The sequence below is a fragment of the Planctomycetota bacterium genome, assembly GCA_033763975.1.
In the GTDB taxonomy this organism is placed as follows: Bacteria; Planctomycetota; Phycisphaerae; order Phycisphaerales; family UBA1924; genus RI-211.
In genome coordinates this window covers 115092-229501 of sequence record JANRJM010000001.1, presented here as the reverse complement: position 1 = coordinate 229501, position 114410 = coordinate 115092, and the positions used below count along the sequence as shown (strand labels likewise).

The 114410-nt window shown below is 71.1% G+C and carries 103 protein-coding genes, 2 tRNA genes and 1 pseudogene (2 of these 106 cut by a window edge); 24 read left to right on the top strand and 82 right to left on the bottom strand.

The window, feature by feature from the left end; genetic code table 11:
- The 3 genes from nrdR to SFY69_01010 form a co-directional block, all read right to left on the bottom strand.
- Window positions 1-202 carry the start of a transcriptional regulator NrdR gene (gene nrdR / locus SFY69_01020; protein ID MDX2130615.1) on the bottom strand. Its footprint begins 287 nt before the window's first position, so only the first 202 of its 489 coding nucleotides appear in the window; its start codon is at window positions 200-202; the stop codon falls past the left edge of the window.
- A gap of 109 nt (window positions 203-311) precedes the next feature.
- Window positions 312-1835 carry a hypothetical protein gene (locus tag SFY69_01015; protein MDX2130614.1) on the bottom strand — a complete coding sequence of 508 codons (1524 nt, stop codon included), beginning with the start codon at window positions 1833-1835 and terminating at the stop codon, window positions 312-314.
- Complete coding sequence (locus tag SFY69_01010; GenBank protein ID MDX2130613.1) at window positions 1832-2239, bottom strand: PadR family transcriptional regulator; 408 nt, start codon at window positions 2237-2239, stop codon at window positions 1832-1834. Before SFY69_01010 ends, SFY69_01015 begins: the two co-directional genes overlap by 4 nt.
- Window positions 2240-2587: 348 nt before the next feature.
- Between SFY69_01010 and thrS the strand changes: the two genes are divergently transcribed.
- Window positions 2588-4825 carry a threonine--tRNA ligase gene (gene thrS / locus SFY69_01005; protein ID MDX2130612.1) on the top strand — a complete coding sequence of 746 codons (2238 nt, stop codon included), beginning with the start codon at window positions 2588-2590 and terminating at the stop codon, window positions 4823-4825.
- 144 nt (window positions 4826-4969) lie between these two features.
- On the opposite strand, the gene SFY69_01000 is transcribed toward thrS, so the two are convergent.
- From SFY69_01000 to SFY69_00980, 5 genes are all read right to left on the bottom strand, one after another.
- Window positions 4970-8359, bottom strand: coding sequence for a hypothetical protein (locus SFY69_01000; protein MDX2130611.1), 3390 nt, complete (start codon window positions 8357-8359; stop codon window positions 4970-4972).
- Between the two features lie 27 nt (window positions 8360-8386).
- Entirely contained in the window at window positions 8387-9109 is a 723-nt protein-coding gene (locus SFY69_00995) for a hypothetical protein (GenBank protein ID MDX2130610.1), read from the bottom strand.
- A 128-nt stretch (window positions 9110-9237) separates the two neighbouring features.
- On the bottom strand, window positions 9238-10803 hold the full coding sequence (locus SFY69_00990) for a glycosyltransferase family 39 protein (protein ID MDX2130609.1): 1566 nt from the start codon (window positions 10801-10803) through the stop codon (window positions 9238-9240).
- A gap of 190 nt (window positions 10804-10993) precedes the next feature.
- Window positions 10994-11356 carry an RNA-binding protein gene (locus SFY69_00985; protein ID MDX2130608.1) on the bottom strand — a complete coding sequence of 121 codons (363 nt, stop codon included), beginning with the start codon at window positions 11354-11356 and terminating at the stop codon, window positions 10994-10996.
- Between the two features lie 174 nt (window positions 11357-11530).
- A complete protein-coding gene (locus SFY69_00980; protein ID MDX2130607.1) occupies window positions 11531-13090 on the bottom strand; it encodes an immunoglobulin domain-containing protein in 1560 nt (519 codons plus the stop codon).
- Window positions 13091-13208: 118 nt separating this feature from the next.
- Here SFY69_00980 and SFY69_00975 point away from each other — a divergent pair, with 118 nt between their 5' ends.
- Together SFY69_00975 and SFY69_00970 are read left to right on the top strand one after the other, a co-directional pair.
- Window positions 13209-14066, top strand: coding sequence for a fructosamine kinase family protein (locus SFY69_00975; GenBank protein MDX2130606.1), 858 nt, complete (start codon window positions 13209-13211; stop codon window positions 14064-14066).
- Window positions 14067-14115: 49 nt separating this feature from the next.
- Entirely contained in the window at window positions 14116-15093 is a 978-nt protein-coding gene (locus SFY69_00970; GenBank protein MDX2130605.1) for a PrsW family intramembrane metalloprotease, read from the top strand.
- A 12-nt stretch (window positions 15094-15105) separates the two neighbouring features.
- Here SFY69_00970 and SFY69_00965 read toward each other — a convergent pair whose 3' ends face one another.
- The 7 genes from SFY69_00965 to purF all read right to left on the bottom strand — a co-directional run bounded on the left by SFY69_00965 (window position 15106) and on the right by purF (window position 22100).
- Entirely contained in the window at window positions 15106-15603 is a 498-nt protein-coding gene (locus SFY69_00965) for a hypothetical protein (GenBank protein ID MDX2130604.1), read from the bottom strand.
- 162 nt (window positions 15604-15765) lie between these two features.
- On the bottom strand, window positions 15766-17652 hold the full coding sequence (locus tag SFY69_00960; protein ID MDX2130603.1) for a tetratricopeptide repeat protein: 1887 nt from the start codon (window positions 17650-17652) through the stop codon (window positions 15766-15768).
- Window positions 17653-17755: 103 nt separating this feature from the next.
- Complete coding sequence (smpB, locus tag SFY69_00955) at window positions 17756-18235, bottom strand: SsrA-binding protein SmpB (GenBank protein ID MDX2130602.1); 480 nt, start codon at window positions 18233-18235, stop codon at window positions 17756-17758.
- A gap of 9 nt (window positions 18236-18244) precedes the next feature.
- Complete coding sequence (locus tag SFY69_00950) at window positions 18245-18967, bottom strand: fumarylacetoacetate hydrolase family protein (protein ID MDX2130601.1); 723 nt, start codon at window positions 18965-18967, stop codon at window positions 18245-18247.
- Between the two features lie 157 nt (window positions 18968-19124).
- Window positions 19125-20111, bottom strand: a complete 987-nt coding sequence (locus tag SFY69_00945) for an MqnA/MqnD/SBP family protein (protein MDX2130600.1) — start codon at window positions 20109-20111, stop codon at window positions 19125-19127.
- 6 nt (window positions 20112-20117) lie between these two features.
- A complete protein-coding gene (locus SFY69_00940; GenBank protein MDX2130599.1) occupies window positions 20118-20381 on the bottom strand; it encodes a hypothetical protein in 264 nt (87 codons plus the stop codon).
- Between the two features lie 243 nt (window positions 20382-20624).
- Window positions 20625-22100 carry an amidophosphoribosyltransferase gene (gene purF / locus SFY69_00935; GenBank protein MDX2130598.1) on the bottom strand — a complete coding sequence of 492 codons (1476 nt, stop codon included), beginning with the start codon at window positions 22098-22100 and terminating at the stop codon, window positions 20625-20627.
- Window positions 22101-22375: 275 nt separating this feature from the next.
- Between purF and rpsD the strand changes: the two genes are divergently transcribed.
- The 9 genes from rpsD (at window position 22376) to SFY69_00890 (ending at window position 33182) form a co-directional block, all read left to right on the top strand.
- Entirely contained in the window at window positions 22376-22975 is a 600-nt protein-coding gene (gene rpsD / locus SFY69_00930) for a 30S ribosomal protein S4 (GenBank protein ID MDX2130597.1), read from the top strand.
- A gap of 137 nt (window positions 22976-23112) precedes the next feature.
- Window positions 23113-25134: a hypothetical protein gene (locus SFY69_00925; GenBank protein ID MDX2130596.1), complete on the top strand. Its 2022-nt coding sequence runs from the start codon at window positions 23113-23115 to the stop codon at window positions 25132-25134.
- A gap of 5 nt (window positions 25135-25139) precedes the next feature.
- A complete protein-coding gene (locus tag SFY69_00920; protein ID MDX2130595.1) occupies window positions 25140-25562 on the top strand; it encodes a transcriptional repressor in 423 nt (140 codons plus the stop codon).
- A gap of 249 nt (window positions 25563-25811) precedes the next feature.
- A complete protein-coding gene (locus tag SFY69_00915) occupies window positions 25812-26963 on the top strand; it encodes a hypothetical protein (protein ID MDX2130594.1) in 1152 nt (383 codons plus the stop codon).
- Between the two features lie 461 nt (window positions 26964-27424).
- Window positions 27425-27961, top strand: coding sequence for an ECF-type sigma factor (locus SFY69_00910; GenBank protein MDX2130593.1), 537 nt, complete (start codon window positions 27425-27427; stop codon window positions 27959-27961).
- A complete protein-coding gene (locus SFY69_00905; GenBank protein ID MDX2130592.1) occupies window positions 27945-30119 on the top strand; it encodes a protein kinase in 2175 nt (724 codons plus the stop codon). The genes SFY69_00910 and SFY69_00905 overlap by 17 nt, the downstream gene beginning before the upstream one ends.
- Window positions 30120-30123: 4 nt before the next feature.
- A tRNA-Leu gene (locus SFY69_00900) sits at window positions 30124-30208 on the top strand.
- A gap of 18 nt (window positions 30209-30226) precedes the next feature.
- A complete protein-coding gene (locus SFY69_00895) occupies window positions 30227-31927 on the top strand; it encodes a sodium:proton antiporter (GenBank protein ID MDX2130591.1) in 1701 nt (566 codons plus the stop codon).
- A gap of 94 nt (window positions 31928-32021) precedes the next feature.
- Window positions 32022-33182, top strand: a complete 1161-nt coding sequence (locus tag SFY69_00890) for a hypothetical protein (GenBank protein MDX2130590.1) — start codon at window positions 32022-32024, stop codon at window positions 33180-33182.
- 15 nt (window positions 33183-33197) lie between these two features.
- Here the strand turns inward: SFY69_00890 and SFY69_00885 are convergent, their stop codons facing one another.
- A complete protein-coding gene (locus SFY69_00885; protein MDX2130589.1) occupies window positions 33198-33935 on the bottom strand; it encodes a hypothetical protein in 738 nt (245 codons plus the stop codon).
- A gap of 110 nt (window positions 33936-34045) precedes the next feature.
- On the bottom strand, window positions 34046-34540 hold the full coding sequence (locus SFY69_00880; GenBank protein MDX2130588.1) for a hypothetical protein: 495 nt from the start codon (window positions 34538-34540) through the stop codon (window positions 34046-34048).
- Between the two features lie 244 nt (window positions 34541-34784).
- On the opposite strand from SFY69_00880, the gene rpsP reads away from it, so the two are divergent.
- From rpsP to rplS, 3 genes are all read left to right on the top strand, one after another.
- On the top strand, window positions 34785-35135 hold the full coding sequence (gene rpsP / locus SFY69_00875) for a 30S ribosomal protein S16 (protein MDX2130587.1): 351 nt from the start codon (window positions 34785-34787) through the stop codon (window positions 35133-35135).
- A gap of 47 nt (window positions 35136-35182) precedes the next feature.
- Window positions 35183-35914 carry a tRNA (guanosine(37)-N1)-methyltransferase TrmD gene (gene trmD / locus SFY69_00870; protein MDX2130586.1) on the top strand — a complete coding sequence of 244 codons (732 nt, stop codon included), beginning with the start codon at window positions 35183-35185 and terminating at the stop codon, window positions 35912-35914.
- Between the two features lie 80 nt (window positions 35915-35994).
- Complete coding sequence (gene rplS, locus SFY69_00865; protein ID MDX2130585.1) at window positions 35995-36453, top strand: 50S ribosomal protein L19; 459 nt, start codon at window positions 35995-35997, stop codon at window positions 36451-36453.
- A gap of 75 nt (window positions 36454-36528) precedes the next feature.
- On the opposite strand, the gene SFY69_00860 is transcribed toward rplS, so the two are convergent.
- The 4 genes from SFY69_00860 to SFY69_00845 form a co-directional block, all read right to left on the bottom strand.
- The gene (locus SFY69_00860; protein MDX2130584.1) at window positions 36529-37569 is read right to left on the bottom strand and encodes a zinc-binding dehydrogenase; all 1041 of its coding nucleotides are present in this window, start codon (window positions 37567-37569) and stop codon (window positions 36529-36531) included.
- Window positions 37570-37644: 75 nt separating this feature from the next.
- Window positions 37645-38532, bottom strand: a complete 888-nt coding sequence (locus tag SFY69_00855; GenBank protein MDX2130583.1) for a prepilin-type N-terminal cleavage/methylation domain-containing protein — start codon at window positions 38530-38532, stop codon at window positions 37645-37647.
- 110 nt (window positions 38533-38642) lie between these two features.
- Window positions 38643-42689 (bottom strand): preprotein translocase subunit SecA, encoded by a 4047-nt coding sequence (gene secA / locus SFY69_00850; GenBank protein ID MDX2130582.1) that lies wholly within the window; start codon window positions 42687-42689, stop codon window positions 38643-38645.
- A 147-nt stretch (window positions 42690-42836) separates the two neighbouring features.
- Complete coding sequence (locus SFY69_00845; protein MDX2130581.1) at window positions 42837-43235, bottom strand: hypothetical protein; 399 nt, start codon at window positions 43233-43235, stop codon at window positions 42837-42839.
- A gap of 195 nt (window positions 43236-43430) precedes the next feature.
- Here SFY69_00845 and SFY69_00840 point away from each other — a divergent pair.
- Window positions 43431-43766, top strand: a pseudogene (locus SFY69_00840) (vitamin B12-dependent ribonucleotide reductase).
- Between the two features lie 20 nt (window positions 43767-43786).
- Here the strand turns inward: SFY69_00840 and SFY69_00835 are convergent.
- The 36 genes from SFY69_00835 to SFY69_00660 all read right to left on the bottom strand — a co-directional run bounded on the left by SFY69_00835 (window position 43787) and on the right by SFY69_00660 (window position 78596).
- On the bottom strand, window positions 43787-44743 hold the full coding sequence (locus tag SFY69_00835) for a type II secretion system protein (protein MDX2130580.1): 957 nt from the start codon (window positions 44741-44743) through the stop codon (window positions 43787-43789).
- A gap of 67 nt (window positions 44744-44810) precedes the next feature.
- Window positions 44811-46109: a hypothetical protein gene (locus SFY69_00830; protein MDX2130579.1), complete on the bottom strand. Its 1299-nt coding sequence runs from the start codon at window positions 46107-46109 to the stop codon at window positions 44811-44813.
- 9 nt (window positions 46110-46118) lie between these two features.
- Window positions 46119-46595, bottom strand: a complete 477-nt coding sequence (gene folK / locus SFY69_00825; protein MDX2130578.1) for a 2-amino-4-hydroxy-6-hydroxymethyldihydropteridine diphosphokinase — start codon at window positions 46593-46595, stop codon at window positions 46119-46121.
- Window positions 46596-46620: 25 nt separating this feature from the next.
- Window positions 46621-47484, bottom strand: coding sequence for a FliA/WhiG family RNA polymerase sigma factor (locus SFY69_00820; GenBank protein MDX2130577.1), 864 nt, complete (start codon window positions 47482-47484; stop codon window positions 46621-46623).
- 201 nt (window positions 47485-47685) lie between these two features.
- Window positions 47686-48006, bottom strand: a complete 321-nt coding sequence (locus SFY69_00815; GenBank protein MDX2130576.1) for a hypothetical protein — start codon at window positions 48004-48006, stop codon at window positions 47686-47688.
- Window positions 48007-48145: 139 nt separating this feature from the next.
- On the bottom strand, window positions 48146-48973 hold the full coding sequence (locus SFY69_00810; protein MDX2130575.1) for an AAA family ATPase: 828 nt from the start codon (window positions 48971-48973) through the stop codon (window positions 48146-48148).
- 209 nt (window positions 48974-49182) lie between these two features.
- Window positions 49183-50523: a flagellar biosynthesis protein FlhF gene (flhF, locus tag SFY69_00805; GenBank protein ID MDX2130574.1), complete on the bottom strand. Its 1341-nt coding sequence runs from the start codon at window positions 50521-50523 to the stop codon at window positions 49183-49185.
- 88 nt (window positions 50524-50611) lie between these two features.
- Complete coding sequence (gene flhA / locus SFY69_00800; protein ID MDX2130573.1) at window positions 50612-52723, bottom strand: flagellar biosynthesis protein FlhA; 2112 nt, start codon at window positions 52721-52723, stop codon at window positions 50612-50614.
- A 177-nt stretch (window positions 52724-52900) separates the two neighbouring features.
- On the bottom strand, window positions 52901-53962 hold the full coding sequence (gene flhB / locus SFY69_00795) for a flagellar biosynthesis protein FlhB (GenBank protein MDX2130572.1): 1062 nt from the start codon (window positions 53960-53962) through the stop codon (window positions 52901-52903).
- A 2-nt stretch (window positions 53963-53964) separates the two neighbouring features.
- A complete protein-coding gene (locus SFY69_00790) occupies window positions 53965-54762 on the bottom strand; it encodes a flagellar biosynthetic protein FliR (GenBank protein MDX2130571.1) in 798 nt (265 codons plus the stop codon).
- 38 nt (window positions 54763-54800) lie between these two features.
- Window positions 54801-55055 carry a flagellar biosynthesis protein FliQ gene (fliQ, locus tag SFY69_00785; GenBank protein ID MDX2130570.1) on the bottom strand — a complete coding sequence of 85 codons (255 nt, stop codon included), beginning with the start codon at window positions 55053-55055 and terminating at the stop codon, window positions 54801-54803.
- Window positions 55056-55109: 54 nt separating this feature from the next.
- Complete coding sequence (gene fliP / locus SFY69_00780; GenBank protein MDX2130569.1) at window positions 55110-56072, bottom strand: flagellar type III secretion system pore protein FliP; 963 nt, start codon at window positions 56070-56072, stop codon at window positions 55110-55112.
- Window positions 56073-56077: 5 nt separating this feature from the next.
- A complete protein-coding gene (locus SFY69_00775; GenBank protein MDX2130568.1) occupies window positions 56078-56782 on the bottom strand; it encodes a hypothetical protein in 705 nt (234 codons plus the stop codon).
- A gap of 58 nt (window positions 56783-56840) precedes the next feature.
- Window positions 56841-57272, bottom strand: a complete 432-nt coding sequence (gene fliN / locus SFY69_00770) for a flagellar motor switch protein FliN (protein MDX2130567.1) — start codon at window positions 57270-57272, stop codon at window positions 56841-56843.
- Window positions 57273-57431: 159 nt separating this feature from the next.
- Complete coding sequence (locus tag SFY69_00765; protein ID MDX2130566.1) at window positions 57432-57977, bottom strand: hypothetical protein; 546 nt, start codon at window positions 57975-57977, stop codon at window positions 57432-57434.
- A 155-nt stretch (window positions 57978-58132) separates the two neighbouring features.
- The gene (locus tag SFY69_00760; GenBank protein ID MDX2130565.1) at window positions 58133-58456 is read right to left on the bottom strand and encodes a hypothetical protein; all 324 of its coding nucleotides are present in this window, start codon (window positions 58454-58456) and stop codon (window positions 58133-58135) included.
- Between the two features lie 86 nt (window positions 58457-58542).
- Window positions 58543-60294 (bottom strand): flagellar hook-basal body complex protein, encoded by a 1752-nt coding sequence (locus SFY69_00755; GenBank protein MDX2130564.1) that lies wholly within the window; start codon window positions 60292-60294, stop codon window positions 58543-58545.
- Between the two features lie 130 nt (window positions 60295-60424).
- Window positions 60425-60874: a hypothetical protein gene (locus SFY69_00750; GenBank protein ID MDX2130563.1), complete on the bottom strand. Its 450-nt coding sequence runs from the start codon at window positions 60872-60874 to the stop codon at window positions 60425-60427.
- A complete protein-coding gene (locus SFY69_00745; protein ID MDX2130562.1) occupies window positions 60871-61311 on the bottom strand; it encodes a flagellar hook capping FlgD N-terminal domain-containing protein in 441 nt (146 codons plus the stop codon). Before SFY69_00745 ends, SFY69_00750 begins: the two co-directional genes overlap by 4 nt.
- A 52-nt stretch (window positions 61312-61363) precedes the next feature.
- On the bottom strand, window positions 61364-62587 hold the full coding sequence (locus SFY69_00740) for a flagellar hook-length control protein FliK (protein MDX2130561.1): 1224 nt from the start codon (window positions 62585-62587) through the stop codon (window positions 61364-61366).
- Window positions 62587-63315, bottom strand: coding sequence for a hypothetical protein (locus SFY69_00735; GenBank protein ID MDX2130560.1), 729 nt, complete (start codon window positions 63313-63315; stop codon window positions 62587-62589). Before SFY69_00735 ends, SFY69_00740 begins: the two co-directional genes overlap by 1 nt.
- The gene (locus SFY69_00730) at window positions 63312-63773 is read right to left on the bottom strand and encodes a flagellar FliJ family protein (protein MDX2130559.1); all 462 of its coding nucleotides are present in this window, start codon (window positions 63771-63773) and stop codon (window positions 63312-63314) included. Before SFY69_00730 ends, SFY69_00735 begins: the two co-directional genes overlap by 4 nt.
- Before the next feature lie 3 nt (window positions 63774-63776).
- Window positions 63777-65186, bottom strand: coding sequence for a FliI/YscN family ATPase (locus tag SFY69_00725; GenBank protein MDX2130558.1), 1410 nt, complete (start codon window positions 65184-65186; stop codon window positions 63777-63779).
- Window positions 65183-65890 (bottom strand): FliH/SctL family protein, encoded by a 708-nt coding sequence (locus tag SFY69_00720; protein ID MDX2130557.1) that lies wholly within the window; start codon window positions 65888-65890, stop codon window positions 65183-65185. The genes SFY69_00725 and SFY69_00720 overlap by 4 nt, the downstream gene beginning before the upstream one ends.
- 21 nt (window positions 65891-65911) lie before the next feature.
- Window positions 65912-66952, bottom strand: coding sequence for a flagellar motor switch protein FliG (fliG, locus tag SFY69_00715; GenBank protein ID MDX2130556.1), 1041 nt, complete (start codon window positions 66950-66952; stop codon window positions 65912-65914).
- 3 nt (window positions 66953-66955) lie between these two features.
- A complete protein-coding gene (locus tag SFY69_00710; GenBank protein ID MDX2130555.1) occupies window positions 66956-68704 on the bottom strand; it encodes a flagellar M-ring protein FliF C-terminal domain-containing protein in 1749 nt (582 codons plus the stop codon).
- A 137-nt stretch (window positions 68705-68841) separates the two neighbouring features.
- A complete protein-coding gene (fliE, locus tag SFY69_00705; protein ID MDX2130554.1) occupies window positions 68842-69156 on the bottom strand; it encodes a flagellar hook-basal body complex protein FliE in 315 nt (104 codons plus the stop codon).
- 29 nt (window positions 69157-69185) lie between these two features.
- Window positions 69186-69605 (bottom strand): flagellar basal body rod protein FlgC, encoded by a 420-nt coding sequence (gene flgC / locus SFY69_00700; GenBank protein ID MDX2130553.1) that lies wholly within the window; start codon window positions 69603-69605, stop codon window positions 69186-69188.
- Between the two features lie 25 nt (window positions 69606-69630).
- A complete protein-coding gene (locus SFY69_00695; GenBank protein MDX2130552.1) occupies window positions 69631-70068 on the bottom strand; it encodes a hypothetical protein in 438 nt (145 codons plus the stop codon).
- Window positions 70069-70134: 66 nt separating this feature from the next.
- The gene (locus tag SFY69_00690; protein ID MDX2130551.1) at window positions 70135-71580 is read right to left on the bottom strand and encodes a sigma-54 dependent transcriptional regulator; all 1446 of its coding nucleotides are present in this window, start codon (window positions 71578-71580) and stop codon (window positions 70135-70137) included.
- A complete protein-coding gene (locus SFY69_00685; GenBank protein ID MDX2130550.1) occupies window positions 71577-72512 on the bottom strand; it encodes an ATP-binding protein in 936 nt (311 codons plus the stop codon). Before SFY69_00685 ends, SFY69_00690 begins: the two co-directional genes overlap by 4 nt.
- Before the next feature lie 3 nt (window positions 72513-72515).
- Window positions 72516-72953 carry a hypothetical protein gene (locus SFY69_00680; GenBank protein MDX2130549.1) on the bottom strand — a complete coding sequence of 146 codons (438 nt, stop codon included), beginning with the start codon at window positions 72951-72953 and terminating at the stop codon, window positions 72516-72518.
- A 63-nt stretch (window positions 72954-73016) separates the two neighbouring features.
- Complete coding sequence (locus tag SFY69_00675) at window positions 73017-75470, bottom strand: tetratricopeptide repeat protein (GenBank protein MDX2130548.1); 2454 nt, start codon at window positions 75468-75470, stop codon at window positions 73017-73019.
- Window positions 75471-75574: 104 nt separating this feature from the next.
- Window positions 75575-77152 carry an RDD family protein gene (locus SFY69_00670; GenBank protein ID MDX2130547.1) on the bottom strand — a complete coding sequence of 526 codons (1578 nt, stop codon included), beginning with the start codon at window positions 77150-77152 and terminating at the stop codon, window positions 75575-75577.
- Window positions 77152-78069: a hypothetical protein gene (locus SFY69_00665; protein ID MDX2130546.1), complete on the bottom strand. Its 918-nt coding sequence runs from the start codon at window positions 78067-78069 to the stop codon at window positions 77152-77154. Before SFY69_00665 ends, SFY69_00670 begins: the two co-directional genes overlap by 1 nt.
- A complete protein-coding gene (locus SFY69_00660) occupies window positions 78066-78596 on the bottom strand; it encodes a hypothetical protein (GenBank protein MDX2130545.1) in 531 nt (176 codons plus the stop codon). The genes SFY69_00665 and SFY69_00660 overlap by 4 nt, the downstream gene beginning before the upstream one ends.
- A 748-nt stretch (window positions 78597-79344) precedes the next feature.
- Here SFY69_00660 and SFY69_00655 point away from each other — a divergent pair.
- From SFY69_00655 to SFY69_00645, 3 genes are all read left to right on the top strand, one after another.
- A complete protein-coding gene (locus SFY69_00655; protein ID MDX2130544.1) occupies window positions 79345-81480 on the top strand; it encodes a tetratricopeptide repeat protein in 2136 nt (711 codons plus the stop codon).
- A gap of 126 nt (window positions 81481-81606) precedes the next feature.
- Entirely contained in the window at window positions 81607-83007 is a 1401-nt protein-coding gene (locus SFY69_00650; protein ID MDX2130543.1) for a dockerin type I repeat-containing protein, read from the top strand.
- Window positions 83008-83177: 170 nt separating this feature from the next.
- Window positions 83178-83251: transfer RNA gene (locus SFY69_00645), tRNA-Val, on the top strand.
- Here SFY69_00645 and SFY69_00640 read toward each other — a convergent pair.
- The 3 genes from SFY69_00640 to SFY69_00630 form a co-directional block, all read right to left on the bottom strand.
- On the bottom strand, window positions 83249-83713 hold the full coding sequence (locus SFY69_00640) for a DoxX family protein (protein ID MDX2130542.1): 465 nt from the start codon (window positions 83711-83713) through the stop codon (window positions 83249-83251). The two genes, SFY69_00645 and SFY69_00640, sit on opposite strands and share 3 nt — an antisense overlap.
- 125 nt (window positions 83714-83838) lie before the next feature.
- A complete protein-coding gene (locus tag SFY69_00635; protein ID MDX2130541.1) occupies window positions 83839-85038 on the bottom strand; it encodes a peroxiredoxin-like family protein in 1200 nt (399 codons plus the stop codon).
- A gap of 91 nt (window positions 85039-85129) precedes the next feature.
- On the bottom strand, window positions 85130-85369 hold the full coding sequence (locus SFY69_00630) for a hypothetical protein (GenBank protein MDX2130540.1): 240 nt from the start codon (window positions 85367-85369) through the stop codon (window positions 85130-85132).
- Between the two features lie 214 nt (window positions 85370-85583).
- On the opposite strand from SFY69_00630, the gene lpxI reads away from it, so the two are divergent.
- Window positions 85584-86543 carry a UDP-2,3-diacylglucosamine diphosphatase LpxI gene (gene lpxI, locus SFY69_00625; protein ID MDX2130539.1) on the top strand — a complete coding sequence of 320 codons (960 nt, stop codon included), beginning with the start codon at window positions 85584-85586 and terminating at the stop codon, window positions 86541-86543.
- Entirely contained in the window at window positions 86540-87169 is a 630-nt protein-coding gene (locus SFY69_00620) for an SAM-dependent methyltransferase (GenBank protein ID MDX2130538.1), read from the top strand. The genes lpxI and SFY69_00620 overlap by 4 nt, the downstream gene beginning before the upstream one ends.
- A gap of 62 nt (window positions 87170-87231) precedes the next feature.
- On the opposite strand, the gene ccoS is transcribed toward SFY69_00620, so the two are convergent.
- The 8 genes from ccoS to ccoN are packed head-to-tail and all read right to left on the bottom strand — an operon-like array spanning window position 87232 to window position 95877.
- Entirely contained in the window at window positions 87232-87369 is a 138-nt protein-coding gene (ccoS, locus tag SFY69_00615) for a cbb3-type cytochrome oxidase assembly protein CcoS (GenBank protein ID MDX2130537.1), read from the bottom strand.
- Complete coding sequence (locus tag SFY69_00610; protein ID MDX2130536.1) at window positions 87366-89882, bottom strand: heavy metal translocating P-type ATPase; 2517 nt, start codon at window positions 89880-89882, stop codon at window positions 87366-87368. The genes ccoS and SFY69_00610 overlap by 4 nt, the downstream gene beginning before the upstream one ends.
- Window positions 89869-90585, bottom strand: a complete 717-nt coding sequence (locus SFY69_00605) for a sulfite exporter TauE/SafE family protein (protein MDX2130535.1) — start codon at window positions 90583-90585, stop codon at window positions 89869-89871. The genes SFY69_00610 and SFY69_00605 overlap by 14 nt, the downstream gene beginning before the upstream one ends.
- A gap of 5 nt (window positions 90586-90590) precedes the next feature.
- Complete coding sequence (locus SFY69_00600) at window positions 90591-91079, bottom strand: FixH family protein (GenBank protein ID MDX2130534.1); 489 nt, start codon at window positions 91077-91079, stop codon at window positions 90591-90593.
- The gene (ccoG, locus tag SFY69_00595) at window positions 91076-92644 is read right to left on the bottom strand and encodes a cytochrome c oxidase accessory protein CcoG (GenBank protein ID MDX2130533.1); all 1569 of its coding nucleotides are present in this window, start codon (window positions 92642-92644) and stop codon (window positions 91076-91078) included. Before ccoG ends, SFY69_00600 begins: the two co-directional genes overlap by 4 nt.
- A gap of 21 nt (window positions 92645-92665) precedes the next feature.
- Entirely contained in the window at window positions 92666-93292 is a 627-nt protein-coding gene (locus SFY69_00590; GenBank protein MDX2130532.1) for a cbb3-type cytochrome c oxidase N-terminal domain-containing protein, read from the bottom strand.
- Window positions 93289-93495, bottom strand: coding sequence for a CcoQ/FixQ family Cbb3-type cytochrome c oxidase assembly chaperone (locus SFY69_00585; GenBank protein MDX2130531.1), 207 nt, complete (start codon window positions 93493-93495; stop codon window positions 93289-93291). Before SFY69_00585 ends, SFY69_00590 begins: the two co-directional genes overlap by 4 nt.
- Before the next feature lie 3 nt (window positions 93496-93498).
- The gene (gene ccoN / locus SFY69_00580; GenBank protein ID MDX2130530.1) at window positions 93499-95877 is read right to left on the bottom strand and encodes a cytochrome-c oxidase, cbb3-type subunit I; all 2379 of its coding nucleotides are present in this window, start codon (window positions 95875-95877) and stop codon (window positions 93499-93501) included.
- Between the two features lie 291 nt (window positions 95878-96168).
- Here ccoN and SFY69_00575 point away from each other — a divergent pair, with 291 nt between their 5' ends.
- Entirely contained in the window at window positions 96169-96642 is a 474-nt protein-coding gene (locus tag SFY69_00575; GenBank protein ID MDX2130529.1) for an Rrf2 family transcriptional regulator, read from the top strand.
- A gap of 3 nt (window positions 96643-96645) precedes the next feature.
- On the opposite strand, the gene SFY69_00570 is transcribed toward SFY69_00575, so the two are convergent.
- The 8 genes from SFY69_00570 to SFY69_00535 form a co-directional block, all read right to left on the bottom strand.
- Complete coding sequence (locus tag SFY69_00570) at window positions 96646-98316, bottom strand: SMP-30/gluconolactonase/LRE family protein (GenBank protein MDX2130528.1); 1671 nt, start codon at window positions 98314-98316, stop codon at window positions 96646-96648.
- A gap of 105 nt (window positions 98317-98421) precedes the next feature.
- Complete coding sequence (locus SFY69_00565; GenBank protein MDX2130527.1) at window positions 98422-99327, bottom strand: YHS domain-containing (seleno)protein; 906 nt, start codon at window positions 99325-99327, stop codon at window positions 98422-98424.
- Window positions 99328-99421: 94 nt separating this feature from the next.
- Window positions 99422-99949 carry a heme-binding protein gene (locus SFY69_00560; protein ID MDX2130526.1) on the bottom strand — a complete coding sequence of 176 codons (528 nt, stop codon included), beginning with the start codon at window positions 99947-99949 and terminating at the stop codon, window positions 99422-99424.
- 122 nt (window positions 99950-100071) lie between these two features.
- Complete coding sequence (locus SFY69_00555; GenBank protein MDX2130525.1) at window positions 100072-102801, bottom strand: glucosidase; 2730 nt, start codon at window positions 102799-102801, stop codon at window positions 100072-100074.
- Between the two features lie 18 nt (window positions 102802-102819).
- On the bottom strand, window positions 102820-103905 hold the full coding sequence (locus SFY69_00550; GenBank protein ID MDX2130524.1) for a VOC family protein: 1086 nt from the start codon (window positions 103903-103905) through the stop codon (window positions 102820-102822).
- Window positions 103902-105473 (bottom strand): GMC family oxidoreductase, encoded by a 1572-nt coding sequence (locus SFY69_00545; GenBank protein ID MDX2130523.1) that lies wholly within the window; start codon window positions 105471-105473, stop codon window positions 103902-103904. The genes SFY69_00550 and SFY69_00545 overlap by 4 nt, the downstream gene beginning before the upstream one ends.
- An 8-nt stretch (window positions 105474-105481) precedes the next feature.
- Complete coding sequence (locus SFY69_00540; GenBank protein ID MDX2130522.1) at window positions 105482-106366, bottom strand: aquaporin; 885 nt, start codon at window positions 106364-106366, stop codon at window positions 105482-105484.
- A gap of 25 nt (window positions 106367-106391) precedes the next feature.
- Window positions 106392-107222, bottom strand: a complete 831-nt coding sequence (locus SFY69_00535) for an SDR family oxidoreductase (protein ID MDX2130521.1) — start codon at window positions 107220-107222, stop codon at window positions 106392-106394.
- Between the two features lie 485 nt (window positions 107223-107707).
- On the opposite strand from SFY69_00535, the gene SFY69_00530 reads away from it, so the two are divergent.
- Together SFY69_00530 and SFY69_00525 are read left to right on the top strand one after the other, a co-directional pair.
- Window positions 107708-108373, top strand: a complete 666-nt coding sequence (locus SFY69_00530; GenBank protein ID MDX2130520.1) for a sigma-70 family RNA polymerase sigma factor — start codon at window positions 107708-107710, stop codon at window positions 108371-108373.
- Window positions 108363-108626 (top strand): zf-HC2 domain-containing protein, encoded by a 264-nt coding sequence (locus SFY69_00525; protein MDX2130519.1) that lies wholly within the window; start codon window positions 108363-108365, stop codon window positions 108624-108626. The genes SFY69_00530 and SFY69_00525 overlap by 11 nt, the downstream gene beginning before the upstream one ends.
- A gap of 28 nt (window positions 108627-108654) precedes the next feature.
- Here the strand turns inward: SFY69_00525 and hisD are convergent, their stop codons facing one another.
- The 6 genes in view from hisD to SFY69_00495 are tightly spaced (each overlapping or abutting the next) and all read right to left on the bottom strand, a layout consistent with a single transcriptional unit that may run on beyond the window.
- Window positions 108655-109917, bottom strand: coding sequence for a histidinol dehydrogenase (gene hisD, locus SFY69_00520; GenBank protein ID MDX2130518.1), 1263 nt, complete (start codon window positions 109915-109917; stop codon window positions 108655-108657).
- A complete protein-coding gene (hisE, locus tag SFY69_00515) occupies window positions 109914-111185 on the bottom strand; it encodes a phosphoribosyl-ATP diphosphatase (protein ID MDX2130517.1) in 1272 nt (423 codons plus the stop codon). The genes hisD and hisE overlap by 4 nt, the downstream gene beginning before the upstream one ends.
- The gene (gene hisF, locus SFY69_00510; protein MDX2130516.1) at window positions 111182-111940 is read right to left on the bottom strand and encodes an imidazole glycerol phosphate synthase subunit HisF; all 759 of its coding nucleotides are present in this window, start codon (window positions 111938-111940) and stop codon (window positions 111182-111184) included. The genes hisE and hisF overlap by 4 nt, the downstream gene beginning before the upstream one ends.
- Window positions 111934-112554: an imidazole glycerol phosphate synthase subunit HisH gene (gene hisH / locus SFY69_00505; GenBank protein ID MDX2130515.1), complete on the bottom strand. Its 621-nt coding sequence runs from the start codon at window positions 112552-112554 to the stop codon at window positions 111934-111936. The genes hisF and hisH overlap by 7 nt, the downstream gene beginning before the upstream one ends.
- Window positions 112551-113144 (bottom strand): imidazoleglycerol-phosphate dehydratase HisB, encoded by a 594-nt coding sequence (gene hisB, locus SFY69_00500; protein ID MDX2130514.1) that lies wholly within the window; start codon window positions 113142-113144, stop codon window positions 112551-112553. Before hisB ends, hisH begins: the two co-directional genes overlap by 4 nt.
- On the bottom strand, window positions 113141-114410 hold the 3' portion of the coding sequence (locus SFY69_00495; GenBank protein ID MDX2130513.1) for an aminotransferase class I/II-fold pyridoxal phosphate-dependent enzyme. 143 nt of this gene lie beyond the right edge of the window; only the last 1270 of its 1413 coding nucleotides appear in the window; the start codon falls outside the window, past its right edge; the stop codon is at window positions 113141-113143. The genes hisB and SFY69_00495 overlap by 4 nt, the downstream gene beginning before the upstream one ends.

The following is a 114410-nucleotide window of genomic DNA, read 5'->3' as shown; positions in this document are numbered from 1 at the left end:
GGATGTTGTCGCGGTTGAACGGCTGGTGCGTCCCGTCGCGTTTCACGACCATCAGCCGGTGGGTCTGCTCGACGCGCTCGTAGGTCGTGAAGCGCTTGTGGCACGCGACGCACTCGCGGCGCCGACGGATGACCCGCCCACCCTCGCTCGAGCGCGAATCGATGACCTTGTCGTCGTCTTTGGCGCAGAAGGGGCAGAGCAAGCGTCACCGCGCGGATGCGAGCCGGAAGCGGGGGCGGAATCACGACGAGCAGCCCCGACACCCCGCCGCCGAGCCATGGTGACGGATTCTCCCGGCCGCGTCAACCCTGCTAGCGGGCCGGTCGCGACGCGCCCTCGTCGATGATCGACGCGATCTGCAGGATCTCCGCCGCCTGCTCCGGCGTCGACGTCACCCGCAGCACCCCGTCGTTCACCTCCATCACCCGGCCCACCGCGCACTGCTTCAGCCGGGGCGACACGTTCATCGCCTCGCCCAGCAGGTCGCGCATCTGTACCGGCGACAGGTTCTTGGGACGGAACTCCACCGTGCTCGCCTCGGGCCTCTCCAGCGACGCGGGCATGGGCTGGTCCAGCAGCGTCACCAGCGTGTTCAAGAGGCCGCTGGGCGGGGTGTACTCCACCCGCGCCCCGTCCGTCCGCACGCGGGCGTCGAGCCCCGCCTGCTCCGAGACCGACCGGATGAACCCGGCCATCTTGCCCGAGTCCGCCGCCGCCAACTCCACTCGCAGCCAGTTCCCCTCCCCAACCAGCTCGAACCGGTCCCCGACGTTCGCCGGGGTCTGCGCCGCCACCCCGATCGTCGCCAGTTCCTTGAGGATGAACTCGATCCGCTGGTGCATGCGCGGGGGCGCGCTGATGAACAGCTTCGGCCCGAACCCCTCCATCCGCGCCACCGAGCCGCCGTTGTCCACCCAGTTGTCCGGCTCCACCAGCGCCTGCACGATCTTGCGAACCCGCTCGATCACCTCAGCCGGCTCGTCGATCGTCGCGTCGCCCTGGGCCGCCGCACCTTCCAGCACGCGTGTCAGGTCGTACGTCGCCAGCGTCGCCTCGAGCTCGTCGAAGTACATCGCCGTCGAGATCACCAAACGGCCGTCCCGCACGCGCGCCGCCAGGCTCGACGCCCCTGACAGCCCCAGCGTCGCCGACATCACGTCCAGCGCCTGCGTCAACGGAACGTCCTTCAGCTCCACGCCGACCCACTGGTCGTGCGCCACTTCGACGTTGTTCACGTGCTGCCCGATCCGGTGCCACTGCATCGATGCCGGCAGCTTCGACTGCTTCGACACGTGCTCGAGAAACTCGCTCCACGACATTTCGCTGTCCGTCGTGACGCGCACGTCGGGCAGGTCCGCCACGTTCGCCCGCGCGTCCCCCTCGAACATCGTGACGCTCACCGCGCCCTGCGGCCCGCGCCCCGACAGCCCCGCCACCAGCCCGCCCGCCACCGCCGCCCCGACCACGCCCATCGCCAGGATGTTCATCGCCAGCCTCCTTCGTGTGCGCCGTCCAACCGCGCGGTACCGCCCCGCCAGCTCCGCCGCATCGCCCAGTTCCGCGATTGCGCGGCTTACCGCTCCCGCGTCGCTCTCCCCGCTCACGAGCAGGTCACGCACCCGCTCGCGCATGTGATCGTGCAACTCGCTGCGGATCGCCGCACGCTCCCCCGCCGGCACGTCCAGCAGCCGCGCCACCATGTCGAGCCATGCCGACATCGACGCGTCCGCCGTGCGCTCCGCGCCGATGCGCCCCGCGACCTCTTCCCGGCCCGCGTCCGACGGCGCCAGCGCGCCCGGCGTCGAGGCGGTGCTCGATTTCGCCGCGGCGCTCATGCCGACGCCTCCGACTCGCCGCCCGTGCCGTCGCCCGGGCGTCCCAGTCGTCCGCCGAGCCGTCCGATGAACGACTCCATGATCTCGAGGTACGAGCGGTGCGCGGAGATGTGCTGCTCCAGGCGCTGGCGGCCCTTGGCCGACAGGCTGTACCACTTGCGCTTGCGCCCGTCCTCGCCCGGCTCGGCGCGGTCCGACTTCACTTCTTCCCAGTGCGTCGTGACGAGCCCCTCGTTCTCGAGCCCCTTGAGAAGCGGATACAGCACGCCCGGCGTCAGCCGCACCTTGCCGTCCGACCGCGCCGCGACGGTCTTAGTGATCAGGTAGCCGTAGCTGGGCCCGTCGGCCAGCACCGAGAGAACCACCATCTGCGAAGCGTCTCGTTGGCCGTCTTTCCAGAGCATGCGACAAATATATCGGGCTCCGATATGTCTGTCAATCGCCCTCGTCGTAGTTTTCTGGGAATCCTGGAGCCGCGACGAGGCACGCTGTTCGCGTTCCTTCGTGCCCACGCCGCGGCGGGCGCTCGCCGTGCACCACACCCCGCCCCTGACTATCCTCTCCGCCATGACCGCGACTCGAACGACCAGCACGACGACCACCACCTAGCCCCCGCCGCGGCCATCGATCCCTCGCACTCGACGCCCGGCCCAACAACCGGGCGTTTTTCGTTCCGTCTTCCCCCCGTCTGCCCCGTTGCCTTCCCCCTTGCCCTTTGACCCTTTGCCCTTTGACCATTTGGGATCTCCCCCATGCCCACCATCACCCTGCCCGACGGCAAGACCAAGTCCTTCGCATCGCCCGTCACCGGTCTCGAGGTCGCGCAGTCGATCGGCGCCGGCCTCGCCAAGGCCGCCCTCGCCGTCAAGGTCGACTACGGGCAGGGCCCGCAGACGCAGGACCTGAGCGCCATGATCGACCGTGACGCGACAGTCGCGATCATCACCGCGCCCAAGCCGGGCCAACCGGCCAGCGCCGACGCGCTCTTCCTCATGCGCCACTCTGCGGCTCACGTCATGGCCGAGGCGATCCAGGACATCATGGGCACCGACGTGCAGCTCGCCTACGGGCCGCCCACCGACACCGGCTTTTTCTACGACATGTTCGTGCCCGACGGCAAGAAGCTCTCCAGCGATCGCTTCGCCGAGATCAACCAGCGCATCGCCGAGATCATCAAGGAAGACCGCCCCTTCCGCCGGTACGAGATGGAGGCCGTCCCCGCGTTCACCAAGCTCGTGGAAGAGGGCAACAAGTACAAGTTCGACAACGCCGCCCGGGCCATGGCCGCGGGGCTCGAGGCCGACGCGCCGGGCGTCAAGATGATCACGTCGGTGTGGGACAGCTCGCGCACGCCCTACCGCGCGGATGGGCGGCTGTCGTTCTACTGCACCGGCGAACCGGGCAAGAACTGGGAAGACCTCTGCCGCGGGCCGCACGTCCCCAGCACCGGCCGCATCGGCGCCGCGTGCGTGCTCTCGCTCGCGTCGTCGTACTGGCACGGCGACGAGAACTCCGACCGCCTCACCCGGGTGTACGGCACGGCGTTCCCCACGCAGGCCGATCTCGACGCGTACCTGCGGCAGCGCGAAGAGGCCGCCAAGCGTGACCACCGCGTCATCGGCAAGGCGCTCCGGCTGTTCCACATCGACGAGGACGTGGGCCAGGGCCTCATCCTCTGGACCCCTCGCGGCTCGGTGGTCCGCAAGGAACTCCAGACGTTCATCGGCAGCGAGCTCAAGAAGCAGGGCTACACCGAGGTCTTCACCCCGCACATCGGGCGCCTCGAACTCTACAAGACCTCCGGACACTTCCCCTACTACAAGGACAGCCAGTTCGCGCCGATCGTCGAGCGTCAGACCCTCGAACAGCTCATGAAGGAAGGCTGCACCTGCGCCGACATGATGCACCGCGTCGAGGGCGTGTCGGCGCGCCTCGCCGCCGGCATCAACGAGCGCACCGGCGCACAGACCATCGCCCCCGAACGCGTCATGGCCGACGAGCAGCTCATCGAGGGCTTCATGCTCCGCCCCATGAACTGCCCGCACCACGCCAAGATCTTCGGCAGTTCGCCCCACTCGTACCGCGACATGCCCGTCCGCCTCGCCGAGTTCGGCACCGTCTACCGCTGGGAGCAGTCGGGCGAACTCAACGGCATGACCCGCGTGCGGGGCTTCACCCAGGACGATGCGCATCTCTTCTGCACCGAGCAGCAGATCCCCGGCGAGATCCAGGGCTGTCTTTCCCTCGTCAAGACGATCTTCGCCACGCTGGGCATGAAGGACTACCGCGTGCGCGTGGGCCTGCGCGACCCCGACAGCAGCAAGTACACGGGCTCGGGCGAGAGCTGGGACAAGGCCGAGGCCGCCTGTATCGCCGCCGCCCAGTCCCTGGGCGTCGCGTTCAGCAAGGAGCCCGGCGAGGCCGCGTTCTACGGGCCCAAGATCGACTTCGTCGTCAAGGACGTCATCGGCCGCGAGTGGCAGCTCGGCACCGTCCAGGTCGATTACCAGATGGGCAACCGGTTCGACCTCTCCTACATCGGCCCCGACAACAAGCCCCACCGCCCCGTGGTCATCCACCGCGCGCCGTTCGGCAGCATGGAGCGATTCTGCGGCGTGCTCATCGAGCACTTCGCCGGCGCGTTCCCCACCTGGCTCGCGCCCGAGCAGGTCCGCGTGCTGCCCATCTCCGAGAAGACCAACGAGTACGCCGCCCGGGTGGCCCGCTCGCTCCGCGAGCGGGAAGTCCGCGTCACCACCGACCTGGGCTCGGACCGCATCCAGGGCAAGGTCAAGGTCGCGGCCGACGAGAAGATCCCGTACATGCTCATCGTCGGCCCGCGCGACGCCGAATCCACCAGCGTGTCCGTCCGCATGCGGGGCGTCGAGAAGGACCTGGGCGCGATGCCGCTCGAGGCCTTCGTCTCCGGCATCGTCGCCGAGATCGCCGACCGGCGCGCGGAGCTCGCCGTCAAGCCCGCACGAGAATGACCAGTCCCCGTGCTCGACCCGGCGGCCCGAAGCAGCGCGTGCTGAGCACACGCGGCGTTCCGCGAGCGCACGCGCGACGTTTCCGCGCGGGCGAGGCGAGGCGGCAGTATTCGTGACGGGCACTCGCGCCCTGGCGTGCGCGACCTAGGAGAACAAGGACCGGCACGACGTCAAGTCGGCGACACGCCGGACGGTGCTGAGCGCGTCCTTGCAGGCCGCGTAGTTCGCGGCGGCCTTGTCACGGGCCTTCTTGAGATCGTCGTACTTCTTCGCGAGTTCGGCGCGGGTCTCCTCGACCGACTTCCAGGTCTTCTCGCCGGTGTCCTGGGCGTTCTCGAGGCTGGAGGCGTATCGCGGGGCCCACGCCTCGGGCGAGGTGTCTGTGTCCTTCGGCCCGTAGCAGATGACCACGCGTTGGGCGTCGCGCACGGCCTGCTTGGCGCCGGCGGAGCCCTTGCCGCGCAGCAGCGGCGTGCGCTCGGTGGGGACGACGGTGGCGCAGCGCGGGGCAGCGCCGGCCGAATCCGCGGACGGGTCGGAGACGTGCTTGGCGCAGTTCTGCTCGGTGATCCAGGTCCGCAGCGATTTGCCGATGTCGCCGGGGTGCTCGGCGTTGCCCCAGCGCTTGCGCAGGTACACCTCCATCTCGCACAGCTCGCGCAGCGTGGCCTGCGTGTACGCGAGCAGGTACGTGCTGTAGTGCGCGAACTTCTGGTAGTGCGTCTCGAACTTCACCGCGCCCCACGTGTACGCCGCGGCCTCGTCGCAGCTCGTGAAGTCCGGGCTCACGTCCAGGTACTCCGCGGCGTCGAAGTCGAACTGGCAGTTGGGATCGTGGCGGATCGACTCCTGCAGGGCTTCGATGCGTCGGCACAGCGACTCGCGTGCGCCCTCGGTCTCCTTCTGACGCTCGCGGAGCAGCGCGTCGTCGTTGCGGAGGGCGAACAGCTCGTCGCCGATCGCGCTCTGCTCGCTCTGCAGGAAGCCGAGCGTCTTGGCCCGCCACTGCTTTCGCAGCGGGAACTTCGCGTCGCCCTGCGCGCTGTCGATCTGCGCCTTGGTGTTGAACCAGTCGATGTACGTCTCGTGCCGGGCCTTGATCTTCACTCGCTGGTCCTTGAGTCGCGTCATGTTCTTCTGGGCGCTCAGGAAGTGCGCGACGACCTTCTCGCCGAACTCGGCGATGGCGTCGGGCTCGACATCGAGGGCGAGCTGTCCGGCCGCGCCAGCCGCCGCCGGGGCCTTGGATCGCGCGGCCTTCAGCGAATCGCTGAGCTTGGCCTCGTCACGCTGCTTGCCCTTCGCGTCCAGCGCGTAGTGGGTCGCCTTCTTGCCCGCCGCGAGCGCCAGCCGCGCGGGCAGCACCACCGCGAGCCCCGCGCCGCCGGTGGTGACGGTGATCACGAGGCTGACGGCGTAGAAGGCCAGGTTGATCGCGAGCTTCTGCTTGTCGATCTTGGCGGTGTTGGACTTGAACTTCGTCCACGCGCGCTCCGCGAGCGGGCGGTTCTCGATGTTGCCGTAGACGTGCAGCAGCATCCGGGCCAGCCGGAGCTCGCCCGGATCACTCCCCTCGAAGAACGCGTCGTCGTCGCCTCGCGACCACGCCACCGCGCCCGCGTAGTTGTTGACGCGGCTCGCCGGCGCGTCGGCGGCGGCGCCCTCGTCCGCGACGGCCTTGATCGTGACCTTGCTGTCGTCCAGCATCCCGGAGACGAACCGCTCGAACCGGTCGAGCATGGGGCTTGCCTCGACCTCGGCCCTGGCCAGGGCCTCGTCGCACGCCGCCATGGCGGCGCGCTCCTGCGTGGAGAGCAGCGGCGCGAACTCGCTCTCGGCGTCGGTCGCGAGGCCCTCCTGCAGGCGCTCCTTCCACCGACGCTTCAGCGCCGCCTCGGCTTCGTCCTTCTTCCCGCCGGATTCCCGCGCGCTCAGCGCGTCCTGCACGAGCTCGTTCTGCGACAGGTCGTACAGCGCCTGCTGGGCCTCGTTCAGCTCGAACTCCGCGGCGATCAGCGACTGCGCCGTGGAGAGAAGATCGGTGGCCTCCTTGTCGGACTTCTTGCCCTGGTCGTCGTCGAAGGCGAGGGTCTTGGTGCGCCAGTCCGACAGGCGACGCTTGGGCGTGCCCTTGCCCGTGCCGGGCAGCGCGCCGTGACGCGCGGCGCTCGCGGGAGACTCGATGGCCGTCACGACTTGGCTGGTCTCGTCCACCATCGCCGTGTAGCCGCCGGGCGCGCGGATCCGCTCGGCGAGGGATGGCGTGACCATGCCCATGGCCTTCGCCTGCGAGAGCTGCGCGGCGACGCGGCCTTTGTCGCCGTAGCAGACCTTGCGGCACGACAGGTGCGAGCCGTGCTCGAAGAACTCGCTCACGTTGTCGAGGCGCCAGAACTCGCCCTCGTCCCATTCCGTCAGCCACCCTTCCGCGATCTTGGCGGACTGCTGGAGGAACACGATCGTGCTGGCGAGGTAGTAGCGCGCCTTGTCCACATGGTGCAGCATGCTGTAGAGCTCGTACAGCACGTCCCACGCGTGGGCGCAGTTCAGGAACTCCTCGTCGGGCGCCCGCTCCTCGCGGTACGGGAACACGCGGACGAGCCGCTCGTGAAAGAACCTGGCCCGGGCCATGTGGCGCTGCACCTTGGGCAGCTCCTCGCCGATCGCCGCCAGCAGGTTGGGCAACTGCTCGGCCACCTCCCGTTCCGCGCGGGCGTCCTCGTCCTCGTCGGGCGGGGGTTCCTGCGCAGCGGCGGCCTCCTCCTCTTCTTCGTCGGGCTCGCCCAGGGCCGCGTCCGCGGTCGCCTCCCATTCCTCGATGGTCGTGGGGATGCTCGGGTCGGCGATCGCGCCGGCCGCCGACGCCACCGCACCGGCCGTCCCGCGTGCCGTGTCCGCCGCCTCGCGCGCGCTGGCGAGTTCTTCCGGCTCGCCCTCGCCTTCGGCGAACTCGGAAGCGGCGCCCGAGGCCTGCTCCTGCTTGGCGCTGGCGTACGCGTCGAGCTTGCTCTTGAGGTCTGTCTGCTCCCGGGCCTTCTCCCCCCACTGCTTGCCGTTGAACGAGATCTGCATCGACAGGTTGGACTTGATGTTGAGCGAGACCAGCGGGCCGAGGTCTTCCAGCGTGGGCAGGTCCAGCAGTTCGGCGACCTCGCCCGTCACAAACTGGGCGATCGTCTCGCTCGTCACGCCGTTCTTGGCAAAGAGGTGCGCGAGCTTGATGTTCGCGTGGTCGCGGTAGGCGCGCGCCCGGATGTCGTGCACGCACGCGCCGATCAGCGACTTGGGGTCGAATGCCTCGGCGGCGGCGTCGTTCCCGCCGTCGCTCTCGGGCGCGGGGGCGACCTTGTTCGACCGCCTCGACGCGCCGGCCGACGCACGGGCCGGGGGCTGGGCGGGTTGGACGGCGGCCATCTTGAGCCGCTGGCGATTGGCGTCGTACTCGAGAAACCGATCGATCGTCGCGGCGACCGCGTCGAAGGCTTCCTTGACGTCGTAGGTGCGCGGCCCCTTGATTTCCAGATCTACCGCCATGGTGGGTCCTTGTTGCGGAGGGGCCGATCAGGAGCCGAAGCGCGCCTTGAGCGCGTCGCGGGTCGCGTCGTTCATGGTGCCGGTAGGATCGAGCAACTCGTCCTGCTGGAAACTCGAGATGGCGGCCGCGGCGCTGCTGCTGCGCAGGTCGGTCTCGCCGTCCTCGATGGCATACCCCAGCGCATGCAGGCGCTGGCTGACGCCTCGGGCCAGGGTGATGGGGTCGATGCCGCCGAGCGCGAACTCGTACGATCGCCCGAGCTCGTCCACGATGATCTTCGCCATCCTCGCGCCCGGCGGGATCGACTCGGTCACCGTCCCGGCCGCGTCCGTCGTGCCGTCGCGGCTCTTGCCGTCGATCACGATCCGATAGGGCTTATTCGCGAACGGGTTGCCCTTGTGGTCGAGCAAGATCACCGAGAGAATCTCCGGCACGCCGCGTCGGCGGAACCGGTGCTTCTGCTCGGTCGCGACGTCTTCGAGCTTCTCCCGGCGCTTGGGCACGCGGACGATGTCGCCCGCGGCCAGGATGTTCATATCCCCGCGGAGGGTTCGGAGCGCCTCGTTCTCCGCCCACTCCCAGATGGTGTCGGGGAAGAAGCCGTGCGCGAACGCGATGCTCTCCACACCGTCGCCGTCGCGCACGGTGTGCTCAAAGTCCAGTTGCAACTCCCCGGAAGACCCCCCGCCCGCCGACCCGTCGGCCCCCCGCCCTTCCGGCGGACCGCTCGACCCCGCGCTGTCGGTCATTCGCACACCCCCCGTGACCCGGGCAGAAGTCCGGCCCGGACTCGAGCGGCGAGTATATCACGCAGTTTCACGGGGTTTGCGTGCGGTTGAATCGTCGCACCGTTCCGCAACGGCATCGGTCGGGCTCGCTACTCGTCGAGCGCTCGCAGTCGCAGCACGCGCAGGCGCCGGAAGTCACGCCGCTGGACGACGCGAAACTCTCGCTCGACTTCGGCGAGTTCGTCCGCGCCGATCCCGTGCCAGTTGGGGTTGACGATCAGCCAGGCCTCGAGCGTGTTCGCGGTCTCCATGGCCGCCCGGATCGCCCGCGCGGGCGGCTCGTCGCGCCCTATCTCCGCACGGCGCGCCCGGGGCAGGTAGTACTCCACCGGCAGCATCGGCGTGCGCGAGACGACCAGCACCCCGCGCCCGACGCCGTCCCGCTCGTCGCGTTCCGATGCGTCGCCCAGCCCGGCCTCAACCCCGCCGATGTACGCGCACGCCCCGCGCCAGTCGGGGTTCGGGTACATCAGCGTGTCACGCCCGGCGCTCCACGTCACCAGCCCCACGCTCGACACCAGCGCCACGATCGGCAGCCCCCACCTCGAGAACGCTCGCCACCGCCCGGCGCCGATCGCGCCCACGCCCAGCACCGCCGCCAGCAGCGGCAGCATCACCAGCAGGTTCCGCTCCTGGTACACCCGCGCCGCCGAGCCCCGCGCGACCAGGATCTCGCTCGCCACGACCATCACGCACATCGGGGCGGCCAACGCGACCAGCACTACCCGCCCCGACGAATCCCGCGCGACCGCGCGCACCCCCGCGACAAGCGAGGGCAGCACGACCGGGGCCATGAGCAGCGCGACCAGAGGCCACGCCCGCTGCCCCGTCGGCACGAGCGCGTTGCCCGTCGGGAAGTACACCAGCAGCAGGCGCATCGCCTCGGGCACGCTGAAGTAGCGCAGGTAGTCTCGCTGCAGTTCTGACGCGTGGGCCGCCTTGTGCACGAGCAGCGGCGACGCGAGCAGCACCGTCCCCACGGCGCACACCACGGGCACCACCCACGCCCGCCGCTCGGGCGCACGCCCCTGCCCCCACAGCGTCCACGCGATCCACGCGAACGGCAGCACCAGCAGCGACTGAAAATCGGTCCAGATCGCGAGCGCGCCGGCGATCGCCGCCAGCGCCACCCTGCCCCCGGTGCGCCCGACGCACGCGCGGTCCAGCGTCCACAGGCCCAGCGTCGCGAGCAGCGCGGTCACGATGTTGTTCTTCGCCTCGCACGAGTACCACACGTGCGCGGGCGTGAGCCACAGCCACGCCGCCGCCCATCGGGCCGCGGACCGCCCCCACCGCTCGCGCACCCACGCGAAGACGACGAGCACCAGCGCCGCCCCGGCGAGCACGCCCGGCAGACGGATGACCCACTCGCGATCACCGAACAGGTGCACCCATGCGTACATGACGGCGTTGTAGAGCGGGTTGTGCACGTCGTGCCAGAGGAGGGCCCCGATGCGCTCGGGCGTGAGCACGACCCGCGTGCGAAAGACCTCGTCGAACCACAGGCTCTGGGTGAGGCGCGGGAGGCGCACCAGCAGGCCGGCCAGCACGATGGCGCCGACCGCCGCGACGGCGAGGGTGTTGGTCGTAGCGCCGGCGCGCACGCGCGTGCGCGCGTCGGGTGTGGTGCTGTCCGCGCTGGTTCGCCCCCGCATCGCGCACACGATACCGACCGCGCGGGCGGAGGAGGCTCGGCGAGAAGTCTCACGCAGAAATGAAACAGGCCGGCGGTTGCCGGCCTGCTCGAGAGCGATTTCGTATCACGGTTCTTCCGGGATGGGAAGGCGGGCGTCAGTCGGAGCGGCGGAGCCGATCAGGCCGGACGCACGGGCGTGACAGGGGGGTTTACCACCCGCCGCGGCCGCCGCCGCCACCACCACCGCCGCCGTAGCCACCGCGCCCGCCGCCGCCGCCACCGCCGCGGCTGCCGCCGAACCCGCCACGACCGCCGCCGCCGCCGCCTTCACGGGGCTTGGCCTCGTTGACGGTGAGGTCGCGCCCGCCGACGTTCTGGCCGTTCAGGCCGGCGATCGCCGCCTGCGCGTGCTCGTCATTGACGAACTCGACGAACCCGAACCCGCGGGGGCGGCCGGTGTCACGGTCCATGACCAGCGAGGCCGAGGAGACCTCGCCGTACTGCGAGAACATCTCGCGCAGCTCGGACTCGGTGGTGTTGAACGAGAGATTCCCGACGTACAGCTTCTTCATCTGAGACTTTCCAACTTCGCCCGAATGGACTCTTGTAACCGGTGCTCAAACTCGGGCGAGTGAGAAAGCGTCGGGAGCCTGAGAGGACTCGACCGACAGGGCCGGGCCAGGACAGGACGCGTCATGCTAGGCGCGCCGCGTCGGGATGTCACCTCGCGCCGCGTCCTCCCCGCGCTATTGCGGGCACGGCGACCCGGCCACCGTCTGCGTCAGCGCCGCGACGTCGTCCTGATCGACGTTGCCGTCGCCGTTGAAGTCAGGATTGCACTCGCTCGGCTCCGGAACGAAGATCCCCGTCGCCGCGCTGGTGGTGAGCCCGCAGGGGCTGCTCGCGACCAGCGTGTACACGCCCGTGTCTCCGGGCTGCGCGTCGGTCACCTGCAGCGACGGCGTCGTCGCGCCCGAGATGCGGGCGCTGTCGAACACCGGCTGCCCGTTGCGGTGCCAGCGGAGCGAAACCGGCGGCGTGCCCGACACGAACGCCGTCCGCGTGAACGACCCGCCCGGGCTGACGCTCGCAACACCCTGGGAGAGCCCCGAGATCATCGGCCCGACGCCGGGCGTGCTCCGCACGATGTTCCGCGCATCGACTCCCGCGCAGCGATTGAACTCGCCCCCGATGAACAGCCCGGGCCCGAGCGCGTCGGTGAGGTGCGCCACCACGAGCACGCGTGCGCCGATGAACAGGGGCGGCGTGCGCGACGAGATCGGCAGCCACCCCAGCGCCGCGTCGTACTGCGCCACGGCCTGCGTGTTCTGATTCTGCGACGACCCGGCCCACTGGAACTCGCCCCCCGCGATGAGCCGCCCGTTCGACCACGCGAGCGACCACACGCGGCCGCTCGTGCCGCCGATGGGCGCGCCCCACTGGGTGTTCGTCCACACCGCGAGGTTCTGCACCTGCTGCCCGCCGATGACGAAGAGGTTGCCGCCCGCGAAGAGCGCCGGCTGCCCGCCGAGCATGCCCGACGCGAGCGAGAACACCTCGCCGCTGGACACCTCCGCGCCCACGGAGGCGTATTGGAACCCGTCGTAGCGGATGACGGCGCCGGCGATGCTCGGCCCGGGGCCGTTGGCGAAGAGCGACTGCCCGCCGATGAACAGCGACGTCACGCCGTTGACCGGGTGCAGCGTGAGGGCGTTGACGCGCCCGCCGCTCAGGTTGTACTGCCCGCCCGGGCGGACCCAGCCGCCCGGCGTCCACGCCGCCAGGTTGAGCGCCGAAGCGCCGGGCAGAGAGATGTTGAACTGCCCGCCGATGTACAGCGCGCCGGCGAACGGCTGCAAGGCCCGCACCTCCGCCCCACTGAATCCCGTGCCCACCGCCGACCACGCGGTGCCGTTCCACTTGGCGAGCTTGTTCGCGGGCTGCCCGCCGGCGATGTTGAACCGCCCGCCCGCGTACAACGCCGGGCCCGTGCCGTCGTCGTACACCGCCAGCGCGAACACCTCGCTGTCAACCCCCGTGCCGAGCGTCGAGAACGTCGCTCCGTCCCAGCGCACGATGTTGAACGCCGGCACCGCGCCGACGCCGCTGAACTGGCCCCCGATGTACACGTCCGGCCCGTTGCCGTCGTCGAACACCACCACCGCGTTCACGCGCCCGTTGATCCCGTTCTGCGGCGTGCCGATCGCCGCCCAATCCACGCACTGCGCCCGGGCCGCTCCGCCCGTCAGACAGACCGTCAGCACCACCACCAACGCCGCGAACGCCTCGACTACGCGACTGCGCATGTCACACCTCCCGGGTGGCGTCAGGATACCGCGCCCACGCGCGTTCTCCGTGAAGCCTGCGCTAGACCATGACACCCGACCGGCCCGGGCCCGTACGGCTCGGTCGCTACGCTCCGGCGTGCGCGAGTCGCTCCAGGCCTGCGTTCGAGATCTGTTCGATCCGCCCCCGATCGCCCGCCGCACGCTCTCGCGCGGCGTCGGGGGCGAGGTGCTCCGCGTCACGCTCGCGTCCGGCGAGGATCGCGTCGTCAAACTCTCACCCGGCGAGCTCGACCTGCGCGTCGAGGCTCGCATGCTCGATCTGCTCCGCGCCGCCGGCCTCCCGACGCCCCGCGTGCACCGGGCGACGCACGACGCGCTCGTCATGGACGCCGTCGACACCGGCGGGTCCTCCGGCGCGGGCGTCGAGCGCCACGCCGCAGAACTGCTCGCCGCGCTGCACGACCACACGAGCCCGGACGGCACGTACGGCCTGCATGAAGCCAACACGATCGGCCCCCTCCCGCAGGACAACACGCCCGGCCGGGGTTGGGTCGAGTTCTACGGCACGCGCCGCCTGCGCACGATGGCCGACCTGGCCGCCCGGCGCGGGTCGCTGCTCTCAAGTCCCCGCGCGCGCCTGGAGCGGCTGGTCGGGCGACTCGGCGAGTTCATCCCCGATACGCCGCGTCCGGGCCTGGTCCACGGGGATGTCTGGGGCGGGAACGTCCTGTGCCGCGCCGGCCGCGTCGCGGCGTTCATCGATCCGGCGCCGTACTACGCCGACCCGGAGGTCGAACTGGCGTTCATCACGATGTTCGGCACGTTCGGGCAAGAGTTCTTCCGGGAGTACGGCGCGCGGCGCCCGATCGACGCGGGGTTTTGGGATTCGCGGCGCGACGTGTACCTGCTGTACCCGGTGCTCGTGCACGTCGCGTTGTTTCCGGGCCGGTACGACGCCCATCTCGACGAAACGCTGACGCGCCTGGGATTCTGACCGCGCCCCGCGCGTGTCGCCACCGAAGTCTGGTATGCTGCCGGTCCGGATGGGGATGTTCATTCTCGCGCTGCTGCTGAGCTTCGTGCCCGCGCTGTTGTACGCGCTGCTTCTGTATTCCATCGACCGGTTCGAGAAGGAGCCCCTGCGGCTGGTCATCGGCTGCTTCCTCTGGGGCGCGATCATCGCCGCGGGCGGCGCGTTCATCGGCAACACGGCCTTCGGCCTCACGGTGTACGCGTTCACGGGCGACGAGAAACTCGCCGCCGAGCTCGGCAGCGTGCTGAGCGCGCCGGTGCTCGAGGAACTCGTGAAGGGCGCCGCGGTGCTCGGGGTCTTCCTGCGCTTCCGCCACGAGTTCGACACCGTGCTCGACGGGGTGGTGTACGCGGGCATCACGGCCCTGGGCTTCGCCGCCACCGAGAACGTGCTCTATCTCTACGTGCACGCGTATCTCGAACAGGGAACCGGCCTGATGCTCGGCACGTTCTTCGCGCGCGTGGTGCTCGCCGGGTGGCTGCACCCGATCTTCACCGCGTGCTTCGGCATCGGGCTGGCGTTCGCGCGTCTCTCGCGCGATCCGTTCACCACGCTCGCCGCCCCGGTCGCGGGGCTGCTCCTCGCGATGGTGCTGCACGCGACGCACAACGGGCTCGTCACGTACTTCAGCACCGCGGGGTGGGTGATCGCGCTGCTGATCCACTGGGTCGAGTGGGTCGCGATGGCGCTCGTCATCGCGTGGGCGCTGCTGCGCCAGCGCCGGTGGCTACGCCAGTATCTGCCCGACGAAGTGGCGCGCGGCACGCTCTCCGACGAGGAATGCCGCGCCGCGTGCTCGCTCCGCGGCAACTTCCACGCCCGGCGGCAGGGCCCGCTCGCGCGCCGTCTCTTCCGCACGCTCACGCGCCTGGCGATCTCCAAGCACCACGCGGCCCTGGGGCACACCGACGGCGCGGAGCGCCGGGTCGAGCAGTTGCGCGTCGACATCCTCGCGCTGCGGGCGCAGCGGGCCCACGGGGCCGGGTAGCGTGCGCGGACGCTAGTACGTCGCGCCGACGCGCACGGGCACCTCGGCCCGGGCGCTCGCCCGGGGCGTCGCCACCTCGAATCGCAGGCTCGCCGTCGTGCCCGTGAAGAAGGGCGGGCCGCCCCCGGCGTAAAAGACCTGCGCGCCCCCGCCGATCGAGAGAGCGTCGACGCGCACCATCGTCGGCCGCCAGGTGAACCGGCCCTGGCGCATCACGACCGACCGCACCGACAGCCCCGCGGGCAGCGTCTCGCCCTCCTGCGGGCGCAGCGTGATGTTGAGAAAGCACGGGCTCCTGGATTCGCCCGTCGGGGGCATGAAGTCGCGCCACGCCGCGGCGTCTACCAGGATCCGCTGCCCGTTGATCGACACCGACCACGTGCTTTGCGACAGCAGTTCGCGCACCGGCGCCTGCCCTTCAGGCAGCGGCCCGGCGCCGCCCGCGCCCAGCAGCCCCACCACGCACACCGGCACGATCCACACCGACGACCACCCCTGGTTCTGGCGCATCACGAGTCTCCGAGTTCACATGGTTTGGGCGGCACCGCCGTCGCCACGCGACGGACCCGAGCACGCCCCACGCGGTCGGACGCACAGCGATCAAACCGGTTCCGCCGCGGATCCGCGAAGTCGAGGCGTGCGGTCGTGCGTTCGCGCCGTATCCCCACGCCACTAAAGCGGTTGCCCCAGATCGCGAAGTAACTCGTTCGCCGCCGCCCGCGTGTCGGGCCACCGCGCAGCCTCGCGCAGCCACGGCACCGCCGCAGCCTCGTCGCCCGTCATGCCGTACGCCGCGGCGAGCGTGATGAAGATCGCCCCGCTCGCGGACGGGTTTCCGTGGGCTCTGGCCCATTCGGCGCCGGCCCGGAGCGCCGCGATCGCGTCGGCGGGCCGCCCGAGGTCGGTCATGTACAGCGTGCCCAACGCCAGGTGCGCGCGGGTGGGATCGGGCGCAAAATCGGCGGCCCGACGGAAGGCGGCCTCCGCCTCCGCGAACTCGCCCAGCGCGCGGTGCGACGTCCCCAGGCCGAGCCAACTGTCGGCATAGCGGTCGTTGAAGGCCAGGCTGCGCCGATACTGCTCGATGGCCTCGCGCGGACGCTTGGCCTTCTCCAGTTGCGTGCCGAGAAAGTTGCGCGTCACGAAGCCGTCGTGCCCGTTGGCCACGGCGTCTTCCCAGAGCGCGAGCGTCGACCCCCACAAGCCGCTGCGCTGCCAAGAGAGGGCGCCGAGGACGAGCAGCACGACGCCGCCGAAGGCCGTCGCCGCGCGCCGGGCGTGCGGCCAGCGGGCCGGCCCTTCCCTCCACACCCACGCAACGCCCGCGCCGAGCAGGATCATGACGGGCACGATCGCCAGGTACGAGTAACGATCGGCGACGAGTTGGATGCCGCTCTGCATCACCCCCAGGACCGGCGACACGACGATGGCGTATGCCGCCAGTGCGCACGCCACGCCGGGAACGCGTCGTCGCAACGCGATGGCGCCGGCGCCCAGAAGCGTCACGATCACAGCGGCGCTCGCCCATCGAGCGTCGGTCCACACGATCCGGATTGGAAGTTCGTAGAGCGCGCTCAGGTCCGCCGGCCAGAGTGTCTTCCAGAGGTAGAAGACCAGGCCGTACGCGCTCTGGGCGGCACGCTCCGCGACGCCCCACTCGCCCAGCGACTTGACGGTGCCGGGCCCGGCGGTGCGCTGGGCCCAGGAGGCGATACCCGCGAACACGAGCGCGAGGACCGCGAAGGGGATCTTCTGCGCGAGCACGCGCGCGGCGGCGGCACGACGCGACGTGACGGCCGCTCGCCACGACAGCCGGCGCAGCGGGTAGATGTCCAGGAGGATGGCCACCGCGACAAACGTGATGCCCCAGGCCTTCGCGAGCAGCGACAGCGCGACCAACGCGACGGACAGCCAGTACCACCTGGCCGACGCGGGGGCAGGTTCGGGGTGCTCCGCGCTGCGCAGATACGCGAGTGTTCCGGCGAACAGCAACGCCGCGCTGAGCACGTCGCGCCGCTCCGTGATCCACGCGACGCTCTCGACGCGCAAGGGGTGGACGGCCCACAGAAGCGCCCCCGCGGCGGCGCCGATCAACATTGCCGGATTGTGCTGGTCCGCACCTTTCGACGTTGAGGGCGCCTCGGCGTAGGCCCCGTCGTGGGGCGTCACGCGTGCCAGCACGAGCAGACGCCGCGCCAGGAGAAAGACGAGCACCGCGTTGAGCGCGTGCAGCGCGATGTTCGTCGCGTGGAACACGCGCGCGTCGAGCCCGAAGAGCGAGTGCTCGATCGCGTACGAGAGGTACGTCAGCGGCTGGTAGTGCCCGAGGTGGGCCGTGCCGAACATCCACGCGAGGTTGTCCGCGCCCAGCCCGCGCCAGGCGTCGACTTCGAGCAGGAACCCGACGTCGTCGAAGTCGGAGAACCCGCCGGAGATCGCGGGCAAGAACGGCACGAGACCGCCGATGGCGACGAGCACGCACCACCACACGATCGACGCGCGGGCACCGGCGTCCGCCGATGATCCGGCGCTCGCGAACGCCCCCGCGGCGGACGGCACACCCACCCGTCCTGACGCGCCGACCCGGCGCGCCGGGGCGCCTCGCCATTTGCGGTGTGGTGTCCCGCCTCGCATGGCGGGCATGGTACCCGAGGCCCGCGCCTCAGCGCCGGCGGCTCATCGCCCGCTGGATGTCGCGGTCGGCCTCGCGCTTGCCGATGGCCTCGCGCTTGTCGTGCGCCGTCTTGCCCTTCGCCACCGCGATGAGCAGCTTCGCGTACCCGTTCTTGAAGTACAGCCGCAGCGGCACGATCGTCGCGCCCTTGGTCTCCAGCGCCTTGGCCAGCTTCACGATCTCGCGCTTGTGCGCCAGCAGCGTGCGCGACCGCTTCGGGCGGTGCCCGAGCGCCGCGGCGGGCGAGTACTCGCCGATCTCGACGTTCAGCAGTTCCAGGTGCAGGGGGTCGGTGCGCGCCATCACGAACCCCTCGGCGAGCGACACCTTCCCGTCGCGCACGCTCTTGACCTCGCTGCCGCGCAGCAGCATTCCCACCTCCAGCGTCTCGCCGATGTGGTACTCGAACCGCGCCCGCCGATTCTCGATCGTCGGTGTGTTGTTCGGGGCCTGCGCCTTCTTCGCCATCGCGCGTTCCTACTCGAACCGCACGCGGTTGCGGATCGCCCCCACTCGCTCGATCTCGATCTCGACCTCGTCGCCGTCCTTCAGGAACACCGGCGGCATGCGGGCCATGCCCACGCCGCTGGGCGTGCCCGTCAGGATGAGCGTTCCCGCCAGCAGCGTGATCCCGCGCGAGAGGTCGCTGACGAGACGCGCGACGTCGAAGATCATGTCCGACGTGCGGGTGTCCTGCATGACGGCGCCGTTGACCTTCGTCACGAGGCGCAGGGCCTGCGGATCGCCAACCTCCGCCGCCGGCACCACGCGCGGGCCGACGGGGCAGAAGGTGTCGAACGACTTGCCACGCCAGAACTGCCCGCCCGAGCCTTCCTTCTGCCACCAGCGGGCCGACACGTCGTTCGCGACGACGTAGCCCCACACGCACGCGAGGGCCTCGTCGGCGGGGACGTCGCGCACCGGGCGCCCGTCGCGCCGGCGCCCGATGACCACGCCCAGTTCGCCCTCGAAGTCCACCTGCGGGCGCTCCTGGCACACCTTGGGCACGCGGATCTCATCGCCCGAGAGCGCGCCAGCAGCGAGGTTCTTGGTGAACACCACCGGACGCTCGGGCACGCCCTTGCCCTGCTCCATCGCATGGGCGGCGTAGTTCATGCCGATGCCGAGGATCGCGGGGATGGGCGTGACGCCCTCGGGCGCCCGCACGCCGATGCCGGTTGGGACACGCACCAGTTCCATGGGGGAAGGTAGGCGGGAGGAGGGGAAGGGAAGACCTCAGGAATGGGAAGGCAGCAGGAAGAAGGCACTCGGCATTCGGCATTCGGGAAAGGCAGCAGGAAGTAGGCGCTCGGAAGGGGGCCGGGGGCTGGGTGTTGGCGGGCGGCGCGCGGGGCTGCTAGACGACATCGATGGGGTTCGTGCGCGGGCAGAGGCCGGCGTCGGCGCCCTCGGCGAGCAGCCTCGCGATCGCGGCCCGCCCCTCGCCCGCCATGTCCTGCGTGTATCGATTGACGTACATCGCGACGTACCGATCAATGGTGGCGAGGTCAGGCTCCGGAATTCCGCTGCGCAGCGCGTTCACCCGCGCGAAGGGCACGCAGGCGCGGAGCGATTCGTCGCGATGGGCCAGCGCGTGCGCCAGCGACGCGCGGAGGCGCTCGGCGACGTGCGCGATCGTGCCGGGGCCGAAGCGCGCGTCGAGGTCGCGCTTCACCGCGTTCACGCCCAGCGGCAGCGGCAGGCCGCGCGTCTCGCCCCACCACTGCCCCAGGTCGATCGCCTGTCGCAGCCCGGCGCGCTCGAAGAGCACCTGCCCTTCGTGGATCACCAGACCGGCGTCGACCCGCCCCTCCACCACCGCGGGGATGATCGCGTCGAAGGGCGTCTCGACGAAGCGCGGGTGCGCGGGCGATGCCCCCCGCGGGCCCGCGTCGCCCCGCAGCCCCAGGCACAGCGCGAGGGTGAGGAACGCGGAGGTCTCGCGCCCGGGGATGGCGATGCGGACGTCGGGTCGATGGAGATCGTGCGCACCCGGGCCGCCGACGCGCGCGACGACCTTGGGCCCGTACCCGAGGCCGAACGACGCGCCGCACGACGTGAGCACGTAGCGATCGGCGACGTCGGCGTAGGCCCGCACCGAGAGCGCGGTGATGTCGTGCGGGGCGGGGCCGGAAGCCAGGCGATTGAACGCGGCGATGTCGCCCGGCACGCTGCGATAGACAAACCGCCCGGTGTCGATCGCGGGGCCCACCCCGTCGCCGGCGCCTCCATTCACGCCGACACCCCCCTCAACACCGACGATCCCCGTCAGCGGCCACCACATGAACACGTCGTCCGGGTCGGCGGAGTGCGCGAGCGCGAGCGTTGGTCGGTCGTCGGGCATGCCCGATCATTGCCCGCGATCGGCGGGAGCACCGGGAACACGCCAGCCGGCCCCGCACTCCGGGCATGTCACGCAGCCGTCGTCGCGCGCGGGAAGCTCGCCGAACTCGTACCGGCACGACGGGCAGGCGCGGGCCGCGATGCAGGCGTTGACGAGCGCCCGGGCATGGAGCTGCCCGAACATCGGGTACACCCACCCGAGCAGCACGATGACCGAGTACGTCGCCACGATGAACGCCCGGTTGAGCTCAGGGCCAACGTCGACGTTCATGCGGACAACAAAGAAAGCGATCCACGCGCCAAACACCACCGACATCGCGAGCGCCACCGCCCGATCCCGCGCGGTACTCTCGCGCCAAAGCCACCCGCGCGCTGGCTGGTGCGGGCGGAGTGTTCGCGGCAGCATCCTCTGGGGTACCCCGCGATCATCGTCCACGTCATACCTGCCGTACCCGCGAAAGCGCACTCTCCGCACTCCGCCCGCCATGCGCACCCCCGACACGCGCCGCCCCCGTCACGCACTTCCGAAGATCTTCATCTGGGCCGGCTCGATCTCCCATTCGCCCTCCGGATGATCCGGGTCGAGTCGGTAATCGCCGCTCCAGCAGGCGGTGCAGTAGTGCTCGGGCTTCTCGCGCATGCACGAGAGCAGCCCCGGGAGCGAGAGGTAGTGCAGGCTGTCGACGCCGAGGTACCGGCGGATGTCCTCTTCGGTCCGACCGTTCGCGATGAGCTGGCTGCGCTCGGCGAAGTCGACGCCGAAGTAGCACGGGTTGCGGATCGGCGGGCAACTGATGCGCAGATGGATCTCCTCGGCCCCCGCCGCCCGGAGCTGGTCCATCTTCACCTTGGTCGTCGTGCCGCGGACGATGGAATCGTCGACGATGACCAGGCGCTTGCCGCGTACGAGTTCGTCGATGATGTTGAGCTTGAGGCGCACCGCCGCGTTCCGCTCGGTCTGCGTCGGCTTGATGAACGTCCGCCCCACGTAGCGGTTCGGCACGATCGCCTCGCGGTAGGGCGTTCCCGCGGCACGGGCGAACCCCAACGCCGCGCTCCGCCCGCTGTCGGGCATGGGCACCACGAAGTCCACGCCCTGCGGGGGCGGGGCTTCCTTCGCGAGCGTCTCGCCCATGCGCTCACGCGCCAGTTCGACGTTCTGCCCGAAGACGCGGCTCGCGGGGTGCGCGAAGTACACGTGCTCGAACGCGCACAGCGCCGGACGCGACGCGACGTCCGCGAACCGGCGGCGCTCCAGCCCCCGGTCCGACAGCGTCACGATCTCCCCGGGCTCGACGTCGCGCACGAACGTCGCCGCCAGCACGTCGAGCGCCACCGTCTCGCTCGCCACGACGTACTGCCCGCTCTCCAGGCGCCCGATGCTCAGCGGCCTCCAGCCCCAGGGATCGCGCGCCGCTTCGATGCGGTCCGGGAACAGGAACACCAGGCTGAACGCGCCCTGCAGGTGCCGCAGCGTGGCGGCGAGCGGGTCCGGGGCCTGCTGCTGCGCGGGCGAAGCCAGCAGGTGCACGATGACCTCGGTGTCGCTGGTCGTGTGGAACAGGTGCCCCGCGCGCTCGAAGCGCGCCCGCAGGGCGTCGGCGTTGATGAGATTCCCGTTGTGCGCGATGGCCACCTGCCCGCCCACGTACCGCTCCAGCAGGGGCTGGGCGTTGCACGAGAGCGAGCCCCCGGCGGTGGAGTAGCGGTTGTGCCCGATCGCGCCCCGCCGCCCGAGGCGCTCGATGCGGGCGAGCGTGTCGGCGTCGAAGACCTCGGGCACCAGGCCCATGCCGGTGAAGGCTCCCAGCACGCGCCCGTCGCTCACGGCGATGCCGCTGGACTCCTGCCCCCGGTGCTGCTGGGCGTACAGGCCCAGGTAGGCGAGGCGGGCGCCGTCGTCGTGCCCCCAGACGCCAAAGACCGCGCATTTTTCCTTTGGCCGTTCGTACGATGCGGAGAACTGCGGCAGGTGCACGACGCGGGTCATCGGGCGATGCTAGGGCGTCGCGACGAACAGCACCCGATCATTCGGACGACGCCCTCGCGCAGCACGGGCCGGCACCGCCCCGCGTTCGCCTTGACCTTCGCCCGCCGACCCCCTTTCATTCCCTCCCTGGCATCGAAATGCCCGGATCTCACCAGCCGGCCCGAAGTCTCGGCCACCCGGCGCAGATCGTCCGCACACTCGCGGACACCCGCGTTGACGCTTCACGCCCGGTTGCGGGCATGTCGGGCGTCGGCACGGAGACGGAGGTTTCCCGCATGGCCCGGTACACCGGTCCCAAGGTCAAGTTGTCCCGTCGTGTCGGCGTGCCCATCGCCGACAACCCCAAGCACACGTCCAAGCGCCAGCTCGTGTTCCCCGGCATGCACGGCTTCCGGGGGCGGCGTCTGCGCGACTACGGCGTGCGCCTGAACGAGAAGCAGAAGCTCAAGTTCCACTACGGCGTGCTCGAGAAGCAGTTCCGGCGCGTCTTCGAGAACGCCTCGAGCATGCCCGGCAACTCCGGCGACATGCTCCTGCAGCTGCTCGAGCGCCGCCTCGACAACGTCATCCGTCGCGCCGGGCTGGCGCGCACCATCTGGGCCGCACGGCAGATGGTCGCCCACGGGCACGTGCTGCTGAACGGTCGCAAGACCGACCGCCCGAGCGCGCTCGTCGGCGTGGGCGACGTGCTGACGCTCAAGCCCAGGGCGCAGAAGCTGGCGCGCGAGGCGATGGAGTCGCTCGCGGGCTTCGAGGTGCCCGGGTGGATCGACCTCAACCCGTCGGAGCTCACGGTGCGCATCGTCGCCATCCCGACGACCGACCAGATCCCCTTCGACGTCAACACGAACCTGATCATCGAGTTCTACCGCTGAATCGCCGCGGCGGGCGCTCGCCGGGCGCCCCGCCGAGCGGTGCGTACGCTTGTCTCGGGCGATCGGACGGCGCGTCCGGTCGCCCGTGTTTCATATCCGGGCCCCGAGGCGGGCCCCAGTCGTGAGGCCCCGCGCGGATGGTCAAGGTTTTCCGCAAGAACCGCAAGTGGCTGCTCGCCGGCTTCGGCGTGCTGCTCATCACGACGTTCCTGTTTTCCGGGACCGCCGATCTCTTCAAGCCCGACCCGCGCAAGACCAAGCTCGCCGAGGCCGGCGGGCAGGTGATCTACGCGCTCGACTCGGACCAGGCGGCCCGCGACTACGAACTCATGCGCGACTTCGCGCCCGGCACGGTGGGCTTCGACCTGGGCATCGAATCCGGCCTGCACTGGCAACTGCTGGTGATGGAAGCGGAACGCGCCGGGCTCGTGGGCGAGGAGGGCGACGGCGCCGACCCCGGGTGGCTGGGACAGCTCGCCGAGACCGAGGCCGCCGCCGAGGTGCGGCTTCAGGACTCCCGGATGCCGGGCTTCGCGAACTTCGTCTTCTCGAATCCGACGTTCTTCCGCAGCCAGGTGGAGAACGTCCAGGGGCGCTTCGAAGCGGCGCGTGCGCAGCTCGTCTCCAACGCGCGCCTCTCCGAAGACCAGTTCGACCTCACGCTGGCGAAGCTGCGGGGCATCATCCGTCTGATCGATGCCTACAGCAACGCCGCCCGCCTCTCCGACCGCCAGTTGCGGGCCGACGCGTTCGACATGTTCAGCGGCACGCTCGCCGACGCCGTGATCATCCCCGCGGAGCGCATCTCGAACGAGACGCCCGCGCCCACGCCCGAGCAGGTGCAGGCCCAGTACGAGCGGTACAAGGCGGTCAACCCCGGCGAGGGCGAGCACGGGTTCGGGTACGTGCAGCCCCCCCGCGTGAAGCTCGAGTGGCTGGAGCTCTCGCGCAACGCGGTGGGCGCCGCGGTGACGCTCGACCCCGTCGAGGTGAGCCGGCACTACCAGAAGAACCGGGGCTCGTTCCCCGGCGAGTACGACGCCGAACGCGCGAACGTCGAGACGGCGCTGCGCAACGCGAAGGTCGACGAGATCGTCAACCAGTTCGACTCGATCTACAAGTCGCGCCTCAAGAACGCCGCGCGCGGGCTGCCCACCAACAACTTCTACAAGGTGCTGCCCGCCGACTGGGCCTCGCGCGGGCCGACGCTCACCGCCCTGGCGGCCGACGTCGCCAAGACCGTGTCCGAGCTCACGGGCGTGCAGGTTCCCACGCCCACCGTCACCGCCCGCATCGCGCAGTGGACGCTCGTCCGCGACGCGCGCCTGCTCCCGGGGATCGGCGAGGCGGTGCTCGCCAGCCCCACCCGGCGCGTGACGTTCGAGCAGCTCTTGGGCGCCACGCACGAACTGAGCCCCGCCGCGGCCCTGGGCCTGCAGGCCGGGTTCCCCTTCGACCAGCATCTCACCGCGCCCGACGGCGATCGCTTCTACCTGCACGTGCTCGAGGCGCGCCTCCCCTCGCCCCCGGATTCCATCGACGAAGTCCGCGCCGAGGTCGAGCGCGACGTGCGCCGCAAGTGGGCGTACGACAAGCTCGTGTCCGAGGCCCCCACCTACCGCGAACTCGCGACCTCCGCCGGGCTGGCGGCGGTGGGCGAGCTCTTCGCCAGGCCCGCCGATGGCCCGCTGCCCGCCACCCCCGGCATCGCGCCGATCTCGAACCTGCAGATCTCGCGCCGCATCGTCGGGGGTTCGCGCGACGCGGCGTCGCTCGACATTCCCGAGGTGCGCGACGCGATCATGGACGGCGTGAAGCGCCTGGGCTTCACCGTGGCGCCCGACGCCTCGAATGTCAGCGCCCGCACGTTCGTCATCCCGCTGCCCAAGTCGCTGAGCGTCGGCGTCATCCAGGTGACCTACCCGGTGCCCCTGACGCAGGAGAGCCTGCGCTCGGTCTCCGAGAGCGGGCTGCGCCGCCTGCTCGCGCAAGAGGCGACCGCGGCGACGGCGCAGATCTCCAACGCGTTCTCGCTCGAGGCGGTCAAGGCGCGCCTGGCGTACCGCGATCTTCGCCCCAAGGGCGAGATCGAGGGCGGCGAGCCGGACCCGACCGTGGACGCTCCGCCGGCCGACCCCGCGCCGACGCCCGCCGGCTGAATCGCATGGCACGCACCGAGCGCGACACCCGCCAGCGACGCGTCATCCAGGCCGTCATCGCCAAGGCCGGCGTGCCCCTCTCGCCGCGCGAGATCCTCGCGCACGCGCAGTCCGAGATCGACACGCTCGGGCTGGCGACGGTGTACCGCACGCTGAAGCTGCTGGCGGAATCCGGGCAGATCGCGCAGGTCGACATCCCCGGCGGGCCGCCCCGGTACGAGCTCGCGGGCAAGCACCACCACCATCACTTTCACTGCCGTTCGTGCGGCAAGGTGTACGAGGTCGAGGGCTGCTGCGGGCACTTCGACGACCACACGCCCCCGGGGTTCGAGCTGGAAGGGCACGAGGTGCTGCTCTTCGGGCGCTGCGCCGCGTGCGCGCGCACCGCGCGCGGCGCGGGCGTGCGTCGCGGCGTCCGCCGGCGCTGATCGCTGCCCGCTCGACGGCGCGGGCGAACCGGATGCACGAACCGAAAAAAAATCGCGCGCGCGCGTGAGCAGCGCGCCGCAAGGTCGCTCTCATCGTGTCGCGATTTTTCTCTGATTCGCGCGTGAGGATCGGAGCGGGCCGTCGCTCCGTCCGTGCCGCACAACTCGCAGGCCCCCGGAAGGCCGAGGCACCGTCGCCTCCGCCGATCGGACCCGGACCACGAGTCGTGCGGCACTGGAGAATCAGAGATGTTTCGTGCACCCCTCCGCATGTCGGCGCTCGCCCTTGGTCTGACGGCCGGTCTCGCCGCCGCCCAGCCCGCGACCCCCACGTACTCGTTCACGTACACCGATGCAACCACCGGCGACAACGCGTTCATCGCCGGCGGGTTCCGGTACTACACGATCGACCCCGGCGCCGACCGGTACCAGAACGACATCTACGAGCGTCCGATCGCGCAGGCGTTCCAGCTCGTCGGGGCGAACTACGCGAGCGAGGAGTACCACTCGTACGTCGACGTCGAGCGGGCCCGCCTCGGCTGGGACGCCAACTACCTGTACGCGTCCATCGATCTGGTCGGGCTCGAGAAGCGCACGAAGGACGGCGTCAACTCCATCGAGGGCCTGAAGGCGAAGTACCTGCTCCGCATCGGCACCGACGCCGACGGGCGCAACTCGTGGTACTTCATGGCCGACGAGCCCGGCTTCGCCGGCACCCCCAGCACCGTCTTCACCAACGCCAAGACCGAGGGATGGAAGGACACCGACCTCGACGTCGGCGGGCGCGGCGGGCCCATCCACGGGCAGCCGGGCCCCTCGGGCGTCAACGTCACCAAGGTCCAGAACCCGCTCGAGGAGTTCGGGATGAACGGCTACGACGCACAGGTCATCCTCAGCGACGGGATCTTCAACGGCGGCGCCGGCCAGCTCGTCATGTGGCAACGCGTCAGCCCCGCCGACCCCACCGTCGTCGAGATCGCCATCGACTACGTCAGCCTCGGCCTCACGCAGGTCGACCTCCAGAACCTCCGCTTCGTCGACTTCGCGGCGGTCGCCGGCGGGCCCGCCGGCCCCGAGAACGGGCTCTGGAACGACAAGTACACCGGCATCGAGGCCGGCAGCCCCAACCTCGGCATCGGCACCGACAACGAGTTCGGCACGCAGGGTCTGGGCACCATCTACCTCGCCGACAACGTTCGCGGCACGGTCGCGCCCATCTGCGATCCTGACTTCAACCAGGACGGCAACGTCGATCAGGACGACATCCTCGCCCTTGTGACCGCCATCGGCGGCGGGCCCAACCCGGCCGGCTTCGACCTCGACTTCAACCGTGACGGCAACGTCGACCAGAACGACGTCAGCGCGCTGGTCGACGTCGTCGGCGGCGGACAGTGCCCGTAATGCCCAACGCCCCCCTCCAAGGCCGCTCTCTTGCGAGCGGCCTTTCCGCAGCGGTCCCCGCTCGAACTCGGGCGGGGGCCGTGTTTTTGTCCGGGCGGGCCGCCGGGGTGTTCTGGTTCACGGCGGCGCGTGCGCGCGAGGCGCCACGCATCTAAATGGATACCGCCGGCCCTGGCGGCGCCGACCCCCACGATCGGCGCGCACCGGGACCGGCGGTACCCCACACCTCAGAGCGGAGGACACCCGCACGGCGCACGGACGCGGGAGGAGAACCGCCCGACGCGCACGGCGAAGCGTCCCCCGAGTTTCCCCTCCGGACGACCTTCCCGACCTACAAAGCGCAGCACGTTGCCAAGACCGGAAGGAACTTTTCGCACAATTCCCGGTACTATGGCGGGCACATGCAGGAGGCGCGGGAAAATTCCGGTGTTTCACCTTGGTCCGAGCTCCGATCGCCGGATGTGGCGCAGGAACTGCGCCGCCTCGCAGCCGCGCTCTTTCGCAGCGAGCCGCTCGGGCACACCCTCCAGCCCACGGCCTTGGTGGGCGAGTTGTGGGTGCGCCTGCTGAAGTCCGGGCGGACCGGCTTCGCCAGCGAGGCGGAGTTCTACACCTGGGCGACGACGGTCATGCGCCGAGCCCTGATCGACCACGCGCGGCGTCGGCGGGCGCGCCGTCGGGCCGGCGCGGTGCATCGCCTGGATGACGCGGGCGAAGTACCCGCGTCCGAGAACGGGCGCGAGGACGTGTGGGACGACCTGGAGGCCGCGCTCAGCGAACTGGCCGAGGCGGATCCCCGCTCCGCCCGGATCGTGGAGATGCGCTTCTACTTGGGGATGGAGGTCGAGGCGATCGCGACGGTGCTGGGAGTCTCGTCGCGCACGGTTCGATCGGACTTCGCTGTGGCGCGGGCGTGGCTGCGGCAGCGACTGAGCGAGACACGCGATGGACGTCGGCAGGTTTCAGCAGGTTCGGAGCATCGTGGCACGGGCGATTGAGGCGCCCGCGCACGCGCGCGACGGGCTGCTCGAATCACTCGCCGGAGACGATGTGCAGTTGCGCGACGACGCCGCGTCGCTGCTGCGCGACGCGTTGCGCGCCGAGCAGGAAGGGTTTCTCGAGCCGCCGGAGCCCCCGTCGACGCCGGCGGCCCGACGCGTGCACGTCGGAGACCACCTGGGCCCGTACGAACTGGTGGAGGTGCGCGGGGTCGGCGGGCTGGGGGTGGTCTACCGGGCCCGCCAGCGCGCGCCGATCGAGCGCGACGTGGCGGTGAAGGTGCTGCACCGCCCGCACCCCACGCCGCGCGAACTGTTCCGCGTGGAGGGGGAGCGGCGTGCGATGGCCGCGCTCGACCATCCGGCGATCGCGAAGGTGCTCGACGCCGGTGTGACGCCCGACGCGCGTCCGTTCACGGTGGTGGAGTACGTGCCGGGCGTTCCGGTGACGACCTATGCCGAGGAGCGACGGCTGGGGTGGCGTGAGCGGGTCGAGATCATCGTCGGCGCGTGCGAGGCGCTGCATCACGCGCACCAGCGCGGCGTGATCCACCGGGACGTGAAGCCGGAGAACATCCTGGCCTTCGAGCGCGACGGGCGGACGATGGTGAAGATCGTGGACTTCGGCTCGGCGCGCCTGGTCACCGATGCGGGGCGCGCCACGGCCGAGGGCGGGGGCGTGCCCGGCACGCTCGTGTACATGAGCCCGGAGCAGTTGCGCGGAGAGGACGTCCCCGACACGCGGACGGACATCTACGCGCTGGGACTGATCCTGTACGAACTGCTGGCGGGGCAGCTCCCCTGGCGCGACGTGCGGGCGTCGGTGCTCGAGGCGATGTCGCAGATCGGTCGCGTGACGCTGGCGGAACTGCGCGAGCCGACGGGGACCTCCGGGCGCGACCTCACCGGGGTGTGCCGCTGCGCCACCGCCGCTGACCGCTCGCGCCGGTACGAAACGATGGAGAGCTTCGCGGCGGATCTGCGCCGGGTGCTGCGGGGCGAGACGGTGAGCGCACGTGCGCCGTCGGCGTTCGAGCGTGCGGCCCGGACGTGCCGGCGTCACTGGCGCCGGCTTTCCGTGGGGATCGCGGTCGCCTCGCTGGGCCTGGGGCTCACGGCGTGGGCGCTGGCCTCACGGCGCGAGGCCACGCAGCGCCGAGAAGAACTCGCGGACACGCTGGAGAAGGTGAACTCGGGCGTTCTGGGACTGCTGGGGAACCTCAGCGGCGCCCGCGACACGCGACGACAGATCGCGCGCACGCTGCTCGAACCCCTGCAGCGCCTCGAAGCCTCGGGCAAGGGCGATGATCGCACGCGCCTCGCGCTCGCGGCGGTCACGGGGGTGATCGGCGATCTCGAGGAAACCGACTCGCGTTACTCGCATGCGCACGCGCACTGGGTCGAGGCGGAGCGGCTGCTCCGCAGGGTGGCGGAGGAGCGCCCGTCCGACATCGACGTGCTCCGCCGGCACGCGACGGCCGTCGTCCGCATCGGCGACAGCGTGCACAACATGGCGAACACGCGCGACCCGGCGGAGCGGTTCCGCACGCGGGAGCAGGCGCGGCTCGAGGTGCGCACCCGCTACGAGGCGGCGCTGGGGATCCAGCAGCGGGCGCTCGAGCTCAGCCCGGCCCATCCCGGCGTGCTCGACGACGTCTCGTACTCGTATGCGCGGCTGAGCGAACTGGCCTATCTGATGGGCGACGAGGCGCGCGCCGAGGAACTGGTGCGCCAGCGGCTGGACCTGTCCGTGTCGCTGGCCGCCGCGCACCCGGCGAACTCGATCCATCGGTACGGCGTGGCGAGCGCGCGGGGTCAGTTGGCGGTGATGCTCACGCGTCTGGGGCGGGCGGACGAGGCGTTGCCGATCGCGCGCGTGGCCGTCGAGGAATCAGAGGTGTTGGCGAGCGGCGAGCCCGGGAACTTCACGTACCAACTCCAGCGGCACTTCGCGCGCTCGTGCCTGTTCGAGGCGCTGCGCGATTCCGGCGACACCGAACAGGCGCGACGCGAGGCGCGCGCGATCCTCGACGAACTGCAGCGCATCGAGCGTGAGAACCCGGAGTGGCGGTGGACGCCGGAGAGACTCGACCGGTTTCGGCGCGAGGCCGGGCTGGACGACCCCGAGCAGCCCGCGCCCGTGCCGCCCGTAGACTGACGCGGGCCCCGTGGCGGAACGGCAGACGCAGCGGACTTAAAATCCGCTTCTCGGCGACGAGAGTCCGGGTTCAAGTCCCGGCGGGGCCATTCCCGCCGCTCCGCCGCATGATCGACCCCGCCGCACAATCTCTGGCTCTCTCGCTCGGGGTCAGCGCGCTGATCACCGTCGGGTGCAAGCGGCTGCGGCTTCCCGCGCTGCTCCCGCTGCTGGGCGCGGGGCTGCTGCTGGGCGTGTCGGGGGCGGGGGTGGTGAACGCCGAATCGCTGGGGCCGGTGCTGAAGGCGATCATCACGGTCGCGATCGGGCTGCTGATCTTCGAGGGCGCGCTGCACCTGAACCGCGTGGAACTCTCGCGTGCGCCGCGCGCGGTGTGGGGGCTCCTGACGGTCGGGGCGGTCGTGACATGGGTGGGCGCGGCGGTGGGTGCGCACGTGGTGCTCGGGCTGCCCTGGCGGATCTCGATCCTGCTGGGCGCCACGGTGATCGTGACCGGCCCGACGGTCGTGCAGCCGCTGCTGCGACTGCTGCACGTCTCGCCGCGCCTGCACACGGTGCTGGCGGCGGAGGCGGTGCTGATCGATCCGATCGGGGTGATCGCCACGATCGCGACGCTCGAGGTGCTGCGCCTGTCGGAGGTGCTGGGGCCGGACGCGAGCCTCGCGGGCGAGGCGCTGCGGCGTTTCGCGGTGCCCCTGGTGGGCGGGGCGGGGGTGGGTCTGGTGATGGGGATGCTGGGGTACGCGCTGCTGCGTGCGGCGGACCGCGCGGGCCGCCCCGACCCGCAGTCGCTGAACCTGCTGGCGATCGGCGTGTGCATGACCTGCGTGGGCGTGGGCGAGGCGGTGACCGCCGAGGCGGGGCTGGTGGCGGTGACGATCTGCGGGGTGATGATGGCCCGCGCGCGCGTGCTGGGCGCCACGGAACTGCGCGCGTTCAAGGAACTGCTGGCGGTGATCCTGGTGGGCACGCTGTTCGTGCTGCTGGCGTCGCGGTTCGACGTGGCGCGCCTGGGGTCGCTGTCGTGGCGCGACGGCGCCTTCGTGCTGCTGCTGGTGTTCGTCGTGCGCCCGGCGTGCGTGTTCCTCTCCACCATCGGGTCCGTGCTCACGCTGCGCGAGCGCATCTTCGCCGGCACGTTCGCGCCGCGCGGGATCGTCGCGCTCTCGGTGGCGGCGGTCGCGGCGGCGGAACTGCGGGGCGGCACCCCGGCGCCGGAGGGCGACGCGCCGCCCTCCGACGCGGAACGTCTCGAACTCATCATGTTCACGGTGATCGCCGGCACCGTGCTGCTCGCGAGCACGATCTCGCCGCTCCTGGTGCGCCTGCTGCGCGTGCAGGCCGGCGAGGGGCGGGCGCTGATCCTCGTGGGCGGGCATTCGCTCAGCATCGCGCTCGCCAAGCGGCTCGCGGCGCACGACGTGGCGACGCGCGTCATCGACACCAACGACTCGCGCGTCGCCTCAGCGGCGCTCGCGGGCGTCAACGCCATCGAGGGCGACGCCACCGACGCACGCTGGATGGACGACGTCGGCGCGCCGCCCGACGCGGGGTGGCTGCTCGCCTGGACCGGCAATCCCGATGTCGATCGCTTCGCCGTCCGGTGGGCGGCCGAACGATTTGGCCCGGCCCACGCGGTGCTGTGGTCGGCGACGCCCGTCGGCGGCCCGCCCTCCGGGGGCGACATCGGGTGGGGCGAGCCCATCGGGGCGATGCTTCGGGATCCGCCCGACGAGCGCGGCCGAGAGCCGCCCCGAACCCGCGCCCCCGCCCGGCCCCGATGGAATGCGCACGGCCCCGGCGTCTGACGCCCGGGAAACCGAGTGACAACGCCGAGCGCGGCGGTATGCTGCGCCCGCGCGGGACGGGCACACACCCGGACCCGCGCCGGAGGGGCCGATCATGAGAATCTTCGCCGCGTTCGCGTCGCTTGCGGTCTGCGCGGGTGCGCTCGCCCAGAGCCTCGCGTTCACGTATCAGGGTGAACTAAAGAGCGCCGGACAGCCCGCCAACGGCGTGTACGACATGCAGTTCCGCCTGTACGACGACGCGCAGGAGGGCGCGAACTCGGCGTCGGCGTGCGCCGACAACGTCAACGTGGTGGATGGGCGTTTCACGGTCGTGATCGACTTTGCGCAGCAGTACGCGAACACCTCGCCCCGATTCCTGGAGATCGCCGTGCGTGCGGACTCCGGGCTGTCGTGCGCGAACCCGTCGGGCTTTACGACGCTGACGCCGCGCCAGCCCCTCACGGCGGTGCCGCGTGCCGCGGCGGCGAGCGCCGCGCTGATGCTGGCCGCCCCGGACGGCGACCCGGCCCAGGCGGTCGTCGTGGACAACGTCGGACGCGTGGGGATCGGGACGCTTGTTCCCCAGGCCCCGCTGCACGTCAACGGGTTTATCCAATGGGGCGGCGCGGGCTCGCTCTTCGCGTACAACGGCGTGGACGACAACGGCGGATTCATCGAGCAGCACGGGACAAAGCCCGTGAACAGCCGGCTGCGGGTGCAGAGCTCTCGTAACGGCGATTTCGTGAACTACACGCAGCTCAACATCGACCCCGCCGCCGGATTCTCGCTCGTCTCGCTCGGCAGCGGCAACGGCAACGTCGGCATCGGCACGACCAATCCGGTCGCCCTGCTCGACGTGCGCGGGAACGCGGCGATCTCGGGCAGCCTGGGTCTTGGGACGACCACCCCGACGTCCAAGCTCGACGTCCGCGGCAACGTCAAGCTGGGCTTCAGCTCGGAGTTCTTCGCGCCCGGGGGCGTGGAGAACCTCCGGATCATTCGCGGCACGGTCGCGTCCAACGGCGCCGTGCTGGAGGGGCTCGGGTTCTCCGTCCTCAACGACTTCACGGGCGGGTATCTCATCACCTTCTCGACCCCGTTCGCGGACAACCCGACCGTCACGGCCACCGGCGACATCGCCCAGGGCTCGGTGCGCCCCACCGCGTTCTTAAATACGGTCAGCCCGTCCGCGGCGCGTGTGTTCCTGCGCCGGGCCGACGACTCGGACTTCGTGAACGGCAGGTTCCACTTCATCGCCATCGGCCCGCGATGAGGGCAGCCGGATTGCTCACTCCTCGTCGATCCGCACCGGTTTGAAGCCGCACTTGAGGTTGTGTTCCTTGCAGAAGTCGTAGAAGCGCTTCGACACTACGATCCCCCCACTCGGCCAACCCTCGTATGTGCGGGCGAAGTCAAACTCGGGCACCTGACGAAGTTCGCTCCGCAGGAAATGAAACTCCACGTCGTCGAAGCCCGGCTCGCGGATGACGAGCCACTTCGCGTCGCGGGGGCCCGGCCCTCCGTCCTTCCCCCTTACTTTGGAGAGGTAGGGCGAGACCGGCGGCAGCGTGATCAGCGGTTCGATCGTCCACCAAGGCCCCCCGATCTTGGATGTATCGGCTTCCCGAGTCGGATCGTCGTCCGGATTCGGCGTGTTTTTCATGACCCGGAGCGGAGCAACGTCGAGCCCGCGAAACTCGGCTGACTGGAGGGCCAGCCGGATGCGTTCGGGGACCATGATAATATCGCCATGCAGACTTCTCGCGAACTGTACTCCTTTCTGAAGCCGCGCACGCCGGACGTAATGAGTTGATCCGGCGTACTCCGAATCCGCCACCGTCTCCGGCCACACCTGCAGCAGCTCCAGCCCTTCGAAGTCCGAGTCCTCGTACTCGCGATATCGGGATAGAGAATAGAAGTTCGAGTAGTCACGCCGGCTCTCGCCAAACTTCCTTGGCACGATGCCGGCCGCTCTAAGGATTTCCACAATCTGTCTGGCGCGTGGGTCTGATTCTAGGATGCTCATACGAAACATCCCTCGAACAACATCGCCTTCGGGGGCGAGACTTATAATCGACCGCACTACATCTGCAGGATGATCCTTGTCGTTAATGCCTTCAAATCGAACATATATTCTCATAGCGGCGGCAACAATTCAATATTAGACATTCGCAGCCAACGATCTGCTTCGCGGGCCAACGTTGTGTAATCAAAGCTGCCATCGCCGGGATGGCGTCGCTGCAGCTCTTGTAATGATTCCCGCACCTTGTTTGCGTATGCATCGACATCTGTCGGCGGGTCACCCGACTTGATCAGCCCCCTTAGAATACTGTGATACTCCCTGTGGAGGGCCTTGTCCATCGGGAAGCCGGGCATCAGGTCCTTGATGCGTTCGAACTCGGCGTTGACGTCGGCCCGTTGAGCCGGCGTCAACGATGAAAACTCCGCCTCGTATCGCTTCCGCGCGATCATCTCCTTGAGTTCCTTCAGCGGCACGACGTGGTGCCCGTCGAGTTCCGCGTCGCCCAGGAACCCCGCCCGGAAGTCGTCGGGGTGGGAGCCATGCCGGTGCGCCAGCAGCTCCTTGATCTGCGCGACCGACGGCGGCTTCCCCTCGTTGAACGCCTCCATGACGGCTCGCTCCGCCGCCGACTGCACTCGACAGGAGTTACCCGAGACCCCGTTACCCTACTCGATTCTTCCGTCCCCCGTCTCGCGGCCCCTTGCGGGTGGACGAGTTGGCCGCCTCTCCCGGCCTCGCCTACCATCTCGGCCCATCGCCATTCGGCCTCACGGAGGCCGTCCCCGGGTGTCCGGGCAAGGGTTGCGCGACGGGGTTGTACTTGCCGGCATGGCCGGCGTCGGGAGTAGATCAATGGTCCGTATCCGCATGCAGCGTCTGGGTCGCCGGAACCGTCCGTTTTACCGCATCGGCGCGATGGATCAGCGCACGCGGCGCAACGGCCCGCTGATCGAACTCCTCGGCACGTACGACCCCGTCGAGAAGGACCCGGCCAAGCAGGTCACCCTGAACGAAGAGCGCGTGAAGTACTGGATCTCCAAGGGCGCCCAGCCCACCGACACCGTGCGCGACATGTTCGCGAAGCGCGGACTGGTGGACGTGCAGGCGTGGGAGAACGACCGCGCGTTCGACCGGCGGATGGTCGAGAAGAACATCGCCAAGGCCGCGGCCGAGGGCGAGAAGAAGGACGAGAAGAAGGCCTGATCCCGCCGGCGCAGGCGTAACCCGCGTCGGCCCGTGCGGCGGGCCTCATGCGCATCGACGTTCTCACCACGTTCCCCGAGATGTTCGGCGTCGAGCCCCCCGCGGCGCTGGGCGTCAGCATTCCCGGGCGGGCGGTGCGCGCCGGCAAGGTCTCGATCGTCGCGACCGATATCCGCGCCTACGCGGACAACAAGCACCGCAAGACCGACGACCGCCCGTTCGGCGGCGGGCCGGGCATGGTCATGATGTGCCAGCCCGTGTGGGACGCGGTGCACGCGGCCGAGGCGATGGACCCGCGCCCGGCGCGCCGGATTCTCACCACGCCCCAGGGGCGCCGGCTCGATCAGTCGCTGGTCGAAGAACTGAGCACCCTGCCGCGCCTGCTCGTCATCGCGGGGCATTACGAGGGGCTCGACGAGCGCGTGATCGACGCCCTCGAGCCGCTGGAACTCAGCCTGGGCGACTACGTGCTCTCCGGGGGCGAACTGGCGGCGATGGTGCTCATCGACGCGGTGGTGCGCCTGCTGCCGGGGGTGCTCGGCGATGAGGACTCCGCGGGCGAGGACAGTTTCGGGGTTTGTTCACCCGGCCCCAGCGCGGGCGAGCCGACGCGTCTGCTCGACTGCCCGCACTACACCAAGCCGCGCGAGTGGAACGGGCGCGTGGTGCCGGACGTGCTGCTGAGCGGCGACCACGGGAAGATCGCGGCGTGGCGGCGGGAGCAGCGCGTGGCCCGCACGCGGTCGCGGCGGCCCGATCTGCTCCCCCCGGGCGCGTAGCGGGCGCGAGGCACGCGACCGGCGCGGGTTCCCCGCCTACCATCCCCTCCCGCGTTCCGCGGCATTTTCGAGGGCCTGCCATGACGTCGCTCATCATCGAAGAGATCAACAAGTCGCAACTGAAGTCCGGGCTGCCGAACTTCCTGCCCGGCGACACCATCAACGTCTACTTCCGCATCGTGGAGGGCGACAAGGAGCGCGCCCAGATGTTCCAGGGCGTGTGCCTCTCGCGCCACGGGCGGGGCATCAACGAGATGGCCGTCGTGCGCAAGATCGTCGACAGCGTGGGCGTGGAGCGCATCTTCCCGCTGAACTCCCCGCTGGTCGCGAAGGTCGAGATCGTGCGCCGGGCGGACGCGCGGCGTGCGAAGCTCTACTACCTGCGTGACCGGCTGGGCAAGTCGCGCCGCCTGCGCGATCAGCGCCGCGGGATCAAGCACAACGCGACGGACGGCGTGCCGATCCCCGGGCAGGACGCGGCGGCGCGCGATCTCAAGGCCTCGACCAAGGCCGCCGCTGCCGAATCCGCGAAGGCCTGAGCCAAGAGCACCGGCCATCGGCGCGGACGCGCGGTGCGGGGCACCGCGTTCCGGGCTGTTGCTGCGCCGCTCTGGCTACCACGTGACGACGACTTTGCCGAACTGGTCCGCGGACTCGAGCCGCTCGTAGGCCCGGCGCGCGTCGGAGGCGGGGACCACGAGGTCCACCGCCGGCGCGAGGGCCCCGCGCCGGAAGAGCGACGCCACCTCGCGGAACTCCTCGTTCGTCCCCATGGTCGAGCCGAGCAGTCGGAGTTGATTCCAGAAGATGCGGGCGAGATCGGTGGTGGCGTCGGGCCCGCTGGTGCAGCCGGGCGTGACGTACACGCCGCCCCGCGCGAGCGACTTGATGCACGCCAGGTGCGTCGCCTTGCCCGAGGAATCGACCGCCATGTCGACGCCCCGCTTGTTGGTCCACGCGCGGACGTCCTTTGACCAGTCCTGCCCCGCGTCGAGCACGCCCACATCGGCGCCGAGTTCCTTTGCGCGGTCGAGCTTCCACTGATGGCGGCTGGTGACGGCGATGCGACAGCCGATGTGGCGCGCGATCGCCAGCGCGCTCGTCGCGACCCCCCCACCGATGCCCGTGATGAGCACGCGCTGCCCGGGTTTGAGCTCGCCCTTCGTCACGATCATGGACCACGCGGTGAGGGCGCACAGGCCGAACGCCGCGGCCTGCACGGGGTCGGCGTCGCCGACGTCGGCGAGGTTCGCGACGGGCGCGGAGAAGCGTTCGCGGAGCATGCCGTCGTGGTGCTCGCCGATGAGTTCGTAGTTGGGGGCGAGGGCCGCGGCGGGCGGATCGTCGGGGTGCTGGCGGTCGGGCACGCGGAGGGCCGCGTTCACGATGACGCGCCGGCCCAGCCAGGCCTTGTCGACGCCCTCGCCGAGCGACTCGACGATCGCGCAGGCGTCGCAGCCGGAGACGCGCGGGTAGGTGAGTTCAAGCCCCGGCACGCCCCGCCCGACCCACAGGTCCATCTGGTTGAACGCGCTGGCGAGGGTGCGCAGGCCCACCCATCCCGGCGCGGGCGGGGCCGGATCAGGCCAGTCGGTGCGGAACTCGATGTTGGGCGCGACGGGCTGGCCGCGCTTCGTGACGACGACTGCTCGCATGGAAAAAGTGTACGGCAACGCCCGGCGCATCCCGCCCGTGTTCGAGCGGGGCTGATCGGGGGCGCGCCGGACCGGTCAGAACTTGCTGGGGAAGCTGGGGAGCGTGGTGTAGACGTTGTCGGCGTTGAAGTCGTTGATGACTTCGCCGCCCGCGCTCACCTGCACGCCGACGCGACCATCGGGCCCGGCGGAATAGAAGTACGGGCGGTTGCCGACGCACGAGCCGCCGTCGCTGTCGGCGAACTGCTGGGCCTGCGTGGGCGTGGGAGCAGTGTCGCGGGCGTTGCGCCGGATGCGGGCGATGGCCCAGGTCGTGTTCGGGCGCGGCGCACCGAGGACGAGGTCGACGTCACGTGCGGCGGCGGGGTCGGGCGAGGTGTTCGTGGGGTCGTCCGTCATCAGGCCGTCGAACGACGGGTGCACGTACCGCATGGGGCGGCCCCAGGCGTCGATGGCGGTCGAGATCGCGGGCTGGCGGTCGGGGTTGCGGTCGGCGTCGTAGACGGCGGAGAGCTTGGAAGGCAGGGCCGAGAGGTTCTTTTGGGCGTTGACCGAGCCGCGCAGCTTGACGACGGACTGGCTGTCGGCCGCGGGGTTGACCTGCGTCATGAAGAGCCCCACCGAGTTGATCATCTGGTTGCCCTGGGGCGAGGCGGCGGTGTCGTTGTCGCTCATGTTGCGCGCGTCGGCGACGGGGAGGAGCACGTTGCGGTACTGCCCCGGGTTCTGCGTGACGCGCGGGTCGGGGACGTAGGCGATGGGGATGTCGCCGTTGTCGGCGATGTAGGAGGCGAGGGTGCTGTCGAGCACGCGCAGGCCGTCTCGCGTGAGGGACGAGCGGGCGTTGGAGGTGACGGCGGAGCCGACGACGACGACGAGCGCGACGAGCACGGCGATGATGCCGATGACGACGAGCAGTTCCATGAGGGTGAAGGCACGGGGACGTGGGCGTGCGCAGGGCATACCAAGCTCCGATGTGGCGCGTCGGAATGAGCGCGCGAAGAGGCCGGGGACGCCCCCATCCCCGGTCATTCTACGTACGCGGGGCGGGGGCGGATGCCTCGGCGGGGAGGTTACGCCAGCCCGCCGCCCTGCCCCGCACCCTGGCCGGCCGGCGGCTGGCCGGGCGGTCGGGCGGGGGCGGCCATGGGGAATCCAGGACCGACGATGCCCCCGGCCATGGCCGGCGCGGCGACGGCGGCCCGCGGGAGGGGCGCCGGGCCCACGGGCGCGGGACGGGCGGGCGGCGGCGGGGCCTGCATCTCGAGGCGGGCCTTGAAGATGTACTCGGTGATGCGGGCGCGGACGGTCTCCATCATCCCCTGGAACAACTGCGAGCCCTCGCGCTTGAACTCGATGCGCGGGTCCTGCTGCGATACCGCGCGGAAGTTGATCGTGTCGCGGAGCTGGTCCATCGCGTACAGGTGGTCCTTCCACGACGTATCGAGCGTCTCGAGCAGCACGGCCCGCTCAAACTGCAGCAGTTCGGCCCGCAGGATGCTCTCGACGCGCGCCCGGATCGCGTTCACGCGTTCGTCGCCCTTAAGGTAGCGGAGCGTGTCGGGCATCGCCGCGGCGTACCGATCGCGCAGGTGCGCCTCGAGCGCCTCGTCGGTCGCGCACGCCTGGGCCTCGGCGATCGCCTTGTCGAGCCTGCCCTGGTCGACGAACGCGCGGGAGAGCTCGAGGAGCCCCTCGCGGAAGCGCGCCGGGGGCGTGCGTCGGACTTCCTCGGGCGTGAAGGATGCGCCGAAACGCCGGTTCGCCCAGGCGACCAGGTGCGCGAGCGCAGCGCCGGGGTCCTGACGCATCTGCATCTGCGTCATCTGCATGGCGAAGTCGACGGGGTACTCGACCTCGCGGGCGCGGTACATCTCCTCGACGCGCTTCATGAGCATGTCGGTGACGGAGACACCGGTGTCCGACGCCACCTTGTGCGTGCGGACGATCTCGTCGGCGGTGACGTCGAAGTCGAGCTTGTCCTTGACCCACTCGGCCAGGCGCTGGGCGCCGAAGTTCGGCACGACGAAGGCGGCGAGCCCGGAGAGGTCGGCGCTCTGGATGACGCGTTCGGCCGCGGCGACGAGGCGGTTCTCCACGCTGGCCCGCTCGCGGGCGGAGCCGGAGCGCAGATCGTCGGGGTTGATGTCGACCCCGAAGCGGTTCCTGGCCCAGCGGACCAGGCCCTGGGCGTCGAAGTCGACGCGCGCCTCGGACTCTTCCTCGGGCAGATACTCGCCCAGCGTGAGGGCGATGGACTGGCGCGCCTCGTAGAGGGCCTCGTCGACGATCGCCATCTCCATCTGCACGAGCTCCTTGCCCCGCAGGCGTTCGGGCGTGATGGAGCACTCGAGCTTCGCCTTCGCGAACTCGGCGGCGGAGACGAAGGGGAAGTCGGGGTCGAGGTACTCGTCGACGGCGTTGTCGACGGTGGACTTGATGAAGTCGAAGATCAGCCCGCGGACGTCGCGTCCTTCGATCACGCGCTGGCGCATGCCGTAGAACGCCTGGCGCTGGTGCTCCATCACCTCGTCGTACTCGAGCACGTTCTTGCGGTGGTGGAAGTTGCGTTCTTCGACCTTCTTCTGGGCGTTGGCGACGCTCTTGCTGAGCATGGGGTGCTCGATGGCGTCGCCCTCCTTCATGCCCAGGCGCGCGAGGATCTTCATGGTCGTCTCGCCCGCGAACATCTTCATGAGGTCGTCTTCGAGCGAGACGAAGAAGCGGCTGGAGCCGTTGTCGCCCTGGCGCCCCGAGCGTCCCCGCAGCTGGTTGTCGATGCGCCGCGCCTCGTGGCGTTCGGTGCCGATGACGTGCAGCCCGCCCATGTCCTCGATGGAGCCGAACCAGCGGATGCGGTGCAGCAGGAACCGCCCGGTGCTGTCGAGCGCGTCGAGCAGCTCCTCGCGCGGGGCCTGGGCGATCTGCTTCTCCGTGAGCCACGTGTACTTCGCGGCCCAGTGGCGCAGCAGCGCGAGCTCGAGCTCGGCGAAGGGCATGGTCTCGGTGTCGCGCTTCTGGACGTCGAGCTCCTTCGACGCGATCTTGCGGTACACGCCCTCGCGGAGCTGGTCGTCGTCGGACTCGGCGGTGACGGTGCGCGGCGCGATGCCGCGCCGCAGGTAGTGGTCGAGCAGCGTGGCGCGGGAGACCGGCCCGAGCTTGATGTCCGTGCCGCGACCGGCCATGTTCGTCGCGATCATGACGGCCCCGAGCTGGCCCGCGTTCTCCACGATGTGCGCCTCGCGCTCGTGCTGCTTGGCGTTGAGCACCTCGTGGTGGATCGCGTGCTTCTGCGTCAGCATGCGGCTGAGCATCTCGCTCTTCTCGACGCTCGTGGTGCCCACCAGGATGGGACGCCCCGCGTCGTGGAAGTACTTGATCTCGTCGACGATCGCCCCCCACTTGTCCTTGGCCGAGAGGTAAACCAGGTCGTCGAAGTCGCGACGCACGACCTTCTTGTTCGTGGGGATGGCCACGACGTCGAGCTTGTAGATGTCGTGAAACTCCTGGGCCTCGGTGTCCGCCGTGCCCGTCATGCCGGCGAGTCGCTTGTACATCTTGAAGAAGTTCTGGATCGTCACCGTCGCGACGGTCTGCGTCTCCTGCTTGATCGGCACCGCCTCCTTGCACTCCACCGCCTGGTGGAGCCCGTCGGACCACTGACGCCCGATCATCGGGCGTCCGGTGTTCACGTCCACGATCACGACGTTCTGCGTCGGGCGCCCGGTCATCGGGTCCTGGCCCGGCATGACGACGTAGTCGCGGTCGCGTTCGTACACCGTGTGGGCGCGGAGCGACTGCTCGAGCAGGTGCGGGAGGTCGAGGTTCTCGTCGACGTAGAAGGAGCCGATCCCCGCGGCCCGCTGCGCCTCGCTGATCCCGTCGTGCGTGAGCTGCGCGCTCTTGCGCTCCAGCTTCAGTTCGTAGTACTGCACATGGCGGGCGCGCTCCTTCTCGAGCGCGGGCAGGTCGGCCTTCGCCGCCGCGAGCTGCTCCTGGATCTTGGGCACCTGCGCGCGATCTCGCGACTGGCGGATGTCCCCCTCCAGCCCCTTGATGCGCATCATGCACTTCTGGACCTTCTCGTCGGCCTCGTTCCAGGCGCGCTGCTTGTCCACCAGGTGGCGCGCCAGGCGATCCGCGAGGTCGTAGCGGGGCTGGTCGTCGTGCGCCTGCCCGGAGATGATCAGGGGCGTGCGGGCCTCGTCGATCAGGATCGAGTCCACCTCGTCCACGATCGCGAAGTCGCGCCGGCGCTGCACCTGCTGGTCGGCGCTGCGCTTCATGTTGTCGCGGAGGTAGTCGAAGCCGAACTCGCTCGTCGTGCCGTACACCACGTCGCAGCGGTACATCACCCGCTTCATCCCCTCGTCCTGCATGTGCTGCGGGTGGATCGCGCCCACCGTCATGCCCAGCGCGTGGAAGAACGGGAACGTCCAGTCGCGGTCGCGCTGCACGAGATAGTCGTTCACCGTGACGACGTGCACCTTCATCCGCTCGACCGCGGCCATGTAGCACGCCAGCGGGCCCACGATCGTCTTGCCCTCGCCCGTCTTCATCTCGGCGATCTTGCCCTGGCACAGCACCATGCCGCCGATCAGCTGCACGTCGAAGGGGCGCGCGCGGAACGGCGGGCGGCTCTCGGGGTAGAGCTCACGCACCGCCTCGTACAACGCCGCGGGGATCTCCACCTGCATCCACCCGGGCACGGGCTCGGCGCACCCCTGCCACTCGCCCGTCGGTGGGGCCGGCGGGGTCGCATCGGCCTTCGCCCGCGTCTCGGCGTAGACGCCCCGGAGCGCCTCGGGCAGGCGCGACGGATCGAACGCGTGGCGCGGGTTGAAGATGTTGCGGATGCCCACGGCCCGGTCCATCGCCTCCCGCGCGACGGCGAACGCCTCGGCCATCACCGCGTCGGGAGACTCGCCCTTGTCCACCCGCCCGCGGAACTCCTCCAGTTTGGCGCGGATCTGCGCGTCGGTCAGCGCGCGGGTCTTCTGCTCCAGCGCGTTGATCTCGCCGACGCGCTGCGTGTACTTCTTGACGAATCGATCGTTGCGGGTGCCGATGATCCGGTTCAGGAGCGGACCGATCAGCGGGATGCCTTGCTCTGCCATGGTGGGTGCTCGCGATGCTGGGCCGCCCGAATCGGGCGACGGGACCGGGCGCGCGGCGGGCGGCTTGTGGCCCGGGGGCGCGCGTACCTGCGTGCGGTGCGGAAAATCAGGGTGGTCAGGCCGCCCGATCGACGGGCGGCCCGGGCGTCAGGCGACGCGCGCCGGCGGCGGCAGGTCGAGCAGTTCGAGGCGCGGGCGCAGGATGCCCGCGGAAACTTCGGCCCGGGCCGGGATCGACACCGGCCCTTCGTCCGTTCGAGGCGCGCGGGCGATGGTCCGCTCGGGGCCACGCGATTCCGCGCGCCGCCCGGGCGCGGCGGGACGGGCACGGACGTGCACCGGCGCCAGCCGCCCCACGTGCGCGGCGACGCGCGTGTCGTCGGTGGTGCGCAGGGTGGGCGAGACGTCGACCGGGCGCAGCGTGAACGCGACCACCAGGAGGAGCGTGACCCCCCCGAGCGGCCAGGCGGCCATCGAGCGTGCGTTCGTCGTCTGTCGGCCCACGTAGATCATTCCCATCGGCCAGCGCCCCGGATGTGCGTGCACCGAGGCTCAGGATTTCTACTGTAGCCCGTTCGCACGCCGAACCACCCGCGCCCACCTTCACATCGGATATTGGACCTGCGGGCGTGGGGCTGTCCGATATTGACCCGGCACAGGCGCGGAAGGCCGGGCTACCGTCCGCGCGTGACGAGCGTTCCCGACCAGCCCGCCGGGGAGTCTGAACCGATGGTCGCGACGCGCCAGGCGCTGCCCGTTACCCGTCAGTCGCTCACGCACAAGTTCTCGATCGCGCGGCACGAGGGCTACCTCACGATCGGGCTCTACCCCGACGGCCGCCCGGGCGAGATCTTCATCAAGATGGCGAAGGAAGGCTCGACCATCTCCGGGATGTGCCAGGCCTTCTGCCGCGCTTTCAGCCTGGCGCTGCAGTTCGGGCTGTCGGTCGAGGAAGCCGTCGCGCGGTTCAAGGGGATGCGGTTCGAGCCGATGGGCCCGACGGCGAACCCGGACATCCCGGAGGCCGCGTCGATCGTCGACTACGTCGCGCGCTACCTGGAACTGCACTACGCCTCGCGCCCGCGCCGCTGACGCGGTCAATCGACGTACGGGGTGATCGCCGCCCCGCTCGACGGCAGGTAGAACACGTCGCCGTACACCTTGAGGCACGCGTTGTTGCCGAACTCGATGAACTGGTCGCCCACGGGCTGGCCGTTCACCGGGTCTTCGTTCACGAACACGTTGTCGAAGTGGGTGCGCTGCCCGTTGATGTTCGAGCGGTACGTGACGGGCAACTGCTCTGCGTCGGGAGTGCTGAAGAACATGACGCGCCCGTCGTTGAAGGCGACGTTGCCCTCCCAGAGGTGCTTGGACCCGTAGATGCGCAGGCGGTTGCTGGTGTCGCCGGAGGCCCCGGGCGTCAGCCGCCACGCGCCGGGCGTGCCGTCGTACGACGGGCCCCGGTTGGCCATCACGGCCTGCCGCGAGTCGAACGTGGAGCGCCAGGTTCCGGCCCGCTCGCCGAACGGGGGCGTGTGGGCGTAGCTGAGGTTGCCGTTGACGCCGCCGTCGCGCCGCCCGCCCGCGCCGGTGCCGGTGGCGCCGATCTCGCCCGGGTAGCCGGCAAAGCCGGGGTCCCACATCGCGGCGACGGGGTTGGCCGCCAGCCCGGGGAAGGAGTACTCGTACCGGGTGTCCTTGACGATGCGGGGGTTGATCTCGGCGGGGCTCACGAGCAGATCGACCGGCGTGAAGCCGTTGAAGACCATGACGGAGAAGATGTTGCCCGTGTTGTTCTTGACACCCGCGGGGTATGGGCCGGGGTCGACGGTCTGGTTTCCCCGGTCGAGTTCGCTGGGAAGCGGATAGGTGTCGCCATGGTTGCCGCCCCAGATGACCATGCCCTGCACAAGGCTGCGGATGTTCGCGGCGTCCTTGATCTGCCGCGCCGCCTCGCGGGCCTTGCCCAGCGAGGGAAGCAGGATGCTGATGAGTACCCCGATGATGGCGATAACCACCAGGAGTTCAATGAGGGTGAAGGCTCGGCGCGTCATGCGTATCGGAGTCTAACGCACCGCGGGGCGATCGGTTGCGGCGAATCCGCCGGTCTGGTCTCGTCCGCTAGCGGGAGGGGGTCATGTCGTCGATGGCGGCCTTGACCTCGTCCGCGGCGGCGTCGGCGGCGAGCGCCCCGGGCCCGATCGACGCCGCGCCCCGCAGGGTCTGCTCCTCGTCGATCAGCACGACCACGCCGGGCGCCCCGCGTTCGAACCGGTCGAGCAGCGCCTGCCCGGCGCTCGACCAGGCGACGTCCAGGCCGATGCCCTCCCACCGCGACGCCAGCAGCCGCGCCTCCTCGGGGCGGAACTGGTCGAGCGCGAACACCCCCACGGGGCGGACGAGCAATCGGGGCACGCGCGCCTCGCCGGCCAGGCGGCGCTTGTCCAGCGAACGCTTGACGTTCTGCAGGGCCGTCACCGCGGCGAGCGCACCGTCTTCCATCCCCGGCGCATCCACCTTGTACAGCACCAACGCCGCCAGCAGCGGGCCCTCCCCCGCCTCGACCGGGTTGGCCCCCAGCGCGTGCAGAGCATCGACCACACCCCAGGGCGTCAGGTCGGAGGCCATCAACCCCAGGCCGACGGCCTTAGCGCCCGGAGACAGTTCGGCCGGCGCCGGACGCAGGGCGCTCAGCGACGCCACACGCGTCCGCGATCCGATGGTGATCCCCCACGCCCCGTCGGCCGAGGTCTCGCGTACACCGATCTCCAGCGCGAGTGACCGCTCTCGCAGCATGCCCACGACGTGGCGCAGGCGGCCGGTCTGCGCGTCGAGCGTCAGTTCGACCGGGCCCGCCGGCGTGCGGCCGTGCAACGTGATCGTGCCGGGTGGTTCGGAACGCGCCGCCCGCTCGAACGTCACGATGCCCAGCGGCGGGACCGCGACCTCCACGGGCGCGTCGGCCCCGGATGGCTCGGCGCCCCGCGCTTCGGGCGCCGGGGTTTCGCCGATGGCCCACTCGATCAGCGGGAGCGGGAGGTCGGGCAGCACCGCCGCGATCGACGCCGGCGTGAGCGGGTCGGCGACCGGGGCCTCGAAGTACGCGTCGGGGTTTCTGGGAGAGACGGCCCGCAGCACGCCCCCCGAGGCCTCGACGTGCAGCGATCGCCCGAGTCGCAGCACGACGCGGCGCGGGCGGGCGTCGCCGCCACGGTCGGTCAGGAGTTCGACGCGGCTCACGCGCTCGCGCCCCTCGGGCGTGTAGGCGCGCACGACGAGCTCGTGCGCGCGCGGTGCTTCGCGCAGCGCCAGGATCATGTTCCGAAGCAGTTCGGCCGGGCCCGGCTCGGACGGCTGCGCCCGGCAGATCGCGGGGAAGAGACAAGCCAGCAGCAGGGCGAGCGTTCGAAGGCGGCGCATCGCGCCATCCTACGCGGGAGGTTCCGCCCGGCGCAGCGCGTCGCGGAGGTCTCGCACCGTGCGCGATCGACCGACCATCCAGTCCGGGGCGATCTCGGCCAGGGGTTCGAGCACGAAGAGGCGCTCGTGCAGGCGCGGGTGGGGCAGGGTCAGGCCGTCTTCGTCCATTGTGACGTCGTCGTACAGGAGCAGGTCGAGGTCCAGCGTGCGCGAACCCCACCGCTGCTCGCGCGTGCGGTCGCGCCCCAGCGATCGCTCGATCTCGAGCAGGCGCTCGAGCAGGGCGAGAGGTGTGCGGGCGGTCTCGATGATGCACGCCGCGTTGAGGAACCGCCCCTCCGCCACGCCCCCAACGGGCTCGGTCTCGATGAACGCGGAGGTGGCGAGCAGGCGGTCGGCCGACGCGAGCAGCGTGAGCGCCGCCTCGAGCGCGGCGCGCCTGTCGCCGAGGTTCGAGCCCAGCGCGACGGCGGCGCGGTGGATCATCGGGAGAAGCGTAGCCGGGGGTGCGCTATTCGACGGGCTCGAGCTCGCGCATCCGGTGCTGCATCTGCGCCTTGAGGCGCGCGAGGATGCTGCTGTGCATCTGGCTCACGCGGCTCTCCGACAGGTCAAGCGTCGCGCCGATCTCCTTCATCGTCATGCCCTCGTAGTAGTAGAGGATCACGATGAGGCGTTCGGCGCGGCTCAGGCCCTTGGTGATGAGCTCGCGCAGGTCGCGGCGCTGCACGTCGATCAGCGGGTTGCTCTGCGTCTCGTCGCGGATGACGTCGATCTCGCGGACCTCGCGCCCGCCGTCGGAGGGGAAGGTGCGCTGCGTGAGGCTGCGGGTCGAGACGGCCGACGAATCGCGCTTGAGCTTGTCGAACTCCTCGCCCGAGACGTTGAGGCGTGCGGCGACCTGTTCGTCGGTCGCGGGCTCGCCGGTCGCCTTCTCGATCATCTGACGGGCCTGCTCGACCTTGCCCGAGCGGTGGCGCACCAGGCGGGGCACCCAGTCCATCGAGCGCAGTTCGTCGAGCATCGCGCCGCGGACGCGCGACGCGCAGTATGTCTCGAACTTCACCTTCTTCTCGAGGTCGAAGGCGTCGATCGCGTCCATCAGCCCGAAAATGCCCGCCGACATGAGGTCCTCGATGTCGACCTCGTCGGGCAGGCGCGTGTGCAGGCGCTCGGCGTTGTAGCGCACGAGGTGGAGGTACTTCTCCACGAGGTAGTTCCTCGTGGGCTCGTCGGGGCGTTCCTTGTACTGCAGCCAGATGTCGTTCACCGACATCGTGTCCAGCGGGGACGAGGCTCCGGATGGTTCGGCGTGACGGGCGGAGTAGCGCCCACCGGATCGAAGGCTCGTGCGCGATGACTTCAGGCTCGACATACCAGGTCGCTCCTTGACCTACCGGAGTGCGGCGCGAATGGCCCCGCGAACTCCGTCGTGCACGCCGCGTGCGGCGTCACGCTCGCTCGGGCACGCCCACGAAGAGCCGCGCCCGTGATGCTCGTCGGGCGTCATCCTTGACGCCGACGGCGGAAGTATGACCACACGGCGTCGCGTCTGCAAGGGCTCCACCCCACAGATTCACGACTTTTTCGCGTTCTCCACACCGATCGACTCCGGGGCTTCATCCACGACGACAACAGGTTCGGGCCCGCTCGCGCCGGCCATGCCGCCCACGCTGGGGATGGGATTGCTCGCGCGGTACTGCGCCACGTGCTCGCGCGCGACGCGCGAGAGGACGCTCCCCACGCCCATGCCCACGACGTAGCAGGCGAACATCGCCAGCAGTGCACGCGCAAGAACCGTGGTCGCGGGAATGTCCGCGCTCAGCCCCGCGACGACAGCGACAGCAAAGCCCGCGAGGGCGAGAATCGCGCTGGTGATGCTCGGATCGCTCCGCACCTCTCGGCAGACTCCCTCGCGGCGTCGACGCCGCGAACACTCCCCTCACCGCTGTCCATCGGCCGCCCGACGACGCGCCTGAGGTGATTCCCGCGTGTTTTCGAGCCCGTGAAGACGGGCCGCGCGAGGGATGCCGTCTTTATGAGCGGAACATTCCGAACAAACCCCGTCCCGCGGGTCGCACAACCTTCGACTCGAGGTTGAGCGTCCGCGCGACGCGTCCCGCCAGATCGCCGACATCGCGGCTTGCTCTCGCACGCGGCGTGCCAATCAACAGCGGACGCCGGGCGCGGACAGCATCTTCCACCGCGTCGTCGCGGCGCACGATGCCCACGAGCGGGAGGGGGAAGCCCAGGAACTTCTTGCAGGTGGCGGCGAGGCGCTGGTGCACGTGCAGGGCCTCGGCGTCGCCCGTGACCTCGTTCACCACCAGCGCGAACACCGGGGGCTCGGTCGACTGCGCACGCACACACTTCATGAGGGCGTAGGCGTCCGCGATGGACGTCGGTTCGGGCGTCGCGACCACCAGCACCAGGTCGGCCGCCCGGACGAACGTGCTGACGGCGTCGTGGATGCCCGCGCCGGTGTCGATGAGGATGACGTCGCTCTCGCGCTCGAGATCGGCCAGTCCGTCGAGGAGGATCCGCCGGGCGTCATCGCCCAGCGAGGCGATGCGCGCCACGCCGACCGAGCCGGGGACCAGGCGGAACCCCCCCGGGGCGGGCACGGCGATCTGGTCCATCGAGCGCGCGACGCCCGGCTCGCGGTCGCAGAGCGCGTCGACCCGGGTGGTCGGGCTCATGCCGCACAGCACGTCGGCGTTCGCCAGGCCCAGGTCGGCGTCGACCAGGCTGACGCGACATCCGCGGCGGGTGAGCGCAATTGACAGATTGACGCTGAGCGTGGTCTTGCCGACGCCGCCCTTGCCGGACGTGATGGCAACGACCGGAATACGAACCTCGCGCACGGGGCGTGCACGGGACTCGGGCGGGGATGGCGCGGGCGCCAGAGCACCGGCGCGCGGTCCCGTGCGCTCGGCCCACGTGACAAGATGAACCCCCGGCCCCTGCAGCGACGAAACCATGGCCCGCAAGCGCGAGGCCTGGTCGCGATGTTCTGATGTTGCACCCGCGGTCATGCCAACCCACCCCCGCCTGCGACTTGCGTCGCCCACCCCTACCGCCCGCCGGACATGGACCCGCCCGCGAAGCCCCGCGGCCCGTCGAGCATCATCGCCGCCATGCGCGCGGACGAGGCAAGCTCGATCTGGTCGGGAACTTCCTGGCCCGTCGTGATGTAGCTCACGCGTAGATTGGCACCCCTGATCAGGCGTGCGATCGGGGCGAACTGTACCGCCTCGTCCACCTTCGTGACAACCAGGCGGTCGGCGCCCAGCGGGGCGAACGCGTCGCGCGCGCGTTCGAGCACCCGCTCGCTGGCGCCCGCCGAGAGCACCAGGTGCGTCTCGTGGGGCTGGGCCGCGTGCACCGAACGGCGCAGTTCGTCGAGGCGGTCGCCGTCGTGCTGGCTGCGGCCGGGGGTGTCCAGGATGATGACGTCCAAGTCGCGCATAGCGTCGCAGGCGTCGGCGACATCGCGTGGCGCGAGCGCCACGCGCAGCGGGATGGCGATGATGGACGCGTAGGTGCGGAGCTGCTCGACCGCGGCGATGCGGTAGGTGTCGCAGGTGATGAGCCCCACGCGGGCCCCACCACGCAGCTTGTACCACGCCGCGAGTTTGGCGATCGTCGTGGTCTTGCCCACGCCCGTGGGGCCGATGAGCCCGATGGTGAGCGGTCGCCCGTCGGGCTGTCGTCCGGGCGGGGTGGCGCGCCCCACGGCGGGAACGAGCGCTTCGAGCCGCTTGAGGACGGCGGCCCGGAGCACGCGCGCGTCCGCGGCCGACGCGCCGGCGCTGCGACGGGCGTCTTCGAGCACCTCTCGCGCGAGCGCGTGCCCCAAGCCTTCGTCGATGAGCAGGGCTTCGAGATCGGCGCCCGGGCCCACGAGCGCGGGGAAATCGCCCGCGTCCTTCGCCAGCACGCGTCCGACCATGGACTTGATCGACGCGAGATCATCGCGGAGCGATCGCAGGTCGTCGGGGTCCTCGCGAGGCAGGGGCGAGGGCGCCCGGGCCGGCTCGGCCGGGGGCGGTGCGTCCACGCGGACGGGTCGGGCCGGAGCGAGGGGCGGGGCCGGACGCACGTCGCCGCCGGCGAAGCGGGTGGGGATGAACTCGTCGGCCGCGATGACGCCCACGGGCGCTGGCGTGGCGGGGCCGCGCAGGGTGGTCGGTGCGGCGGCCCGAACGGTGGCCGGTGCGGCCGCTGGTGCCGCGTTGGGCTGGGGCATGGCGTCGGAAGCGATGATCTCGACGACCTGGCGGCCTCCGACGCCGAGCACAGCGCCGGCCTTGTAGACCCGCGTGCGGATGATGACCGCGTGCGGGCCGATGTCCCGCTTCACATCGGCGAGCGCCTGCGCCATCGTGCCTGCTGTGAAGGTCTTCAGCTTCATGCTCGCCGTCCCTGGCGACCGAGCCCGCGCTCCGGCGGGATCCCCTCGCATGGGGAGAATAGCAGTTTTTCACGTCGTGCGAGCGACATCACGCCGCCGCGACGCTTCGCGCGTCTTCCGACGGGGGCATGACGAGCGCCACGGACTCCACGTCGACGCCCGGCACGATCTCGTTGAACCCCAGCACTGTGACCGTCGGGATGGTCGGCTCCACCAGTTGGCGGACGACCGCGCGGACCTGCGGCGAGGACACCACGACGGGCGCGTGCCCCTGGGCCGTTGCCTGGCGGAGGGCGCGGGCGATCTGCTCGCCGATGCGGGCGGCCATGCGGGGGGGCATGGAGACGCTCGTCCCGCCCGCGCCGCGGTCGATGCACGCGTTGATCTGGTCTTCCAGCGTCGGGTCGAGCGTCACGCAGACGAGCTTGGGTGTATCGCCGGGCGCGCCCGCGAGCGCGTGCTGGTGGCAGATGGTGCGCCGCAGCGCGTTGCGGACGTACTCGGTGAGCACGTCGAGGTCCTTGGTCTTGGCGCCCCAGTCGGCGAGCGTCTCGAGGATGGTCTCGAGGTCGCGGATCGGCACGCGCTCGCGCAGCAGGTTCTGCAGGATCTTCTGGAGGTCGCCGGGCTTCACGACGCCCGGCACGGTCTCTTCCACCAGTTTCGGGGCCGCGCCCTTGAGCTGCTCGAGGAGGTTGGCGACCTCGTCGCGGGTGAGCAGTTCGTCGGCGTGGGAGCGCACGATCTCGGCAAGGTGCGTGCCGAGCACGCTGGAGGGATCGACGACGGTGTAGTTCATGGCCTCGGCGCGCGGGCGCAGGGCGGGGTCGATCCAGAAGGCGTCGAGCCCGAACGCGGGCTCCTTGGTCTTCTCGCCGTCGAGGTGCCCGCTGGCGAGCCCGGAGTCCATGGCCAGCATCTTGCCGGGGCGGGTGTGCCCCTTCGCGACGGTGTTGCCGCGGATGCGGACGCGGTAGTCGTTCGCGCCCAGCTGCATGTTGTCGCGGATGCGCACGGGGGGCATCACGAGCCCGAGCTCGACCGCGAGTTGGCGCCGGATGGCGGTGATGCGGTCGAGCAGGTCCCCGCCCTGCGTCGAGTCCACCAGCGGCACCAGGCCGTAGCCGACCTCGAGCTCCAGCACGTCCACCTTGAGCAGTTGCTCGACGGGCGGGGGCTCGGGGGGTGCCGCGGCCGCCCCGGCGGCGGCTTCCGCGCTCGCGGACGCGGGCTTGGCGGCCCGGCGCATGGCCCAGGCGACGCCCCCCAGCAGCGCGGCGGTCGCGAGGAGCGGGGCCGTCGGGAGCGGGGTGAGCGCCAGAAGCCCCAGGAACGCGGCGGTGATCACCAGGCCGCGCGGCTGGCTGATGACCTGGTCCGCGACCTCGTCGCCGAGCTGCGCCTTGCTGCCCGAGCGCGTGACGATGAGCGCCGAGGCGATCGAGATGACAAAGGCGGGGATCTGGCTCGTGAGCCCGTCACCGATCGTGAGGATGGTGAACGTCTCGGCGGTCTGGGCGGCGTCCCACCGGCGGCTGATGATGCCCACCGCGAACCCGCCGGCGATGTTGATCGCGGTGATGATGATGCCCGCGATCGCGTCGCCCCGCACGAACTTGCTGGCGCCGTCCATCGCGCCGAAGAAGTCCGCCTCCTGCGAGATCCGGTCCCGGCGCACGCGGGCCTCGGCCTCGTCGATCACGCCGGCGTTGACGTCCGCGTCGATCGCCATCTGCTTGCCGGGCATCGCGTCCAGGGTGAAGCGGGCCGCGACCTCGCTGATGCGCGTCGCGCCCTTGGTGATCACGACGAACTGCACGATCACCAGGATCAGGAAGATGACGATGCCCACGAACAGCGAACTCCCCGCGACGAACTGCCCGAAGGCCATGATGACGTGCCCCGCGACGCTGGCGGCCTGCTCGGGCGACGAGGCGTCGGCCGTCAGGATCAGGCGCGTGCTGGCGATGTTGAGCACGAGCCGGAAGAGCGTCGTCGCCAGCAGCAGCGACGGGAACACGCTGAAGTCCAGCGGGTGATCCATGTAGATGGTGGTGAGCAGGATGATCACGGACAGGCTGATGTTCAGGCAGATCAGCACGTCCATCACCACGGGCGGCAGCGGGACAAGCAGCACCCCCATCATCAGGATGAACGCCACGGGCACGACGTACCCGCGCGCGCCGTGGATCCGCCGCATCCACTCGGGCAGGACCGTCGGCGTCGCCGGCGCGGGGCGTGCGGCCGGGGCGGCGGGCGGCGCCGGGCGCGGCGTGGGCGCGCCGTTCGGTGCCGCCTTTCGCTGTCCTCCGCCCTTGGCCACCCGCTTGCTCCTCTACACCAAACCCGCCCAACGCTTCCCAACACTCCCGGGCTGCTACGCCGCCTCCTGCTCGAGGCGATACACGAACGCGAGCACCTCGGCGACGGCCTGGTACAGCTCCGGGGGCACTTCCTGCCCGACCTCGCATCCGGCGTAGAGCGCCCGCGCGAGCGGGGGGCGCTCGACGATCGGCACGCGGTGCAGCCCGGCCACCTGGCGGATCCGCATCGCGAGATAGTCGGCGCCCTTCGCCACCACGCGCGGGGCGCGCATCGTGTCTTCGTCGTAGCGCAGCGCGACGGCGAAGTGCGTCGGGTTCGTGACGACGACCTCGGCGTTGGGCACGGCCTGGTTGATGCGCTGCAGGGCGATCTCGCGCGCCATGCGGAACCGGGCCGCCTTCACCTTGGGGTCGCCCTCCATGCTCCGGCGCTCGTCCTTGACGGCGTCCTTGGTCATCTTGAGGTCCTGCATGTGCTGCCAGCGCTGGTAGAAGTAGTCGATCAGCCCGAGCACCAGCAGCACCGTGAGCAGCACGATGACCAGCGAGAGGATCGCGTCGCCCAGCACGCCCAGCGCGCCGCCCAGCCCGAGGCGCGGCAGGCCCACGACCTCTCCCACCAGGCCCCGCAGCACCAGCCACGAAGCGCCCGCCACGAGCAGCAGCTTCAGCGTGTTGATGATGGCCTTGCCCAGGTTGCGCTTTCCGAAGACCCGCCCGAACCCGGCGATCGGGTCCAGCCGGTCGAGCTTGGGCTGCAGCGCCCTGGAGGAGAACACGAGCCCGACCTGCGCCAGGTGCGCCAGTGCCCCCACCACGAACGCGACGCCCAGCACCGGCGCGACGGCGGTCGCCCCGCGGATCGCCCCGTCGGTAAGGAGCTGGTACAGCGCGCCGATGTCCAGCCCCGCGTCGGCCTCGTCGAGCGAACGCCGCATGATCTCAGCCATCGACGACGCGACGAACGCGCCGATGAGCACGATGAGGATCGTCCCCGCGATGAGGTCGATCGCCGCGACCAAGTCCTGGCTCTTGGCCACCTGCCCGTGCTCGCGCGCCTCCGCCAGGCGCCGCGACGTCGGGGCTTCCGTCTTTTCGCCCAGTTCCTCCGCCATCGCTACGCACCCCCCGCCCGGCGCAGCCACAGGACCGCGGCGTCGATCGAGTCCGCGATCGCGTCGCGGGCGGCTTCGTGGATCGCGGTCGTCGCCAGCGCCAGGATCGCCAGCCCCGCGAGGATCTTGATCGCAAAGCCGACGGTCATGATGTTGATCTGCGGCATGGTCTTGCCGATCACGCCCAGCACGGCGATGAGCAGCAGCGTCGTGCCGACGACGGGCATCGCGACGCGCAGCCCCAGGTCAAAGCCCGACTGGAGCGCTCCGAGCAGGACGTCGAGCGGCGCCTGCGAGGCGCGCATGCCGCCGATGGGCACGCGTTCGAAGCTGCGAGCGACCGCGCCGAACAGCGCCTCGAGCCCCCCCGCCGCGACGAACACCCCCACCGCGATCATGAGGAGCAACTGGGCGAGCAGGTCGGTGTCGATGTCGGTGTCGGGGTTGTAGACGCGCGCGAGCCCGAAGCCGATGCTCTGCCCCATCATGACCCCGGAGAGTTCCAGGCACAGCAGAGGCGTGGAGGCGATCGCCCCCACCGTGAGCCCGATGAGCGCCTCGGAAACGATGAGCGGCGCCAGGCCCAGCAGGTCCACGTCGGCGGGGGCCTGCACGTGCGGGGCCACGTTCGCGTACGCCGCGCCCGCCATCGTCGTCGCCAGCAGCGCGCGGGCGCGGAGCGGGATCATCGTGCTGCTGAGGATGGGCGCCATGATAAAGACACCCGCCATGCGGAACAGCACGAGCGTGAAGGGGATCGCGTGCGCGACGAGCGAGCTGGCTGCCTGATCCGGGGTCATCGGGCGGGTTCCGGCGCGGCGCGCGGGGGGGGAAAGGCCTAGACGAGCGCGAACAGGTCGGCGGCGTACTCGGACAGACGCTGCGCCACCCACGGGATGAGCACCGCCGCCGCGACGATCATCACGACGATCTTCGGGACGAACGCCAGCGTCTGGTCCTGGATCGAGGTGATCGACTGCACGAGGCTGATGACAAACCCCACCACCAGGCCCGCCAGCAGGATCGGGCCGGCGATCTTGAGCGTGATGACCAGTGCTTCGCGGACCATCTCGAGTGCGGCGTCGTCGGGCATGCGAACGGTTCCTCCGGGGGCGGTGCGGTGCGGTCGGCGCGCGGAGCGTCCCCGCTAGGTGACCCACACCGCGAACGCGGGATCGAGCAGCGCGTGCGTGCCGGGCTGGCTCGTGACGAAGCTGCGCATCAGCCCGCCCGTCACGAGCGTCCAGCCGTCGACCAGCACGAACAGCAGCAGCTTGAACGGCAGGCTGATGAGCACCGGCGGGAGCATCATCATGCTCATCGAGATCAGCATCGTGCTGATGACCATGTCGATCACCAGGAACGGCAGGTACACCTTGAAGCCCATCAGGAAGGCGACCTTGAGCTCGCTCAGCACGTACGCCGGCACGAGCACGGTGGTCTCGACGTCCGCGCGGGTGAGGGTCTCGGGCTTCGAGACGTCCAGCCCGCGCGATTCCATCACCATGTACAGGCTCGACCAGTTCCCGCTGGCGTCGATCTGGTCGAACATGAAGTCGCGCACCGGCTGGCGCGCCTTCTCCCAGAGCTCGTCGTACGAGCCGATCTCGCCCGCGCGATAGGGCGCGATCGCCTCGGTGTTCACGCGGTCGATCGTCGGCGACATCACCAGCAGCGTCATGAACAGCGCCAGCGCCGTCAACACCTGCGGCGGCGGGACCGACGCCGCACCCATCGCCTGCTTCAGCAGCCCCAGCACCACGAGGATGCGCAGGAAGCACGTGCACATGAGCACGATGGACGGCGCCAGCGTGACGACCGTGAGGACGACGAGGATGTTGACCGCGGTCGACAGCCCCGAACGCCCCTCGCCCGAGGGCGAGTTCGACCCCGATGCTCGCGCGCCCGGCAGCGCCTCGGCCGCCCCCGCGAGGATCGCCAGCGGATTGGTCGGATCGCCCAGTTCGGTCGCCGGGAGCGGCGCCGGGAGGGTGGCGGGCGGGCTCACGACGGGCACGAGGGGCTCGTCGGGCATCGGGCCGATGGTCCGCTGCCCGAACGCCGCGGGCGCGAGCGCGAACGCGAGCAGCAACGCCAGCCTCGCCCACATGGTGCTCACGCGCGCACCTCGATCTTGGGGCGCGCGCGGAGGGCGTCGAGGCGCGCCTTGATGGCGTCCGCCTTCGCGGGACGGACGGGGGCGGCGCTCGCCCGCGCGGGAGCGGCGGCGGCCTGTCGCGCGGGCGCGAGCGGCTGCGCGGGGCGGGACGCCTGGCCCGCCGCACGATCGAACGTGCCGTGCTCGCGCGTCAGGACTTCCTGGAACTTCCTGGCGAGCGTGCTGCCCTCGTCGTCCCTCGTCTTGAGCAGGATGGACGCGACCTGCTCGGGGTCGGCGATCTCGCAGAGCGTCTGCATCCCCGCGCCCGAGCGCCCGGCGGTGTGCGACAGCAGCAGGACGCGCGAATCGAGCTTCAGCAGCACGAGTGTGCACGAGCGCGCAACGGGGTACCGCCCCAGCACCTCGAGCACGCCCGAAGGCGACTTCCCGCCCGGGCCCAGCGCCCCGACGAGCCCGCCCCGGGCCGCCACGCGGCGCACGCCCCAGCCCGCCAGGCAGATAAGCCCGACGACCGTCCCGCACGCGAGCGCCACACGCACCCACGACGCGCCGGACGCGGGGGGCGTCTCGGCGCCCGCCGCATCGGGCGCGACGGTGACGCGCGGCAGCCCGAGCGGCGTGGTCTCGACGTCCGCGCGGGCGCACGCCGCCATGCTGGCGATCATCGCGGCGGCGCAGGCTCGTGTGAAAGGGGTCATCGTGTCGGCATCCTGCCTGAAGGAACGCACGCGTCTCCGACGCGTGCGACGGGCGTCGCTAGGCACTCTTCGCGGGGGTCTGCTCGGCCGCGATGACGATCTCGTTCACGCGGACGCAGAAGTTGTCGTTCAGCACGAGCACCTCGCCCCGGGCGACGAGGCGGTCATTGACATACACGTCGACGGGGTCGCCGGCGAGCTTGTCGAGCTCGACGACCGCGCCCTCGCCCAGGCGCAGCACGTCCTCGAGGAGCATGCGCGTGCGCCCCAACTCGATCTTCACGTGGAGGTTGACGTCGGCGAGCAGGTCCATCGCCCGAGCGGCGGCGGGATCGGCGACGGGCGTGAACTTGGGGAGTTCGAGCGGTGCGGGCCCGCCGGCGGTCGCGGCGTTCGCCGCGTCGGCGGCCTCCTTCGCCGTCTCCAGCGCCTTGGCGGCCATCTCGTCGAGCGGGCGCGCGTCGTCGGCGCCCGGGGTGTCCGCGGCCATCCTGGCCTCCTCTGCCGGCGCGGGCCGTCCTGGCCGCGGGTCTTCCGGCAGACCGCTATCGGCCGACACGTCAGCCGGGCGAGAGAGATTCGGCGGGTGCTGCGCGGCGCGTCCGATAAACGCCGGCCGATCCCGCGCCCGACGCGCACTCTCTGCGGGTCAGTCGGCCGGGAAGCCCTTGCACCGGGGAATCATGACGCGCTCGAGGCGGGGCTTGCCTTCCGCGTCCTGGCCCAGGACGCCGTTGAGGTACGCCGTCAACTGCCGGTTCAGCGTCTCGAGCCCCGGCTCCTTCAGGTGGCTGTGCTGGGCGCGCCGGAAGATGAGCGCCACGCCCTCCTGGAGTTCGGCGGCACGGGATTCGAGCGCCGCCTCCACCACGCTCTGGTTCTTCGCGCGCACCTTCAGCACGATCTGGGCGTCCCACACCCAGACGCGCCCGGTCTGCATGTTCTGGAAGCGGTCTTCGAGCAGCGAGACTTCTACGGCGGCCTCGCCGTCGGCGTGGTCTTCCTCGTGCAGCGTCGTCTCCGCGGCGACCGGCTGGGGCGAGGTCATCTTCGCCACCATGAACACCGCCAGACCCTCGATCACCATGACGGCACCGACCGCGCCCAGGAGCTTGATCGGCGGCTTCTTCTTCGCGGGCTCTGCCGGGGCGGGTTCCGCCGGCGCGGGCTGCTTGGCATCGGGTGCATTGGACATCGCTCACCTCCACGCGCGCGGGCCGCGCTCGTGAATGTCGAACGTCGCAGGGAGTGACTGCAGGCCCGTGGCGGGCGAAGGCCTCCGCGGGTGCGGGGCGTGCGGGTTGGAACGTTCTCGGGCGTGCGGGGTGAAGGTGCGTCCGTCCCGACTCCTCACGCCGCCCGGGCCTGGTCCTTGTCGGCCGCGACGTCGGCCGCACGCTCGGGGGCGGCCTGCGCGCTCGGACGGACGGCGAACCCGACACACCCGGCACACAGCAGGAGAGCCGCGACGAACGGCGACGAGGGAATGTCCGCCGTCAGCAGCGCGAACGCCCCGATCAGCGCCGCGATGCCCGCCAGCGACGAGAGCCCGTCGTGCAGACGCAGCGCGGCGAGCAGCCGGTCGGCGCGGAGGAGGTGCGCTGCCCCGAGGGCGACGCCGGCGATGCCCGCCGAACCACCCAGAAGCAGGAACACGATGATCGCGTCGCGCATGGGAAGCCCCCGGGCCGGACGCGAGGCGCGGTCCGGACACACCGGGAATCGAGCGGCGTGGACCGCGGCTTGAGGCGAAGCCCGGATTATCGCCCCAGCACCAGCAACTGCTGCATCAGCTCGTCGGTCGTCCGGATGACGCGCGAGCTCGCCGAGTACCCGGTGGAAGACAGCACCAGGCGGATGAACTCCTCGCCCAGGTCGACGTTGGACTGCTCGAGCGCGCCGGCGATGATCTGGCCCGTGCCGAGCGTGCCCGGCTGCGCGACCACCGCCGTCCCGGAGTTCGCGGCGCTCTTGAACAGCCCGTTGCCGGTGTCGAGCAGCCCCTCGTCGTTCGTGAACGTCGCGACGACGACCTGCCCGAGCGTGCGGACGAGGTCGTTGGTGAAGATGCCCGACACCACGCCGTTGGTCCCGATCGAGAACGCGGTGAGCGTGCCGAGCGGCGCACCGTCGCGGTAGGTCGCCGCGAACTGCGAGCGATCGTCGGCGAGGGCCGTCAGCCCGCCCTCGGGCGTCGAGAAGTACAGATTGACCGCGAGGGGCGAGGCGGCGCCGGTGCCCGACCGGTCGATGCCCACGGTAACGGGCAGCGTGCTGACGGCCTGGCCCTGCGTGTCGAACGACAGCGTGCCTGTCGCGACCTGGATCGGCACGCCCGTCGCGTCGGCGGACTCGACGTAGTAGCGCCAGGTCGTCCCGGCGTTGCCACGGCTCTCGAGCACCAGGGTCGTGTCGACCTCCACGGGCGCGCCGAGCGAGTCGTACACGACGTAGGTCGTGCGGACGCTCTCGCCGTCGGCCTCCGCGGCCTTTCCCGTGACGAACGGCTGGCGCAGGAGCGTCCCGGCGCTGTCCAGCAGGCGCAGGTCCGAGCTGTCGATGGTGAGATCGTTCGCCGTGCCGGTGTTGCCCACGGCGGTGATGACGCCGGTGAGCGGGTCGATGGTGACGCCGGGCGTGAATCCGTCGGGGTTCGCGCCGGTAGTGGTGTTGAGGCCCAGGGCCTGCGCGAGGAACGTGCTGAGATCGTCGATGGTGGTCGTCGCGGTGATGGCGAGCGAGGCGGGGGGCACGGTGCGCCCGCCCTTCTCAGCGCCGCGCAGCTCGATGAACTGCCCGAGCGAGAAGAGGGGCGCTCCGGCACTGGCCGGGTCCTCGACGTCGAGCAGCCGCGTCGCCGACTCGAGGACGTTGGGCAGCGTCGGCGCGGGCGCGGCGGTGGCGAGGGCGCGCAGCCCCGCGGTGGACGAGCCCCCGATTGTGACGCGGGCGCCCTGGGCGGCGACGGCGGCGTCGGCGTCGAGATTGCCCGAGAACCGCACCTCCGAGGTGGACTCGGCGATCGTCATGGACCCCAAGGGGATGGAGACGGTGCCGAGCGCGCCCGTGACGAGGTTGAAGTTCTCGTCCACGCCGTAGCCCAGCAGCCGCTCGCCCCCGAGGGTGGTGAGTTCGCCCAGGGCGTTGGTGCGGAAGGAACCCGCCCGGGTGTAGAGCTGCTCGCCCGCGCGGTCGACGATGAACCAGCCCTTGCCGTCGATGGCGAGGTCGCGCTGGTCGCCGGTGGGCGAGAGGGCGCCGCCGGTCATCGTCCGCTGCGTGCCGGCGGTCGACACGCCCAGCCCGATCTGGAAGGGGTTCGTCCCGCCCGTGGCGTCGCCGGGAAGCGTGCCCCCGCTCAGCGTCCGCGCGAACATGCTGGAGAAGTTGAGTCGCGACGACTTGAACGCGGTGGTGCCGATGTTCGCGACGTTGTTGCCGATGACGTCGATGTTCCGCGAGTACGCGTTGAGCCCGCTCATGGCGGTGAAGAGCGCGGTGGTGGAGGGCATGGTGCGTCCTTTCGCGGCGGATCGTCCGCCGGGAGAAGTCGGGAACGGGCCTCCGTGCCCCTCGTGCAGATCGCGGCGTCCGTGCCGCGCGAAAGAGGTCGTCCGCGCGGTCGCGCGGACGCGCTCGCCTTTAGGCGTCCTCGCCCGGGCGCCGGACGGGCGACAGCCGGTCCAGCAGCGCCTCGCGCGTCAGCGTGGTCTCGCCACGCGTGCCGACGGTCACCACCGCGTCGAAGCCCGTCCGCACGCGCGTCGAGTTCGTGTCGAGCGCGCCGGTGACCGTGCGCGTGGGAACGTCCATGGTGAGCGCCATCCCGTCGATCAGCACGACCGCCCGCGCCACGCCCTCGCTCTCCGCGCGGTCGGCGGCGTACGACAGGCGCGAGAGCTGGGCGGTGTCGAGCGTGACCTTCGCCTCGCGCGCAACACGCACCGGCACGCTGCTGCTGACCTCGCCCGCGCGCGCCTTCTCGAGCAGTGCCCCGAAGGACTCGCCTTCGATGAGGCGGGGCACGTCGGCCGACGCGCGCGCCGCCCCGCCGCCCGTGCGCGCCAGGAGCCCGAGCGGATCGACCGTCACGACGCGCCTCCCGCGGCTTCGTCCTCGGGCGGAACGTCCGAGACGCTCTCGACGCTCGAGATGAGCAGGCGCGACCCGTCGTTGAGCGTCAGGAGCGTGCCGTCGCGCGTGCGCCCGACACGCTCCACCGTGCCCGCGACCTGCTCGAGGTCTGTCGAGAGCCCGCGGACGTAGCGCCCGATGAGCGACGAGGCGCTGGCGAACTCGTTCTGCCCGACGAGCTTCTCGAGGTTCGACGTCAGGTCCATGTTCGACTGGATCGAGCGGATGCCGGCGATCTGGTCGATGAGCGCGCCGGTGTCCTGGGGCGCCAGCGGGTCCTGCTTGCCCAGTTCCGCGAAGATGATCTTCGCGAACTCCTCGGACGTGAGGCTGCTGAAGGCGCTGGCCTGCGAGGTTGTCGAGGCGGCGCTGCCGGTGATCGGATCGACTGCCATGCGTGCTCCTCTGCGCGTTCACTCGTGGCGAACGTCTTCCCGCGACCGTCCCTCAGGCGACCGCCTCCAGCCGGAGGCGCCCGAACTCGTCGACCCGCACGCTCGCGCCGGGCGGGAGCGCGAGATCGACCAGCGGGGCGTCGGTGCTCGGGTGCGGGCCGCTCCCCCCGGGTGCGGCGTCCTGCCGCGAACCCCGCTCTCGACCCGCGTCCCCCGATGCGCCCCATCCGTCCGGTGGGCGATCCTCCGCCGAACCAATGTCGATGCGTTCCACGCGCAGCCCCCGCGCCTCCAGCGCGGCCCGCAGATCCTCCGCGGAAGCAGCCAGCAACTGCCGTGCCGATTCGTCCGTGGTCTCGATGCGCGCGCGCACCTCGCCCGCGTCGACATGCAGCCGCACCGAGACCGAGCCCAGGTGCTCCGGGTTGAGTTTCATCGAGACCGTGCCCCCGCCCTGGCGCAGCGCCAGCGCCAGCCCGCGCACGACCTGCGGGAGCGCCTCGGGAAGCTGCGCTCTGGGCGGGCCCGCCGCCGGCGCACGAGCGCCCGCGCGCGTGGTCTGCGTCGGGCCCTCGCGCGTGCCGAGCGCGACGCCCGCGCCCGGGCGTGCGGGTCCGGTCGCCCCCACCGCGCGCACCGCGAGCATCTTGAGCGCGGGCCCATCCGCGCGGGGCGCGGCCGCTCGCACCGCGTCCGTCGCGCCCACTCGCCCACCGGCGTCGGAAGGGGGTGGCCCGTGGGGCGCGGGCGCCCGCTGACCGCTGGGCGGGGCGAGCGAGGCCGCCCGCGTCGGAGTGTCGGAGGTCTGCGGCGCGTCACTCGCGCGCGGGCCGTCGGCGTCGGCGCGCGCCGGACGAGCGTCGCCTGCGGGGCGCGGGGTACTTCGGTCGCGCGGCGCCTCGGCGCGCGCGGGGTCGTCCTGATCGTCCACAGCATCGTCGTGCGCCCCCGGCTGACCCGGTGATCGCAGGCGCTCTTCGGCACGGGTGGTGGTGTCGTCCGGCGGCACGATCGACGCAACGCCGAGTGTGTCGCGTGACTCGGCGATGTCGTGGGCGGCCTGCAGTTCCTTGCGCGATCGGTCGCGCAGCATCGGCTGCACCGACGCGCCGACGCTGCGCGGCGTGGCCGCGGAGCGCTCGGGCGCGCGGTCGATCGCGCCGACGGCGTCGAGCAGCGAGGCGAACGACGAGCCCCGCACGCCGGCAGCCTGCGCGGGCGTGTCGGGGCGGAGCGGGTCGGGGGTCGGGCGGAGTTCGGTGGGGATCGCGGTCATCAGGGCGTCTGCACGGGGGCGAACGCCGCCCGCGTGCGAAGACGCTCTAGCAACTGCGTTGCCAACGACGGGTCGCCCTTGGCCCACTCGCCCAGAACGCGCGAGCGGGTGCGATCGTCCATGGCGTCGAGGTACGACACCACGGTGCCCATCGCCGCCGGGCTGACGGGCTCGGGCGGTGCGCCCGGCGCGGTGGGCGGCGGATCGAGCATCGTGCGGAGCATCGAGACGGCCTGGGCGGGCTTCAGCGCCGAGAGCACCCCGAGCGTCTTCTGGAACTGCTCGTCTTCGAGCTGGCGACGCCCCGCCTCGACCAGCGACGTGAACTCCTGCTCGCGACGCTGCAGATCGGCGCGCTGACGCTCGATCTCGGCAAGGTCGCGCGCCAGTTGCGAGCGCAGGTCGGTGATCTCGCGCCGCACCCGCTCGGCCCGCTGGGCGTCGAGCTCGGTGGACTCGCCGCGGGCCGCGAGCTTCTGCGCCGCCGTCAGCGGCGCGCGCGCGGCCTTCTCCTGCGCCTCTTCCTCGGCGCGGGCCTTTTCCTCGGCCAGCTTGGCGGCCTCGGCCTCGGCGGCCTCCTCGGTGAGCGTCTTCGACAGCAGCTCTCGGATCACCCGACCACGATCGGCGTTGAGCCGGTCGTTCATGCGCAGCCACCCGACCACGCCCGCGAGCGCCAGCATGTTCGCCACCGCCACGATCGACAGGATGTTCCACAGCGTCTTCATGCCGGCTCCTCGGCCCGGGCGGCCCGCATCACGCCCATCTCATCCAGCGCCGCGTCCTCTCGGCGGTGCTGCTCGCTCCGCCACGCCTCGTACCGACGCTCGCGCAGCAGTTCGACCGCCTTGCGCCGCACCGCCGCCTCGAGCAGCGCGCGACGCGACACCTCCAGACGACGGTGCACGCCCGCGAGTTCGATGACGGCACGCTGGGCCCGGGCCGCCTCGCCCAGTTCGGCACGCGCCGCGAGGCGCACGCGAGCGGCGTCGAGCATCGACGCGCCCGGACGCAGCATCGCGCGAAGGTCGTCGCGCGTCGACGTGATCGAGTCCTTGCACCCGCGGATCACGCCCTCCAGTCGGGTGCGCTCCCGCTCCAGCGCCGCGACCGCCAGTTGGCGCTCGCGCTCCTGCGCCCGTCGCTGGGCCAGCACCGCCTCGAGCTCGAAGATGAAACGTGCCATGCGTTAGCGTGCCCCCGTGGGTGCGGCGGCGCGGGAGGCCGGTCGTGCGCCGCGGGGGGCGAGCGCCTCGGCGGCGATGCGCTGCAGTTCGTCCCGGAACTTCTCGAATGGCGCGGGCTCGTCGCGCCCCTGGCGCAGCAGCGCGATGATCCGCGGGTGCAGGTCGAGCGCGATGTCGGTGCCCGGGTTCGTGCCCCGCGTGTAGGCCCCGATCTGCACCAGGTCCTCGACCTCGCGCTGGGCCGCCAGCAGGCGCACCACCTCGCGCCGGGCGTCGGCGTGCGCGGGCGTGATGATGTCGTCCGCGACGCGGCTGACGGAATCGAGCACGTCGATGGCGGGGAAGTGCGCCCGCTGGGCGAGGCGGCGCGAGAGCACGACGTGCCCGTCGAGGATGCCGCGCGAGGCGTCGGCGACGGGCTCGGTCATGTCGTCGCCCTCCACGAGGATCGTGTAGAGCCCGGTGACAGAGCCGCCCGCGCCGGGCGCGCCCGGTGATTCGACCGCGCCGGCGCGCTCGAGCAGCAGCCCGAGCTGCGCGAACACGCTGGGGGTGTAGCCCTTGGTCGCGGGGGGTTCGCCGTTGGCGAGGCCCACCTGTCGCTGCGCGTGGGCGAAGCGGGTGACCGAGTCCATCATGAGCAGGACGTCGCGCCCCGCGTCGCGGAAGAACTCGGCGACCGAGCACGCGAGTCGGGCCGCCCGCAGGCGCATCACGGGCGACTCATCGCCCGTGGCGACGACGACGACCGAACGCGCCAGGCCCTCGGGCCCGAGCGCGTGCTCGACGAAGTCGCGTACCTCGCGTCCGCGTTCGCCGATGAGCGCGATCACGTTGACGTCGGCCGACGTGCGCCGAGCGATCATGCCCAGCAGGGTGCTCTTGCCCACGCCCGGCCCGGCGAAGATGCCCAGGCGCTGGCCCCGCCCCAGCGGGGTCATGAGGTCGATGGCCCGCACGCCCGTGAGCAACTGGGCCGTAATCCGCCGGCGCCGCAGCGCGGGGATGGGCTCGGGGCTGAGGGGCACGTGCGTGCGCTCGCGCACCGGGCCCGCGCCGTCGATCGGCCGCCCGAGCCCGTCGACGCATCGACCCAGCAAGCGCGGGCCCGCCAGCGCGGTCGGGCTGCTCTCCTCCCCCACCACCGCGTCGCCCGGGCTGAGCCCGCCCGCCTGGCCCAGCAGCATCACGACGGCGTGCTCGCGCGTGAACCCCACGACCTCGCCCCGCAGCGCGTCGCCACGCTCGTCGCGCCGCACGCCCCGCCCGGACGAGAACGACACGAGCGCCCCCGCCGGCAGCGGCAGGTCGTCGACCAGCACCGTGAGCCCGCGGAGCGCCCCGACGCGTCCGATGACGCGCGGCGCGTCGGCCCGATCGATCGCCGCCAGCGCATCGTCGAGCAGCCTCACGGGGCGTCCTCCCCGAGCAACGCCGCCCCCAGGCGGTCGAGCTGCGTGTCGATGGTCGCGTCGATGGCGCCCCCGCCGGCGGTGCGGACGATGCACCCGCCGCGCCCGACGCTGTCGTCGGCGCGCAGCTCGGCGTGCGCCGACTCGCCCAGCGTGCGCGTGAGGGCGGGGAACGCCGCCCGCACCAGGGGCTCGTCCTCCGGGTGCACCAGCACGAGCACGCGGGTGGGACGCGCGATCATCGCGAGCGTCTCGCCGACCTGCGTCACGCACGCCTCCGGGTGGGCGGCGATGGTGCGCCGCGTGACCTTCTCGCCCAGGCGGACCGCGACGCGCAGCACGTCGGTCTTCGCCTCGAGCAGGAGCTGATCCCGGCGCTGCGAGAAGGACTCGAGCGCCTCGCGCCACCGGCGTTCCACGTCGCGCAGGGCGGCCTCGTGGGCGGCTCGCGCCTCGGCCCGCCCCGCCTCGCGCCCCTCGCGCAGGCCCTGCTCGCGCCCGTCGCGCAGGCCCTGCTCGCGCCCCTCCGAGGCGGCCGACGAGACAAGCTGCTCGCGCTCGCGCCGGGCGTCGGCGACGATTCGGTCGGCCTCGCGCCGCGCGCGAGAAATGATCTCCTGGCCCTGGCGCTTGAGGTCGCCCAGGTCGAGCACGATCGCGCCCGACGCCGCACGCTCCGCCTCCGCCGCTCGCAGCACGCCCATGACCGGAGTCCTTCCCGCAGGCTAGACCATCTGCTCGGTGTCCCCGCCGCGACCTTCGATGACGAGTTCGCCGGTCTCTTCCAGGCGCCGGACGATGTCGACGATGCGCTGCTGGGCGGTCTCGACCTCGCTGACCTTGACCGGGCCCATGTACTGCATGTCTTCCTTGATGAGCGAGGCGGCCCGCTCGGACATGTTCTTGAAGATCTTGTCCTTGAGCTCCTCGCTCGCGGTCTTGAGGGCCAACGCGAGTTCCCCGTTGTCGACCTCCTTGAGCACGGCCTGGATGCCCTTGTCGTTGACCTTGAGCACGTCCTCGAACACGAACATGAGGCGCCGGATCTGCTCGACGAGGTCGGGGTCCTCGGTCTCCAGCCCTTCCATGATCGCCTTCTCGGTGGCGCGGTCCGTGAGGTTCAGGATCTCCGCGACGGTCTCGACGCCCCCGGCCTTCTCCATGCTCTGCACGAGCATGCTCGAAAGGCGGCTCTCGAGCCCGCGTTCCACCTCGCGGATCACCTCGGGGTTCGTCTGCTCCATGTTCGCGACGCGCTTGATCACCTCGATCTGCTTCTGCACCGGCAGCCCGCCCACGATCTCCCCCGCCTTGTGGTGCGGGAGATGGCACACGATCAGCGCGATCGTCTGCGGATGCTCGTCCTGGATGAACGTCATCAGGTTCTCGGATTCCGCACGCTGGAGGAACGAGAAGGGCGTCCGCTGCACCTGCGTCTGGATCTGCCCGAGCATCCGGTCCGCCGACTTCGCGTCCAGCGACGAGCGCAGGAGCTGCTTGGCGTACTCGAGGTTGCCCTCGTTGATGTACTGCGACGCGATCGAGATGCTGTAGAACTCTTCGACCACCTGGTCCTGCAGCTCGCGCGGGACCCGCCCCAGGCTCGCCAGCTCGCGCGTCACCTCTTCCACCGCGCGCGGCTCCAGGCTCTTCAGCACCGCCGCCGCCTTCTCGGGACCCACCGCCAGCAGCAGGATCGCCGCCTTCGTCATCCCCTCCAGCTCCGACGCCTTGCTCGGCAGCTTCTCGTTGGCTTTGCGCGGCATGGGCTAGTCCTCGATGTTGATCCACCGGCGGACCATCCGGGCAGCCGCGGCCGGGTCGGCGCCCACCATCTCTCCCACCTGCTCCAGACGCTTGGCCGCCTCCATCTCGCGCTCGTCCACTTCGATGCCCGCCAGCGCCGTCTCCCCCTCTTCCGCCTCGCCGATGACGTCGCCCGCCGATTCGAGCGCCGGGGGCATGCCCACCAGTTCCTCCGCCGTCGGCGTCTCCGTCTTGCGCCCGCTCTTGCGCACCAGCATCGCCATAAACCCCAGCGCGAACAGCGCCAGCGCGCCCAGCGCCACCTTCTCGATCAGCCCGCCCCCCAGCCCGCCCGCGCCCAGCGAGGACAGCATGCCGGCGGCCTGGGTCGCCGGCCCCGCGGGAATCTCCCCGGGCACCAGCGACACGCTGATGGATTCATCGATCATCTTGCGTAGATCGGCCGGCGGCATCGTCGAGTTCGACTGCGCCACCATCGCCCGCAGATGCGGCTGCAGCACCGCCACGATCGAGGGACGCACCTCGGTGTCGAAGTACGTCCGCAGCGCCTGCGCATCCGGCTCGGCCGGCGCCGTCGCACCAGCCCCGCCCGGCGGCGCGCCGGCCCCCGCCGCGTCCTTGATCAGCCGCGCCACGTACCCGGTCGGCACGTTCACCGACACCGCGACCGACGTCGACTGTCCGCGCGGGTCCACGATCGTCTCGGTGCGGCTTCCCACCCGCACCTCGCTCTCGCTCGTCGACTCCGATGATTCCGACTCGATGCCGCCCGCGCCCGACGCCCCAGCGCGCGTGATATCGGCCGTCTGGTTCGCCTGCACGCCCGGCACCGCCCCGCCCGACGACGCCTCGGTGGTCGAGGTGGTGACTTCGCTGGTCTTCTTCTCGATCGCCACCGACCCCTTCCCGCTGGGCAGGTACGACTGCACCTGCGCGGTGCTGCGCGTCACGTCCACCGACGCCGTCACCGCGACGACCACGCCCGGGATGTACGCCAGCAGTTCCTGCATCTTGGCCCGGGCCTGGGCCTCGACCTTGGCGGCGTGCTCCATCGCGAGCGTGGGCGACGCGTCGCTGTCGGACGTCACGCTGCGGCGCTGCCCGGTGCCCGCATCCACCACGGTCACGTGCTGCACCGTCAGGCCCGCAACGCTGCCCTGCACAAGGTGCGCGATGGCGTCGACCACGCCCTGCGAGAGCGCACGCCCGTCATCGCTGCGGGCGCTGACCGACGCGGTGGGCGTGCGCACGCCCACGCCCAGCCCGCGCACCTCGGGGATGTCCAGACGCACGCGTGCCGAGTCCACCGTGTTGAGGTCGGCGATCATCCGGGCGAGTTCGTTCTCGAGCGCGATCCGGAAGTTCTGCTCGTTCACCTGGCGCGAGTTCATCCAGCTCTGGCTGGCGAGCAGCGACTCGAAGTACAGCGCCTTGTCGTTGGGAAGAAGGTTCGCGCGGGCCAGGCTCGAGCTCGCCCGGGCCGCGTCCTTCGCCGAGACCTCCAGGCGCCCCGACGCGTTCCACCGAGACTCGATGCCCAGCGCGTCGAGGTGGCCCTTGGCGCGCTCCTGGTCTTCGGGCGTGGCGCCGGGGAGCAGGTCGACCCTCGAGGGCGACGACGTCAGGACCAGCACCAGCCCCAGCGTGAGCAGGACGATGACGACCGAGCAGGCGACGATCACCTTGTGGGCGCCCGAGAGCGCGCCGAGCTGCTTCTGGATCGTCGCGAGTGTGCGACGAAGGGCGTCCATCTGGCGGGCCTCCGACCCTGTGCGGCGCAATCCGTGCGCCGGCGCACGCCCTGCGCGAAGCCGCGCCGAACCTGCACGCCCCTACGTCGGCGCGGCGCGCGCTCCCGCTTGAATCATCAGTTGACAGCGTCCGAGAACTACGTCCGCATCTGCTTCAGTTCGTCGTACGCCTCCATGACGCGGTTGCGGACGGCCTGCAGCATCCGGAAGGCGTTGTCCGCCTTCGTCGTCGCGAGCAGCACGTTCTCCACGTCCTGGCGTTCGCCCGTCTGAAGATCTTCCACCGCGCGCGTGGCTTCCTGCTGGAGTCGATTGGCCTCGTCGAGCGAGTCCAGCAGGACGTCCTTGAACGACTTGCCCGGCGCATCGCCCGCGACATCCGGGCGGGCCTGCGGGTGCATGTGGCGGGTGCGATCGATCCCGCCGCTGATGAATCCCAAGGGGTCGGACATGCACGCCTCCTGCAACCGTCACCGTCTGCCTACGCCACCAACCGCAACGCCTGGGCCAACATCGCCTTGGTCGCTTCCGCCGCGGCGACGTTGGCCTCGTAGGCCCGGGCGGCCTGGATCGCGTTCACCTGCTCGACGATCGGATTGACATTGCTCTCGCGAACATAGCCCCGCTCGGCGCCCTCGCGAACGGCGAGCGGATGGGACGGGTCCCAGCGCAGCCTGAACGGGGACTGGTCGTCGGCGATGCGGGCGACGTGCACGCCCAGCGACCGGGAAGCACGATCGCGGGCGCCGGGGTCGCCCGGGGCCAGGAAGACGTGCTTCGCGCGGTAGGGCGTGCCGTCGGGCATCACCGAGTTCCGGTTGGCGAGATTGGCAGAAATGGCGGTCATGCGCGCCCGCTGCGCGACCATGCCGCCGGTGGAGATGTCGAGCACGCCGTACATCGCGGGTCAGTCTCCGGGAGTGGGCCTAGACACGCTGGGCGATCGCGGACCGGAGGAGGTCGTTCTCGCGCCGGATGAGGTCGGTGGTGAGTCGGAACGTGAGCGAGTTCTCGGCCAGGTCCTGCATCATGCGCTCGACGTCGCGGTTGTTGCGGTCATGGTAGAGAACGCGCCCGCCGAGGGGGCGTGCGTCCGGGTGCGCCGGAGCGCCCGCGACGCCGGGCCCGTGCGCCGGCGCAAGGTCGAGCGCACCGTGCGTGCCGCCGGTGGCGTTTCGCCGCTCGACGACGGCCCGGGCCAGTTGGGCGCGGAAGGTGTTGACGTCGATGTCGACGGGGCGGAAGTCGGGGGTGTCGATGTTGGCGATGTTGTGGGCGAGGAGCCGCTGGCGCTGCCCGGCGAGCGAGAGCGTGGCGCTCAGCACCGGCAGGGAGCCCGAGTTCGCGAGGTCGGCGAGGAACATCGTCGGCTTTCTCCGCAAGCGGCGGGCCAGCGGACGACGCCCCGGCCCGCCCGGGCGGCGGCGCGGCTAGAGCGACTCCATCACAAGCCCTAACTGCTTCCACTTCTTGAGTTTGAGTCCCAGCGTCCGCACCCCGATGCCCAGCGCCTGCGCCGTCCGCTGGCGGTGCCCGCTGAACCGCATCAGGGTGGCGACGATCGCGTCGCGTTCGATCTCCTCGAGGGTCTTGCCGGGCTGGGGCGGCCCGCCGGCGGACTTTGCCTCAATTTCCTGCGCGGGCTGCGGGTGGACGTGCACCGCGGTGCCGGGCGTGCCACCGCGCAACCACGGCTCCACGAGCGCCCGCGTGACGACGCCCCGCGGCTGGGCGGCCCCGCTGAGCACCACGGCCCGCTCGCAGATGTTCTGCAGCTCGCGAACGTTGCCGGGCCAGTCGTACGCCGCGAGCAGCGCGAGCGCGTCGGGCTCGATGTCGGGCGCGGGCAGCCCCTCGCGCCGGGCGATCTTGCCGAGGAAGTGCGTGGCGAGCGGCGGGACGTCGTCGCGCCGCTCGCGCAGCGCCGGGACGCGGACGGGCAGCACGTTCAGGCGGAAGTACAGGTCCTGGCGGAACCCGCCGTCGCGGCACGCCGCCGGCAGGTCGCGGTTGCTAGTGGCGACCACGCGCACGTCGATGCCCATCGTGAGGCTGGAGCCCACCCGCTCGAACGAACGCTCCTGCAGGACGCGCAGGAGTTTGGCCTGGACCTGCGGCTTGACCTCGCTGACCTCGTCGAGCAGGAGCGTGCCGCCGTCGGCGAGTTCGAAGCGTCCCTTGCGGAGGCGTTCGGCGCCGGTGAAGGCGCCCTTCTCGTGCCCGAAGAGTTCGCTCTCGAGGAGCGAGTCGGAGAGCGCGGCACAGTTCACGCCCAGGAAGGGCCCGTTCGCCCGCCCGGAACACTCGTGCACGGCCCGGGCGACGACCTCCTTGCCCACGCCGCTCTCGCCCGTGACGAGCACGGTGCCCTGCGAGGCGCCGACCAGGCGGATCTCGTCGCGCAGGCGCTTCATGGCGTCGGACTCACCCACGAGGCGGTCGACGCCGCGGGGCGAGGCGACGTCGCACGCGGGCGGGGCGGCGGCGCGCAGGAGAGCGTTCTCGCGTACGAGCCGCCGGTGCTCGGCGGCGCGTTTGACGGCGATGACCAGTTCGTCTCCCTCGAAGGGCTTGGTGAGGTAGTCGAACGCGCCGAGCTTCATGGCGCGGACGGCGGTCTCGATGGTGCCGAAGGCGGTCATCATGATGACCGGCAGGTCGTCGTCGACCTGGCGGATGCGTTCCAGCAGTTCGAGGCCGGTCATGCCGGGCATGCGCATGTCGGTGACGACCACGTCCGGTCGCTGGCGCGCGATCATCTCGACGCCGGCCTGGGCCGATTCGGCGCAGGTGACGCTGAACCCCGATCGCGAGAGCGTCTCGCCGACGCTGTCGCGCATCAACTCCTTGTCGTCGACCACGAGGACGTTTCTCATTCCTGCTCCTCCGCGACCCCTCGCCCGCGAGGCGCCTCGTCCGGCGCCGCCCAGCCGGGCAGCACGATCTCGACCCGCGCGCCCGGCCCGGCGTCGAGGTCGGCGTTGTTGCGCACCGTGACGCGCCCCAGGTGGGCGTCGACGATGCGGTGCACGATCGCGAGTCCCAGGCCGGTGCCCGCGCTGCGCGTTGTAAAGAACGGGTTGAACATGCGCCGGACCACGTCGGGCGTCACGCCCGGGCCGGTGTCGCTCACGCCCAGCACGACGCACGACTCGACCGAGCCGTCGCGCTCGGCGACGCGATCGGCACGCGCGTCGAGCGTGAGCCGGTGCGGGCCGGGCGCCTCCGCCATCGCCTCGAAGGCATTGCGCACGATGTTCGTGAGCGCCTGCTGCAGGAGCCCCGGATCGGCGTGGACCGCCCGCGGGGCCAGGGGCCCGGCGTCGGCGCGGACAACCTCAACACCCCGCCAGGGCACCCCGTCGTGCTCGCAGGCCCGCAAGGCCGCGTCGAACAGCTCGCCCGGCGAGACCGGCTCGACCCGCAGGCGAAACTCGCGGGCGAAGGAGAGGACGTCGCCGACGATCTGCTCGACGCCGCGCGTCGCGCGGGTGATCTTCGAGGCCGTCTCCCACGCGGGCGACCCGCGCTCCAGGTCTTCCTCGAGCATGCGGGCGTAGAGACGGATCGAGCCGAGGGGGTTGCGGACCTCGTGGGCGATTCCGGCGGCCATCTCGCCCAACGCCGCCAGCCGGCGCGAGCGCTCGACCTGGGCGTTGGCCTCGCCCAGTTCGCGGTTGAGCCGGCCGACCTCGGCGCGGAGGTCTTCGTGCGTCGCCTGGAGGCGCGCGGTGACTTCGGTGAACGAGGCGATGAGGCCGGCGAGGTCGTCGGGCGACACGGACCGGTCTGTAACGGCGGTGGGCATCCGCTACGCCTCCGTGTCCTGATACCGAGGGCTCCCCTGCCCGGGTTCGGCGTACGCGCGTCCGGCGCGCCCGCCGGTGGCCACGGCACGCAGACGCTCGCCAAGGTCATCGCGCCGGGCGAGCAGAAGGGCCGCCTGCTGCTCGTTGGCGGCTTCGACGCGGACAAGGCGTGCGGCCACGTCGTTCGCGAGGGCGTGCACCTGGTCGTCATCCCCCGGAGCGCGGGTGCCGAGCCAGGCGCAGTAGGCCCGGTCGACGTCGGGCGCGTTCGCGGTCAGGCGGTCCACCAGATCGCGGCGCAGGTCGATCGCCTGCGCGATGGTGTCGGGGTCGTCGGCCGGCGAGAGCGGGGCCGCGGCTCGCTCCAGATCGTCCAGCAGCGACTGCTGGGCGCGGAGCAGCGCGAGGAGACGGTCGAGTTCCGGCGTCTGTTTGGTCATCCCTGACACTTTCCCCGGCGCTCCGCGCCGGCGTGGACTACATCGGCTTTCCCCCGGTCCGTTCTACTCCGAAACCGCGGCCCGCGCGGAAAGGTGGTCCTGGGCGGCGAGCCACCGCTCCCAATCGGCCCGCGACATCGGCAGCATCGGGTCGTCCCAGACGCTCTCGGGCAGCGAGGCGTAGAACCGCTTGGCGCGCTCGTTCGCGGCGGCGGCCTGGTCAAGCCGCCCCATCCGCACCAGCGCGCTCACGATCTGTGTCATCGCCACGAGCGCCGCGGGGTCCTTCGCGTACCGCTCGCGGGCGGCGTCGTACGCCCGGATGGCACCCTCGTAGTCCTCGAGATCGAACGCGCAGTCGCCCTTGAAGAAGTACGCGTTGCGCAGGTACAGGTCTTCCACGCCCGTGCGGCGGGGGCGGGCCTCGTAGTCGGATCGCACGTCTTCGTACAACTGCTGGGCGCGCGCCAGGCGCGTGCGTCGCTGGGTCATCAGATCGCGCTGGTTCCCGTCGGGCATGGCCGACTGCAGCGCCCGGGCGATCTCGGCCCCCGACCGCCGCAGCGCGTCGGCGAGCCTGTACCGGGCGGGCGTGAGGTCCGCGCCCGGCTCGGCGTCCTTCTCGGCGATCGCGAGGTACTGCTCGAAGCGCTCGATCGCCCCCGCGTACCGGCCACGCCGGAACCAGTGCTCGCCCAGCTCGCGGAGCGCCTCGCGGAAGACCGGGGTTCCCGGGCCAGTGGCGGCCCCTTCGACAACCTGCGCCAGGAGCTGCTCGCCCCGGGCGTCGTTGTCGGGGTCCGCGTCTTCGAGCAGGGTCTTGGCGAGGGGAACGATGCTCTGGTCGCCCCACGGGCCGGTGCCTCGCTCCCCGCCGCGTTCATCGATGAGGGTCTGGTAGAGCCCGGCGGCGAGCTCGAGATCGCCGCGGGCGCGGTAGGCCTGCGCGAGGCGGAACATCGCTTCGGGACGGCGCGCGTCGGCGGGGAGGTCGGCGATGAACTGGCGGAACGCCTGGGCGGAGGCGTCGACGTCGCCCGCGCGGTCGAAGGTGTCCGCCGCGGCCCAGAGGCTGTCGGCGTACGCCACCGTGTCGTCCTGGATGGTGCGCGTCGCGTGCATGCGGTAGTACTCGCCCGCGAGGAGCAGGTGCTCGCGCGCCTCGCGCTGCGTCGCGGGGTCCGCCTCGGCGAGGCTCAGCGCGCCCCCCTCGGCCGCGTGGCTCAGCAGCCCTTCCGCCAGGCGCCGGTTGGTGGCGGCGATGGCGAGCAGCACCTCGGCCGGAGACGCGTCGATCCCGTGCAGCCGCTCGGCGAGCAGCGCGAAGCGGAGTGCCTCGGCCAGCTCGCCGCGCTCGTCACGCTCGCGGAATCGCGACATGAGGCTGGCGCCGGCGCGGTCGATGTCTTCCTGCGGGTGCGATGCCCGCTCGGCGCGGAGCAGTTCGACCAGTTCGGTGTACCGGCGCAGCCCCTCGTCCTCGGCGTCTTCTCCTTCCGCGAGGCGGCACTCGACCTCCGCCAGGCCCAGCAGCGCGGCGCTGCGCTTCTCCTCGAGCCCGATCTCGTCCAGCACGCTGCGGTACCCGTCGCGCGCCCGCGAGAACTCCCCGTCGCGATGGTCGAGCTCGGCGAGCATCAGCGTGGCGAGCGGGCGCAGGCGGCTGTGCTCGCTCAGCTTCGTCAGCGCCGCGTTCAGGTGCGTGCGGGCCTCTTCGGCGCCCTCGGTGCTCATGTACGCCCGGGCGAGCGTCACGCGCAGCTCCGCCTCGCTCTCGCCCTCCACCCCTTCCAGGCGGGGCAGACCCCGGACGATCTTCGTGATCGCCTCGTCGGCGTACCCGGCGTCGATGAGCAGTTCGCCCTGGCGCGCCAGCGTCCAGGCGCGGTCGTCACGGCTCAGTTCCGGATCGGCCGCGAGCGACGTCACCAGGTCCAGCGCGCGACCACGGTCCGGCGTGCGCCCCGACAGGCTGCGCTCCACGATGCGCTTGAGCAGCGAGATGCGCTGCGGGCGCTGCGCGTCGGGGAGCATCTCGGCCCGCACCGCCGCCCCGGAGAGGTCGCCCAGCGACAGCAGCGTCTCGGCGATGTGCACCCGGTCTTCGCCCTCGAGCACCGCGTGGAGGCGTTCGGCCGCGACGTACTCCTCGCGGATCGCCTCGTGGTTCTCCGCCCGGTCGATCCCGAGCTCGCGCTGGCCCTTGTAGAGCCCGCGCGCCCGGAGCAGGTGGAAGCGGCGTTCGACGTCGGGGGAGCGCTGCCCCGCCGCGAGCAGGGGCAGCACTTCCTTGTTCAGCGCTTCCACGCCCTCGGCGTACTTGCCCTCGTCGATCAGTTTCTCCGCCCGCGCGAGATGATCCACCGCCTCGGGCTTGGGCGCGGTCAGCACGGCCGCGATGATGCCCGAGATGAGCGCGAGCGCGGCGAGCGCCAGCAGCGGCGCTTGCCAGACATCACGCCATCGCACGGGCGTGGCGGCGCCCGCGTCGCCTCCCTGTATGCCCTCGCTCGACACCGCGCGCTCCGATTCCCCGGGTGTGCTGACCCGTCTGGCCAGTTATCGGATCGGCGGGGGGGCGGGGTTCAGCGTGTCGTGCCGCAACCCGCGCATGATTCGCGCTATTCGTCGTCCGGTTCGTCCGCCGCGGAGGCGACGACGACCGCGGTACGGGCGATCTGGTCGGCGCGCGGCCGCCCGGTGGGGTCGAAGACCGCCAGCAGACCCACGGGCGGGAGGCACCACTTGATGATGCTGCGGACGAGCGACTGGCCCAGGCTCGGGCGGGCCGCGAGGTCGCCGGGGATCGGCCGGACCGTCACGACGCGGCATCCGGTAAGGAACTTCCCGGGCGTGCGTCCGGTGAACCACTCGCACACGCCGCCCCCGACGCCCGCCAGGCCCAGCCCCGCCAGCAGGGTGAGCAGGCCCGGCGCGCTCATCCACCACTGCGTCGACCACATCTGCTCCGCCGGGACCGCCCCCACCGCAACCCCCGCGCCCAGCAGCAGCGCCAGGTCGATCAGCCCCGCGATGGCGCGGCGCGACGGCTCGGCCAGCGACGTGTTCTCCGGGATCACCACCGACACCTCTCGCACCGGCACGACCGTCAGCACGATCGACAGCCCCAGCCCCACGAACAGCACGAGCAGCACGAAGACGTCCGCACGACCGACCGGGCCCAGCAGCCGGAGCTGCCCGGCGTAGAACACCCGCCCCGACGCGACCGACACCTCGAAGGCCTCCGGCAGCGCGCGCGGGGCATCGGGCTCGGTGGAGGGCGTGATGAGGATCACCCGCCCGGAACCATCGAGCGCGCAGAGCGCACGCCTGCCCGGCGCCGGGCTTGTACGCGCGATTTCCCGCCAGCCCCCGGTGCTCCAGGGCAGCGTGCGCGCGAGCAGCACGACGGACCCGTCCGGGGCGTCGGCCGCGATGACCACCTGCCCGGAGGCGTACGCGATGTGGCCCGCCAACGCGCCCGCGCCGGCCGCGCCCTCGGCGCTCGCCCACGCCCATCGCATGTCGCCCGCGCCCTCGCGCAGCCCCAGGCCGATGGAGACGCCCGTGTCCTGCGCGCTGACGACCCCCACCCCGCCCCGCACGCCGAAGAGGCGCGACGCGCCCGGGGGAACCGGGTCGGGCAGCGCCTGCCACCCGTCGTCGCGGAGTTCGAGCAGGCGGACCTCGTCGCCCTGCCGATGCAGCGCGAAGAGCCCGACGTCGGACCCGGCGACGCCCAGGAGGGTGCCTTCGCCGGGGAGCGAGATCTCGACCGTGAGTCGTCCGTCGGGGATGGTGGTCCAGCGTCCGTCGCTCCCGACGACGCCGGCCATGGACAGCACCTGACGCGGGCGGGGCTTGACCTTTCCTTCGAAGGCCGGGCCGGTCGGCGTCTCGAACACGAGGTACACGCGCTCGCCCCGGGCGGCGATGAAGCGCGGCGCGGCGCGCAGGCTGACGGCGAGCCGCGCGAGCCCGTCCTCCATGCCTCCCACGCCGTCGCGCGCCGGCAGGTGCAGGACGTCGACACCCTCGGCGGACTGGCCCAGCACGAGCCAGGCCATCCCGGCGCCCGCGCCGTCGGGCGGGACGATCGCGCCCGCGCCCAGCATGGTCTCGGGCTGCGCACGCGCCCCCGCCGGCGCGAGCAGCAGCGCCAGCATCAGCACGACGAGTGCGCGCCCGGCGACGGGCATCACGGCCCGGTCTCCACGTCGAGGTCGACCACGTCCCGCACCCCGTACGCCTCGAGGAGCGTGCGCAGATCAAACGCCTTCTCGCGCAGACGCTCGCCCGGGTTCTCGGGGTCCGACGCGCTCACCGTGATCCGCACCCGCTGCGACGGCACGTCCACCACGTAGCGCGACGCGATCGCCCCGCCCTGGCGTTCGGCGTCGACCGGCAGGTAGCGGCTCAGCACGCACGTCAGCACGATGCGGTTGCCGCTGTCCACGATCTCGATCCGCTCCGGACGGGCCGTGCGCTCGTCGATGTAGATGCGGCGCACGCCCCACCCGCGCGCCCGCGGGGGGATTTCCACCTGCAGCGTGCCGGGCCCGACGCGCCGCACGGGCGGGGGTGTGGCCCCGCCCTCGGGCAAGGGCAGCACGCCCAGTGCGTCGACGAGGTCCAGCGGGTGCACGGGCACGCCGAAAGCGCCGCCCGAGGCCGGCGTCGCCGCGCCGTGCGTGCCGACCATCGCCACCGGCGTGTCGCTGACATCGATCCACCAGTACCGCGCGTCGTCGCTGCCGAGCAGGGCGAGCGTCTGCCCGACCTTGTCGATCCGCAGCGAGAGCCGGCGCGGGGCGGCGAAGCTCAGGAACGCCTCGACCTGGTCCGTCCGCCGCCCGCCCTTCTCGTCCGGTGATTCGATCACCAGCGTCACGGGCGCCCGCAGGCGATCGAGCATCTCGCAGCGTTCGTTGTACCGCGCGGCGAGGGCGGCGTAGGTCGGCGCGGGCGTGCGGTCGATGATGGGCTCGGGCACCTTCCCCGGGCCGAGCGATCCGAAGGAGCACCCGCCCAGCCCGGCCCCGAGCAGCGCGCCCGCGAGCACGCCGCGGAGCGTGCGCGCGGCCGAACGTTGGGCCGCCGCGGGCGTGGGCGTCACGCCCCCACCGTCCCGCCGGCGTGGGCTTCGCCCGTGCCGAGCACGCGTCCCAACTGCTCGATGGCGTCGCCCACGACGCTCTCTTCGAGCCCGGGGTCGGTCACTTCCGTGGGCTCGCCAGTGGCGCCCTTCGCCAGCACGAGCAGCTCGCCGGGGCGCGAGCCCATGAGCCGCAGCGCGCGGCGCCGGATGAGCAGCAGCGACAGGAAGTACCGGAACGCGACCTGCCGAGGCTCGCTCGCGCGGGCGAGTTCCTCGAAGAGGTCCATGAGTTCGTCGTCGCCGAGCAGCGTGGGCCCCTCGCGCGCGTCGGGCGAGAACGTCGCGCGCCAGAAGCCGATCAGGTCGCCCTCGGGCCGGGCGCCCGCCTCCCACGCGCCGGCGGCGAAATCCACGCGGAACAGGTCACCTCTTTCGCCCGAGACCAGGGCCGCCACGATCGCCTCGCCCGGCGAGAACGCCCGCCCGCTCGCGCCACACTTCCCGGGCGACTTCGCCGCCGGGTACGACTGTCCGATCACGCCCATGCGCGAGTGTACGGCCCGCCATCGCCCCGACGAGCCCGCAGCGCAAGCGACGGGTCCGTGTTCTCCGAGTTGCCTTCACGAGCCCGAAGCGCAAGCGACGGGTTCCGCGTCTCCGCTTCTACGAGCCCGCAGCGCGAGCGACGGGTTCCGCGTTGGCCGTCCCGCGTCGCCGACATTGGGGCGCGACGTTGGTGCGGAGTCGCCTTGCCCACTCACTGACATTGAAGCGGCATCCACGTCACGGGATCAGGCCCATCGCTTCCTACTCCGCGTGAGTGCCCATCCTGGAATCAGGAAAACGAAGAGTGTGCCCGGTGCGGGCACGACCGACGCCAGTCGCAAACCCTGCACGCTTGTGGGCCATGCATTTGTCATTAATATGTTGTCTGGTCTGTCATACACCCAGTAGGGGCCGGTTCTATATTGAGAGCCTAGAAGCCGGCGGTCACTCGCAGTATGAACGCGTCATATGGTGACTCCGTTGTGCCTCACTCGCATCGGCCCGTGCGTCGCGAACGCCGCAGTCTCGCGCGACTTCACAGCAACTTCGCGCGGGACGGCCGCGGCACGCCGCTGTGGACGCAGCCGACGGCGTACGCGACTGGTGGCATCGAGCGTGGCGAACCCGTGCCGCCGACATCGGGCCGCCGATGTCGGTGTACGAACGCCGCCCACACGCACTGACGTCCGAAGCCGGAAGTCAGTGGCACGGTACTTCCGTGCCGCCCGCGCGCTACCGTCCATCCGCATGGCGCAAACGGGGTCGGGGAACGCGGCGGCGGAGGGACGAACGTGCGGCGGGGGCACGATCTCGCTGCCCGTGCTCGCGCCGGGCGGGCGTGCGGGCGGGCGTGCGGGCGGGAAGTCGAGCCCGAACCTGGTGCGCAAGTCGCGGATGGGCCGCTGGCGGGCGATCGTGCTCATCGCGGTGCACGTCATCATCGCGGCGCACATCATCCAGTGGCTGGTGACGGGCATGACGCTCTCGCCGGTCGAGCCGTCGGAATCGATGTACACGCTCGAGACGGGCGCGATCAACGCGGGCTTCGTGATGTTCGCGCTCGCGATCCTCTCGACGGTGCTGTTCGGGCGCTTCTTCTGCGGCTGGGCGTGCCACGTCGTCGCGCTGCAGGACCTGTGCGGTAGTTGGATGCAGAAGCTGGGCGTGCGGCCCAGGCCATGGCGCACGCGGCTGCCCCTGTACTGGGCGACGCTGCTGGCGCTGTACATGTTCGTGTGGCCCACGGTGCTGCGCGAGGCGGTGGTGCCGATCCTCGACGCGACCGGCACGGCCCGCCCGACGTGGGCGCAGGATGCAGCGCCGTTCCCGGGGCTGCGCCCGGAGTTCATGGTCGAGGATTTCTGGCGGACGTTCCCGCCGTGGTACATCGCGATTCCTTTCCTCGCGGTGTGCGGGTTTGCGACGGTGTACTTCCTGGGCAACAAGGGGTTCTGCACGTACGCGTGCCCGTACGGCGGGTTCTTCGCGCCGCTCGACAAGATCTCCGTCGGCAAGATCGTCGTGTCCGACGCGTGCAACCAGTGCGGGCACTGCACCACCGCGTGCTCGAGCAACGTCCGCGTGCACCAGGAGGTCAAGGACTACGGCATGGTCGTCGACCCCGGGTGCATGAAGTGCCTTGACTGCGTGAGCGTCTGCCCGAACGACGCGCTTGGCTTCGGGTTCCGCACACCGAGCCTGCTGGCGCCGGCGCGGACGAGCCCCGAGGTGCGGGCGAAGGCGTCGCGCCCCAGGTCGGACCTGTCGTGGGTGGAAGAGGCCTGGGTGTTCGTGCTGGGGATCGCGCTGTTCGTCGCGTTCCGCCAGTTCCTCAACATGGTGCCGCTGCTGATGGCGGCGGGCATCGCGATCATCGGCGCGTTCGGGGTGTGGAAGCTCACGCGCCTGCTGCGCGACCCCAACGTGACGTTCCAGAACCTGCAGTTGAAACTGAAGGGACGCCTGCGCCCCGCGGGCATGGTCTTCGGCGCGGGCGTGCTGGTGCTGACCGGGGTGGGCGCGTGGTCGGGCGCGGTCCGGTTCTTCCGCTGGCGTGCCGACACGCTGGACCGCGCGATCGTCACGCCGTTCGAACTCGTGTACTCGCCCGGGTACGCGCCCGCGCCGGAGGACAAGGCGAACGCGGAGCGCGCCCTGGCGCTCTACGGGCGCTCGCTGGCGCCGTCCGAGGGCGGCTTCGGCTGGGGGCCCACGCCCGACATGGCCATCCGGATGTCGTGGCTGTCGAGCGTCGCGGGCGATCTTCCGCGTGCGGAAGCGCACCTTCGCCGGGCGTTCTCGCTGGCCCCGCCGGGCGATGACCTGGTCTTCGGGCTTGCGCGGATGCGCGCCCTGCAGGGCGACGGGCCCGAGCAGGCGCTCGAGCTGTACCAGGACATGCTCGCGAAGCACCCGTCGCTGCACCAGGTGCGGCTGGCGACGGCGCAGCTGCTCGGATCGGCGGGGCGTCTGCAGGAGGCCGGCGACGTGCTGGGCCCGATGTACGAGGCGACGCGTCGGCGCCCGACACCCCAGCAGGCGACCGCCGGCGCCGAGATCCTCATCGCCCTGGGGCGGACGCAAGAGGCGATCCGCGTGCTGGAGGCGCAGCGGACCCGCAGCCCGAAGGTGGCGATGGTCCGGGCGATGCTCGCGCGCGGGTACTACGTGACCGGGCGGAAGGACGACGCGTTGGCGGAACTGGTGGCGGCGACGGAGCATGATGAACAGAACCCCGTCATGTGGTCGATGCTGAGCGGGCTGTTCTCGGAGCTGGGTCGTCCGGTGGAGGCGGCCCAGGCCGCCCGGCGGGCGGAGGATCTGGCGAGACAGGCCCGGCCGGTACTGCCCCCGGGAGCGGGGGCCGAGGGCCCGGGATCCTGACCCCCGGGCTTTGCAGGGGCGGGAGGAAATTCGAGAAGGATGTTTGCAGGACGCCCGACCAACGGTAATTTGGAGTTATTCAGGATTCGTTCTGATCGTTCCCCCTCATAGAAGAAAGGACCTCGCGTGAAACGAACGAGCATGTTGTCGGCGGTGGTGGCTCTGTCCGCGTGCGGCGCCGCGGCGGTGGCGCAGCCGGACGTGATTGTCGGCGAACTGAACGGGATCTCGAACTACACGGCGTCGGGCGGCATCCACGCCTACTCGGTGGGCACCACCTCGTGCAACATCGGCAACCAGCCGCTGCTCTGGATCGCGGGGAACAACCAGCACCCGGTGATCGGGCAGTCGATGCACCGCTTCCGGATCGTGAACGGCGCGGGCCAGTTCGAGCAGATCGGCGCCAGCCACCTGAAGCACGGGTTCACGGCGTTGCAGGAGAACGCCTGCTTCAGCGACTGCCAGGCGCACCCGAACGGCACGCGCCTGGGCGTGCGCTGCTCCGACCCGTACGGGGCGGGCCTGAACGGCATCCAGAGCGGGCTGGGCCCGCGCGATGAAGTGAACGCCGCCACCGGCGCGTACCCCTACCCCTTCACCAGCCGGTCGTACTCGGGCAGCATCGCCCGTCGCCTGCAGGTGCTGGCGGCGGACCTCGACCCCGCGCAGGGCAACAGCAACGCGTTGTACTTCGTGAGCGGGCACTACATCACGCCCGACGACGCCGCCGCCGGCAACGGCGGGAACAACGCGTCGTACCGGCGGGCCTTCCGCTCGAGCGGGACGAGCAACTGGACGTTCTCGCTGAACTCGTCGAACCCGCAGTACGCCACGCGCCGCCAGCTCTCGCCGATCTACGCCTGGCAGGAGTGCGAGCCGGGCGTGACCGTCCGCGAGGAGGCCGTGCCGACCGAGCCGGGCCTGCGCACCGTGGTGCAGCTCGGGTCCAAGGTCACCCCCATCGCCAACAACATGTACCACTACGAGTACGCCCTGCACAACCTCAACTCGCACGACTCGGTCCGCGGGTTCGTCGTGAACTTCCCGACGACCGGCAACCCCGGGTGCATCGAGGTCGAGAACGTCGGCTTCCGCGACATCTTCTACCACTCCGGCGAGCCCTGGCAGGGCACCGACTGGGCGGCCCTCAAGACCGCCACCGGGCACCAGTGGACCACCGACACCTTCGCCGCCAATCCCAACGCGAACGCGCTGCGCTGGGGCACGACCTACACCTTCCGCTTTGATTCGCCCCGTCCGCCCGTGGCCGGCACCGTGACCCTGCAGTTGTACCGCAGCGGCGGCACCATGACCATCCCGGTGCAGGTCCCGTCGTCGTGCGAGTGCCCCGACCCGGACTTCAACGGCGACGGCAACGTCGATCAGGACGACATCGCCTGCCTCGAGCAGGTCGTCGGCGGCAACTCCGCGTGCTCCTCGGCCGACGCCGACCTGAACAACGACGGCAACGTCGATCAGGACGACATCGCCTACCTCGCGCAGCTCGTCGCGGGCTCACCCTGCTGAACCCGCCGCCCGGGCGGCAGGATCCGAGAACCACGCTCATGAACGAGGGCGCCCCCCCGCGGGGCGCCCTTTTTCTTTCGGCCCGCGTTGGCGGGGCCGGGGCGGTGCTCGTCGCGACTCACCGGGCGGGGTGGAGTTTCGCGGGCCGCCCGGTACAATGGCCTTCGCTTGGGCGATTAGCGCAGTTGGCTAGCGCGCTTCCTTGACATGGAAGAGGTCCCCGGTTCGAGTCCGGGATCGCTCATTTTTCCGGCGTGCCCCGCACGCGTGCGAGAACGCACTTCACCAGGGCGCGCACGGCGCCCCGCCGCAGCCACAGGATGCCCAGGCTCGAGGCCATCACGAGGATGGCGAGCGTGAACAGCAGCCCGCCGTCGTCCCTGACCTCGATCCCCAGCGGGCCCAGGTGGCTGCCGATGGCGCCCACCATCACGCCCGCCGCCAGCATGGCCCCGATGGGCGCGGCACGCGGCACGAGCAGCAGCACCGCCGCGACGAGCTCGACCACGCCCGACGCATACCGACCCCAGGGCTCAACACCCAGCGTGCTGAAGATGTAGCGCGATTCCTCCGCGCCCGTGAACTTGAAGAAGAGCGTCTGGGCCAGGATGCCGGCCGCCAGCACCTGCAGCACCCAAGACGCGATACGCGACGTGCGGCACGCGCATTCAAACTGCGCACGCCCGGCGGGAACACCCTCGGCCATCCGACACACTCCTCGTGCGCCGCGCGCGCGGGACGTCCCGCACGCCACGCGTGGGGCGGCGCACACGCCCGCACGCGGCGAGAGTCAGCGTCCGCCCGCACGGCGCGGGCGGGGCGTACACCTTTTCACTTGGACTTCGAGAGCTGACGGGCCGCGTCGATGATCTCCGAGGGCTCGGCCCGCTTGCGGTAGTCGGCGTCGAGGAAGGCGTAGGTGATGCGTCCGTCGCGGTCGATGACGTACGTCGCGGCGATGGGCAGTTCCCACTCGGTCGTGCCGTTGATCGTCGGGAGGTCGAGCACGCCCTTGAGGGCCTGGACGAGGTCCGGGGGGAGTTCGTACACCACGCCGTAGCGCTTGCCGACCTGGTTGCCCGCGTCGGACAGCACCGTGAAGCCGAGCAGGTTCGACTCGGCGGTCTTGGCCGTGGCGTCGGGCTTCTCGGGCGAGAGGGCGACGACGTGCGCGCCCGCGGCGGTCAGTTCGGGGAGAACCTCCTGCATCGCGCGGAGCTGGATGCTGCAGTAAGGGCACCATCCGCCGCGGTACCACGTGAGGACGACGGGCCCCTTCGCCAGGAGGTCGCGCAGGTGCACGTCCGCGCCGGCGGCGTTCTTGAGCGTGAAGTCCGGGGCCGTGGATCCGACTTTGAGCGCGCGCTCCAGCACGCCCGAGCCCGCGACGTCGCGGACGCCCTTCTCGAAGCGCTCCTTCATCTCGACCGGGGCCTTGCGGTCGAACTCCGCGCGGCGCTCGTCGAGACGCTGGGCGAGCGTCCGGGGCATGCGGGGCTCCTCGCCCGAGATTTTCTTCCAGGCGACGTCGGCCTTGGCGAGCTGGGCCGCGTGGTCGCCCTTCAGCCAGTTCGCGCGCGTGTCGCCGAGCAGGCCGTCGTAGAACAGGAAGAGGCGGCCATCCTTGACGATGAAACTCTTGGGGTTGGGTTCGGTTTTGTCGCCGTCGATCATTGCCCAGGAGCACCAGCCGCCGTGGGCGGGCTCGTACCGGGCGGGGTCGGCGATGAAGCGCTGGCGGGTCTGCGCCGAGGAGAAGCGATAGGTGACGCCGCCGTGAAGGTGCTCGAACTGCGCGGAACCCTTCAGGGGCTTGCCGCCGCCCTCCGGAAAGTACGACACGGGGTCGTAGCCGTCGATGGCGAGACGGACGCCCTTCTTGGGAACGTCCCACTGGTCGATCGTGCGCGTCGGCGCCGACGGCTGGGCGATCGCGGGGGTGCCCGCAACTCCGGCGAGCAGCGCGGCACCAAGGGCGATGGAAGCGATCGAGCGGCGGAACGGCAGGCGGGCAGCGGGCGAGGTGGGCATGAGGGGTTCCTTCGGCGCACCGGCGCGGCGCGTCCGGGAGGTTAGAAGCCGCCGGCGAGCGTACGTGACACGCTGTCGTCGAAGCCGGCGACTATCGGCGTCCGCAATCGACCTCGAACTGCCGGGCCGCCACGCCCCCCGCGCCCACGACGAACTTCTTGGCCAGGCCGCACTTGGGACAGCGGGCCAGGTAGTGCGAGCCGTCGGCGGCCCGTAGCACGCGCAGGTACGAGCGGGAGCAGGGGAACCACACCTGGATCACCGGGCGGCGGGAACTCGCGGCGGCCGGGCGCGCGGACGAGGCTCCTACTTCGCCGTATTCGCGCTGCATGCCGAGGTATCGGCGCTGCCGGGGAGCGGTGTTGAGTCGGTGCGGGGTTCGATTCCGTACTTTTTCCTAACTGTTTGATTCGAGCAGTTGAATGCGGCGAGCCGAAGACTTACAGTTGACCCTCGCCGGGGGGTTCTCGTTTGCCCGGCGCGTCAGTAGTCCGGACCGGACCGGCGTCCACGCCGGCTTCCGTGCCGCGAACGGGTCGGCTGCAATGAGCGTGATCGGAACGCCCGCGCTTCTGAAGTCATTCACAGACACGCCGTCGCCCCCGACGGCGATCGGCCTGATCGCCGGTGGCGGCGGCCTGCCGCTGCTCATCGCCCGCTCGCTGAAGGCGGCGGGGCATCCGGTGCACGGGCTCGGGCTTTCCAACCAGTACGAGCCGGAGTTGCCCCCGCTGTGCTCGACGTTCCAGGAGGTCGGGCTGTTCCGCCTGGGCGGCTGGGCGCGGACGCTGGCCCGGCTGGGCGTGCGGCACGCGATCATGGTCGGGAAGGTCGACAAGGCCAAACTGATGCACGATCCGTGGCGGGTGCTGCGGAACGTCCCGGACTTCACGACGCTGGGGGCGTGGTACCGGCACCTCCGGCGCGACAAGCGGTCGCACGCGGTGCTGCAGATCGTCGCCGAGGAACTGGGAAAATCCGGGGTGACGCTGCTGGACTCCACCGCGCCGATCCCCGACGAGATGGCCGCCCTGGGCGTGATGACCTCGCGCCAGCCCACGCCCGACCAGCGGCTGGACGTGGAGTTCGCGTGGCCCCTGCTGTCGCAGTTGCTACGGCTCGACGTGGGGCAGGCCATCGCCGTGCGGGAGCGTGACGTGATCGCGGTCGAAGCGGTCGAGGGCACGGACCGGATGGTCGAACGCGCCGGAAAGCTCTGCCGCGCTAAGGGTTGGACCTTGTGCAAGGGGGCTCGGTTCGGGCACGACCGCCGGTCGGACGTGCCCACCGTCGGCATCAACACCATCAAGAATCTGCACGCGAACGGCGGCGGGTGTCTGGCGATCGCCGCGGGCGACGTGATCATGCTCGACAAGGCCGACATGATCGCCCTCGCCGACCGCCTGGGGATCGCGATCGTCGGCGTGGCGCCCGAACTGGCCCACGTGCACACGCCGATCGTCCCGCCCTCGGGCATCGCCGCGGGCGTGATGGCCTCGGTGTGAGCACCGAGTTCGTCAGCCGCGGCGGGCAGAAACTCCGCCACGCCCTGGACATCTTTCGCATCGACCCCCGCGGGTACGTGTGCGCCGATCTCGGCGCGAGCACCGGTGGTTTTACCGACTGCCTGCTTCAGGCCGGGGCGGCGAAAGTCATCGCGGTCGACACGGCGTACGGCGAACTCGCGTGGCGTCTGCGGAACGACCCGCGCGTGGCGGTGCTCGAACGGACCAACGCGCTCCACGCGACCCCGACTGAGGCCGTAGACCTGGTGGTGATGGACCTGGGGTGGACGCCGCAGAGGCTGGCGATCCCGGCGGCGGTGAAGTGGCTGAAGCGCGGGGCGCAGGGGCACGGCGAAACGCCCGGCGAAGGCGCCGGCGCTTCGGGCGCGGGCGGAGGCAGGATCATCTCGCTCGTGAAGCCGCACTACGAGATGAAGGACCAGAAGCGTCCGCTGCCGCCGGGGGGCGTGCTGGAAGACGCGTTGGCCGAGGACGTCGCGATGTCGGCCATCGCGTCGCTGCCGGCCTTGGGGGTGCGCGTGCTCGGTCAGACGCGGTCGCCCCTGCTCGGCGGGAGCAAGGGCAAGGGCAACGCGGAGTGGCTCGTGCTGGTGGAGCCGGCGTGAACCGGTGCCGGCGGATTTGCGGCGCGGCGGGTGGCAGAGGCGCGGTCGGGGCGCCACCGGCCTCAGTCGTCGTTGATCATCCGGTGCGCGGGGGTTTCGACGTCGTCGAACTGCCCGCGTCGGACGGCCCACAAGAACGCCCACACCATGCCCCCGGCCAGCAGCAGGGCGAGCGGGACGACGACGAACAGGACGCTCATGGGCGGCCTCCGAACGTGCGCGACCGCAGCGACACGGACAGCGCGGTGATCGAACTCAGGGGCATCACCAGCGCCGCCACGATCGGGTTCACGAGCCCCAGCACCGCCAGCGTGCCCGCCGTGACGTTGTAGAACAGCGAGACCCAGAGGTTGCGCCGGATGACGGTCATCGTGCGACGGCTCGCGGTCACGAGCTCGACCAGCGGCGCGAGGCCCGGCGTGCCGAGGTACACGTCCGCCGCGGCCAGAGACGCCTCCACCCCGCCGTGCACCGCGACCCCGACATCGGCGGCGGCGAGGGCGGCGGCGTCGTTGACGCCGTCCCCCACCATCACGACCGGGCAGCCCCCGCGTGCGCCCAGCGACTGCACGTGCGCGAGCTTGTCCTCGGGCGAGAGCCCGGCGTGAATGTCGGCGGGGAGGAGCCCGACCTCGCGTCCGACGGCCTGGGCGACGTCCGGATGATCGCCCGAGAGCATGCGGACGTTCCAGCCGAGTGCGCGGAGCTGCCCGATCGCCGCGGCGCTCCCCGGGCGGACTCGGTCGCCCAGCGCGACACCCGCCACGAGCACGTCGTCGACCGCGACCGCGACCGGCGTGAGCCCCCGCGCGGCGAAGGCGCTCAGTTCGCGCACGAGGTCTGCCTCGGCGGGTGATTCGGCCGGCGTGCGCGGTGGGCGGGCGGCGGCGGTGCGGGCGCGGACAAACGCCGGCGAGCCGACGACGACGCGCTGCCCGCCGACCACGCCCTCGATGCCGCCACCGACGGTGTGAACGACGTCGGTCGCGGGGAGGAGGTCTTCGGCGGGGACGTCGCGCCGGAGGGCGACGGCGACGGGGTGGTTGGAGTGGGCTTCGAGCGACGCGACGGGCGCCCGCCACAAGTCCTCGCCCGCCCACGCGACGGGGGCGAGCCCGCCGAGCGTGATGGTGCCGGTCTTGTCGAGCAGGATGGTGCCGGGGGTCGAGAGGCGCTGGAGGCAGTCGCCGCCCTTCACGAGCATGCGCCCGCGGGCCGCACGCCCCATGGCGATCGTGATGACCAGGGGCGTGGCCAGCCCGAGCGCGCACGGGCAGGTGACGACGAGGAGCGCGACGGCGTGGTCGAGCGCGTGCGGGGGATCGAGCACGAGCCAGACGCCGAAGGTGATGACGGCCAACGCGAGCATGCCGACGGTGAACGCGCCGGCGACGCGGTCGGCGAAACGGACGATCGGGGCGCGCCGACGGGCGCCGTCCTCGACCAGGCGCATGAGTTTCGCGACGCGGGTGCCCTCGCCCGTCGCCTCGACCCGCACGCGGATGGCGGCGCCGACGTTGATCGTGCCCGCGGCGACCTCGCGTCCGGGCGCGATGTCGACCGGGCGCGACTCGCCGGTGAGGACGCCCTGGTCGATGGCGGAATGGCCGGCGGTGACGACGCCGTCGGCGGGGAGGCACTCGCCCGCGCGGACCTCGACGATGTCGCCCGGCGCGAGCGCCTCGACGGGGACGTCCTCGGGCTCGCCGCCGCCCGCGGGCACGCGCCGGGCCGAGGCGGGGGTGAGCGAGAAGAGGAGTTCGACGGCGTCGGCGGCGGAGCGCTGCTGGCGCGCCTGGAAGAAGCGCCCGACGAGCAGGGCGAAGACCAGCACGCTCACGGTGTCGAAGTAGACCTCGCCCGCGCCGGTGACGGTGGACCAGATGCTCCACGCCCCGCCCGCGCCCAGCGCGAGGGCGATGGGGACGTCAAAGTGCGGGGCGCGGGCGCGCAGGGCCGCGAGCGCGCTGGTGAAGAAGACGCGCCCCGGCCACGCGAGCGACACGACGGTGAGGAGCATGCTCGCCCAGCGGAAGAGCTCGCGGTGGGCGGGCTCCATGACGCCGAAGACGCCCGCGTAGAGGGCGACGGCGAAGAGCATGACGTTGCCGGCGCAGGCGCCGGCGACGGCGAGGCGGGCGAGCTGGCGCCGGTCCTCGGCGCGCCGGCGGGCGCGGGCGGCGGCCTCGCGCGCGGGGCTGGGCGCGTAGCCGATGGAATCGAGCGCGCGGGCGATGCGCGAGAGGGGGACGCGTTCGTCGTTCCACGTGAGGTGCACGAGGGCGCGCCCGAGATCGACGCGGGCCTCGACCACGCCGGGCACGAAGCGGGGCAGGCGCTCGACAAGCCACACGCACGCGGCGCAGTGCACGCCCGACAGGAAGAGCTCGGCGCGGCAGAGCCCGTCGGGCGTGCGCGTCACGTGCAGACGCCGGAAGGTGTCGTCGTCGAACTCGGCGAACGTGCGTCCGGTGGCGCCGGCGGGCGCGGCGGCGCCGTCGGCCTGGTCGCGGATCGCGTAGAAGCGCTCGAGCCCGCACTGATGGATCACGCGGTACGCCGACTCGCAGCCCTGGCAGCAGAACTGACGGTCTTCGGCGGGGCGAACGAGGCCCAGGGGCACGGGCAGCGCACAGTGCGCGCAGACGGCCGGCGTGGCGTCGGGGGCGGCGTGGCGGGGCGCGGGGGGTTGGAGGGTGCTAGCGGACGGGATGGCACACCACCTCGCTGCGAACGCCGTCGGACTGGATGAATCGAACGCGCCCCGCGAGCGTGGCGAGGCCGACGCCTACGAGCATGATCGAGGTGGCGACGGGGAGGATCCTGCGGAACGACCCGAGCCCGCGCTGCAGGCCGATGCCCAGGGCCGCCAGGGCCGGGAGCGTGCCGAGCCAGAAGGCGAGCATGGCCAGGGCGCCGGAGGCGGGGTGGGCGGTGCCGGCGGCGGTGGCGACGAAGGCGTAGAGCCAGCCGCAGGGGAGCAGGGTGGTGACCGCGCCGATGACGACGGCGCGTGCGGAGGGACCGAAGCGGTCGGCGAGGGCGTGCCCGCGGACGACGACGGACTCGAGCGCGCGGGGCGCGGGGACGCGGGGAAGGCGCACGCCGCACGCGCCGGCGACGCACGTGCCGCCGAAGACGACCATGACGATGCCCGCGCCGACGGCGGCGGCCTGCTGGATGCCGGCCATGTCGCCGGCGAGGTCGAGGGCGCCGCCCAGCGCGCCGGCGATGACGCCGAAGGTGAGGTACGTGCACAGTCGCCCGAGGTGGTACGAGGCGTGAAGGCGCCACGAGGGCGTGCGGACCTGGCCGGGCGGGCTGATGCTCAGGGCGAGGAACGCGCCGCACATCCCCGCGCAGTGCAGGCTGCCCAGGAGGCTCGCGACGAGGATGGCGCCGATGAGCGGGAGCATGGGTGCTAGATGCCGAAGTCGACCTGCTGCTCGCTGGTGAATCGCATGCCGACGGCGTCGGCGATGGCGTGGACGCGCCAGCGCCCGGGGCGGGAGCTCTCGAGCACGCCCTCGTACGTGCCGTCGTGGCGCGAGACCAGCGTGATGGTGTGGCGCGCACCGGGGTCGGCCTGGTGGAACGCCTCGAGATCGATGGTCGCGGCCCGGATGGGGTCGCCCGCGCCGTCGGTGAGGCGCAGACGCACGCGCGACGTCGCGTCGTCGACGGACGCGAACGAGACATCGAGCGTCCAGCCGAGCGCGCGGTTGGCGGCGTGCTGGCGGGCGGTGTCGTCCCAGTGCAGGGCCTTGGCGTAGTAGTCGGGCACGACGTCGCTGGTGCGCGTGCGGGCGGCGAAGTACACCGTCACGCCGACGATCGCCATGTTTCCCAGCAGCAGCCCCACGATGGCGATGGGCCAGCCCTGGCCGGGCTTGAGGGCGAGAGATTTCATGGCGTGCCTCCGGTGTCGGGTGTGGGCGGGGCCGGCTGCGCGGGCGCGGCAACGCCGGGGGCCTGTCCTCCGGCGGGGCCGACGACGCGGAACGGCACGCGGGTGCTGAAGCCCTGGCCATCGGAGACCAGGACGTGCACGTCGAGCGTGCCGCGGACGAACGCGCCGACGGGCACCAGGATCTGCGCCGGGACGGTGCGGACTTCGCCCGCCTCGACGCGGACGGGGTGGTCTTCGGCGCGGATGGAGACGCCCGGCGCGCCGGCGACGGCGGCGGCGTCGAAGGTGAACGTCGTCGCCTGGGCCGAGCGGTTCGCGATCTTCACGCGCACCTGGTTGGCGACGGTGCCGGGGTCGACCTGCACGAACGGGGCGCCGCGCCCGCGCAACACGCTGACGTCGGCGGAGGCCGCCCCGAGCAGGGTGATGAGGAACGCCGTCACGACCCCCGCGAGCACGGTCGCGTAGATCACCACGCGCGGGCGGATCATGCGGTACGTTCCGCCCGAGACGGCGGCCTGGGACGTGTAGCGGATGAGCCCGCGCGGGCGGCCCAGCTTGGTCATCACCGCGTCGCACGCGTCGATGCACTGCGTGCAGTTGATGCACTCCATCTGCAGCCCGTTGCGGATGTCGATGCCCGTGGGGCACGTGACGACGCAGAGCTTGCAGTCGACGCAGTCGCCCGTGCGCCGGGCCTCGCCCGCGAGCACCGGCAGCGCGAGGTCGGCGCGGTCGGTGGCGGCGGCCCGCTTGGCGCTCGCCTTGCCCCGGGGCTCGCCCCGCACGGGGTCGTAGCTCACGATGAGCGAGTGCCGGTCGAGCATGACGGACTGGAAGCGCCCGTACGGGCAGGCCACCAGGCACGTCTGCTCGCGGAAGAACGTGAAGTCGAAGAGCATGAGCCCGGTGACGACGGCCATGACGAGGAACGGCCCGGGGTGCCTGAGGGGCGATTGCGTCACCCACTCGCTGAGCCGCTCGACCCCGACGAAGTAGGCCAGGAAGGTGTGCGCGAGGTAGCACGCGACGAGGAAGAACGCGACGTACTTCAGCGTGCGCGCCGGGCCGGTTCCCTGGAACTTGTTCTTGATGGCCCGCCCGGGCGCGCCGTCGAAGAGGCGCTCGATCGGGCGGAACACGAACTCCATGTAGACCGTCTGCGGGCACGCCCACCCGCACCACACGCGCCCGAAGAGCGCGGTGAGCAGGAAGATGGTGAGGAAGATGCCGACGAGCAGGAACGCGAGCAGCAGCGTGTCGGTGGGCAGAAAGGTCTGGCCCAGGATGTGGAACCGCCGGGCGCTCAGGTCGAGCAGGATGGCCGGCCAGCCGTTGATCGTGGTGTGCGGGATGGCGGTGAAGAGCGCGATGAGCGCGTAGGCGACGGCGCGACGGCGGCTCAGGAATCGCCCGGGGCTGAGTTTGGGCTTCAGCCAGCGACGGCTGCCGTCGTCATTCAGCGTCGAGAGCGTGGAGGGCGCCCTGGTACCCGTCTCGCCCGCGGCGATCGGCATCGCCTGCGTTGCGTCCGGGTGTGCGTGCGTGACGGGCAGGGCGGTCATGGGAGCCTCCGTGCGGGTGAACTAGCGGGGCCAGGGCGCGATTGCCTCGCCCTCGGCCTGGCGGGCGTTGGCGGGCGTGGTGCCGCGGAGTCGGGCCGCGTACGCCGCGAGGAGCACGCGCTCCTTCTCGGAGAAGTTGTTGCGCCACGCGGGCATGGCGCCGTTGGCGGCACCGGCGGTGATGACGGCGAAGAGGTCGGGGAGGGCCTTGACGTTCTTGTAGTGGTCGTCGGTGAGGTTGGTGCCGTTGATGCCCCCGCCGTCCTTCGCGTGGCACTGGGCGCAGTTGCCCTGGAACATGCCCTGGGCGTACGCCATGAGCTTGTCGTCGCGCATGAGGGTGAGGATGCCGTCCTGGTCGGGCTTGATGTCACCGACGTTGGCGAAGAGGCGCATGGTCTCGGCGTTCTGCTTCGCGGCCCAGGCCTCCTGCGGGGTGTAGGCGAGCGGGCTGAACTGCCAGAAGACGAAGTAGAAGATGGAGAAGACGACCGAGCCGAGGAAGATGAGGTGCCACCAGCCGGGGGTCGGGTTGTCGAACTCGCGGATGCCGTCGTACTCGTGGTCGAGCAGGTGGTCGCGCGGGCGCGTGATTCTGGGCGACACGTCGCCGCCCTGGTCCCGTGAGTCGGAGGTCATCTGGGTCATTGATCGGTCCCCTTCGGCTGAACGGTGCGGGGCGTGACGACCCCGGATTCGAGCGGGATTCGGGCCGCCGCGTCGTACTCGCGACGACGGTCGCGCCGGTACACGCGCGTGATGACGGCGGCGAACACGACGAGGAAGATGCCCAGCGCGAGCTGCGGCCAGATGGACAGGTCGAGGCTTCCCATGATGTCGCTGAGTCGCATGGCTCAGTTCCCTCCCGTGGCCGCGACGGCCGGGTGATCGCTCGTCGGCGCGGCGCCTGATGTCGGCGCGCCCGTCGGGGTGGTGGTGGTGGTCGTCGTGCCGGTGGGCGCCGCGTCGGGCGGGGGCTTGTTGAGGTCGGTGCCCAGACGCTGCAGGTACGCGACGAGCGCGATGACCTTCTTGTCCTGCATGTTGGTGTACCCGCCCTGCTTCGCGAGGTTGTCGGCGATCTCCACGGCCTGCGCCCGGGCGATTTCGGCGGCCTTGCCCTGGCGGACGGCGTCGGCGTACGGCACGCCCAGCATCGCCATCGCGTCGACGCGTCCCTGGATGGTGCCCCAGTCGATGTCCTGCGTGAGCAGGTGCCCGTACGAGGGCATGACCGAGGTGGGGATGAGTTGGCGCGGGTTCTCGAAGTGGCGAACGTGCCAGTCGTGGCTCTGGCGCCCGCCCTCGCGGGCGAGGTCCGGGCCGATGCGCCGGCTGCCCCACTGGAAGGGCCGGTCGTAGACAAACTCGCCGGGCTTGCTGTACTCGCCGTAGCGGACGGTCTCGTGCCACAGCGGGCGGATCATCTGCGAGTGGCAGTTGTAGCAGCCCTCGGCGATGTAGATGTCGCGCCCGTAGAGCTCGAGCGGGGTGTAGGGCTGCACGCTGGCGATCGACGGGACGTTGGAGCGGATGAGGAAGGTCGGGATGATCTCGAAGAGCGACGCGACGCCGACCGCCGCCACGACCCACGCCGTGAACTTGAAGGGCTTGCGCTCCCAGACGCGGTGGAACCAGCCCTGGATGATCTTGGCTTCGACGTCGCGCCCGAGGTTGAGATTGCTGGTGAGGCGCGATTCGGGGATGGGCGCGTCCTCGTACCGCCGGTCAAGAGCGGGGAACTCGTGGACTTCCTCGGCGAAGGTCGCCGGTCGGGCGCGCCAGGTCTGGATGGCGTTGACGCCGAGCATGACGACGCCGGCGACGTAGAGCAGCCCGCCGACGACGCGGATCCAGTAGAAGGGCATGAGCTGGGCGACGGTCTCGACGAAGTCGGGGTACTGGAGGCGTCCGGAGACGTCGAAGGCACGCCACATCAGGCCCTGGGTGATGCCGGCGGTGTAGATGGCGAGGATGTAGAGAAGGATGCCGATGGTGGCAACCCAGAAGTGGAGGTTCATCCAGCGGGCGCTCCAGAGCTTGGTCTGGAAGAGCCGCGGGAGGAGCCAGTAGATCATGCCGAAGGTGAGGAAGCCGTTCCAGCCGAGGGCGCCGGCGTGGACGTGGGCGATGGTCCAGTCGGTGTAGTGCGAGAGGGCGTTGACGCTCTTGACGCTGAGCATCGGGCCCTCGAAGGTGGACATGCCGTAGAACGTCACGCCGACGACGAAGAACTTGAGGATCGGATCGGCGGTGACCTTGTGCCAGGCGCCGCGGAGGGTGAGCAGCCCGTTGATCATCCCGCCCCAGCTGGGCATCCAGAGCATGACGGAGAAGATCATGCCCAGCGACGAGGCCCAGTGCGGGAGGGCCGTGTAGTGCAGGTGGTGCGGGCCGGCCCAGATGTAGATGAACACCAGCGACCAGAAGTGCACGATGGACAGGCGGTAGGAGTACACCGGGCGCTCGGCGGCCTTGGGCATGAAGTAGTACATCAGCCCCAGGAACGGCGTGGTCAGGAAGAACGCCACCGCGTTGTGCCCGTACCACCACTGCATGAACGCGTCCTGCACGCCCGCGTACACGGGCCAGCTCTTCATCCATTCCGAGCCCCGCGGCCAGCGCCCGGTCTCGACCAGCTCGACCACCGCGAGCGGGAGGCTCAGGTTGTTGAAGACGTGAAGGATCGTGACGGTGACGATCGTCGCGATGTAGAACCACAGGGCGACGTACATGTGGCGCTCGCGCCGGATGGCGAGGGTGCCGAAGAAGTTGCCCCCGAAGAACCCGAGCCAGACCACGGCGATGAGCAGGTCGATCGGCCACTCGAGCTCGGCGTACTCCTTGCTCTGCGTGATGCCCAGCGGGAGGGTGAGGGCCGCGCACACGATGATCGCCTGCCACCCCCAGAAGTGCAGGCGGCTGAGCGTGTCGGAGTACATTCGCGTCTTGCACAGGCGCTGGGTGGAGTAGTAGATCGCGGCGAAGATGGCGTTGCCGGCGAAGGCGAAGATCGCGGCGTTGGTGTGCAGCGGACGCAGGCGCCCGAAGCTCAGCCACTCCACGCCCATGTTCGCGGCGGGGAAGGCCATCTGGATCGCGATGAACACGCCGGCCAGCGTCGCGACCAGGCCCCAGACCATCGTGGCGACCACGAACAGCCGGACGATCGCGTCGTCATAGACGACCCGCTCGAGCGGGCCGGCCTCGCTCGCCGGCCCCAGCCCTGCCATGCGCCCCTGCGGCCGCGTTCCGATCGACGTCGCTGACATCCGGTGCTCCTCTCCCTCTTGTGAGGGGCCGCGGTCCTGCCGCAGTTCCGATTGCAAACGAATATCTGACTTGCTATTCCTTTGATCCACTGATTCTCGCGATCTCGGACCCGGAAGTCAAGAATGACTCGCGTCAGGCAGGAAAAGCACTGATTTTCAAGTATGTACGGATTCCGTCAGGATTTCGATTTTCGAAATCAGCGGAACTTCTCGTCGCTTTTTCCGCTATGATCACCGAACCGGAGTGCTGGAATGTTGAGCCAAGCCGTCGGATATGCAGTGACCGCGATGGGGCACATCGCCGGAGCCGGCGGAAATCCCGTGCTGGTGCGCGAGATCGCCCAGGCGGCGGACATCCCGGCGCCCTACCTGGCCAAGATCATCAACGCGTTGTCGCGGAAGCAGTTGGTGATCACGCAGCGCGGCGTGGGCGGGGGCGTGACGCTGGCGCGTCCGGCGGTCGAGATCTCGATGTACGACGTGTGCGTGGCGCTGGACGACCCGGTGGTCCGGCCGACGTGCATGCTGGGCACGGCGGTGTGTTCGGACGACCGCGCCTGCCCGGCGCACACGTTCTGGAAGTCGTGCCGCAACGACGTGATCGAGTTTCTGCAGCGGACGAACGTCGCGGACATCGCGGCGTTCGAGGCGCGCCGTCGCTGGCGCTTCGTGGCGCAGGTGAACGTGTCGGCGCCTACCGCGCCAAAGGCCCACGAGACGACCTGAGCGTCAGCGTCCGGCGTGCAGGACGCGCACGCGGTAAAGCCCGCTGCGGGCCGTGATGTACAGCGTGCGCCGGTCGTCGTCGCCGAAGGCGAAGTTGGCGGGCAGTTCGGGGAGCACGATGGTGCCCAGGTGCTGCCCGCTCGGGGCGTGCACGCGGATGCCGGTCGGGGCGGAAACGTAGATGTGCCCGGCGGCGTCGACCTTGAGCCCGTCGTAGCAGATCTCGCCCGGCTCGGCGGTGATGTCGACGAACGTGACGGGGTTGGAGAGCGTGCCGTCGGGCGCGACGTCGTAGCGGAGGATGACCTTGCGGGCCTCGTCCCAGTTGTCGACGTAGAGGTGCTTCTCGTCGGGGGAGAAGGCGAGCCCGTTGGGGGCGCTGAGATCACGGGCGGCGAGGCGGAGCGTGCCTTCGCGGAGCATGTACACGCCGCTGTGGGGCAGTTCCTTCGCGGGATCGTTGAAGACCTTGGGCAGGCCGAAGGGCGGGTCGGTGAAGTAGAGGGTGCCGTCGGACCGGTAGACGAGGTCGTTGGGGCTGTTGAGGCGCTTGCCCTCGAAGCGATCGGCTAGGACGGTGACGGCGCCGTTGGGCTCCAGGCGCGAGACGCGGCGGTTTCCGTGCTCGCAGATGGCGAGGCGTCCGTCGGGGCCGAGGGCCAGGCCGTTGGACCCGGGCTGGTGGTACGCGCCGATGTCGACCCCGCCCACGCCGGAGTACCCGCTCTTGGTGCGGAAGATCGAGACGGCGCCGTCGGCGGGGTCGTAGCGGTGGATGACGTTCTTGTTGGGGTCGCTGAAGAGCAGGTACCCGCCGCGACCGCCCCCGCCGTAAGACTTGCCGGCGGGCAGGGTCGGGACCCAGACGGGCCCTTCTGTGAAGACGAAGCCGTCGGCGAGGCGCTCGGCCCGGGTTCCGGGCGCGACGACGCGGTCGATCGCGGAGTCGAGGCGGACGATCTGCGTGTCGACGGGCGTGGGCGTGTTGCGCATGCCGCGCCCGGGCGCGTAGAAATCGAGCGTCGCGGAGCGCACCCAGACGTAGTTCGGCGGAGGGTCAGAGAGCGGGGCGTTGGCGGCGAGGATCGCGACCCGCACGCGCTCGCCGGGCGCGGCGCGCCGGGTGATCTGCACGCGGGTCGGCGTGTTCCAGCCGGCGGCGGTCGGGCCGTCGTGCTGGCCGAGCACGGTGGGGAGTTCGCCGTTCACCCAGACCTCGGCGTAGTCGTCGACGACGAGCTCGAGCACCACGGTGGCGCCGGCGGGATCGAACGCGCCGACCACGCGTGGCATGGTGAAGTCGAATCGGTACCAGCCGAACGAGAGACGCCCGTTGGTGCGTCGTGCTTCGAGAGAATCGGGCGAGACGGCCTGCCACGCGGCGCTGTCGAAATCGGGCGTGTGGGGCTTGGGGTGCAGGTCGTCGGTGCGGACGGCACGGTCGCCGGGGCGGTTGTCGGGGCCGGGGGCGCGGTGCTCGACTTCCACGATGTGCGCGTCGGTGTACCGCCACTGCCCGGACACCATCGCGACGCCCGCGTCCGTCCTGAGATCCACCACGGCGTCCGGCAGCGCGGGGGACTGCAGCGTCTGCGCGGCGGCGGGCGCGAGGGCGGCGAGGACGACGACGGTGGACAGCACGTGCGGCGGGACGGGTGTGACGGTGCGGGGCATGGGTGTTCTCACGGGCGGCACGGGAGCGGGTCGAACTCAGTCACGCGGAGAGAGAAATCGGCGCTCGGCGCACCACGCGCGCGAGCGCCGGAGGGGGGAAGAGGCTTAGCGGCAGCGCCGGCTGGAAAGGCCGGGCCAGTTCTTCTCGGCTTTGGCGTAGTTGCCGCGGACGTTCTCGTTGAACAGGCGGTAGGCCTCGGGGGTGTGCTGGAGCACGACGCGCCCGTCGACGATCTGCCAGATCTCGGGGTTGACGGGCGAGACCTTGTTGATCGAGGCGGCGTAGCCGCAGAACCCGCCGAACTGCGGCACGAAGCGTGCGGGGTCTTTCTCGAAGGCGTTCTTGTGCTCGGCGTGGACGAAGTAGTACATGGCGCCCTGGAAGGAGCGCGCGAGCGCGGGGTCGCCCTTGCGGGGCTTGCCGTCGAGGATGTACGCGGTGGGGTCGTAGCCCTCGAGCGCCAGGCCGGCGGGGTCGACGTTGAGCAGCGCCCGGGGCGGCGTGCCGTTGCGCTCGACGAGCCCGGGCCAGTTCTTGTCGGCCTTCACGAGGTTGCCCGCGGGGTCCTTCTTCCAGGCGTCCCAGGCGCGCTGGTTGTGCTGGAGGATGAGCCGTCCGTCGACGATCTCCCAGTAGTTGGGGTCGATGGGGGAGATCGTGTTGATCGAGGCGGCGTAGGCGCAGTAGCCCCCGAACTCCGGCTCGTACTTGGCGGGGTTCGCGTCGAACATCCGCTTGTGCTCGAGCGAGGCGAAGTAGTAGAGCGCCCCGGCGTGCGTCGAGCGGATCGTCGGATCGCCCTTCACCGGCTTGGCGTCGGTGAAGTACGCGACCGGGTCGTGCCCGGCGATGGCGGCGCCGGCGTTGTCCAGGTTCACGAGCACACGCTGGTGGGCGAGCGTCGGGTCGTCGATGCCGACGCAGCGGCCATGACGCGCGCACGCGGGAGCGAGGGCGAGCAACGCCAGACACGGGACGAGCACGATGCGGGGGAACACGGACGCGGACATAACACTCTCCTGAGACGGGTTCGGTGGCACACGATGATTCGGACAACGCGTCGACGCACGACGCGGCACGAGCGGACGGAGGCGCGCGGGAGCGCTACGGCGCGGTCGAGGCCGCGGCGGCGCCCGCGATGGCGATCTGCTCGTCCTCGGCCTGGCTGTGCGCGCCGCTGACGCCGATGCCGCCGACGACGTGCCCGTCGATGACGATGGGGATGCCCCCCTGCAGCGGGGTCATCTGCTGCACGCCCGCGAGGGCGAAGCGCCCGGCGTTGAGCGCGTCTTCGAAGGCCTTGGTGGGCTTGCGGAAGGTGGCGGCGGTGCGGGCCTTGCCGATCGAGACCTCGGCGCCCGCGGGGAACGTGGCGTCCAGCCGCTGGAAGACGATCAGGTGCCCGCCGTCGTCGACCACGGCGATCGCGCCGCCGGCGTGCTTCGCGCGGGCCTCGGCGACGGCGGCGGCCAGCACGCGTTGGGCGCCGTCGAGCGTGAGCACGGGCTTGGAAGCGGCCGACGTGGCGTGCGCGGGCGCGCCCTGCGCGCCGGGCTGCGGGGCGGCCACGCCCCGGGCGAAGATGGACGCGGCGGCGACAACGGCACAGGCTGCAACATGCTGGTATTTCATCGGTGTTATCCTCTGGTGTCGCGGTGTTTGATGCCGCCGGACGCCCGTTGGTTACATCGTGTCGACCCGAGCGCGGGCGTGGCGGCAACGCCGCGCGGGCCGGGCGGGGCGCCCGCGCCGCGTCAGGTTGCCGGCGCGGCGCGGTGCAGCATCTCGAGCACGAGCGCCGTCCAGCCGGTCTGGTGGGTGGCGCCCAGGCCCCGACCCGTGTCGGCGTGGAAGTGCTCGTGGAAGTACACGAGGTCCTTCCAGTGCGGGTCCGCGGCGAATCGCGGGTCGTCGGCGTGGCAGGGGCGCCGGCCCTGCGCGTCGGGGAGGAAGAGGCGCGAGAGGCGCGTGCGGATCTCGTCGGCGGCCTGCGCGAGCGTGATGCGCCGCGAGCAGCACTCGACGGTGAGGTCGTCGCCGTAGAAGTGGTGGTAGCGCTCCAGCGCCTCGATGAGGAGGAAGTTCAGCGGGAACCAGATGGGCCCGCGCCAGTTGGAGTTGCCCCCGAAGAGCGCGGTCGTGGACTCGCCGGGCGTGTAGTCGACACGGAACTCCTCGCCGTTGTGATGGAAGACGTAGGGGTCGCGCTCGTGGCGCTTGCTGACGGATCGCACGCCGAAGGGCGAGAGGAACTCGCGCTCGTCCATGAGGCATGAGACGACGCGCTGGAGGCGGTCGCGCGAGGGGATGGCGAGCAGGCGCATGGCGTGGGCGGCGCCGGTGTGGGCGCAGGCGCAGGTGGCGTGCCACGGCACGTCGGTGTGGTGCCTGAGGAACCAGTGCATGCGGGTGCGGAAGTCCGGGAGCCGGTCGATGACGCGGTCGTCAAGGATCTCAACGCCCAGGAGGGGCACCATGCCCACGAGCGAGCGGACGCGCAGGGGGATGGCGCCATCGCCCATGCGGAGCTGGTCGTAGTAGAAGCCGTCGTGCTCGTCCCAGAGCCCGGTGCCGCCGAGGGTGTTCATGGCGTCGGTGATGGCGATGAAGTGCTCGAAGAACTTGGTGGCGATGTCCTCGTAGGCGGGGTCGCCGGCGGCGAGCTCGAGGGCGATGCTGAGCATCGTGCCGCAGTAGAAGGCCATCCACGCGGTGCCGTCGGCCTGCTCGAGCGAGCCGCCGGTGGGGAGTGGGCGCGAGCGGTCGAAGACGCCGATGTTGTCGAGCCCGAGGAACCCGCCCGCGAAGATGTGCTTGCCGGAGGGGTCCTTGCGGTTCACCCACCAGGTGAAGTTGAGCAGCAGCTTCTGGAAGCAGCGGGCGAGGAAGACGCGGTCGCGCTGGCCCCGCGCGCCGGTCATCTTGTACACGCGCCACACGGCCCAGGCGTGCACGGGCGGGTTGACGTCCCCGAACGCGAACTCGTACGCCGGGATCTGCCCGTTGGGGTGCATGTACCACTCGCGCAGCATGAGCACGAGCTGGTCCTTGGCGAACTGCGGGTCGAGGCGCGCGAACGGGATCATCTGGAACGCGAGGTCCCACGCGGCGTACCACGGGTACTCCCACTTGTCGGGCATCGAGATGATGTCCTGGTTGTTCAGGTGGCGCCAGTCGGCGTTGCGCCCGCGCGTGCGTTCGGCGGGGGGCGGCACCTGGCCCGCGTCGCCGTCGAGCCAGGGCGCGATGTCGATGTGGTAGAACTGCTTGCTCCAGAGCAGGCTTGCCGCCGCCTGGCGCGCCACGAGGCGGGCGTCGGGCGAGAGTTCGCCATGCCGGCGCGGGGGCGCGTCGTAGAAGGCGTCGGCGTCGGCCCGCCGCTCGTCGACGACGCGGTCGAACGCGCGCGCGTCGAGCGGGGCGTAGGCGTTGGCCGGGTGGAGGCGCAGGCGCAGGGTGATGGCGCCGTTCGCGGGAACATCCAGGGCGTACCACGCGGCGCTCTTGGTGCCCCGCCCGGCGGGGTTCACGGCGCCGGCGTTGTTGCGGACGACGCGCTCGTGGAAGGCGTCCTTCACGAACGGGGTCTCGTTCGGAACGCCCCACAGGCGCTGCGTGTTCGAGACGTTCTCGGTGAAGAGCAGCTCGGGGCTGGCCGCCTGGTCGTCGATCGACAGCACCATCGAGCCCATGTCCGGGTGCGTGGCGAGGATGCGCGTGTTGCCGTCGGCGACGAGCGAGGGACGGGGCGAGCCGGGCGCCCACGACCAGGTGTTGCGGAACCAGAGCGTCGGGAGGACGTGGATCCGGGCCGCCTCCGGCCCGCGGTTGGAGATCGTGAGACGGATGAGGATGTCGTCGGGCGAGGCCTTGGCGTACTCGGCCTGCACATCGAAGACGCGTCCGTCGTTGAACACGCCCGAGTCCTCGATCTCGAACTCGCGCTCGTGGCGCCCGCGCGTGCGGCTCTCTTCCACGAGGCGCGCGTACGGGAACTCGGCCTGCGGGTACTTGTACAGCGCCTTCATGTACGAGTGCGTCGGCGTGGAGTCGAGGTAGAAGTAGTGCTCCTTCACGTCCTCGCCGTGGTTGCCCTCGGGGCCCGTGAGCCCGAACAGACGCTCCTTCAGGATCGGGTCGCGTTCGTTCCAGAGCGCCAGCGCGAAGCACAGGCGGCATTGATCATCGCTGATCCCCAGCAGCCCGTCCTCGCCCCAGCGGTACGTGCGCGAGCGCGCGTGGTCGTGCGGGAAGTGCGTCCAGCAGTCGCCGTTCGCCGAATAGTCCTCGCGCACCGTGCCCCACTGGCGCTCGGAGACATAGGGCCCCCACCGTCGCCACGCCGCCCGCCCCGCGTCGGCGTCGGCCAGGCGGCGCGCCTCGGCATCGGGAGCGGCGGGAACGGACGCTGCACGAGCGGCGGGTGCGGCGGGTGCGGGCGCGAGTGCGACGGCGCGAGATGACTTCGAGCGGGTCGAGGGCATGCGGATTCCTTCGTGGCGTTACTTGGCGGGAGCGGCGAATCGCAGGGCGTGCCCGTCCGGGTCGCGGGCGTGCGCAGCCGCGTCGAGCTTCATCTCGTGGGGCAGGCCCGACACGGGCCCGGGAGAGATCCACCGGGCGCCGCCTCGCAGGTGCGAGGACAGGGCGTGCGTGTCCGGACAGGTGACGTTGGTCGTCCAGGTCAGCAGGTCGTTCAGGCGTGCGTCGCCCGGGTACTCACGGCCGTCGGTCGGCGCGAGGTACTCCAGCAGTTCCACGCCCGGGCCCTGGGGCGCACGCAGGGTGGTGATGCGCAGGCGCGCGCCGAAGACGGCGTTGAGGCGCTCCTGCTCCGGGCCGTAGTTCTCGCTCCCGCCGGCGACCCGCATCCCCAGCGCGTCGCGATAGAACGCCAGCGATCGCTCGGTATCTTCGACGACAATCGCGGTGTGATCGATGCCCAGGAAGAGGCTCGTTGGGCTCTCGGCGGCGCGGGCGGCCCAGCGCGGGTCGCCCTTGCCGGGCGGGAAGTGGATCACCTCGAGCACGTGCCCTTCGGGGTCCTTGAAGTAGAAGGCCGAGATCCCGCCGGCGTTGGGGTTCCAGTCCGGCAGCGTCTGCGGGCCGCTCGACGCGTGTCGCACCGCGTGGGCGCGGAGGTGCGCGTACGCGCGCGGCATGTCGGACACGACGATCGCGATGTGCTGGAACCAGCGGTCGTTGCTGCGCGAGTCATCGGGGATCGGGCGCCCCTCGGGCGCGAGGTAGTCGGTGAGTTCGATCGACTCCTGCCCCAGGCGCAGGCGAGCGGTGCGGACGCGCGCGGGGAAGACGCCCGTCAGGTGCTCGATGGCCTCGCCCGCGAACTCGTGCTCCGACGCCTTCTCGAACCCCAGCACCCGCGTGTAGAAGTCGACCGCGCGATCGAGGTCGCCGACGGTGATGCCGATGGACTCCACCGCCGTGACTGGCGCGTGGGGCGCGGCGGATGCGTGGCTCGTGGGCGGCGCGCCGGCGGGCTGTGCGAGGGCGGCGGGCGCGAGGCCGGCGACGACGGCGACAGCGAAGCGCGCGACGAGCAGCCGCGCGAGCGAGTGGGATCTCATACCAGGGTCTCCTCGGCGCGCCGGGCGGCGGCGCCGGCAACGCCCAGGCGCCCGAGCAGGTGCTCGGCGACCCGCAGCGCGTTCGCCATGATCGTGAGCGAGGGATTGACGGCGCTGCTGGACGGGAAGAACGACCCATCAACGGCGTAGAGGTTGTCGAGTTCGTGCGCCTTGCAGTTGACGTCGAGCACGCTGGTCGCCGGGTCGGTGCCGAAGCGCAGCGTGCCGTTCTGGTGGCTGACGCCGCCGACGCCGAGGCGTGCCGCGAGGTATTCCGGTCGACGCCGCCCCCGCGACATCTCGGCGCGGGAGAGCGCCTCGCCCAACTTGGTGGCGAGGCGTTCGTAGGCCTCGGCGTTGTTGACGCGGTACGAGACCTTGATGGCGCCATCGGGCCGGATGGTGATGCGGTTGTTCGGGTCGGGAAGGTCCTCGGCGGTGAGGAAGAAGTCGATCGTGCGGGAGGCGATGTCGTCGATCGAGACGCCCGGCAAGTCCCCGCCCCGCAGCCAGTCGATCGTCCCGCGATCGGGCTTGCCCATGAGCTGGATGGTGCCGAGCGGGAGGGGCGAATCGGGCGCGCCGCAGTAGAAGTCGGTCATGCCGAAGTGCTTCTGGAACTGCGAGGGGTTGCGCTCCTGCGTGACGGCGAGGAAGCAGCCGTTCTGGTGGCACATGTAGTTGCGTCCGACCTGGTCGGACCCGTTCGCCAGGCCGTGCGGGTGCCGATCGCTCGCGGAGCGGAGCAGGAGCGCGGCGGAGTTGATGGCGCCGCAGGCGAGCACGACGACGCTCCCGCGGAAGACGAGCCGCTCGCCGTCGCGGCGCGCGACGACTTCGGTGACCGTCCCGCCGCGGGGGTCGGTCACGAGGCGTTCGACGTACGCGCGGGTGACGAGGGAGACGTTCTCTCGGGCAAGCGCGGGCTGCACGCAGCAGACGTGCGCGTCGGCCTTCACTTCGGTAAGGTCCGGGTAGCCGTCGAACGCGCTGAAGCGGTACGGCGCCGCCGTCGGGCTAGCGCGATCAAGGCGGACGCCCAGCGGGATGGGGAAGGGGCGGTAGCCCTGCGACCGCAGGTCGTCGAACAGCGCCTTGATGCGGGGCTCGGGCTCGATGAACGGGAACGGGAACGGGGCGGAGGCGGGTGGCTCGTGCGGATCGGATCCGCGGTCGCCGTGCACGCTGTACAGCCGCTCGGCGCGGGTGTAATACGGCTCGAGGTCGTCGTAGGAGATGGGCCAGGCGGGCGAGATGCCGCCGTAGTGCCGGACCTCGCCGAAGTCGTGCACGCGCATGCGGAGCAGTGCGGCGCCGTAGACCTTGGTGTTGCCGCCGACCCAGTAGTGCGTGTACGGGCTGAATGGCTGGTCGTCGCGGTCGTACCAGGTTTCCTTGGCGAGGTAGCGCTTGTCGGCGAAGACGGCCTTCTCGTCCCAGTTCTCGCGCTCGCGCGGGAGCACGTCGCCGCGCTCGAGGATGAGGACCCGCAGGCCCGATGGCGCGAGCGCGTGGGCGAGCGTGCCGCCGCCCGCGCCCGAGCCGATGATGATCACGTCGTAGTCCATCCGCGGGGTCACTCCGCCTGCGTGTGCTGATCGCGCCCGTCGTTCGGGCGCACCTCTTCTCCGATGCCGGCGTCGGGCGTGCGTCGCGGGGGCGTTGCGGATTTGTCGTGGATGTGACAGCGGAAGATGCAGCGCCCGCCGCCGTCGTGGTTCAGTTTCGCGCACAGCACGTGGTCGGCGCCGAACGCCGCGGCGTAAGCACCGGCCGCGCTCAGCATCGCCAGCGTGGGCGCGGTGAAGTAGATCCACAGCGACGCGAACCGCCGGGCGACGACGGCCGAGCCGAACGTCCTGGCCGGGTTGATGCTCATCCCCGAAAGCGGCGCCGCGAGCGTGATGTACAGCGCGACCATGCACCCGGCGAAGAGCCCGGTGTACGACGCCGTGCGCGGGTCGTTCGTGGCGAGCAGCACCATGCCCATGAGCGCGAACGCGAGGGCGAACTCCGTGCCCCAGGCGGCGGCGGAGCCCCACCGCCCGGGGGTCGTCAGGACGTAGTTCACCGTCGGATGGCGCAGCACCGGCCCCAGCAGCGCCCGCGCGACGAGCACGCCCCCGGCCCCGCCGATGAACTGGGCCGCGATGTACCAGAGCGCGTCCCACGGGCCGATCTTGCCCAGGGTGAAGAACGCGAGGGTGGTCGCCGGGTTCATGTGCGCCCCCGACCGCTGGCCCAGGGGCGAGTAGATGAGCGCGACGGCGGTGAGGCCCATGAGCACGCCGATGAGCGCCCGCCGTGCGAACGCCGACGGGATGCGCCGGCGCAGCGGCGACGCGTCGTGCTGCACGACCCGCACGCTCACGCACGCCGAGACCATTAACGCGCCGAGCAGCGTCGCCTCGATGAGATACTCCGGCCAGTGCGCGCGGAGCGCGTCGACCAACGCGAGCATGACGCCCCCTCCCCTGCGCCGCGGATCAGCCGCCGGTCTCGAAGCCCGGGTAGAGCGTCATCCCGCCGTCGACGAACAGGCTGGCGCCGGTGATGTAGTCGGCCTCGTCGGACGAGAGCCACACCGCGAGGCGCGCGATGTCGTCCACCTCGCCGATGCGCTTGTAGGGGATCAGCCGCATGAGGTCGGCGTACGCGTCGGGGGTTTCCCACGCCGGCCGGTTGATCGGGGTGCGGATCGCGCCCGGGCAGATGCTGTTCACGCGGATGCGCCACGGCGCGACTTCCTGGGCGATGCTCTTCATGAGGAGCATGACCCCGCCCTTGCTGGCGGCGTAGTTGACGTGCCCGGCCCACGGGATCACCTCGTGCACGCTCGACACGCAGATGATCTTCCCGGCGGCGCACGAGACGTCCCGGCGCACGCCCCGACGCTTGAACTCGCGGATCGCCTCGCGGGCGCAGAGGAACTGCCCCGTGAGGTTCACGTCGATGACCTTGCGCCACTGCGCGAGCGACATCGACTCGATGGGAGCGTCCCACTGCATGCCCGCGTTGTTCACGAGGATGTCGACCGTGCCGAAGCGCTGCACGGCCCGGGCGACCATCGCCTGGACCTGGCCCTCGTCCGAGACATCCGCCTTTACGGCGATCGCCTCGCCCCGGTGCGCGCAGCCGCAGTGCGTCGCCTCGTGCACGACGGCCTCGGCGTCGGCGTCGGGGCCGATGTAGTTCACGACCACGTTCGCGCCGGCGGCGCAGAGCGCGTTCGCGATGCCGCGACCGATGCCCGAGGAGGCGCCGGTCACGATGGCGGTCTGGCCGCGCAGGATGGGGCGTACCTCGCACGCGGGCATCACGACCTCGGGGAGCTGATCGGGCGTGAGATCGGCGATCAGCGTGCTGTTCATCTTCGTCATCGTCGACATGGGGAGGACTCCACGATCGGTGCGGGCGCGGAGACAGCCTGCCGCTCCGGCGTCGCCCGGCGTTACTCCTCAGATGCCGACGAATCGCGCGGCGTTACGAACTCCCGCGGGGTCCGGGCGTACGTGTCGGGTCGCGTCGCTCCCACACGAGTACGCATTCTTATCTTCATGCCGTTACAGGACAGACTGATTTTCCGCGAATCTCACGATTGAGCCCGAGCATCCGGATACTCATGCAAGTGTGCAGAGTTTCCTCCGGTGTTCCTGCGCCGGCACGCCACCGGCCGGGAATAATGTTCCGATTCGTGCGAGTCACGTCACCCGGCGACGTGCGGGCACTCGCGAAGACCGGCCGGCATGCGGGAGATCAGACCATGGAGCACGCGACCACGGCATGGCTCTCAGATCCGCCCATGGACCGACACATCAACCCGGACGTACCACACACCAACGCCTCGCGCTCTCGGGGCGACCCATCGGCGTTCGAGCCCCCCTGCACGCTGCTGGAGCGTCTGCGCCGGGGCGATGACGCGGCGTTCGACGAGCTCGTCGCGCAGTCGGCCTCGCGCCTGTTCTGCGTGGCGCAGCGCCTGCTGCGCAACGAGGCCGACGCGAGCGACGCGGTGCAGGAGGCCTATTTGAGCGCGTTCAAGGCGCTGGACACCTTCGACGGACGTTCGCAACTGGGCACGTGGCTACACCGCATCACGGTGAACGTCTGTCTGATGAAACTGCGCTCGGCCCGGCGTCGTCCGACACAATCTATCGAGGCGCTGCTGCCCACCTTCGCCGAGGACGGGCACCGCAAGAATCCGGGTGTTGAATGGAAACCGGCCGAGTCCATCGGCATCGAACGCGAGGGCATCCGCGCGGTCGTCCGCGCCAAGATCGATGCCCTGCCCGACCCGTACCGCGAGGTGCTGGTGCTGCGCGACATCGAGCAGATGGATACCGATGAAGTCGCCACGCTGCTCGGGCTGTCGCCCGCGGCGGTCAAGACACGTCTGCACCGCGCACGCCAGGCCCTCCGCACGCTCCTCACGCCGCTGTTCACGGAAGGAGTTCTCCATGCCGAGTGAGTACATCACCTGCCGTGAGCTCATCGAGTTCATCGCGGACTACCTCGATGGCACGCTGCCCGCCGAGGCGCGCGTCGAGTTCGAGCGCCACCTCACGGTGTGCCCCGCCTGCGTCGCGTACCTGCGCTCTTACCAGCGCACCATCGACGCCAGCCGCGATGCGCTCGCGCCCTCCGACGAGCCCGCGACCACCGTCGCGCCGCCCGGACTGGTCGACGCCATCCGCGCGGCCCGCGCCAACGCCCGGACGTAGCACGCCCGCGCCGGTCACCGCGTGGCCGCTACATCCGCAGGCCAGCCGCCCGCGCGTGGGCCTCCAGCCCCTCCACCCGCGCCAGCGTCTGCGCGTCCTGCGACAGCCGCACCGACGGCGTGCGCGCCTGGATGTCCAGCCACGTCCGCGGGCGCAGGAACGAGAACACCGAAAGGCCCGCGCGCGAACGAGCCGTCCCCCCGGTCGGGAGCACGTGGTTCGGGCCCGCGCCATAGTCGCCGAGCACCTCGGCCGACGCCGACCCGACGAACACCGCGCCCGCGTTGCGGACCCGCGCCGCGGTGCGGCTCGCGTCTCGCGTCATGATCTCCAGGTGCTCGGGCGCGATCGCATCGCACAGTTCGATCGCGCGGTCTATGTCGCGAACCACAACGCTGAACCCGTTGCGCAGCGCGGCCTGAGCCGTGGCACGCGTCGGCAGCGACACGAGCATCCCCGAGAGATGCTCATCGACGCGCCCCGGCAGCGTCGCGTCGGTCGAGATGAGAATGGGCAGCGCGTCCTCGTCGTGCTCCGCCTGCGCCAACAGGTCGGCCGCCACCAGTGCCGGGTCGGCCGAGTCATCGGCGAGCACGACGAGTTCGGACGGCCCGGCGAGCATGTCGATGCCCACCCGGTCGGAGAGCAGGAACTTCGCGGCGGTCACCCACCGATTGCCGGGACCGACGATCATGTCGCACGCCGGCACGCCGCACAGACCGAGCGCCATCGCCGCGATCGCCTGCGCTCCCCCGAGCGCGAGCAGACCGTCCGCGCCGGCGATGGACGCCGCCGCGAGCGTCGCGTCGGTCGGCCTGGGCGATGCAATCCACACGACCTCGACTCCCGCGGCCCGTGCGGTGATGGCGGTCATGAGGACGGACGACGGCAGCGGGAATCGCCCGCCCGGCGCATAGCACCCGGCGCAGTTGACCGGGATGCAGGTGTGCCCGGCACGCCCGCCCTCGATCGACGCGTCCAGATCGCGGATGCAATCCCGCTGCAGCCGCGCGAACGCGCGGATCCGCGCGCCCGCGCGTTCCATCGCGTCGCGCTCGCGGGGTGAAAGCCGGTCGCGTGCGGCGTCGAGAGCCGCGCGATCGTGCACACACGCCCGACCGATCTCGAGATCGCCGAGCCTCGCCGCGTGCTCGCGGACGGCTGGTTCGCCCCGCGCCTCGATGTCCTCGAGAATGCGCGCGACCTCGACGCACGTGCCACGATCGATGGGGCTTCGACGCTCGAGCGTGCACGCCTCGGGCAGGACGGGCCGCAGCAACGGCGTGCTCATGACACGCTCCCTCCCGGCTTGGCGTCGCCACCCCGACGCGTGATCCGCAGGGCGCGCCGGTCGAGCTCGGCGCCGACGTCCGCGAGCGTCTTCCCCGCGCGCCGGAGCGCGACGAGCGTGAAGTACAGCACGTCCGCGGCCTCGTGCACCGCGTCCTCCGCCACGCTCGCCTCGCCGAGTTCGACCGCCTCTTCGCGCAGCTTCGCGTTCAGCAGCGCGCGGTCCGCGAGCAGGCGCGCCGTGTACGACGCCGGCTCCCCGATCGCGGCGGCACGGTCGATGCGGTCCGCGAGGGCGGGCAGCCCGGCGTGCGGGCCCCAGCACGTGCGCGTCCCGCGGTGGCAATGCCCGCGCCCCCGCTGGCGGACAACGAACCGCAGGCAGTCGCGGTCGCAGTCGACGTCGACCGCGATCAGCTCCTGCGTGTCGCCGGATGTTGCGCCCTTGACCCACAGCCCGCGCGTTCGGGAGTGATACACGCCCCGGCGCGTTCGCACGGCGTCCCGAAGGCTGTCGGCGCTGGAGTATGCCAGCCCGAGCGCCACCCCGAGTTCATCGACGATGACCGTCGGCCAGAGGGCGTCGGGACGGTCGCTGCGGAGCGGAGCGCCGATGGCGTCCGCGAGGTCCAGCCGGCCCGTGTAGAGCGCCATGCCGACCTGCGCGTCGGCGCCCATCTCGTCGAGCACGCCGACCTCTCGCGCGGTGGTGATCCCGCCGGCGATCGTGACGCGCGCCGAGCCCGCCGCGCGGACGAGCGCGGGCACGAGGTCCAGGCGCGTTCCCCCCAGGCGCCCTTCGCGCTCGACGAACGTGATGAGAAACCCGCCGACGAGCCCCTCGAGCCGTCGCATGCGATCGATGATGGTCTCGCCGGTCCCGATCTTCCATCCCTCGACGACGACCTCACCGTCACGGGCGTCGAGCGCGGCGATGACCCGTTCGCGGGGCAGGCGCCGGAGCAGGTCCGGCGTCGCCGCGGTCCCCAGCACGATCGAGCTCGCGCCCGCGTCGAGCCACTCGATCGCCGTGCGCTCGTCGCGGATCCCGCCACCCACACGGCACCGGGCGACGCGCAGAAGGTCGCGGACCATCGGCGCATTGCTCCCGCTCCCGAGAGCGGCGTCGAGATCCACCACCGCGATCTCGCCCGCGACCCGGAACCGCTCGGCGATGGGACGCGGGTCGCCCGCCTCGAGCGACAGCCGCTCACCCCCCACGAGCTGCACCGTTCTGCCACCGAGAAGATCGATCGACGGCACAATCATCGACGCACCTCCACGCCGCGCTGCGCGAGCGCGGCCTTGACGCCCTCCACCGTGAGCACCCCATCGTGAAACACCGACGCGGCAAGCACCGCATCGGCCCCGGCGTCGAACGCCAGCCCCATGTGTTCGACACCCGCCGCCCCGCCCGATGCGATGACCGGCACGCGCACGCGCGCCGCGACCCCGCGGATGAGATCGAGGTCGTATCCGGCGCCCGTCCCGTCGCGGTCCCAGCTCGTGAGCAGGATCTCGCCGGCGCCGAGTTCCTCCGCGCGCCCGGCCCACGACGGCGCATCCAGCCCGGTGCGCTGCGCCCCGGACCGCGTGACGACCTCCCACCGCTCGCCCGCCCCGTGCCGCGCGGCGTCGAGCGCCAGCACCACGCACTGCGCCCCCGCCCACGCCGAGAGCTCGGCGATGAGGGCGGGACGCTCCACCGCCGCGGTGTTCACCGCGACCTTGTCGGCCCCCGCGCGCAGCAGGCGTGCCGCATCTTCGACGCTGCGCACGCCGCCCCCCACCGTCAGCGGGATCGACAGCACGGCGCGCACGGCGGCGATCGTCATGACCGCGGTCTCGCGCCCCTCGGGAGTCGCCGAGACATCGAGGATGACGATCTCGTCGGCGCCGTGCGCCTCGTACCGGGCCGCCTGTTCGGCGGGATCGCCCGCGTCGCGCAGCCCCGCGAAGCGCACGCCCTTGACGACGCGCCCGGCCCGAACGTCCAGGCAGGGAATGATGCGACGCTTCAGCATGCGCGTCCTCCCGCGTCGCACTCCAGCCAGCGTGCGAGCAGTTCGCGTCCCCAGGCGCCGGAGAGTTCCGGGTGAAACTGGCACCCCAGCACTCCGCCGCGCTCCACCGCCGCGGTGAACGGGCCCCCGTGGTCCGTCGTCGCAACCGCCCAGCCGCCCGGCGGCTGCGCGATGCGGTAGGAGTTCGCGTAGTACGCGCAGCCAGCGCGGACGAGGCGGCACGCGCCGTCCGCGACGACGTCGTTCCACCCGAACTGCGGGCATCGCACGCCCTCGGGAAAGCGCCGCACCGGCGCGTCGATCAGGCCGAGCCCGCGCTCGCCCGGCGACTCTTCGGACGAGACACACAGCATCTGCAGGCCCAGGCAGATCGCCAGCAGCGGGCGCTCGGCGCGCACGCGCCGCTCGATGACGCCCGCGAGTCCTCGTGCACGCAGGCCGGCCATGCCGGCGCCGAACGACCCAACGCCCGGCAGCACGACGCGCGCCGCGTCGTGCACGCGCGCGGGGTCGTCGGTGATGTCGACGAGCGCCCCGCACCGGCGGAACGCCGCCGCCACCGACGCCGTGTTCGCCACGCCCGTCGAGATGATCGTCACCGCGCGCGCCGTCATGCCAGCGTCCCCTTGGTCGAGGGCACGTCGTCGATCCCCGGCACTCGCGCAACCGCCGCCCGCAGCGCGAGCGCGAAGGCCTTGAACGCCGCTTCCGCCTTGTGGTGGTCGTTCTCGCCCCGGAGCACGTCAAGGTGAAGCGTGAGGCGCGCCGACGCGGCCACGGACGCGAAGAAGTGCGTGATGTTCTCGCACGCGACCGCGCCGAGGCGGTCGCGCCGCAGGCCCAGGTGCACCGTCGCGTGCGCGCGCCCCGAGAGATCAACGACCGCGCGCGCGAGCGACTCATCGAGCGGGGCGTAGGCCGATCCGAAGCGCGCCACGCCGCGCCGATCGCCCAGGGCGGCGTCCAGGGCCTGCCCGATCGCGATTGCGCAGTCCTCGACCGTGTGATGGTCGTCAACGTCGAGGTCGCCCGTGCATCGCACGTCGAGGCCCATCCGCGCGTGGGTCGCCAGGGCGGTGAGCATGTGGTCGAGAAAGCCCAGGCCCGTGCCGATCGCGGACCCGCCCGCGCGATCAAGACGGACCGACACCGTGATCGCCGTCTCCCGCGTCGAGCGCTCAATGGTCGCCGTGCGTTCCGTCATGGGAGCATCTCCTCTACCCGGGTCAGGTCATCGACGACCCGGGCCGCACCCGCGGCCTCGAGCGCCGCTCGTCCCTCGTCACCCGTCATCGCGACGCCGACCGCGGGCACACCCGCCGCACGCGCGGCCCGCACGCTCGCCGGCGAGCCCGCGATCATCCACGCGTGCTCGACACCCAGTCGCGTCATCGTCGCGCGGACCGCTGCCGGGCCCGGCAGGGACGCTGCATCGCGATCGGTGACAGTTTCGACCGGGAGCCGGCGCGCAAGGCGCGCGGGCCAGTCCGAGGCCGCGCCGACGACGTCGAGATCGAGCACGAGCGCCCGCGGGCGTGCCGCCGCGTGCAGCGCGCGGTGCAGGCGCTGCCACGACGCGTCGTCGGGCGGACACGTGATGCGCAGCGAGCGCTCGAGCCCCGGCCGACTCGCGAACGACCGGACACCGATGCCCAGCGAGGCGAGCGCCCGCCATACCCAGGCGGCGTCGCGAAACTCCGCGAGCACGAAGTTGGCCTGGGAGGGCACGGGCTCGGCGCCGATCTCGACCAAGACCGCCGCGAGCCGTCGTCGCATCTCGCGTACCCGTGCGACACTCTCGGGCAGCCACGCGTCCGCCGTGCGCAACGCCTCGGACGCCACCAACAGGCTCGTGCCCGAGACAGGGAATGGCGAGCCCGCGGCCCGCATGGCGCGGATGACGCGCTCCGGGCCGATGGCATACCCCACGCGGATGCCCGCCAGCCCGAACGCCTTCGAGAACGTCCGGATGATGATCGCGTTCGGAAGGGCGATGGCCGCGGCGCCGAGGTCCTCGTCGGCGAACTCGGCGTAGGCCAGGTCGACCATGACGAGCGCGCCGCGCGCCCCCGCCGACACGCGCGCGAGGTCCTCGGCGGACGCCACCCCGCCGGTGGGGTTGTTCGGCGACACGACGCCGATCATCGCGGTGCTGTCGTCCGTGCGCCGCAGCACCTCATCTGCGGGGAAGGGGCCCGAGGGCCACGGCACGCGCACGATCTCGGCGCCCACGCCCTGCGCGTACCGCTCGATCATTTCGAACGTGGGCACCGGCAGCACCATGCGTCTACCCGGCCCGAGCGCCACGCGGCACGCGCGGTCGATCGCCTCGTCGCCCCCGGCGGTGACGAGCACGCGCCCGGGGTCGATACCCGCGCGCGCCGCGATGAGCGCCTCGAGCGTGCCGGCCCCGGGGTATCGGCGGAGCACGTCGGCCCCCGCGTGCGCCGGCAGCGTGAGCGTGCCGATG

What these genes read in the sequence shown, in the direction of transcription:
- SFY69_01015 (MDX2130614.1), bottom strand. Translation starts at nt 1,835, where the DNA reads ATGAGCGCCGCGGCGAAATCGAGCACCGCCTCGACGCCGGGCGCGCTG.
- SFY69_01010 (MDX2130613.1), bottom strand. Translation starts at nt 2,239, where the DNA reads ATGCTCTGGAAAGACGGCCAACGAGACGCTTCGCAGATGGTGGTTCTC.
- thrS (MDX2130612.1), top strand. Translation starts at nt 2,588, where the DNA reads ATGCCCACCATCACCCTGCCCGACGGCAAGACCAAGTCCTTCGCATCG.
- SFY69_01000 (MDX2130611.1), bottom strand. Translation starts at nt 8,359, where the DNA reads ATGGCGGTAGATCTGGAAATCAAGGGGCCGCGCACCTACGACGTCAAG.
- SFY69_00995 (MDX2130610.1), bottom strand. Translation starts at nt 9,109, where the DNA reads ATGACCGACAGCGCGGGGTCGAGCGGTCCGCCGGAAGGGCGGGGGGCC.
- SFY69_00990 (MDX2130609.1), bottom strand. Translation starts at nt 10,803, where the DNA reads ATGCGGGGGCGAACCAGCGCGGACAGCACCACACCCGACGCGCGCACG.
- SFY69_00985 (MDX2130608.1), bottom strand. Translation starts at nt 11,356, where the DNA reads ATGAAGAAGCTGTACGTCGGGAATCTCTCGTTCAACACCACCGAGTCC.
- SFY69_00980 (MDX2130607.1), bottom strand. Translation starts at nt 13,090, where the DNA reads ATGCGCAGTCGCGTAGTCGAGGCGTTCGCGGCGTTGGTGGTGGTGCTG.
- SFY69_00970 (MDX2130605.1), top strand. Translation starts at nt 14,116, where the DNA reads ATGGGGATGTTCATTCTCGCGCTGCTGCTGAGCTTCGTGCCCGCGCTG.
- SFY69_00965 (MDX2130604.1), bottom strand. Translation starts at nt 15,603, where the DNA reads ATGCGCCAGAACCAGGGGTGGTCGTCGGTGTGGATCGTGCCGGTGTGC.
- smpB (MDX2130602.1), bottom strand. Translation starts at nt 18,235, where the DNA reads ATGGCGAAGAAGGCGCAGGCCCCGAACAACACACCGACGATCGAGAAT.
- SFY69_00950 (MDX2130601.1), bottom strand. Translation starts at nt 18,967, where the DNA reads ATGGAACTGGTGCGTGTCCCAACCGGCATCGGCGTGCGGGCGCCCGAG.
- SFY69_00945 (MDX2130600.1), bottom strand. Translation starts at nt 20,111, where the DNA reads ATGCCCGACGACCGACCAACGCTCGCGCTCGCGCACTCCGCCGACCCG.
- SFY69_00940 (MDX2130599.1), bottom strand. Translation starts at nt 20,381, where the DNA reads ATGAACGTCGACGTTGGCCCTGAGCTCAACCGGGCGTTCATCGTGGCG.
- purF (MDX2130598.1), bottom strand. Translation starts at nt 22,100, where the DNA reads ATGACCCGCGTCGTGCACCTGCCGCAGTTCTCCGCATCGTACGAACGG.
- rpsD (MDX2130597.1), top strand. Translation starts at nt 22,376, where the DNA reads ATGGCCCGGTACACCGGTCCCAAGGTCAAGTTGTCCCGTCGTGTCGGC.
- SFY69_00925 (MDX2130596.1), top strand. Translation starts at nt 23,113, where the DNA reads ATGGTCAAGGTTTTCCGCAAGAACCGCAAGTGGCTGCTCGCCGGCTTC.
- SFY69_00920 (MDX2130595.1), top strand. Translation starts at nt 25,140, where the DNA reads ATGGCACGCACCGAGCGCGACACCCGCCAGCGACGCGTCATCCAGGCC.
- SFY69_00915 (MDX2130594.1), top strand. Translation starts at nt 25,812, where the DNA reads ATGTTTCGTGCACCCCTCCGCATGTCGGCGCTCGCCCTTGGTCTGACG.
- SFY69_00895 (MDX2130591.1), top strand. Translation starts at nt 30,227, where the DNA reads ATGATCGACCCCGCCGCACAATCTCTGGCTCTCTCGCTCGGGGTCAGC.
- SFY69_00890 (MDX2130590.1), top strand. Translation starts at nt 32,022, where the DNA reads ATGAGAATCTTCGCCGCGTTCGCGTCGCTTGCGGTCTGCGCGGGTGCG.
- SFY69_00885 (MDX2130589.1), bottom strand. Translation starts at nt 33,935, where the DNA reads ATGAGCATCCTAGAATCAGACCCACGCGCCAGACAGATTGTGGAAATC.
- SFY69_00880 (MDX2130588.1), bottom strand. Translation starts at nt 34,540, where the DNA reads ATGGAGGCGTTCAACGAGGGGAAGCCGCCGTCGGTCGCGCAGATCAAG.
- rpsP (MDX2130587.1), top strand. Translation starts at nt 34,785, where the DNA reads ATGGTCCGTATCCGCATGCAGCGTCTGGGTCGCCGGAACCGTCCGTTT.
- trmD (MDX2130586.1), top strand. Translation starts at nt 35,183, where the DNA reads ATGCGCATCGACGTTCTCACCACGTTCCCCGAGATGTTCGGCGTCGAG.
- rplS (MDX2130585.1), top strand. Translation starts at nt 35,995, where the DNA reads ATGACGTCGCTCATCATCGAAGAGATCAACAAGTCGCAACTGAAGTCC.
- SFY69_00860 (MDX2130584.1), bottom strand. Translation starts at nt 37,569, where the DNA reads ATGCGAGCAGTCGTCGTCACGAAGCGCGGCCAGCCCGTCGCGCCCAAC.
- SFY69_00855 (MDX2130583.1), bottom strand. Translation starts at nt 38,532, where the DNA reads ATGCCCTGCGCACGCCCACGTCCCCGTGCCTTCACCCTCATGGAACTG.
- secA (MDX2130582.1), bottom strand. Translation starts at nt 42,689, where the DNA reads ATGGCAGAGCAAGGCATCCCGCTGATCGGTCCGCTCCTGAACCGGATC.
- SFY69_00835 (MDX2130580.1), bottom strand. Translation starts at nt 44,743, where the DNA reads ATGACGCGCCGAGCCTTCACCCTCATTGAACTCCTGGTGGTTATCGCC.
- SFY69_00830 (MDX2130579.1), bottom strand. Translation starts at nt 46,109, where the DNA reads ATGCGCCGCCTTCGAACGCTCGCCCTGCTGCTGGCTTGTCTCTTCCCC.
- folK (MDX2130578.1), bottom strand. Translation starts at nt 46,595, where the DNA reads ATGATCCACCGCGCCGCCGTCGCGCTGGGCTCGAACCTCGGCGACAGG.
- SFY69_00820 (MDX2130577.1), bottom strand. Translation starts at nt 47,484, where the DNA reads ATGTCGAGCCTGAAGTCATCGCGCACGAGCCTTCGATCCGGTGGGCGC.
- flhF (MDX2130574.1), bottom strand. Translation starts at nt 50,523, where the DNA reads ATGAAGCTGAAGACCTTCACAGCAGGCACGATGGCGCAGGCGCTCGCC.
- flhA (MDX2130573.1), bottom strand. Translation starts at nt 52,723, where the DNA reads ATGCGGCGGATCCACGGCGCGCGCGGGTACGTCGTGCCCGTGGCGTTC.
- flhB (MDX2130572.1), bottom strand. Translation starts at nt 53,962, where the DNA reads ATGGCGGAGGAACTGGGCGAAAAGACGGAAGCCCCGACGTCGCGGCGC.
- SFY69_00790 (MDX2130571.1), bottom strand. Translation starts at nt 54,762, where the DNA reads ATGACCCCGGATCAGGCAGCCAGCTCGCTCGTCGCGCACGCGATCCCC.
- fliQ (MDX2130570.1), bottom strand. Translation starts at nt 55,055, where the DNA reads ATGCCCGACGACGCCGCACTCGAGATGGTCCGCGAAGCACTGGTCATC.
- fliP (MDX2130569.1), bottom strand. Translation starts at nt 56,072, where the DNA reads ATGTGGGCGAGGCTGGCGTTGCTGCTCGCGTTCGCGCTCGCGCCCGCG.
- SFY69_00775 (MDX2130568.1), bottom strand. Translation starts at nt 56,782, where the DNA reads ATGACCCCTTTCACACGAGCCTGCGCCGCCGCGATGATCGCCAGCATG.
- fliN (MDX2130567.1), bottom strand. Translation starts at nt 57,272, where the DNA reads ATGGCCGCGGACACCCCGGGCGCCGACGACGCGCGCCCGCTCGACGAG.
- SFY69_00765 (MDX2130566.1), bottom strand. Translation starts at nt 57,977, where the DNA reads ATGTCCAATGCACCCGATGCCAAGCAGCCCGCGCCGGCGGAACCCGCC.
- SFY69_00760 (MDX2130565.1), bottom strand. Translation starts at nt 58,456, where the DNA reads ATGCGCGACGCGATCATCGTGTTCCTGCTTCTGGGTGGTTCGGCGGGC.
- SFY69_00755 (MDX2130564.1), bottom strand. Translation starts at nt 60,294, where the DNA reads ATGCCCTCCACCACCGCGCTCTTCACCGCCATGAGCGGGCTCAACGCG.
- SFY69_00745 (MDX2130562.1), bottom strand. Translation starts at nt 61,311, where the DNA reads ATGGCAGTCGATCCGATCACCGGCAGCGCCGCCTCGACAACCTCGCAG.
- SFY69_00740 (MDX2130561.1), bottom strand. Translation starts at nt 62,587, where the DNA reads ATGACCGCGATCCCCACCGAACTCCGCCCGACCCCCGACCCGCTCCGC.
- SFY69_00735 (MDX2130560.1), bottom strand. Translation starts at nt 63,315, where the DNA reads ATGAAGACGCTGTGGAACATCCTGTCGATCGTGGCGGTGGCGAACATG.
- SFY69_00730 (MDX2130559.1), bottom strand. Translation starts at nt 63,773, where the DNA reads ATGGCACGTTTCATCTTCGAGCTCGAGGCGGTGCTGGCCCAGCGACGG.
- SFY69_00720 (MDX2130557.1), bottom strand. Translation starts at nt 65,890, where the DNA reads ATGGGCGTGCTGCGAGCGGCGGAGGCGGAGCGTGCGGCGTCGGGCGCG.
- fliG (MDX2130556.1), bottom strand. Translation starts at nt 66,952, where the DNA reads ATGCCGCGCAAAGCCAACGAGAAGCTGCCGAGCAAGGCGTCGGAGCTG.
- SFY69_00710 (MDX2130555.1), bottom strand. Translation starts at nt 68,704, where the DNA reads ATGGACGCCCTTCGTCGCACACTCGCGACGATCCAGAAGCAGCTCGGC.
- fliE (MDX2130554.1), bottom strand. Translation starts at nt 69,156, where the DNA reads ATGTCCGACCCCTTGGGATTCATCAGCGGCGGGATCGATCGCACCCGC.
- flgC (MDX2130553.1), bottom strand. Translation starts at nt 69,605, where the DNA reads ATGTACGGCGTGCTCGACATCTCCACCGGCGGCATGGTCGCGCAGCGG.
- SFY69_00695 (MDX2130552.1), bottom strand. Translation starts at nt 70,068, where the DNA reads ATGTTCCTCGCCGACCTCGCGAACTCGGGCTCCCTGCCGGTGCTGAGC.
- SFY69_00690 (MDX2130551.1), bottom strand. Translation starts at nt 71,580, where the DNA reads ATGAGAAACGTCCTCGTGGTCGACGACAAGGAGTTGATGCGCGACAGC.
- SFY69_00685 (MDX2130550.1), bottom strand. Translation starts at nt 72,512, where the DNA reads ATGCCCACCGCCGTTACAGACCGGTCCGTGTCGCCCGACGACCTCGCC.
- SFY69_00680 (MDX2130549.1), bottom strand. Translation starts at nt 72,953, where the DNA reads ATGACCAAACAGACGCCGGAACTCGACCGTCTCCTCGCGCTGCTCCGC.
- SFY69_00670 (MDX2130547.1), bottom strand. Translation starts at nt 77,152, where the DNA reads ATGCCCGTCGCCGGGCGCGCACTCGTCGTGCTGATGCTGGCGCTGCTG.
- SFY69_00660 (MDX2130545.1), bottom strand. Translation starts at nt 78,596, where the DNA reads ATGGGCGTGATCGGACAGTCGTACCCGGCGGCGAAGTCGCCCGGGAAG.
- SFY69_00655 (MDX2130544.1), top strand. Translation starts at nt 79,345, where the DNA reads ATGGCGCAAACGGGGTCGGGGAACGCGGCGGCGGAGGGACGAACGTGC.
- SFY69_00640 (MDX2130542.1), bottom strand. Translation starts at nt 83,713, where the DNA reads ATGGCCGAGGGTGTTCCCGCCGGGCGTGCGCAGTTTGAATGCGCGTGC.
- SFY69_00635 (MDX2130541.1), bottom strand. Translation starts at nt 85,038, where the DNA reads ATGCCCACCTCGCCCGCTGCCCGCCTGCCGTTCCGCCGCTCGATCGCT.
- SFY69_00630 (MDX2130540.1), bottom strand. Translation starts at nt 85,369, where the DNA reads ATGCAGCGCGAATACGGCGAAGTAGGAGCCTCGTCCGCGCGCCCGGCC.
- lpxI (MDX2130539.1), top strand. Translation starts at nt 85,584, where the DNA reads ATGAGCGTGATCGGAACGCCCGCGCTTCTGAAGTCATTCACAGACACG.
- ccoS (MDX2130537.1), bottom strand. Translation starts at nt 87,369, where the DNA reads ATGAGCGTCCTGTTCGTCGTCGTCCCGCTCGCCCTGCTGCTGGCCGGG.
- SFY69_00605 (MDX2130535.1), bottom strand. Translation starts at nt 90,585, where the DNA reads ATGCTCCCGCTCATCGGCGCCATCCTCGTCGCGAGCCTCCTGGGCAGC.
- SFY69_00600 (MDX2130534.1), bottom strand. Translation starts at nt 91,079, where the DNA reads ATGAAATCTCTCGCCCTCAAGCCCGGCCAGGGCTGGCCCATCGCCATC.
- ccoG (MDX2130533.1), bottom strand. Translation starts at nt 92,644, where the DNA reads ATGACCGCCCTGCCCGTCACGCACGCACACCCGGACGCAACGCAGGCG.
- SFY69_00590 (MDX2130532.1), bottom strand. Translation starts at nt 93,292, where the DNA reads ATGACCCAGATGACCTCCGACTCACGGGACCAGGGCGGCGACGTGTCG.
- SFY69_00585 (MDX2130531.1), bottom strand. Translation starts at nt 93,495, where the DNA reads ATGCGACTCAGCGACATCATGGGAAGCCTCGACCTGTCCATCTGGCCG.
- ccoN (MDX2130530.1), bottom strand. Translation starts at nt 95,877, where the DNA reads ATGGCAGGGCTGGGGCCGGCGAGCGAGGCCGGCCCGCTCGAGCGGGTC.
- SFY69_00575 (MDX2130529.1), top strand. Translation starts at nt 96,169, where the DNA reads ATGTTGAGCCAAGCCGTCGGATATGCAGTGACCGCGATGGGGCACATC.
- SFY69_00570 (MDX2130528.1), bottom strand. Translation starts at nt 98,316, where the DNA reads ATGCCCCGCACCGTCACACCCGTCCCGCCGCACGTGCTGTCCACCGTC.
- SFY69_00565 (MDX2130527.1), bottom strand. Translation starts at nt 99,327, where the DNA reads ATGTCCGCGTCCGTGTTCCCCCGCATCGTGCTCGTCCCGTGTCTGGCG.
- SFY69_00560 (MDX2130526.1), bottom strand. Translation starts at nt 99,949, where the DNA reads ATGAAATACCAGCATGTTGCAGCCTGTGCCGTTGTCGCCGCCGCGTCC.
- SFY69_00555 (MDX2130525.1), bottom strand. Translation starts at nt 102,801, where the DNA reads ATGCCCTCGACCCGCTCGAAGTCATCTCGCGCCGTCGCACTCGCGCCC.
- SFY69_00550 (MDX2130524.1), bottom strand. Translation starts at nt 103,905, where the DNA reads ATGAGATCCCACTCGCTCGCGCGGCTGCTCGTCGCGCGCTTCGCTGTC.
- SFY69_00545 (MDX2130523.1), bottom strand. Translation starts at nt 105,473, where the DNA reads ATGGACTACGACGTGATCATCATCGGCTCGGGCGCGGGCGGCGGCACG.
- SFY69_00540 (MDX2130522.1), bottom strand. Translation starts at nt 106,366, where the DNA reads ATGCTCGCGTTGGTCGACGCGCTCCGCGCGCACTGGCCGGAGTATCTC.
- SFY69_00535 (MDX2130521.1), bottom strand. Translation starts at nt 107,222, where the DNA reads ATGCCCGCGTGCGAGGTACGCCCCATCCTGCGCGGCCAGACCGCCATC.
- SFY69_00530 (MDX2130520.1), top strand. Translation starts at nt 107,708, where the DNA reads ATGGACCGACACATCAACCCGGACGTACCACACACCAACGCCTCGCGC.
- SFY69_00525 (MDX2130519.1), top strand. Translation starts at nt 108,363, where the DNA reads ATGCCGAGTGAGTACATCACCTGCCGTGAGCTCATCGAGTTCATCGCG.
- hisD (MDX2130518.1), bottom strand. Translation starts at nt 109,917, where the DNA reads ATGAGCACGCCGTTGCTGCGGCCCGTCCTGCCCGAGGCGTGCACGCTC.
- hisE (MDX2130517.1), bottom strand. Translation starts at nt 111,185, where the DNA reads ATGATTGTGCCGTCGATCGATCTTCTCGGTGGCAGAACGGTGCAGCTC.
- hisF (MDX2130516.1), bottom strand. Translation starts at nt 111,940, where the DNA reads ATGCTGAAGCGTCGCATCATTCCCTGCCTGGACGTTCGGGCCGGGCGC.
- hisH (MDX2130515.1), bottom strand. Translation starts at nt 112,554, where the DNA reads ATGACGGCGCGCGCGGTGACGATCATCTCGACGGGCGTGGCGAACACG.
- hisB (MDX2130514.1), bottom strand. Translation starts at nt 113,144, where the DNA reads ATGACGGAACGCACGGCGACCATTGAGCGCTCGACGCGGGAGACGGCG.